The organism is Pseudomonas sp. NPDC086251 (genome assembly GCF_044746405.1).
Lineage (GTDB): Bacteria > Pseudomonadota > Gammaproteobacteria > Pseudomonadales > Pseudomonadaceae > Aquipseudomonas.
Map to the genome: position 1 here is coordinate 167,254 of NZ_JBIVBY010000004.1, position 88,671 is coordinate 255,924.

Genomic DNA, 88,671 nt, shown 5'->3' on the forward strand with positions numbered 1-88,671 from the left:
ATTACATTGTTCTTGCCGACTACTTTCCATTCCCTCGAGCCGATACCTCCCGCCTTTAGCCAAGAGGCGGAATAGTTGATAGTGCCTTCTAAGTTCTGGCGGGCTTGTTCTATAAGCAAGGATAACGTTGCTCTGGAACTCATTGGTTTAATATTTATTTTTGGCATGACTGTAGCTCATTTGTCAAGGCATCTACTTTAACGACTTTTTTGGCTAGCTCAGATTTTAAGTCTAAAGCTTCAATGTACACGGCCTGAAAATGTGGTATAGATAAACCCGCAATATTCCCAATAATGGTGCCTTTGGCGCTCGGGTCTTTGCTTATATCGTATGCGCAATGTAATAGGCGGGCTAATGTGGTGATCGATTCTTCGGTGATTCCCGAGGTGACATCTTCGTAATTTTTTATGCGTGGGTTTATACGAATTTCTGAAAATAAAAATATGGCAGCTAAAGAGGCAGCATCTAGTTTCAGAATTACTTTGTGATTCACTAGTCGTTCGATAAGGTGATGAACAGCATCCTCCGTAAGCTCAGCTGCATAGAGTTTAAGATCAATTGAGACGGGATCAGAAGCGACACTAACTGTCGCTTCTCTAATGATAAAGTTAAATAAGTCATTTTCTGTTAAAAAATCGCTCGCTGCCAGATGCCAAGGCTTGCCTTTAGTCGCCAAAATAATCAGTTTCGTCTGGAAGGTACGGAGGATGCGCACATTCCATCGCTGCTTCAACCACTTTGGAATGTACCTGACTATGATGACTGCAATAGAATTACCTAAAGTGTTTGCAGCCGCCTGATAGGTACCCTCTTTTAAAAAGCTAATCAGCGCCTGAGTTCCACGAATTCGCTTTAATGTAAATATTTGTCTTGATACGTCACCGGTAGTAAGCTCTTTTTCCAAAGCTTGATATAGACTAACGCCTAACTTAGTGGTGAGAATTTGATCAAGGCTGCTGCTTAAACCAACCCATTCATATGATGATGTTAAAAACATCTTTCTGTAATTGATATCGCCAGCCAGCATTAGTCGTATTCGAGCTTTCATTGTTGCTTTCACAAGCTCTACATAGATTTTATGGCTGCGGGGAGGTAACGCGGAGACTTTTCGAGATATCGCCCTAGGTTTACTAACACTCCACATGAGCCGATCCAGGTCACTATTGTAATAATGTATGGGTTTGTCGTCCGCTGATAAATAATCTGCAGTACGTAGTGAGTGGGGATTAAATTTTGGATTTTCAGCTGCTAAAATTGCGGCTGCTGCACCGCAGTCTCGCGCTGAAAGGTAGCCCAATAGTCGATTTAAGGTCTCATTGATGTTTCTAGTTGGAGCACCATAATCTCCAGCGACCTTTCTAAGCTCCTTATCCATTCTAGCTCGCATATAACTGTTTCTGCAGAACGGGCGAAAAAAGGGAATCTTTTGCATCGCCTTGTAGGAAATAGCATCTAACTCACCTGTCCGAAGAAAAAAATGCTCTATCATCGCCAAAAACCAAGCGGCGCCGTCTGGATTATAAGCGTCAGCTATATATCGGTGGTTAACGTAGAAATTTCCTGATGCTAAAACTGCTTCAATTTTTTCTACAGGTATAGATTTTATTAAGCTTTCGCCTATGCGTTGGCAGATTACGACGTTATCCCAATAACTCTCGCAAGCTAATACAATTGTTTGGGTGCGTGTCTCGAGATCGCTTTGAAGCTTATCAAGGAATTTGTCTGTACTGATATTGATGCTTTTGTCTACTAGGTATGTCTTAGGCCATAAATCATCAACATTCGTCAAAGACCATAGTGTCTCTTCAACCGAGTCCAGCACATCTGCGCTTGTTTCATCATCCGGGATTATGGGCTGCTTCATTGTTGGAATGACAATATCGAGGGGGATAATGTGCCTTTGCTTGAGGTTTTTATATAGATGGAGTACTTGTCGCCATTCCATACGCATGGTTTCGAGTTTTTTGTCGCCTTTATTGTCCAGCTTTTCAGGGTGTGAAAGATGATATATGTAGTGCTCGCTAACAAATGCTCTCCATTCTGAGCTGCCAAGTGCTGGCAAGCCCTTTCTTTCAGCAGTCGCGAAACCTAATATACTCTTGAGTGCATTTATACGATGTGTTTTTGTAATTCGAGCAAATCTCTGACAAATTAAAATTGTTTCATTGCATATAGACTTTAGACTACTTTCTGATGCTAGGGGCGGCCTTGGTAGCTCCATTTCTCTGCGGCGCTTCTTATTTGGCCACGGGAGCTGAAACAGAATTTCGTCAGCGGCTATTTCGAAAGAGATCATGGCTGAAGCCTCAGGATGCTCTGCCTGAATATAGGCGGGCTGAAGATGGTGTCAAACTTACGGTATCAAAAATTGGCCGTTCGATTGGTTAACCAATTGAAATCTATGAGGATAAATATTTTGACTTTATTACCATGTCCACAAAAATATTCGAGTTCATAATCAGATCCCATGCGAGCTCAAATAAAGCGCGCACCTTAGCTCAGATAGTTAAGGCGACGCATGAACTGAGAGACCTGTAGCAGCAATATAGGAATAATCCTACAAACTAAGAAGAATCGGACTACGCTTCAATTAGGTTTTCTATGTGGAAAGGTGAAAGTGTTGGGTGCTAAATGAGCGTATTTAAAGTGCTTTGATGTAAGTTTGAAGTGGTTTTTTGAAAGTTTTTTAGTGTGTTTTGGTGTTGTGGTTTTTATAGCGATGCCAAGGTCAATAAGTTTCTGAATTCCGATTGTTTCAGTGGTTTGATCAAGTAACCCAACAAGGGCAGTCCATGTTCATGGGCTGTTCTTTCAAGTCCGTCCAGTTCAATGGGTGTCAGGCTGCTCAGCAGTATGGCCTGTCTGATCATTCCGCGATGACTGGCAAATTTAACCAGTTCAATGCCGGGAAGGTCGGGAAGGCATTGGTCGCACAAAAGGATATCGAAGGGTTGCACAGCCCCGAGCATTTGACGCAAGGCGCCTTCGGCACTGTCCGTGGTGGTCAGTTGGGTGAAGCCGTAACTTTCAAGCAGGTATTGAGTCGCCCTGAGTTGAAAGGGATGATCTTCCACCAGCAGGATGCGTAGATCGTCGTTGAACATTGGATTATTCACGCTCATCTGTCGAACAGAGGGGAGCGGAATTATTTCGCGAGAATACCGGGCAATCGATCAGTTCGCTCGCCATGAGATGTAGGGCGATTCAGCGCGTGTTGAATGCAGTTGGGGTTTTAGTGACGGATCAGCCATTTCGCACGGCGTAATGGCTGAAGAGTCGGTTGTCATCAGCGGCTCGATCGCCCGGTCATCTCCAGCGCCATGTCGCTCGCATAGCTGTCGGTCATGCCTGCAATGAAGTCGATCATGCGCAGAAACGAGGTGTGCAATGGGCCGTTTGGATCGGGGGCATTGTTGCCTAGCAGGTCAAGGATACGGCGACTCTTGAAGGAGGGCGTTCGACCGTTATGTTGTTCCAGCGCCGCGCCGCAGAAGGCGTTGAGCAGGATTTCCAGCGTGGTGTAGGCACCGATTTCGTGCAGGGTCTTGCGCTTGTCCTGGAATATTTTCTTGCGCGCCATGTCCTTGGCATTCAGTACGCAACGCTTGGCCGGACCGTGCATGTGTTCCACCAGATCACCGGGCAGCGTACCGGCGAGTAACGCGTCCTGTTGTTCGACAAAGGCGCGGGCCGCAGCGTTGGTCAGGTGCTCGATGGCTTTGCCGCGCAGTATCGCGAGTTTGCGCCGCCGCGAATCGTTAGGCCCGAGCTGGCGATAGGTTTCCGGTAGGTCATCGCCCACCAGGTCCAGCAACAGGGACTCGACTTCGGCGTACTCCAGCAATTCCATCTCGAGACCGTCTTCCAGATCAATCAGCGCGTAGCAGATGTCATCGGCAGCCTCCATCAGGTACACCAGCGGATGGCGTGCCCAGCGTTGTTCCTCAAGTTGTGGCAGGCCGAGTTTATGGGCGATCTGCTCCAGCAACGGCAACTCACTCTGATAGCAGCCGAACTTGTGTTTCTTGTAGCCCAGGGAGTCGGCGTGTTTGGCCGTCCATGGGTACTTCAGATAGGTGCCCAGGGTGGCATAGGTCAGCCGGGTGCCGCCGTCGAACTGGTGATATTCCAGCTGGGTGAGTACCCGGAAGCCTTGTGCATTGCCTTCGAAATTGAGGAAGTCGTCGCGTTCGACTTCGCTCATTGCATCCAGCCAGCCTCGGCCGGCAGCTTGCTGGAACCAGTGGCGAATCGCGTCTTCGCCGGAGTGACCGAAGGGTGGATTGCCGATGTCATGGGCCAGGCAGGCCGATTGCACGACCATCCCCAGATCGCTCGGTTCGCACCAGTCGGGCAGGGCGCTGCGGATGGTTTCACCGACGCGCATGCCCAGTGAACGACCGACGCAACTGACTTCCAGGGAGTGGGTCAGGCGCGTGTGGATGTGGTCGTTGCTGGAGACCGGATGGACCTGCGTCTTGCGCCCGAGTCGGCGAAACGCGCCGGAGAAAATGATGCGGTCGTGGTCTTTATGGAAAGGACTGCGGCCGAGTTCTTGCGGGCTGTGCAGGGGCTTTCCGAGGCGTTCGCGGGTAAGCAGGGTGTGCCAATCCAAGGCTGGTTCTCTCCGTCTGGTGACTGAATCCCTAGCTTCCGGGTTCGCGTCTGGACCTGCAAGGGAAAAACGCGCATGCAGCTGTAGGTGTAGGGCTTGCCGGTGATGGCGTCCTCGCCGGTATGCACAGGCTAAATGTGGGAGCGGGCTTGCTCGCGAAGGCGGCCTGGTAGCCGACCATTTTCTTTCAGGTGTACATATCCATTTCTGCGGTAACGGCGGCTATGGGTTACGCCCTTACGGCGTGTTACTTGGAAAAGCCCCAAGTAACCAAGGGCTCTTGCCCCTTTCGTTCGGTGCCTCGCTGTGGCTCGGCATGCCCTCGCTCCGGTCCTGCTCCGTGGGCCCGCCGCCATCGGCCATCCCTGGCCGGGGGCGGCTAACCCGGCATCCATGCCGGGTTGCCCACTGCGCAGAACCTCCACTCGGCCTTACGAGGTGGCGGTGAGTCAAGATCAAAAGCGACAGGCGAGCTAACGCTCGGCCTTGAGTGGTGGGAATCAAAAGCGTACGGCGCTCTGCTTCTGATTTTGTAGGAGCGAGGCTTGCCCGCGAAGGCGGCCTTCGAGCCCACCAATCTCTCGAAATTGTACTCAGTTCAATTGTGGGAGCGAGCCTGCTCGCGATGGACGTTAACGATGACGCGTTTCAACAGGATAAACGCGGTGCCTGTGGGGTCATCGCGAGCAAGCTCGCTCCTACAGGCCGGCCGCGTCGATATCGATGAGCAGCAGTCGTTCGCCGTTGTCGAAAAATTGCCCGGCGGTGAGGCAATACTGGTTGCTGGTGGCGTCGCGGTAGGTGTTGGAAAGCGTCAGCCGGCGCTGCTCCCAGCCCTCGGCCAGCAGGTGGTAAAAGTACGGGCGCCAGGACCAGTTATGGCCCACGTAGCGGTGGTCGGACTCCCAGCGGTGATTACGCCATTCGAGGTTGGGCGTCAGTTGTGTGCCGTGGCGGTCGCATTGATAGAAGCGCAACAGCCAGGGAAACGCGTCCAGGTGCGGTAGGGCGCTGAGAGGGGCGCGGGCCTGTGCCCAGCCTTGCAGAATGGCCATCAGTTCGCTGAGTTGCTGGCGCATGATCATCAGGCGGCCGCGTTCTGCCAGTTTCTGTTGAACATAGCGCTGACGCAGTTGTGCGAAGCGCTCGACAAAAGCGTCGGTGGCAAAGAATTCTTGTTGCGCCCGGGCGAACAGAAAACCTTGTACGTAGCGCGAGCCACACTCCAGGGCAAAATTCAGTTGCGCGTCGGTTTCCACCCCTTCGGCAATGATCCAGCACCCGGTTTTCTCCGCCATTTGCGCCAGGGCCTTGACCACATCGCTGCTCGGTCCACCCAACGCAGCGGCCTGGAACAAGCGCATGTCGAGCTTGAGAATGTCCGGTTGCAACGCCAGCACGCGGTCGAGCTGAGAATAGCCGGCCCCGAAATCATCGATGGCAATCCGCGCGCCAGCGTGTCGGTAACGCGCCACCACGTCTGCCAGACGCTGGATGTCGCCCACTTGCTCGGTAATCTCGAAGACGATGCGCTGCGGGTCGACCCCGTGCCAGTTCAGTTGCTTGAGGCTCGGCAACGCCTGCTCCGGGCGCAGACGGCTGATCCAGCGCGGGGACATGTTCAAACTGAGAAACCAGTCCGTTGGCGCTTCATGCAAGCGGCTCAGGGCGTTATCGCGGATCTGCCGGTCCAGGCGCCGCAGGGCGATGGCGGGCGTGCGCGGGTCGGCGAACAGCGGTCCCACCGAGGTCAGTTGACCGTCGGCCTGGCGCAGTCGACCCAGTGCCTCGACGCCGGCGATACGGCCGGTGGCGGTATCGATGAACGGCTGAAAGCAGGCGAGCGGTTGCCCGTCGATCACGAGGCCTCCTTAGTAAGGTCTTGTTCTTGGATTGAACCTGGGGGCCGGATAGGCATGCAGGATTGAACCCCTCGATAAAGAGGTTCAATCCCGGTGGTGTTGCAAGAATGTAGCCAGAGGGTGGCTTAGTGATTGCGCGAAGAGCCTTGCATGACCAGCTTGATCAGCGGCCCCAGCGTGGTGCCCAGGCGAACCAGCCGAGTCAGGCTGCTGACGCCGCCGCTCTTGGCGCCCTTGCCGGTCAAAAAGCCCAGCAAGGTGACCGCCGCTACGCCCCACAGTGGAGCGTGCTTGATGCCGAACCCATCCTGCAGGTTTTGCGTCATCCCGCGCACGCGCTGCAAAGGCACCAGCAGTTGCGCGGATTCGTGGCGGATTTCTTGACGATGCATTTCCATGCGCAGGCGGATCAGCGCCTTGCGCATTTCCGTACGCGAGCTGTTGTGAGGCAGTTCTGGCAGGCTCATGGCAGCAGGCGCTCCCGATCGTTGGCCAATTCTTCCAACGTACCGTGGAAGGGTGAGGACTCATCGAAAATCGCCGCTCTCAAGCGCATCGCACAGAAAACGCAGGCCAGGGTGTAGAACACGCAAAGCGCGATGATGGCCGGCAAGCGATAGGTGTCCCAAAACAGGATCAACACCAGCGTCGACAGCCCCACCAGCAACAGCAAGGCAAACACCAGCGCCAGGCCTGCAAACAGCAACAGGCTGACGGTGCGGGCTTTTTGTTCCTGCAGTTCGATGCCGAACAGTTCGACATGGCTATGCAGCAGTCCGAGAAAAGCGGCACCCAGGCGCCGCGGTGAGGAGCTTGGGCCCGTCGCGGACGGTCCGGATTCACCGATCGCCATGATCAGCGCCGAGTGGCCAGCAGACCAATCAGGAAACCCACGCCGGCCGCGATACCGACCGATTGCCATGGGTTGGCCTGGACGTAGTCTTCGGTGGCGGTGACGGCTGCCTTGCCGCGCAAGCGCAGGGAGTCTTCGGTCAGTTTCAAGGTTTCCCGTGCACGCAGCAGACTGTCGTGGATCTGCTCGCGCAATTCGTCAGCCTGATCACCCGCCAATGTGGCGGTGTGTTCCAGCAACCGTTCGGTGTCGCTGACGAGTGTCTGAAAATCGTTCATCAGGATTTCTTGAGCAGTCTTTGCCTTGATGCTGGCCATTGGTGATCTCCGTAAGTGGCTTCTGTTGCGTTCGAGTATGAGCCTTGCGCGAAGGTTCAGTACAAATGACTGGTACAACTTTTGCTACGTCGTGGTGCGTCTGCCTGCGCCGTTGCGCTGTTGCTGGGCATGATTTCAGGAAAACCCTGATTCAAACAATCAAAACCCGCGCGAATGTCCCGGTCGTGATCGACCTCGACAACGTTTGTGCGCCAAAGCGGTTCATGGGAATCGGATCTGCGATCCCGAGAAGTTGCAACTTGGTGCATGAATGCTCTGCGCGAACTGCTTTGGTGCTTTTTTAGCCTTCAGGTCTGCCAACCCCATGGAAAATCTGCAAAGCGCTGTGGACAGTCTGGTCCATAGCTCCAATACGTTGTTCATTCTGATCGGCGCGGTCATGGTGCTGGCCATGCACGCCGGTTTCGCCTTTCTCGAAGTCGGCACGGTTCGCCAAAAAAACCAGGTCAACGCGCTGTCGAAGATCCTCAGCGACTTCGCCATTTCGACCCTGGCCTACTTCTTTATAGGCTATTGGATTTCCTACGGCGTCACCTTCATGCAACCGGCGGCAGTGATCAACGCCGATCATGGCTATGGGCTGGTGAAGTTTTTCTTTCTGCTGACCTTTGCTGCGGCGATCCCGGCGATCATTTCCGGAGGCATCGCCGAGCGTGCCCGATTCGTTCCGCAGTTGTGCGCGACCGCATTGATCGTGGCGTTCATCTATCCGTTCTTCGAGGGCATGATCTGGAACGGCAACTATGGCCTGCAAGCCTGGTTGCTGGAGCGCTTTGGCGCCAGCTTCCATGATTTTGCGGGCTCTGTCGTGGTCCATGCCATGGGCGGCTGGCTGGCGCTGGCGGCGGTGTTGCTGCTGGGCCCGCGCAATGGCCGTTACCGCGACGGGCGACTGGTGGCGTTTGCGCCCTCGAGCATTCCCTTCCTGGCGTTGGGCTCGTGGATTCTGATCGTGGGCTGGTTCGGGTTTAACGTCATGAGTGCGCAAACCCTGCAAGGCGTCAGTGGGCTGGTGGCGGTGAACTCGCTGATGGCCATGGTTGGCGGTACTGTGGCGGCGCTGATTGTCGGGCGCAATGACCCGGGCTTTCTGCATAACGGCCCGCTGGCCGGCCTGGTGGCGATCTGTGCCGGTTCCGATCTGATGCACCCTGTAGGCGCGTTGGTGACCGGCGCCCTCGCCGGAGCATTGTTCGTCTGGTGCTTTACCGCGGCCCAAGGCAAATGGCATATCGACGATGTGCTGGGTGTGTGGCCGTTGCATGGTTTGTGCGGCGTCTGGGGCGGGATCGCCTGCGGCATCTTCGGCCAGAGTGCATTGGGTGGTCTGGGTGGCGTGAGCCTGGTCAGCCAGTTGATCGGCACCGCGCTGGGGGTGACCGTGGCGCTGATCGGCGGTTTTGCGGTGTATGGCGTGATCAAGGCGTTCCATGGCCTGCGCCTGAGCCAGGAAGAAGAGTATTACGGCGCGGACCTGTCGGTGCACAAGATCGGCGCCGTCAGCCAGGACTGAGTCAGGTTTCTTCATCGTCAGCCCCGGGATAAAAACCGTGCAGCAGACGATAGCGGTCACGCCGTACCTGATCGACCCGGTCCTGCACCTGCTGACCGGGCAGGCCCAGCATGATCAGCGCATGGGAGGCGAGCATCAGGCTGGATTCCAGCAACTCGGGCACGACTTCGCTGGCTCCGGCCGCCTTCAACTCGGCGAGCTGACTGTCGTCCCGGGTGCGCACCAGGATCGGCACGCTCGGGTTAAAGCGTCGAGCTTCCTTGAGTATCAGCAGGGCGATGTCGGTTTGGTCCACGGCGATCACCAGCAGCCTGGCGCGCTCCAGCCCGACAGCGGCAAGCAGTTCGCCGCGGCGTGAGTCGCCGTAATGCACGCAGCTTTCACTGACGGCCGCTTCCTGAACCCGCACTGGATCGCTGTCCAGTGCGATGTAGGGTTGCTGCACATGACGCAGGAAGCGGCCGATGGACTGGCCGACGCGACCGTAACCACAAATCACCACATGGCTGTGCAACCCGGCATTGAGCGCGCTGATTTGATCGAGCTGTGCCTCTTCGTTAGGCTTGCGATGCAGGCGTGTCGCGATGTGGGGAGCCGCGCGTAGCAGCAGTGGCGTCACGAGCATCGAGCAGAATGTCGCGACCAGCAGCAGACCGCCGAAGTCGGCGGGCATCAGTTGGTTTTGCTGCATCTGTGCCATCAGGGCAAAACAGAACTCGCCGCCCTGGGCCAATGCCAGGCCGCTACGCCAGGCCGTTTCACTGTCGCTGCCGCGCCATTTGACCAGCAACGCAACCACGCTGCCCTTTAATAACAGCAGCCCCAGGGTCAGGCCGAGAATCAGCAGGCCGTGGCTGGCGAACAATTGCACGTCGATCAGCATGCCGATACTGACGAAGAACACCCCGAGCAGGATGTCGCGAAACGGACGGATGTCGGCTTCGATTTGATGCCGGTAGTGGCTTTCCCCCAACAACATCCCGGCGAGAAAGGCGCCCAGCGCCGGGGAGAGGCCGAGCAGGTGAGTCAGCCAGGCCGTCAGCAGCACGATGACCAGTGCCAGCAGCACGAACAGTTCGGCGGAACGGGCGGCTGCCACTTCATGAAACAGACGGGGCAACAACCAACGACTGGCCAGCAACAGACCGGCGAACAGCACCGCGGTCTTGCCCAGCGTCACTGGCAACGCCCAATACCAGGGCTGGTCGCTATTGCCGGCGAACACCGGCACCAGGGTCAGCAGCAACACCGCCACCACATCCTGGAACAACAGCACGGCGATGGCGTTCTGTCCGTGTGTGCTGAAAATCTCGCCGAGACTGCCCAGCTCCTTGCTGACGATGGCGGTGGACGACAGCGACAGGCCGGCACCGAGTAACAGCGCCGGCGTGGTCGCCATACCGAACAGCATCAAAAGAGCGCCCAGCAAAAGCCCTGTACTCAACACTTGCAGGCTGCCCAGTCCAAACACCACCCGACGCAGGGCGAGCATTTTCGACAGCGAAAACTCCAGCCCGAGGGAGAACAGTAAGAACACCACCCCCAGTTCGGCGAGGTACGGCAGCGCTTCGCTTTCATTTATCCAGTTGAACGCCGTCGGCCCTACCATCAGGCCCACGCACAGGTAGCCCAGCACGGGCGGCAAGCGCAGGCGCTGGAACAGGGCGATGACCACCAGGGAGGAGGTGAGGATGATCAGCAGATTGGCGAACACAAAAAACTCCGGTGATGAACGCTGGCTACTCAAGCGTAGAAGCAATCAAGCCGTGAGCATCGCGCAAAAGGCAGTTAAGGCGACTGATGTGCATCAGGGTGTGCCACGATCCATTGCCGTTCATGGGTCGCAGGGCATAGGATTCAATGGCTCGACGGCTTTTCGGGGTCGACCTAGAATAACCACTTAATTTATCGGTTGAGCGCTCATGCTTCCTGAATGTCAGCTGTTCGGCACCTTGGGGTGCCATCTCTGTGAAGTGGCCGAAGCCATGCTTCTGGAATTTGTCGAGCACGGTCTGCTGGTGGAACTGGTGGATATCGCGGACGACGAAACGTGGTTCGGGGCTTATAGCCTGCGTATTCCGGTGTTGCGACGGGTCGATACCGGCGCTGAGCTGGACTGGCCGTTCTCCGCCGACCAAGTGGTCGCCTTCCTGCGTTAAGTGATTTTGCGACTACATTGTTCCCGCCTGTCGAACTTTTGCGATTGATCCCTTGGCTTATCAGGCAGTGTTCGGATACTGTATGCGTATACAGTTATTCGCAATGTTTGCCTTGCTGCTCCTGGTTTTCGGATTCGGCAGGCAGTCCGGGCGTAAGAGGGATGAATCGTGGTCAATGTCGAACAATTGAAAAACAGCGTGAACCGGATGTCTGCGGACGTGGTGCGCGAGGCGGTCCATGAATTGCGTCTGGATGGCTTGGTGACAGAGGGAAAAACCCCGTTCAACAAGCTGCATTTCAATACCTGTTTCGCCGAAATCGAAGCCTTGTTCCAACGAGCGGGCTATCACCGTCAACTGGATGTCGTGGGTTATCAGGGCTTGTTGTATGCGCTTTATGACCCGAGTCGCTGGGAAGCGGTCGATGTGCTGCGCTGGCTCAAGGAGTTCACCGAAGCGGCCGCTCGCGCGCAGATACCGGCGTGAGGATTCTCTGCTAGGTTCATTCCGGCCACTGTTGGATAATGCCGCCCTGTATTGAGGGTTAGAGCTTTCGTATGTCCACTTCATCTTTTTCTGCCGCACACAACCAGGCCAGCACGCTGTATTTGCCGCCGGGTTCGTGGCAGACCGTGCTCGATTGCCTGTCTGAACACTTCAGCGCCATCGGTCGCGAACAATGGCTGGACAGGATTGCACGCGGTCGAGTTCTCGATGGTCACGGCCAGCCGATTGCCCTCGACCTGCCTTACAAGGAAGGCTTGCGGATTCACTATTTTCGCGAAGTGCCGGACGAAAAGCCGATCCCGGTGGTCGAGACGATTCTGTACGCGGACGAGCACCTGGTCGTGGCCGACAAGCCGCATTTTCTGCCCGTGACGCCGGCCGGCGAATACGTTGAGCAGACCCTGCTGAGGCGACTGATCCGTCGACTGGATAACCCGCATCTGGTGCCGTTGCACCGCATTGACCGGCATACGGCGGGGCTGGTGCTGTTTTCCGCCAACCCTCAGAGCCGCTCGGCGTATCAGTCGCTGTTTCCGACACGGCAGATCGAAAAACGCTACGAGGCGATTGCCCGGGCGTTGCCTCAACTGTCTTTTCCATTGGTCCACAAGAGCCGGCTAATCGATGGCGAGCCGTTCTTCCGCATGCAGGAAGGGCCGGGCGCCAGTAACACCGAGACGGCCGTCGAGGTCAAAGAGAAGAACGGTGATCTCTGGCGTTATGGGCTTTACCCGGTAACCGGCAAGAAACATCAGTTGCGGGTACACATGACCGCCTTGGGCGCGAGTATTTGCAACGACCCGTTTTACCCGCAGGTGCTCAAGGATGTTGAGGATGACTATGCCAATCCTTTGAAGCTGCTCGCTCAGGGGTTGCGCTTCGTGGATCCGGTCACCGGCGAGGAAAGAGCATTCGAAAGCACCATAACGCTTCAGTGGTAATCCGAAGGTTCAGCGAACCGGCTGTTCTTCAGCCACGAAAAAGCCCGCATAAAGCGGGCTTTTCTGTATCGGGTTGTCGCCGTAAAGATTACAACTCTTTGACGGTACGAACCTGATCCTTGTTGATGCGGGTTTGTTTGCCATCCAGCTGTTCGAACTCGTAGAAACCCGATTCGTCATCGTATTTTGGTGCGTCGACAGCCTGGATTTCTCGACCGTCATTCAAGGTGATCACTGTTGGCGATGCGCAACCGGCGAGGGTAGCAAGGCCCAGTGCGAGCATGAAAGTGGCGAGGGTCCGTTGAGTCATGAGTGTGTCTCCGAGTGAATTCTTTTGGTTACTGAGCTTGAGACGTGTACGACGCGCGCAAGTTCCTTCTCGTGTCAGTCTGACACAGTGTGGTGTGCACTTAACAGTTCCGGCGTATTGAGATTGGCCAGGCGAGGGTCGTTGTCAGGACAGTGTAGTGCGGTCGCGCCCAGTTTGCGCATGAGGCGCCCCGGGCTGCGTTCACCCTCATGCCAGGCGCTTTCAAAAGCTTCCGAGAGTGCTACGGGAATCACGCACAACAAGGGCTCCCAGTGTTCTCCATGGCGCAGCATCAACGGTTTGTCCGGGTGCTGGCTGGCGGTTTCGCGCATGCTTTGCAGCAACGTGGCATCGATACGCGGAACGTCACAGGGCAAGACCATCAGATGGGCATGGCGAGCCGCTTTCAGGCCGGCGCGAATACCGGCCAGAGGTCCTGGAAAGTCGCCTTCGTCGTCATGGACCAACTGATCGGCATAGGGCGCGTACTTTTCCGGATTCCTGTTGCAGGAGATGATCAGGTCATCGCTCAGCGCACGAGTCTTGCGGTGCAGGTGCGCAATCAATGGTTCGCCGTGCCATTCCAGCAGCCCTTTGTCCTGGCCACCCATGCGTTGGCCGCGACCACCTGCCAGGAGCAGAATGGAACAGGGCGACAACGGTGTAGTCGAGGTCATGGCAAGTCTCCATGGGGGCGGCGAAAAAAGGGGGCGCTGTGATATAACACCGGGCTGTTTCTCCTACAACTGGATGAGCCTATGAAAGCCAAGGCTGATGTACCTTTCGCACCGCTCAATATCGCGGTGCTGACGGTCAGCGACACCCGTACCCTGGAAACCGATACCTCGGGCCAGGTCTTCGTCGACCGCTTGAGCGCTGCCGGGCATAACCTGGCCGAACGAGTGTTGCTCAAAGATGACCTGTACAAAATTCGTGCGCAAGTCGCCAACTGGATCGCCGACGATGTGGTACAGGTCGTGCTGATCACTGGCGGTACCGGTTTCACGGGGCGTGACAGCACGCCTGAAGCGGTGAGCTGCCTGCTGGACAAGCAGGTTGATGGTTTTGGTGAATTGTTCCGGCAGATATCGGTAGCCGATATCGGCACCTCAACCGTTCAGTCCCGCGCCTTGGCCGGTCTGGCCAATGGCACGCTGGTGTGCTGCTTGCCGGGTTCGACCAATGCGGTGCGCACCGGGTGGGACGGCATTCTTGCTGAACAGCTGGACTCACGGCACCGCCCATGCAATTTCGTCGCTCATCTTAAACAGGCGGCTCCCTGTGAATCCCGCGGGTAAGCCAGGCAAGACCGGCAGCCTGATGGCTGTCGAGGTGGCACTGGCACGTTTGCTCGAAATGGCCGAAGCCTCGCCGATTCGTGAGCGTGAACGCTTGCCGCTGGCACAGGTTCAGGGCCGCGTGTTGGCCGACGACCTGATCTCGACACTTGATCTGCCGCCCTGGCCCAACAGTGCCATGGATGGTTATGCCCTGCGCATGGCCGACTGGACGGGAGAACCCATGGCTGTCAGCCAGAAGGTTTTCGCCGGTCAGGCTCCCGAACCCTTGAAGCCAGGCACCTGCGCACGAATCTTCACCGGTGCACCTGTTCCGCAAGGAGCAGATTGCGTCGAGATGCAGGAAAACGCCGAAATCCAACCGGACGAGCGAGTGCGTTTTACCGAGGCCATGATGCCGGGTCAAAACATCCGCCCCCAAGGCCAGGAAACCACTGTCGGTGAATTGATCCTGCCGGCAGGCACGCGACTGGGGTCGATCGAACAGGGGCTGGCGGCATCACTGGGATGCGTTGAGCTGGAGGTGATTCGCAAGGTTCGTGTTGCGGTTCTGTCGACCGGGGATGAGTTGATTGAACCGGGTCGGGCTCTCGGGCCGGGACAGATCTATAACAGTAATCGTGTATTGCTCTGCAGCTGGTTGCAGCGCATGGGGTGTGAGGTCATCGATGCCGGCATCCTTGCGGATAATCTGGCGACGACGCGTGCCCGCCTGGGTGAATTGAAGGATGTCGACCTGATCCTCTCGACCGGTGGCGTATCGGTGGGCGAGGCCGACTTCCTGGGCATTGCCCTGAGGGAAGAGGGTGAGTTGACGTTGTGGAAGCTCGCCATCAAACCAGGCAAGCCGCTGACCTTCGGGCATTTTCGCGGCGTGCCTGTCATTGGTTTGCCTGGCAACCCGGCATCGACCCTGGTGACCTTTGCCTTGTTGGCGAGGCCTTATCTATTGCGCCGTCAGGGCGTTAAAGAGGTTGAGCCGCTGAAGTTTCAGGTGCCAGCAGGGTTCGACTGGCCAAAGGCAGGCAATCGGCGTGAGTACCTGCGTGGACGCCTGGAGAACGGCCGCGCGATCATCTACAAAAACCAGAGTTCCGGTGTGCTGCGCAGCGCCGCCTGGGCCGATGGCCTGGTCGAAGTGCTGGAAGAGCGAACGCTGGTCGAAGGTGACAGCGTCAGCTTCATTCCGCTGAGCGAACTCCTGAACTGATCCGCGTCTCAGGCATGTCACGCACACCCGATTGATCGAACCGGATGTGCGTGCATGCCTGCCCCTTACTGAGCCAGGAGTGTCACGACCTGGTCGAAACGGCTGTTGGCAATCCAGGCCAGAAGCCCGAGGACGACGGCTGTTCCACCCGCAGAATAGGCCAGTCGGTGTTTGATGGATTTGACGTCACCACGGACTTCATCCATGTCTCGTCGGATATATTCGAGGTGTGTCTCCAACTCAACGACGCGAGGTTCCATATTCACTTCTCCAGTGGGTTTTGCGCTGTCTTTGAATGCCGTTTGATGGGTGCGTTTTGCTGCGAAGGGTGCGACCGGAATGATCGGCGACCTGATGTCATGGCTTTGCATGGCACGTCCTTGTGTATTTGCTGCTGATGACTGATAACCGTAGACACAAGGTGTACCAATCATACTTTTCGGTCAATTGAGCCGATTCCTCATGTTGTGTAGGAAAAATCCCAACTTCCTAGGACTCCCCACGGCTCGATTTCAAATAATTGAATTTCGTGCGACTTTTTTGCGGCGGATCGGGGTCAACATCTTCCATACGGAATTCAATCATGGGAGTAACCACAATGAGCGAACGCAAGGCGCTGTTGATTCTGCATGGCAAGCAGGCGCTCAACGAGGCGGTTCGTGCCGCCGTCGAGGGCAAGCGCGAACAGGGGTGGGAGCTGGCCGTGCGCCTGACCTGGGAGGCTGGCGACGCTCAGCGTCTGGTGGATGAAGCGCTGGCGGCGGGCTATCCGCACATCATCGCTGGCGGCGGTGATGGCACCTTGCGTGACATTGCCGAAGCCATGGCGGCGCATTCCAACCAGGCCAGCCTGGTGCTGATGCCGTTGGGGACCGCCAACGATTTTGCGCGCGCCGCCGGCGTACCTCTGGAACCCGACCAAGCGCTGGACCTGCTCGACATGGCGCCGAGCGCCATTGACTTGGGTGAGGTCGGCGGGCAGGTATTTTTGAACATGGCTACGGGCGGTTTTGGCAGCCAGGTCACGGCAAACACCTCGGAAGACTTGAAAAAAGTCCTCGGGGGCGCGGCTTACCTGTTCACCGGTTTAACACGCTTCAGCGAGTTGCATGCGGCCTATGGCGAGTTGCAGGGCCCGGATTTTCAGTGGAGCGGCGATCTGCTGGCGTTGGGCATCGGGAACGGGCGACAGGCGGGTGGTGGTCATGTGCTGTGCCCAGAGGCACTGGCAGATGATGGCCTGCTGGATATCAGCATTCTGCCGGCACCGCAGGAATTGGTCGGTACGCTGAAAACACTGCTGGCCGATGGTTTTGGTATCGACAACATGTTTGTGCGCGCACGCTTGCCATGGGTCGAGATCAAGGTCTCGGAAGGCCTTTACATCAACCTTGATGGCGAACCCCTGGAAGGCGACAGCTTGCGCTTTTCGGCGCGTCCGGCGGCACTGCGCGTGCATTTGCCCGAGAGCTCACCCCTGTTGAGCACGTCTGGAACGGTCAGTCGTCCAGGCTGATGATCTGCTCGCGCACGGCGAACAGCACCAGGCCTGCCACGTCGAAGATCTGCAAGCGCTTCATGATCTGCGAGCGATGGGTTTCAACCGTTTTGATGCTCAGGCCCAGGCCGTTGGCGATTTCCCGGGTGGATTTACCGCGAACAATCAGCCGCAGGATTTCCAGCTGACGTGCCGTCAGGTTATGCGAGAGGGCAGGTTCCGCCTGGTTTTTCTGGTTGCGAGTCAGTGCCTGGGTGATGACAGTGTGAGCAATGGCCGGGCTCAAGTAGCGTTCGTTGTTACGCAGGGCTTCCAGGGCGTGTTCGAGTTCGGTGGCCGTGGTGTCCTTGAGCAGGTAACCGTGGGCGCCGGACTCCAGCGCCTGCATGATGAGCGCCGGGTCGGTGTGCATCGACAGGATCAGCACCTTGCTCTGCGGGCGTACGCGCTTGAGCCGCTGCAATGCCTCAAGGCCGCCGGTTTCCTTCATGGAAATATCCAGCAGCACGATGTCCGGCGACAACTGTTCGACCATTTCGAGCAGCTGCGAGCCATCATTGGCCTCGCCGATTACCGCGTAGCCGGGAATATCCAGCACCAGAGCGCGCACGCCAGCCCTGATAAGCGAGTGGTCATCCACCAGAAGTAAGTTACAAGTCAATGCATAACCTTATTCGAACTGGCCCGTTCGAGCGCACGCGGCGCCCAGGGGAAGAGAGCTTCGATTTGAGTGCCTTTGCCCGGCTCGCTGGCCACTGTCAGTGTGCCGCCCAACTGATCGATCCGTTCTGACATCCCGGCCATTCCCCGTTGCCCCTCGCGACCCGGATCTGTGGCCGGGGCGAAACCCAGGCCATCGTCGCTGATCAACAAGGACAGGCCTTGTGGCAGTCGTTGCAGGCGAACCAACAGATTTTTCGCTTCGGCGTGGCGCAGGATATTGGTGACCGCTTCCTGGGTAATTCGAAAGGCGGCCACTGCCATTTCCTCGGATAGGCCGGTCAAGCGCTGATGGCATTCCAGGCTCCAGTGCACCGAGGTATTGGCCAGCGTCTTGAGCAGGTGCGCACGGAGGCTGGCTTCCAGTCCGAGACTGGCCAGTTGCCGGGGATTGAGAATGGCCGAGACGTCACGAACTTTGACCAGGGTTTCTTCCAGCGTGTCACAGAGCACCGAACACTGCGCCTGAAGTTCTTCGGGCATTCGGCGTTTAAGCCAGTCACTTTGAAGTTTGGCCGCGGTCAGCAACTGGCCTATGTCGTCATGCAATTCCCGACTGAGCCGGTGGCGTTCATTTTCCTGAACCTCCAACAGCCGGTCGGCCAGCTCTTGAGGTTGAAACTTGATCGATTTGCGCGAGAGCCGGTGCTGTACCCAGACACACGTCAGCGCTGCTATGTTGATGACCAGCAGACTCAGCGGCAGGCGCGCGGACAGGCTGTATACCAGAACGCTACCCAGTGCCGAGCAGACGCACAGCGACAGCGTGAACCGGCGCGCGTTGAGTCGCGAGGGTGGCCATTGAATGAGTGACTTGAGGCTGGCGTACATAGCGGATGGAGCCAATGGATGTTCGCTGCGGGAAAACCGGTCATCGTCGATGATGGGTTTCGGTCTGGAGTTACTCTGCCATTAATTGACGTCAACTAATGGGCGGCATAGTACCACTTAACATACCGTTGGTCGCGTTTGGGTTATATGTCTGCAGAGTCAGGAAACGAGTGTTTCTGGAAGGGGTTTCCACAATGGAAAAGTTTTGCGGCGCGATGGGTTTATTTATTTCGAGTTGTCGTAAACGGGTATGAGGATATTCAATTACGACATAACCGTGCACAAGTTTGTAGTGCCGGTTATGCCAGCAAATTCCAGACTTGCTAGCGTTGTAATGATTTACGCTTGATGCCCTGAATAGGAAACGAGCGTGAACGGCTTGGAATTAGCCGGTGGCTGATAGTGTCGTTGTCCGACCTGAAAGGCAAAGGCTTCGATAAGGGAGACCTGTTCGCTGTCGTCGAGACTGAGTTGGCCGGTGTTCTGGTCGATGAGTTCGAGTTGCCAGGCGATCAGTGTCAGGCAGTCTTTCAGTGCGCCGAGGGCCTGATCGTGCAGGTCCATGTGGTTCTGGGCATGGTTCAGCAAGCCATGAATGTGCAGCGAAAATTCCGAAACCGCCGCCAGTGCGAGGGCATCTGCCTTGCTGGCGAGTTTGAGGAGGGTGCTGAGCATGCAGTCGATGGCATCCTTGTCGTTGCTGATCAATTGCAAATGACTCAGGCATTCCTCGGTTTTGGCCAGGAGTGTTTCAGCCTCTGCGAGAAACTCCGGGAGCCGCTGGGCCCACTCTTTACGGTCGTTCGGCATGTTTATCTCCACAACGTCATGTCAAATGAGGGAATGCCGTGTGTGACGACGAGGACGAGGGAACTCGAGAGAGTGGATGGCCACTTACCTGCGATCGCACACAAAAGCCTGACTCCATTCATGCAATGAGAATGGCGTCACATTAATGGCTATTGGATATTGCGAATATCAGGTTGGGCCTGATTGTTACTAGGGGAATCCCTTACACAGGGGAACCAAACGAACGAACCATGGTCGCGTCGCCGGTAATGAAGCAGATGAAATCACAGGGTCAGTAAAGCATGATGTTAATGTGACATCAATGCCCGGGCATGGCATTTTGTTGGAGGGTCAAGGTCCGGCAATAACAGCCGATAACCCTCTTTAGTGAATTCATCAGAACAAGAGCAGGAGTCATAGATGGCCGGCATTCTCGACACGGTAGACCAACGCACGCAACTGGTGGGTGAGAATCGCCTGGAAATTCTCATGTTTCGACTGGCCGGGCGGCAATTGTTCGCGATCAACGTCTTCAAGGTGCAGGAAGTGCTGCAACTGCCGAAACTGACCCTGATGCCCCAGCGCCATCCTTTTGTCTGCGGTGTGGTCAACTTGCGTGGCCAGACCCTGCCGGTGATCGACCTGTCCCAGGCCATCGGTATGCGTCCGCTGGTGCCAAGCCCTACCAGCACGATCATCGTCACCGAGTACAACCGTTCGGTGCAGGCGTTCCTGGTCGGTGGCGTGGACCGTATCGTCAACATGAACTGGGAAGCCATCCTGCCGCCGCCGACCAGCGCCGGTCGCCAGCATTACCTGACCGCCATCAGCAAGGTCGACGATCAGTTGGTGGAAATCATCGACGTTGAAAAAGTCCTGGCCGAAATTGTCCCGTACAACGCCAAGGTCTCTCGCGAAAAACTTGACGATCCGGTGCTGGAACGTGCCCGCGGCCGTGAAGTGCTGTTGGTGGACGACTCGAACGTGGCCTTGTCGCAATTGCGCGACACCCTGGGGCAACTGGGCGTGAAGATGCACATTGCCAGCGATGGCTTGAAGGCGTTGAACATGCTCAAGGCCTGGGCCGATACCGGCGTTTCCATGACCGACAAATTGTTGATGGTCTTCACCGACGCGGAAATGCCGGAGATGGACGGCTACCGACTCACCACCGAAATCCGTAACGACCCACGCCTGCGGGGTCTTTATGTGGTGTTGCACACGTCGTTGTCCGGCAGCTTCAACGACTCGATGGTGAAAAAGGTCGGCTGCGACAATTTCCTCTCCAAGTTCCAGCCGGACAAACTGGTCGACGTGGTGCGTCAGCGTCTGATGCTCGACGCAGTGCCGGCCTGAGTCATCACGGCAACGTGTGGGAGCGGGCTTGCTCGCGAAAGCGCTGGGACAGTCGACTTAACTGTTGAATGTTGAACCGCTTTCGCGAGCAAGCCCGCTCCCACAAGGTACGTGGTGTCCTGTTCTCAGGCTTTGATTCGGCGATCAAGCTCGTATAGGGTGGCGTTTTGTCCACCAGGGAGCTGGCTATGTTGCGTCTGAGCGCGCTTTATCGTTATCCGTTGAAATCCGGCAAGGGCGAGAGCCTGCAACAGATCAGCCTCGATAAGCTCGGCCTGGACGGTGATCGACGCTGGATGCTGGTGGATGAGGCCAGCGGTCGCTTCATGACGCAGCGCACGGTAGGGCAAATGAGTCAGCTCTCCGCGCTGTGGAATGCCGATGGCGGCTTGACCCTCAGCGCCCCCGGCCACCCGGCGATCAATGTCGCCTTGCCCACCCGCGATGCCGAGTTGCGTGGCGTCACCATTTTCCGCGACTCCTTGCGCGTACCCGATGCCGGCGACGCAGCGGCAGCCTGGGTCAGTGCATTCATTGGCAAGCCGACACGGCTGGTGCAAGTGCCGCTGGATCGTGCGCGTACCACCGAGGCCGGTTACGGCAAGGATGACGATAAAGTGGCCTTTGCCGATGGCTTCCCGTTGTTGTTGATCGGCCAGGCGTCTCTGGAAGATCTTTCGCAGAAAGTGGGACGCCCGCTGGAAATGCTGCGCTTTCGCCCGAACCTGGTGATCGAGAGCAGTGAGGCCTATGCCGAAGATGGCTGGAAGCGCATCCGCATCGGCGATGTCGAGTTCCGCGTGGTCAAGTCGTGTTCACGCTGCATTCTGACCACGATCGACCCGCAAACCGGTGAACGCAGTCAGGATCGTGAACCGCTGGCGACCTTGCAGAAGTACCGTACCGAGGCCGATGGCGCCATGTTCGGCCAGAATCTGGTCAACGACAGCAATGGTCGACTTGAAGTCGGCATGCCGGTGACGATCCTCGAATAAAAGCCCTTCAATAAAAAATGCCCGTGTCCAACGACACGGGCATTTTTTTGTCGCTGTGAAAACCCAGGGTTTTAGCCGCGGTATTCGCACAGGTAAGCGGTGTCGACGGCCACTTTCAGCTGGAATTTGCTGTTGGCGGGCACGTTGAACTGGCTGCCGGCGGCGAAGGTTTCCCAGTCGGTGCTGTCCGGCAGTTTGACGGTCAGGGCACCGGTCACTACGTGCATGATTTCACGTTGGCTGGTACCGAATTCGTATTCGCCCGGTGCCATGACGCCGATGGTCGCCGGACCTTCAGCGGTGCCAAAGGCGATCGACTTGACGGTGCCGTCGAAGTACTCGTTGACTTTAAACATGGGCGATTCCTCGAAAAGGGCTTAAAAGGGCCGGCCAGTATGCACAAGGGGCCCCGCGTCGTCACCTCTCCAGAGGGGGGAAAATCTGCGGCAACAGTCGTGCCGTGTTACGTGCATCTTCCAGCGCCCGGTGTTGCTGCCCGGTGAATTGCAGGCCAGCCAGTTGCAGTGCGCCGTTGAGCCCCAATGGTCGCTCCAGCCGACGGGCCTTGGCAAAGCGCTGCTTGAGGTTAATGTGCGGCACCCGGACAAGGGCGCTGTCGATGTGCAGGTGCTGCCATTCCTGAAGCAGTTGCTTGCGATCGTAATCGCCCCAACTGACCCAACCTTCCATATGCGAAAGATGCGGCCCGAGCCAGAGCTCGAATGACGGCCAGACCTCGCTCAGCGTCTGGGCCGCATCGACGTCAGCCTGAGTGATGTGCGTCAATTGCCGACAAAACGGCGTCAGCAGCGGCCGCCGCAATGGCCGCACGAAGCACTTGAAGTGATCCACTTCACGCCCTTTGCGATCCACCAGGGAGGCGCCGATTTCGATGATTTCCATTTCCGTTACTGGCCAACCACCCTCATCGGTGGTGGCTTCCAGATCAATGACCAACCAGTGAGGCATCGCAGGGTTCCTGGTATCCGCGTCCTGATAGGGCTTGAGCGTAGCCAAACCCGGCGGATCCGCCTAGCGGCTTATTCGACCTCAAGCAAAATCTGCCGATTTTTCACCTGATCGCCGACCCTGACTTGCAGGCGTTTGAGCACGCCGTCGATGCCCGACTTCAGCGGATGCTCCATTTTCATGGCCTCCAGCACCACCAACAGCTGACCTTTGCTGACGCTGCTGCCCTCACTGACCAGTACGTCGACGATCGCGCCGTCCATCGGTGCCTTGAGGGTGCCTGAGCTGATGCTGGCCTGATTGCTGACCAAGGCCTGCGTCCGATCCACCAGCCGCAGGCTGCCGGGGCGGGTGAATAGCCAGAGTTGTCCGCCCTCAAGACGATAGGCATGGCGGTGACGCAGGCCGTCGATCTCCAACGTGGCCCAGCGTCCATCGCACTGGATGACCTTCAGTTCAACGCACCGGTCGGCGACTTGAATCCGATACGGTTCGCCGGGCACGGCGTTCAATGCCACCGGCCAATCCTGGTCCTCCAGACCGATGCGATAGTGCAGTGGCACGCTGGCGTTGTTGCGCCAACCGGCCAGGGGCGCGCGATGAACCTGCGCCGAGGCCTGATAGAACAGTGCTGTGGCGATGGCCAGCACTTCGGCGCTCGGGACCTGGGCATGCAGGCAAGGATGCTCGGCGAAAGAGGTCGGGATAAACCCGGTGCTGAACTCGCCATGGATGAACTGCGGGTGTTCAAGCAGGCTGGCGAGCAAGCGCTGATTGCTCTGTATGCCCAGCAGCACACTGTCTTGCACCGCCCGCAGCAATTTGCGCCGGGCCTCTTCGCGGGTGGCGCCGTGGGCGATGATCTTGCCCAGCAGCGGGTCATAGAACGGGCTGACGGTCTGGCCTTCGATCAGGCCATGGTCGATCCGTATGCCGCTCTGAAGCGTGGGTTCCCAGGCCGCGATGAGTCCGGTCTGCGGTAGAAAACCGTGTGCCGGGTCTTCGGCGTACAAGCGCACTTCCATGGCGTGGCCGTTGAGCTGCACTTGCTCCTGTCGCAGGGGTAGCGGCAGGCCTTCGGCGACGTGTAACTGCCAGGCCACGAGATCGAGGCCGGTGATCAGTTCGGTCACCGGGTGTTCCACTTGCAGTCGGGTGTTCATCTCCAGAAAGAAAAATTGCCCGTGCGCATCCAGCAGGAACTCCACGGTGCCCGCGCCGACGTAATTCACCGCGCGACCGGCCTTGAGCGCCGCTTCGCCCATGGCCTGGCGCAGTTCGGCGGTCATCACCGGGCAGGGCGCTTCTTCAATGACTTTCTGGTGGCGGCGCTGAATGGAGCAGTCGCGTTCGCCGAGGTAGATCAGGTTGCCTTGCTGGTCGCCGAACAGCTGGACTTCGACGTGTCGGGGATCGATCAGTGCCTGTTCGAGGATCAACTCGTCGCTGCCAAACCCGTGCAGCGCTTCGGAACGTGCGGTGCGAATCTGCGCCAGCAATTCACTGGCCTCCTGCACCAGACGCATGCCGCGCCCGCCACCGCCGGCGCTGGCCTTGATCATCAGCGGGTAGCCGATGCGCTCGGCCTCGCGGCTGAGGGTCGCGTCGTCCTGTTCGGCACCTTGATAGCCTTTGATGCACGGCACGCCAGCGGCGAGCATGGCCATTTTCGACAGGCGTTTGCTGCCCATCAGTTCGATGGCGTCGGGGCTGGGGCCGATGAAAGTGATGCCGGCGTGCTGGCAGGCGAGGGCGAAGCCGGCGTTTTCCGAGAGAAAGCCGTAGCCGGGGTGGATCGCGTCGGCACCGGTGCGGCGGGCCGCGTCGATGATGGCCGGGATGTTCAGGTAGGACTGCTGCACCGGGGCCGGGCCGATGTTCACGGCTTCGTCGGCCATGTGCACGTGCAACGCATCGGCGTCGGCATCGCTGAAGACTGCGACGGTGCGATAGCCCAGGGCCTGGGCGGTGCGCAGGATGCGGCAGGCGATTTCACCGCGGTTGGCGATGAGGATTTTGCTGAATCCGGGCATGGGGTGTTTCCTTGGTTATGCGGTGGATGTGATGGCCTCTTCGCGGGCAAGCCTTGCTCCTACAGGGCTTTGTGAAGCTGTAGGAGCGAGGCTTGCCCGCGAAGCTCTTAGGGCGCCCACCCCGGTTTACGCTTCTGCACAAACGCCATCGTGCCTTCGACACCCTCGGCTCCGGTCACCGCTTCGCTGAACCATTCAGCCGCTTGATCCAGCAGCTCATCCGACGGCTGCCCGGCACTCGCGAGCAAGAGTTTTTTGGTCGCCGCATTCGCCCCCGGCGCACAACACAACACATGGGCCAGCACCTCATCGAGGCGTTCGGCCAAGGCTTGCGCGTCATGTTCGACAAAATGCACCAGCCCCATCCGCCGCGCCTGCGTGCCATCGAAACGTGCGGCGGTCAGGGCCAGGCGGCGGGCCTGGGTCAAACCGATGCGCTGGACCACGAACGGCGCGATTTGCGCCGGCAGTAACCCAAGGCTGGTTTCCGGCAAACCGAATTGCGCCTGATGATCGGCCAGCGCAACGTCACTGACGCAGGCCAGGCCGAAACCACCGCCCAGCACCGCGCCTTGCAGCACCGTGATCACCACTTGTGGCGCGTGTTGCACCTCTTGCAGCAAGGCACCAAAAATTCGGTTCAAGTCACGGTAGGCCGACGCACCTTGAGCGCGAGCGTTGGCCATGTCCTTGATGTCGCCGCCAGCGCTGAAATGCCCGCCTGCGCCGCCGATCACCAACGCACGAATCCCTCGGTCATCGCGCACCGCCGCCAGCACTGCGCGCAGTTCGGTGACCATCTGCAAGCTCATGGCGTTGCGGCTTTCGGGGCGGTTAAGGGTGATGTGCAGGACGCCGTTATGCGGCTCCAGCAGTAAAGTCTGGCAAACCGGCAGGCTGCTCATTTGTGTTTCCCCGGCAGGATGCCCATGAGTTTGCAGATGATCCCCAGCATGATTTCGTCGGCACCACCGCCGATCGACACCAGCCGCACATCGCGATAAGCCCGGGCCACCGGGTTGTCCCACATGAAGCCCATGCCGCCCCAGTATTGCAGGCAACTGTCGCTGACTTCGCGGCCCAAACGCCCGGCCTTGAGTTTGGCCATGGAGGCCAGGCGCGTAACGTCCTGGCCTTTGATGTACTGTTCGGTGGCCTGATAGACCAGTGCCCGCAGGCATTCGATTTCGGTTTGCAGTTCGGCCAGGCGGAAGTGAATGACCTGATTGTCGATCAGCGCGTTGCCGAAGGTTTTGCGCTCCTTGCAATATTCGATGGTGCTGTCGACGCAGTACTCCAGCCCTTTGATCATGTTCGCCGCGCCGAACAGGCGTTCTTCCTGGAACTGCAGCATCTGCATCATGAACCCCGCGCCTTCATGGCCGATGCGGTTACGCTGTGGCACGCGCACGTTGTCGAAAAATACCTGGGCGGTTTCCGAACTGCGCATGCCGAGCTTGTCCAGGTGCGAACTGAGGCTGATGCCTGGCGTGTTCATCGGCACCATGATCAGCGACTTGTTGACGTGCGGTTTGTCGTCCGAGGTGTTGGCCAGCAGGCAGATGAAATCGGCGCTCGGCGAGTTGGTAATCCACATCTTGCTGCCGTTGATCACGTAGTCGTCGCCGTCCTTGCGCGCGGTGGTTTTCAACCCCGCCACGTCGGAGCCGGCCCCGACTTCAGACACCCCGATGCAGCCGACCTGCTCGCCAGTGATCGCCGGGCGCAGGAATTCTTCGCGCAATTCATCGGAGCCGAAGCGGGCGAGGGCCGGGGTGCACATGTCGGTCTGCACGCCGATGGACATCGGAATGCCGCCGCAATGAATGGTCCCGAACTCTTCGGCGGCGACGATCGAATAGCTGTAATCGAGCCCCATGCCACCGAATTTTTCCGGTTTGGAAATCCCTAGCAGGCCGAGGTCGCCGGCCTTGCGGAAAATCTCGTGGATCGGAAAGCGTCCGGCTTTTTCCCACTCCTCGACGTGCGGGTTGATCTCGTGCTCGACGAACTGGCGGACGGTGCGACGCAGTGCTTCGTGTTCCTGGGTGAAGATCATTTTTATTGTTCTCCTGAACGCCCTTAGAAGCGGGCTACACCAAAACTGTTGGCTTGCAACGGCCGCACCTCGGCCTCGTGACAAATATCCAGCAAGTAACCGAGCAGGGTTCGAGTATCGCGAGGATCGATCAGCCCGTCGTCCCATAGATTGGCGCTGCCATACAGCGCAGTGGACTGGCTGTCGAGTTTCTGCGCGGTGACCTGCTCCAGCATGTCGAGCATTTTCAGGTCAGGCACCAGGCCGTCCTTGGTTTGTTTGGCCTCGGTGACGATCCGCAGCACCTTGCCAGCTTGGGCGCCCCCCATCACCGCGGTGCGACTGTTCGGCCAGGCGAAAATGAAGCGCGGGTCGAGGCCGCGTCCGCACATGGCGTAGTTGCCCGCGCCGTAGGAACCGCCGACGACGAGGGTCAGTTTCGGCACCCGAGCATTGGCCACTGCCTGAATCATCTTCGCGCCGTGCTTGATCACGCCGTGCTGTTCCGACTCGGTGCCGACCATGAACCCGGTGGTGTTGTGGAAAAACAGCAGCGGCGTCTGGCTCTGGTCGCACAGTTGAATGAACTGCGCAGCCTTGCTCGCGCCCTTGGGTGTGATCGGACCGTTATTGCCGATGAACCCGCAGGCGCGGCCCTGTATCTGCAAATGGCCACAGACGGTCTGCTGATCGAACTCACTTTTGAATTCGAGGAAGTTCGACGCGTCGGCGATCCGGGCGATGATCTCGCGCACGTCGTAGGGCTTTTTCGGGTCATCCGGGATCAGGCCCAGCAGTTCGTCGATGGGGTAGAGCGGTTCTTCGAATGGGCGTTCGGGTAACCATTGCAGCTGATCGTTCCACCGCAGCAGGCTGACAATTTCGCGCACCAGGCGCACGCCGTCGGCATCGTTCTCGGCCAGGTATTCGGCGGTGCCGGCGGTTTGCGCGTGCATCTCGGCACCGCCCAGTTCTTCATCGGTGGCGACTTCTCCGGTCGCCGCCTTGAGCAGCGGCGGGCCGGCCAGAAACAGTTTGGCCTTGCCGCGCACCACCACCACGTAATCCGACAACCCCGGCTGATAAGCGCCGCCCGCCGTGGCCGAGCCGTGGACCACGGTGATTTGCGGCAACCCCATGGCCGACATCCGTGCCTGATTGGCAAAGCTGCGCGCGCCTTCGACGAAAATCTCCGCCGCGTAATTGAGGTTGGCGCCGCCGCTTTCGGCGAGGGTGATCACCGGCAGTTTGTTCTCCATGGCGATCTGTTGCAGGCGCAGGGATTTTTTCAGGCCGCTGGGGGAAATGGTTCCGCCCTTGATCGCGCTGTTGTTCGCTACCACCAGCACCCGAACGCCGGACACATAACCGATCCCGGCGATCAGTCCGCCACCGGCCGAGCTGCCATCCTTGTCGTCGTGCAGTTTGTAGCCAGCCAGGCTCGCCAGTTCGAGGAACGGCGCGCCGGGGTCCAGCAGCAAGTTGAGGCGTTCACGGGGCAGCAGTTGCCCGCGCTTGTCGAATTTTGGCTTGGCCTCGGCCGCTTTGTTCAGCAGGTTTTGCTCAAGCTGGCGGACCTGCTCGATGCCCACCAGCATCGTCGCGCGATTGCGGGCGAACTGTTCGCTGAACGGGTCCACTTGCGACTGGATCACCGGCATGGCTTATTCCTTGTCCTTGAGCACATCCGGAAGGTAGGCGCGGTGGAAGCCGTTGTATGACTCGCTGATCTGCGCCTTGTGGATCGGCCAGGCACGCCCACCGAGGCTGGCGGCCCCGTCGATGCGCAGGGTGCTGCCGCTGATAAAGGCCGCGGCCGGACTGAGCAGGAACACGATCGCCGCACTGACTTCCGATTCGGTGCCGATACGCTTGAGCGGGACGTGTTCGCGCAAGGTTGGGATCACCGCTTTAAACGCGCCTTCGTAAGTGTCCATGCCGCTCGACGCGATCCAGCCCGGCGCCACGGCATTGACCCGCACCCCGGCGTAACCCCATTCGAACGCGGCGGTCTTGGTCAAGTTGTCCATGCCTGAGCGCGCCGCGCCCGAGTGCCCCATGCCGGGCATGCCGCCCCACATGTCGGCGAGCATGTTGACGATGGCGCCGCCGTGCTTGCTCATGGACTGGTTGAACACCTCACGGGCCATCAGGAAGCCGCCCATCAGGTTGGTGCGCAATACCGTTTCGAAGCCTTTTTGATTGATCGACGCCAGCGGCGACGGGTACTGCCCGCCAGCGTTGTTGACCAAGCCGTGAATCGGGCCGTGCTTGCGAATCAACTCGCTGACCACATGCTTGACCGTTTCTTCCTCGCGAATATCGCACGCCATCCAGTCAGCCTTGCCGCCATCTTCGGCGATCTCGGCGGCAACGCCTTTGAGCTTGTCGACCTTGCGCCCGAGCAGCAGCACATGGGCGCCGAGGGCTGCGAGTTCGTGGGCGGTGCAACGACCGATGCCGCTGCCGCCACCGGTGACAACGATGGTTTGGCCTGCAAACAAATCGGCTTTGAAAATCGAATCGTAGGCCATGGCGACAGTCCTCTAGTTGACTTGGTCGGCGATGCTCTGGGGCACCGGAATCTGGATTTCCAGCAGTTGCTGGGCGAAGGCTTTCCCTTGCGGATCGATTCGCAGGCTGGCCACGCCACCGCCTCCGAGGGCGTTTTCCAGCAGAAAATTAAGGCTGTGGGTGCCCGGCAAAAACCAACGCTCGACACGTCCGTGGATCGGGTCGAGGACATGGCTCATCCAGTCGACGATCACCTCCGGGGTCAACGCCTCGGCGATCCATGGCAGGTATTCGGGCTCGCGGGCCATGACCCCGATATTGCTGTGGTTGCCCTTGTCGCCGGAGCGCGCCACCGCGAGTTTGACCAGGGCCACGCTGGCGTCGGCCGGGCCGCTGGGCTTGGGGGGCTCGAACGGTATGGGCAAGTCGGCGCTGTCGAGCACATCGACGGCGGGCAGGGCGCACGGGTGACGCTGGCCCTCGAGTTCAATGTCCAGCGTGCAGGCGCTTTTGTCGATGAGGAACGAGAACAGCCGGATCAGCGGATACACCGTCGGCCGTCCGCCGACAATCCCGGTCAGCCCCGGCGCCATGCCGGTGGCGGCCTGGGCGATTTCCCGGGAGAACACGATCAATGCCTGTTTGCTCGGATGGCGCACGGCGAGTTTTATCACCACTTCACGGCTGTCCCGGCGCTGGCCGTGGGGCCCGTAAGTGGCCTCGCTGCCCAGCAGTTCGACGTTCACTTCACTGTAGGGTGCCCAGCCGCGCTGGCTGAAAATCTCCGAAGTCTTGTTGATGATCGCTTCGCTGACGCGCCGGGCCTTGTCGACTGCATCGATGCCGGCGATCAGGCAACTGGCGGTGCAACGGAAACCGTCCGGGTAGGTCGCACTGACCTTGTAGTGATCGGTCGGCGGCAAGCCTTTGGCGCCATGCACCTGGACCGCCTGTTTGCCTTGTTGCACCAGTTTGACCTGACTGAAGTCGCAGACCACGTCGGGCAGCAGATAGGCCTGCGGGTTGCCGATTTCATAGAGCATCTGCTCGCCCACTGTCAGTGGCGTGACCAGCCCGCCCGAGCCGTCGGGTTTGCTGACGATGAACTGGCTGTCGGCGCTGACTTCAACGATCGGGAAGCCGATGTGTTCGTAATCGGGCACGTCACGCCAATCGGTGAAGTTGCCACCAGTGCACTGCGCGCCGCATTCGATGATGTGGCCGGCCAAAGCGGCTTGGGCGAGTTTGTCGTAGTCGTGCCACGACCAGCCGAATTCATGCACCAATGCGGCGCTGACCACCGCGCTGTCGACCACGCGCCCGGTGATGACAATGTCGGCGCCCAGGCGCAGCGCCTCGACGATGCCCGGTGCGCCGAGGTAGGCGTTGGTCGAGACGCACATCGGCGGCAGCGGTGCGCCACTGAACATCTCATGCAGGCCAAGGCGGCTCAGGTGTTTGAACTGCGGTTGCAGGTCATCACCCAGCAACACGGCGATCTTCAGTGCCACACCGGCCTTGTCGCAGGCCGCTTGCAGGGCGGCGGCGCAGGCCTGTGGATTGACCCCGCCGGCATTGCTGATGATGCGGATTTTTTGTTCGGCGATGTGAGCGAGAAGGGGGCTGAGGACTTCGATGAAGTCGCTGGCGTAGCCGGCCTGGGGATCTTTCATCCGCGCGCCGGCCATGATCGACATTGTGATTTCGGCCAGGTAATCGAACACCAGATAGTCCAGGCGACCGCCTTCCACCAGTTGCGCAGCGGCGGTCGAGGTGTCGCCCCAGAAGGCGCTGGCGCATCCGATGCGAATTGTTTCAGGCACAGCCCTTTCCATAGCCACCTCCAACAGAAGTGCATCGAGACTACCAAGCAAGCGCTTGGTTTGTAAACGCCTAAACTATCTTCTACCCGAGCGCTTGCTTGGTCGCTCCGCCCAGCTTAAATTGCCCGCGCTGCCCACGAAATTGTAGGAGCGAGCTTGCTCGCGAAAGGCGTGAGGACGCCGCGTTGATTCAGGTTGCACACGTTGTCGTTAACGTACATGAAATGGCGCATTTGATTGATCGACTGTAGGAGAGAACGGGTGGACGAGCAAAAAGCCCTGAGGGTCATGCGCGAATTGGTCGACAACGGCCAATTGACCGACCCGGACAGCGCCCGCGGCAAACTGCTGCAAGTGGCGGCTCACCTGTTCCGCAACAAAGGTTATGAACGCACCACCGTGCGCGACCTGGCGGGCGCCGTGGGCATTCAGTCGGGCAGCATTTTTCATCACTTCAAAAGCAAGGACGAGATCCTGCGCGCGGTGATGGAGGAAACCGTTCGCTACAACACCGCGCTGATGCGCGCGGCCCTGGCAGAGTCCAACAACGTGCGCGAGCGGGTGCTGGCGCTGATTCGCTGCGAATTGCAGTCGATCATGGGCGGCAGTGGCGAGGCCATGGCGGTGCTGGTGTATGAATGGCGGTCACTGTCCGAAGACGGGCAGGCGCAAGTGTTGGCGCTGCGTGACATTTATGAAGACCTCTGGCTGCAGGTACTGGGTGAGGCCAAGGACGCCGGATTTATCCGCGGGGACGTGTTCATCACCCGCCGTTTTCTGACCGGTGCACTGTCCTGGACCACCACCTGGTTTCGCGCCGGCGGCAGCATGAGCCTCGATCAATTGGCCGAGGAAGCCTTGATTTTGGTGTTGGAAGAGAAACAATAGTGTGTATTCGCCAGCAGGAAACTGGCTAAGTGGGTGAAACCGCCTAGCTTGAATGCATTGATGCGTATTTTCTTGGGGAGTAGGTTTTGAAGTCTTCGCCAATTCGGACGGCCTCGCGGCTTTTGCTGGTGTCGCTTGCAGCGTTATGCGCAGTGTCATCCCAGGCTGCACAACAAGTGCGGATCGGTGCCGCACATTTCCCGCCTTACACCGTGCGCCCGGAAACCGGTGCCGACACCGGTCTGTTGCCGCAGTTGGTCGAGGCGCTCAATGCTTTGCAAAAGGACTATCAGTTTGTGCTGGTACCGACGTCCATTCCCCGACGCTTCGGTGACTTCAAGCAGGCGCGGGTGGACATGGCGATTTTCGAGAACCCCGACTGGGGCTGGAAAGACATTCCCCACACCAGTGTCGACATGGGCCTGGAAGACGCCGAGATTTTCGTCGCGCAACGCCAGCCCGATGGCCAACCGGTCCGTCAACAAACGTATTTTGCCGACCTCGCCGGCAAGCGGCTGGCGCTGTTCAGCGGTTATCACTACGAATTCGCCAACTTCAACGCCGATCCGAAATTCCTCGCGCAGAACTACAACGCCACGCTGACCTATTCCCATGACAGCAACTTGCTGATGGTGCTGCGCGGGCGTGCCGACGTGGCGTTGGTGACGCGCTCCTACCTGAGCGATTACCTGCTGCGCAATGTGAAAGTCGCCGATCAGTTACTGGTGTCCCAGCGTATCGATCAGGTCTATCACCACTACGCCATTCTCCGGCCAGCCGCACCGATCAGTGGCGAGGCGCTCGGCAAGTTGCTGCAAGGGTTGCGTGACAATGGCCAGATGTTGAAGATTTTCGATCCCTACAAGATTGCCATCGTGCCCGTTCAGAACAACTGAAATCGCGCCACAGGTCGCGTATTGGCCGACTTCGCTTAAATTTCCCGCACCGGCTGACGTCACATCGTTGAACTGTCGACGATTACCGTGAGCCCGACCCATGCCCAATCTGAACGACCTGACTGCCCTGGCCTTGCCGACCGGGAACAGTCTTGTAGCTGATGAAACCGAAAACCGGCTGAGCCTGAGCCTGGATGGGCAGCCGCTGATCCAGTTGCGCCTGACGCGTGAGCCCGAGTTGCAGGTGCAAGTAGGAGAACGCGTTGACCGCCCTGACGGTCAGGCACTCTGGGCAGCGTGTTATTGGCTGTTTGCCCGAGACCCGGCCCGTCAGCACCTGACTTGGCACCTCGATGAAATCCCTGACGAAGCGTTGCTCAGCGGCTTGTTGGTCCGCACCGAAACCGTCGGCCAGTATCGCTGCGAGCGTACGTTGTTCTGGCAGTTGCCCCAGCCGTGGCTGGGCGCGTCATTGACCTCAAATTATCCGCAGCAAATGGTCATCAGTGGTGGCAAGCGTCATCCGTTGCGCCCGATGAAGCCGCGAGGTGAAGTGTATCGGCGTTTCGATGCGCGCCTCGGTGCGTGGATTTCCCTGCGCACGGTCGACATCGAGCATGACCTGGTGCGTTTCAATCGTTGGCAGAACAGCCCGCGGGTGGCGAGTTTCTGGCAGGAGGAGGGCACTCTTGAACAGCATCGCGAGTACCTGAGCACACTCGAAGCCGACCCGCACACGCTGACGCTGATCGGTTGTTTTGATGATCAACCCTTCGCCTACTTCGAAGCCTACTGGGCCAAGGAAGATCGCATCGCACCGTTCTACGCTGCCGGCGATTACGACCGTGGCATCCACATGCTGGTGGGCGAAGAACATCACCGTGGCCCGCACAAGGTAGCGAGCTGGTTATCGGCGCTGGTGCATTACCTGTTTCTCGACGATCCGCGCACCCAGCGAGTGGTCGCCGAGCCTCGCGCCGATAACGCGAAGGTGATCGGGCATATGCAGAACCAGCGTTTCCACTGCGAGAAAGAGTTCGACTTCCCGCACAAGCGCGCGGCGTTGATGGTGCTGGGGCGTGAGCGGTTTTTTGATCGGTGTGCGTTGGCGTGAGGCTTGTGGCTCAAGGTCCGTTGCGGTCTTGAGTCCGCCTTCGCGAGCAAGCCCGCTCCCACATTTGATCTCTGGTGTTCACACATTGTGAGTTCACAGGAGATCAAATGTGGGAGCGGGCTTGCTCGCGAACGGGGCGACGCAGATTTCAGAATTCAACGACGGGCAAACGTATCCACACGACTGCCCGACACCTTGCGGCAGTGCACCAGCGCATCGCGGATCATGAAGTTCACCAGGGTTGGCGAGACGCCGAGTTCCTTGGCGATGTCTTTCTGTGGCACGCCGTGCAGGCGGTACATCTCGAAGGCGTAGCGGGTGCGGCTGGGCAGCTCGGTCAGCGCGTCGGCGATGTGTTCCAGCGTCGAGAAGTTGATGTGCGAGGTTTCCGGCGAAGCCCCTTGAATGACGACGTTCAGGCCTTCCTCTTCAGGTCCCGAATACTTCTGTTCCAGTGCCTGTTTGCGGTAGTGATCGATCGCCAGGTTGCGCACGATCTGGAACAGGTAGCTGAGCTGAGCCTTGAACGAGGACGTGATCGCCGGCGCCGATTGCAACCGGAAGAATGCATCCTGCACCACGTCTTCGGCACGCGAGCGGCAGCCGGTGATGCGGGCTGCAATCTTGACCAGAATCAGTCGATTGTCGACGAAGGCCTGAAGTAGCGGTGAATCGCACCTGCTTGTGGACACTTGTTCCGTCATGGAAATCACCCTGCTGCCAATAGGTTAGTGGGACGCCCGGAAAGGCCGGTGCCGTCCTCCACTTCGAGCGACAAATTAGGTTGAATGATAATGATTGTCAATTGAGAAAGAGAATTAATGCGCCGTGACGGTGCAGCGTGAGCACTGCGACACGCTGCCGCACCCCAGCCCGGTGGGTGATCAAGCCCACCGACTAATTATTTAAAGATGTCATCCGTTCTCATTGGTGAATGGCACAGCACAACCCTCATCACCCGTAGGAGCGAGCTCGCTCGCGATAGTCGTCAACGATGACGATGGGCGCCTGACACCCGGCGGCGTTCTCCGGATTTTCGCGAGCAAGCTCGCTCCTACCAAGCCGAAATCAGGCAGGAAACCTCATGACCGACGCGTTCGAACTCCCCAGCAATCTGGTCCAAGCCCTCCAGCGCCGCGCGGCCCTGACGCCGGACCGGGTGGCCTTGCGTTTTCTCGCCGAAACCCAGGATCAGGCTGTGGTGCTCAGCTATCGCGAGCTCGATCAGCGGGCGCGAACCATTGCCGGCGCGTTGCAGGCCCAGGCTGCGTTGGGCGATCGCGCGGTGCTGCTGTTTCCCAGCGGCCCGGATTACGTCGCGGCGTTTTTTGGTTGCTTGTACGCCGGCGTGATCGCGGTGCCGGCCTATCCGCCCGAATCGGCCCGTCGTCATCATCAGGAGCGTTTGCTGTCGATCATCAGCGATGCCGAGCCGCGTCTGTTGCTGACCAGCGCCGACCTGCGCGATGCGTTGCTGCAAATCGAAGGCGCGCCGCCGTTGCTGTGTGTCGATACGCTCGACAGCGCGTTTGCCGAACATTGGATCGCGCCGGACCTGCACGACGATCACATCGCTTTCCTGCAATACACCTCAGGCTCGACCGCGTTGCCTAAAGGTGTGCAAGTCAGCCACGGCAACCTGGTGGCCAACGAACAGCTGATCCGCCACGGTTTCGGCATCGATTTGAACCCCGACGATGTGATCGTCAGCTGGCTGCCGCTGTACCACGACATGGGCCTGATTGGCGGTCTGTTGCAACCGGTCTTCAGTGGCGTGCCGTGCGTATTGATGTCGCCGGCCTACTTCCTTGGCCGCCCGTTGCGCTGGCTGGAAGCGATCAGCGAGTACGGCGGCACCATCAGCGGCGGGCCGGATTTTGCCTATCGATTGTGCAGCGAGCGCGTCAGCGAGTCGGCGCTGGAACGTCTCGACCTGAGCGGCTGGCGCGTGGCGTATTCCGGTTCCGAACCGATTCGCCTCGACACTCTGGAACGCTTCGCCGAGAAGTTTGCGAGTTGCGGCTTCACGTCGGACAGTTTCATGGCGTCCTACGGTCTGGCCGAAGCCACGCTGTTCGTCGCTGGCAGCCCGCGTGGCCAAGGGATTGGCAACCTGCGCGTGGATGATCAGGCGCTGGCACAAAACCGTGCCGAGCCGGGCGAGGGCGCGGAGATCATGAGCTGCGGCATCAGCCAGCCGGATCACGCGGTGCTGATTGTCGATCCGATGACGCTCGACGAGTTGGCCGACAATGCAGTCGGCGAAGTCTGGGCCGCCGGGCCGAGCATCGCCCATGGCTACTGGCGCAACCCCGAAGCCAGCGCCAAGACCTTCGTGCAACACAATGAAAAAACCTGGCTGCGCACCGGCGATCTGGGCTTTATGCGCGACGGCGAATTGTTCATCACCGGGCGCCTGAAAGACCTGCTGATCGTTCGCGGTCACAACCTCTATCCGCAAGACATCGAACAGACCATCGAACGCGAAGTGGAGGTCGTGCGCAAAGGTCGTGTCGCCGCGTTCGCCGTGAATATCGACGGCGAGGAAGGCATCGGCATCGCCGCGGAAATCAGCCGTAGTGTGCAAAAAATCCTCCCGCCCGACGCGTTGATCAAAGCCATTCGCCAAGCCGTGGCCGAGGCGTATCAGCAAGCGCCAAGCGTCGTGGCGCTGCTCAATCCGGGCGCATTGCCGAAAACCTCCAGCGGCAAACTGCAACGTTCGGCGTGCCGCAATCGTCTGGCGGACGGCAGCCTCGACAGCTACGCGCTGTTCCCGTCGGCAGCCAGCGAAAGCCAAGCAAACACAGAGTCAGGCTCTGAGCTGCAAACCTTGATCGGCCAGATCTGGTGCGAGCAACTGAACCTCGAACAGGTCAGCGCCGACGATCACTTCTTCCTGCTCGGCGGTAACTCCATCGCCGCCACTCAAGTGGTGGCGCGTCTGCGCGAAGCACTCGGCTTGGAGCTGAACCTGCGCCTGCTGTTTGAAGCGCCGACCCTCGGCGCGTTCGCCGCTGCCGTGGCCCAGCAACAACAGGATGGCGGCCTCGCCCAAGGCGCAATCACCGCGCTGTCGCGTACCGAAGCCATGCCGCAATCTCTGGCGCAAAACCGTCTGTGGATCACCTGGCAACTCGACCCGCACAGCAGCGCCTACAACATTCCTGGCGCCTTGCGCCTGCGCGGCGAACTGGATGAAGACGCCTTGCGCGCCAGTTTCCAGCAGTTGATCGAGCGGCACGAATCCTTGCGCACGCGCTTCTTCGAGCGTGACGGCGTGGCGCTGCAACAGGTCGATGCCGCCGCCGAATTCAATCTGCAATTGATCGACATCAGCGACCTGCCCGCCGCCGAGCGTGAAGCGCGCGCGCTGCAAATCCGTGAGGACGAAGCGCGTACCCAGTTCGATCTGGAGCAAGGCCCACTGCTGTGGGTGACCTTGGTGCGCCTCGATGACGAGGACCATCAACTGCTGGTGACCCTGCACCACATCATCGCTGACGGCTGGTCGCTGAACGTGTTGATCGACGAGTTCTCACGCCTGTACGCCGCCGCGTCCCAAGGGCAAACAGCGACGCTTGCGGCACTGCCCACGCAGTACGCCGACTACGGTAGCTGGCAGCGTCAATGGTTGGCGCAAGGGGAGGGCGAACGGCAACTGGCGTATTGGAAAGCGCAGTTGGGCGATGAACATCCGACCCTGAGTCTGGCGACGGATCACCCGCGCTCAGCGCAACACACTCACAGCGCTGCTCGCCACTTCATAAAGCTCGGCGCAACCTTGAGCGATGCCATTCGCCAGACCGCCCAGGCCCACGAATCGACGTCGTTCATGCTGCTGCTCGCCGCGTTCCAGAGCCTGCTGCACCGCTACAGCGGCCAGCGCGACATTCGCATCGGCGTGCCGAATGCCAACCGCCCGCGCCTGGAAACCCAAGGGTTGATCGGCTTCTTCATCAACACCCAGGTGCTGCGCGCCGAAGTCGATTCGCAGCGGCCATTCACGGAGCTGCTGGCGCAAACCCGCCAGGCGGCATTGGGCGCTCAAGCGCATCAGGATCTGCCGTTCGAGCAATTGCTTGAAGCCTTCCCTCAAGCTCGCGAGCAGGGCTTGTTCCAGGTCATGTTCAACCATCAGCAACGCGACCTCAGCGCCTTGCGGCGTTTACCGGGGCTGCTGGCCGAAGAGCTGCCGTGGCACAGTCGCGAAGCCAAGTTCGACTTGCAACTGCACAGTGAAGAAGACCGAAACGGTCGCTTGAGCCTGTCCTTCGACTACGCCAGCGAGTTGTTCGACGCCACGACCATCGAGCGTCTGGCCGAACATTTCAGCAACCTGCTGCGCGCCGTTTGCGAGCAACCGAACACCGTCATCGCCGACCTGCCACTGCTGACGCCGAGCGAACACGATCAGCAAAAAAACTGGAGCACCGCACCGTGCACGCCCGCCAGCCAATGGCTGCCGGAACGGCTCAACGAACAAGCGCGCCTCACCCCGGAACGCACCGCGCTGATGTGGGACGGCGGCCATCTGGACTTCGCCGAACTGCACACCCAGGCCAACCGCCTGGCCCATTATCTGCGCGACAAAGGTGTCGGTCCGGACGTTTGCGTGGCCATCGCCGCCGAGCGTTCGCCGCAATTGCTGATCGGCCTGCTGGCAATCATCAAGGCCGGTGGTGCCTATGTGCCGCTCGACCCGAATTACCCGGCCGAGCGCCTGGCCTACATGCTCAACGACAGCGGCGTCGAGTTGCTGCTGACCCAAACCCAATTGCTCGACCGCTTGCCGGCCACCGACGGCGTCAGTGTGATCGCCATGGACGCCCTGCATCTGGAGCGCTGGCCGAGCCACCCGCCGGGTCTGCACCTGCACGGCGATAACCTCGCGTACGTGATTTACACCTCCGGTTCCACCGGTCAGCCGAAGGGCGTCGGCAACACTCACGCCGCCCTCGCTGAACGCCTGCAATGGATGCAGGACACCTACCGGCTGAACGACACCGACGTGCTGATGCAAAAGGCGCCGATCAGCTTCGACGTGTCGGTGTGGGAGTGCTTCTGGCCGCTGATCACCGGTAGCCGTTTGCTGATCGCCGGCCACGGCGAACACCGCGATCCGCACCGCATCGCGCAGCTGGTTCAACAGTACGGCGTGACCACGCTGCACTTCGTGCCACCGCTGCTGGCATTGTTCATCGACGAACCGCTGAGCGCCGAATGCACCAGCCTGCGTCGTGTGTTCTCCGGTGGCGAAGCCTTGCCCGCCGAACTGCGCAACCGCGTGCTGGAGCAATTGCCGGCGGTGCAACTGCACAACCGCTACGGCCCGACCGAAACCGCGATCAACGTCACCCATTGGCATTGCACGACCGCCGATGGCGAGCGCTCGCCGATTGGTCGGCCATTGGGCAACGTCGTTTGCCGCGTGCTCGACAGTGACCTCAACCCAGTGCCGGCCGGCGTGCCGGGTGAACTGTGCATCAGTGGCATCGGTCTGGCGCGAGGGTATTTGCGCCGTCCGGGCCTGACCGCCGAACGGTTTGTCGTCGATCCGTTGGGCGAGCAGGGCGCGCGTCTGTACCGCACCGGCGACCGTGCGCGCTGGACCGCCGACGGCGTGATCGAATACCTGGGGCGTCTCGATCAGCAGGTCAAACTGCGCGGCTTCCGCGTCGAACCGGAGGAAATCGAGGCGCGTCTGCTGGCCCAGGACGGCGTCGCCCAAGCCGTGGTGCTGGTGCGCGAAACAGCGGCCGGTGGACAGTTGATCGGTTACTACACCACCATTGAAGGCAGTGAAACCGAGGACGTTCAAACCACCCGCCTGAAAACCGCATTGGCGGCCGAGCTGCCGGACTACATGGTCCCGGCGCAGCTGATGCGTATGGACCAAATGCCCTTGAGCCCAAGCGGCAAACTCGATCGGCGCGCCTTGCCGGAGCCGCAATGGCAGGTGCGCGAACACGTCGAACCGGTCACTCAATTGGAACAGCAAATCGCCGGCATCTGGTGCGAAGTGCTGGGTCTTGCGCAAGTCGGTCTACGCGACGATTTCTTCGCCCTCGGCGGTCACTCGCTGTTGGCCACCCAAATCATTTCCCGCACCCGCCAGGCTTGCGACGTCGAGTTGCCGCTGCGTGCGCTGTTCGAGAACAGTGAACTGGGCGCGTTCGCCGAACAGGTTCGGCTGATCCAGGTCAGCGGCAAGACCAATAAACAGCCGCCGATCAAGCAGGTCGATCGCAGCCAACCGGTGCCGTTGTCCTATTCGCAACAGCGCATGTGGTTCCTCTGGCAGATGGAACCGGACAGCCCGGCCTACAACGTCGGCGGCATGGCGCGGCTGCGCGGAGTGCTGGATGTCGGGCGTTTCGAGGCGGCGCTGCAAGCGCTGATCATGCGTCACGAAACCCTGCGCACCACCTTCCCGAGCATCGACGGCGTGGCCCGGCAACAGGTGCATCCAGACACCGGGATGCGCATGGACTGGAAGGATTTCTCGACACTGGACGCTGCCAGCCGCGAGTGGCAGGTGCAGCAACTGGCCGACGATGAAGCGCACACGCCTTTCGATCTGGAAACCGGACCGCTGTTGCGCGCCTGCATGGTCAAGACCGCCGAGCAGGAACACCACCTGGTGCTGACCCTGCACCACATCGTCACCGAAGGCTGGGCGATGGACATCTTCGCCCGTGAGCTGAGCGCGCTCTATGAAGCGTTCGTCGATGACCGCGAATCGCCGCTGGCGCCGCTGCCAGTGCAATACCTGGATTACAGCGTCTGGCAGCGCCAGTGGCTGGAATCCGGCGAGCGTCAACGTCAGCTCGACTACTGGACCACGCAACTGGGCCGTGAACATCCGCTGCTGGAATTGCCGGGCGATCGTCCGCGTCCGGCGGTACAAAGTCATCAGGGTGAACTGTTCCGTTTCGACCTCAGCGATGACCTCGCCGCACGGGTCCGCGCCTTCAACGCGCAACACGGACTGACCCTGTTCATGACCATGACCGCGGCCCTCGCTGTGCTGCTTTACCGCTACAGCGGCCAGACCGACTTGCGCATCGGCGCCCCCGTCGCCAACCGCATTCGTCCGGAAAGCGAAGGGCTGATCGGTGCGTTCCTCAACACCCAAGTGCTGCGTTGCCAGCTCGACGGGCAGATGTCCGTGGCTGAATTGTTCGAGCAGGTGCGCCACACGGTGATCGAAGGCCAGTCCCATCAGGACCTGCCGTTCGATCATCTGGTGGAAGCCTTGCAGCCACCGCGCAGCGCGGCGTACAACCCGCTGTTCCAGGTGATGTGCAACGTGCAGCGCTGGGAATTCCAGCAGAGCCGCACCCTGGCCGGCATGACCGTCGAGTATCTGGCCAACGATGCCCGGGCGACCAAGTTCGACCTCAACCTGGAAGTCACCGACCTCGACCATCGCCTGGGTTGCTGCCTGACGTACAGCACCGATCTGTTCGATGAACCGCGCATTGCGCGCATGGCCGGGCATTGGCGCAACCTGCTGGAAGCGCTGCTGGCCGACCCGCAACAGCGCCTCAGTGAACTGCCGTTGCTGCAAGCGAGCGAACAGCAAAACCTGCTCGACAGCCTTGGCATCGAACAGGGCGAGCATCGACTGGATCAGTGCATCCACCACCTGTTCAGCGAACAGGCGCTGGTGCGCAAGGACGCACCGGCATTGACCTTCGCCGGGCAGACCCTGAGCTACGCCGAACTCGACAGCCGCGCCAATCGTCTCGCGTGGATGCTCCGTGATCGAGGCGTTGGCCCGCAGGTGCGCGTCGGCCTGGCGTTGGAACGTTCGCTGGAGATGGTCGTCGGCCTGCTGGCGATCCTCAAGGCTGGCGGTGCCTACGTGCCGCTTGACCCGGAATACCCGCTGGATCGCCTGCATTACATGATCGAAGACAGCGGCATCGGTGTGCTGCTCAGCGATGCGGCGATGTTCAAGGCCCTCGGTGAATTGCCATCGACCGTGGCCCGCTGGTGCCTGGAAGAAGACGCCGCGGAACTGGCCAATTACCCGGCTACCGAGCTGCCGATTATCAGCCTGCCGCAACATCAGGCGTACCTGATTTACACCTCGGGCTCCACCGGCAAACCGAAAGGCGTGGTGGTCTCCCACGGTGAAATCGCCATGCATTGCCAGGCGGTCATCGAACGTTTTGGCATGCGTCCAGATGATTGCGAACTGCATTTCTATTCGATCAACTTCGACGCCGCCACCGAGCGTCTGCTGGTGCCATTGCTGAGCGGCGCGCAAGTGGTTCTGCGTGCGCAAGGCCAATGGGATGCGGAAGAAATCTGCGGCCTGATTCGCCGTCACAACATCAACATCCTCGGCTTCACCCCAAGCTATGGCAGCCAATTGGCGCAATGGCTGGCCACGCAAAACGAAACTCTGCCGGTGCGCATGATCATCACCGGCGGTGAAGCCCTGACGGGCGAACACCTGCAGCGGATTCGTGCGGCGTTCAAGCCGAGCCAGTTCTTCAACGCCTATGGGCCGACCGAAACCGTGGTCATGCCACTGGCCAGCCTGGCGCCTGAACAGTTGGAAGAAGGCCTGGGCAGTGTGCCGATCGGCAGCGTGATCGGCGCTCGAGTGGCGTACATCCTTGATGCCGATCTGGCGTTGGTGCCACAAGGCGCGACGGGCGAGTTGTACGTCGGTGGTGCCGGTCTGGCTCAGGGTTATCACCAGCGTCCGGGCATGACCGCCGAGCGTTTCGTGGCGGATCCGTTTGCTGTCGACGGCGGGCGTATTTACCGCACCGGCGACCTGGTGCGCCAGCGTGCCGACGGTCTGGTGGAGTACCTCGGCCGCATCGACCATCAAGTCAAGATTCGCGGTTTCCGCATTGAACTGGGCGAGATCGAAACCCGTCTGCTGGAACACTCATCGGTGCGAGAAGCCGTGGTGCTGGCGTTGGATGCCCCGAGCGGCAAACAATTGGTTGGCTATCTGGCCAGTGACGTCGCCGAACAGGACGACGCGCAACAAGCTGCGCTGCGCGAAGCGCTGAAAAATCACCTCAAATCGCAACTGCCGGATTACATGGTGCCGACGCACCTGATCCTGCTGGCCAGCATGCCACTGACTGCCAACGGCAAACTCGACCGCCGCGCGTTGCCAGCACCGGACCCGGAGCTGAATCGTCAGCACTACGTGGCGCCGAGCAATGAGCTGGAGCTGACCCTGGCCAGCATCTGGTGCGACGTGCTGAACGTCGGACAGGTCGGTCTCAACGACAATTTCTTCGAACTCGGTGGCGACTCGATCCTGTCGATCCAGGTGGTCAGCCGTGCGCGGCAGCAGGGCATTCACTTCAGCCCGCGGGATCTGTTCCAGCACCAGACCGTGCAAAGTCTCGCCGCCGTAGCGACCCGCACCGAACAGGTTACGGCCGAGCAAGGTTTGCTCACGGGCGAATCGCGCCTGACGCCGATCCAGCACTGGTTCTTCGACACCGATATCCCGCAGCGCCAACACTGGAACCAGGCCTTGCTGCTGGAACCGACCGTGACCCTGGAACCCCATCGTCTTGAGACGGCGTTGCTGGCCGTGATCCAGCAGCACGACGCCTTGCGCCTGCGTTTCATTGACGCCGCTGGCCAATGGCAGGCCGAACATCAGCCGGTGTCCGATGCCGCGGTGCTCTGGCAAGTGCGCGTTCCTTCCATCGATAAATGCGTGGCGCTGTTCGCCGATGCCCAGCGCAGCCTCGACCTCGAACAGGGCCCACTGATGCGCGCGCTGTTGGTCGATGCACCGAGGGACCAGCAGCGGCTGTTCATCGCGATTCACCACTTGGTGGTGGACGGGGTTTCGTGGCGCGTGCTGCTGGACGATCTGCAAACCGCCTATCGTCAATTGACCGCGCAACAGACGCTCAACCTGCCAGCCAAAACCAGCGCCTTCAAGGACTGGGCCGCCCGTTTGCAAGCGTACGCCGGCAGCGAATCCCTGCGCGAAGAACTGGGCTGGTGGCAGGCGCAACTGGCCGGTCCAGGCATTGAACTGCCGTGCGAACGCCCCGAGGGCGGTCGGCAGAATCGCCATGCCCAAACCGTCAGCGTGCGCCTCGACAGCGAGCGCACCCGGCAGTTGCTGCAACAGGCGCCGAGTGCGTATCGCACTCAGGTGAACGACCTGCTGCTGACCGCATTGGCCCGCGTGCTGTGCCGCTGGAGCGGTGACGAATCGGCGCTGATTCAACTGGAAGGTCACGGCCGCGAAACCCTGTTCGATGAGATCGACCTGACGCGTACGGTCGGCTGGTTCACCAGCGCTTATCCGCTGCGGCTGACACCAGCGGACGGGCAGGGCGTGTCGATCAAGGCGATCAAGGAACAACTGCGCGCCGTGCCGCACAAAGGCTTGGGTTATGGCGTGCTGCGTTACTTGGCTGATGAGGTGTGTCGAAAAACCATGGCGGCGCTGCCGGTGGCGCCGATCACCTTCAACTACCTCGGTCAGTTCGACCAGAGCTTCGGCAGTGACGCGTTGTTCCGTCCGTTGGATGAGCCGGTGGGAGCCGCACACGATCCGAAAGCGCCGCTGCCTAACGAGCTGAGCGTCGACAGTCAGGTCTACGGCGGTGAGCTGGTGCTGCGCTGGACTTTCAGTACCGAACGCCACGACCCGCAAACCATCAGCGAACTGGCGGACGCCTACCTTGGCGAATTGCAGGGCCTGATCGAGCATTGCCTGCAGAGTGATGTGGGCGGCCTGACGCCATCGGACTTCCCGCTGGCGAAACTCACGCAAGGGCAACTCGACGCGCTGCCGGTGCCGGCGGTGCTCATCGAAGACGTCTACCCGCTGACCCCGATGCAGGAAGGCATGCTGCTGCACACCTTGCTGGAACCGGGCACCGGCCTCTACTACATGCAGGATCGCTACCGCATCAACAGCGAACTCGATCCACAACGTTTCGCCCAGGCCTGGCAAGCGGTGATCGCTCGCCATGAAGCCTTGCGTGCGTCGTTTTGCTGGAACGTCGGCGAAGACATGCTGCAAGTGATTCACAAACCGGGCAGCACGCCGATCGAGTACCTCGACTGGACCGCCATCGCGGAGGTAGAGCTAGAGCCGAAGCTGCAGGTGTTGCTGAAAAACGAACGCGAGGCCGGTTTCGATCTGCTCAACCAGGCACCGTTTCATCTGCGTCTGATCAAGGTCGGCGAAGCGCGTTACTGGTTCATGATGAGCAACCACCACATCCTCATCGATGCCTGGTGCCGTTCGCTGCTGATGAACGATTTCTTTGAAATCTACACCGCGCTGGGCGAAGGCCGCGAAGCACAACTCGCCGTGCCGCCGCGCTATCGCGACTACATCGGCTGGCTGCAACGCCAGAGCCTGGCCGAGGCGCGGCAGTGGTGGAAAACCAACCTGCAAGGCTTCGAACGGACCACGCCGATTCCGAGCGACCGACCGTTCCTGCGTGAACACGCCGGTGACAGCGGCGGCATGATCGTCGGCGACCGCTACACCCGACTCGATGCCCGTGAGGGTGCACAACTGCGGGAGCTGGCGCAGGCCCATCAACTGACCGTCAACACCTTCGCCCAAGCGGCGTGGGCCTTGGTCTTGCGGCGCTTGAGCGGTGATCGCGACGTGCTGTTCGGCGTCACCGTGGCCGGGCGCCCGGTGCACATGCCGGAGATGCAACGCACGGTCGGCCTGTTCATCAACAGCATCGCGCTGCGGGTGAAAATGCCCGAAGACGATCAGCGTTGCAGCGTTCGTCAGTGGCTCAGTGGTTTGCTCGACAGCAACATGCAACTGCGCGAGTACGAATACCTGCCGCTGGTGAGCATTCAGGAACACAGCGAACTGCCCAAAGGCCAGCCGCTGTTCGACAGCCTGTTCGTGTTCGAAAACGCCCCGGTGGAAGTCTCGGTGCTGGACCGGGCGCAAAGCCTCAATGCCACTTCGGATTCGGGTCGCACCCACACCAACTTCCCGCTGACGGCGGTCTGCTATCCGGGCGATGACCTGGGCCTGCACCTGTCCTACGATCAGCGTTACTTCGACGAGTCCACGATCGAGCGCATGCTCGGCGAGTTCAAGCGTTTGCTCCTGGCGCTGGTGGAAGGCTTCCACGGCGACATGGCCGAGCTGCCGCTGCTGGGCGCCGAGGAGCAGGATTTCCTGATCCATGGCTGCAACCAGAGCGAACACGACTACCCATTGGAAAGAAGCTACGTCGAATTGTTCGAGGCGCAAGTCGCGCAGCATCCGCAGCGGATTGCCGCCAGTTGCCTCGATCGACTGCACAGCTACGTCGAGCTGAACCAGCGCAGCAACCGTCTCGGTCATGCGTTGATCGCAGCCGGTGTCGGGCTCGATCAACCGGTGGCGTTGCTCGCCGAACGTAACCTCGATTTGCTCGGCATGATTATCGGCAGCTTCAAGGCCGGTGCCGGTTACCTGCCGCTGGATTCGGGCCTGCCCAGTCAGCGCCTGAGCCGGATCATCGACCTCAGCCGTACGCCGTTGCTGGTTTGCACCGAAGCGTGCCGTGAGCAGGCCGTCGCGTTGCTGGACGAGTTTAGCGGTGCCAATCGACCCAAGTTGTTGGTCTGGGAAGACGTGCAAGCGAGCGATGTGTCGGTGCAAAACCCGGGGATCTACAGCGCCCCGGATAACCTGGCCTACGTGATCTACACCTCGGGCTCCACCGGGTTGCCGAAGGGCGTGATGGTCGAGCAACGCGGCATGCTCAATAACCAGTTGAGCAAGCTGCCGTACCTGAACCTGAGCGCCACGGATGTGATCGCCCAGACCGCCTCGCAAAGTTTCGACATTTCGGTCTGGCAGTTCCTCGCGGCACCGTTGTTTGGCGCTCGGGTGGATATCGTGCCGAACACCATTGCTCATGATCCACAGGGTTTGCTGAGTCATGTTTCGTCCCAAGGCATCACCGTGCTGGAAAGTGTGCCGTCGTTGATCCAGGGCATGCTCGCCCAGGAACGCATGAGCCTCGACGGCTTGCGCTGGATGCTGCCGACCGGTGAGGCGATGCCGCCGGAACTGGCGCACCAATGGCTGCTGCGCTACCCGGAGATTGGGCTGGTCAACGCTTATGGCCCGGCGGAATGTTCGGATGACGTGGCGTTCTTCCGCGTCGACATGGCCTCGACGCGTGGCAGTTACTTGCCGATCGGTACGCCGACCGACAACAACCGTTTGTACCTGCTCGATGGTGCGCTGGAACTGGTGCCGCTGGGCGCGGTAGGCGAGTTGTGCGTCGCCGGCACCGGGGTGGGGCGCGGGTATGTGAGCGATCCGTTGCGCACCGCTCAGGTGTTTGTGCCGAACCCGTTCGGCGCGCCGGGGGATCGGCTGTATCGCACCGGTGATCTGGCTCGGCGTCGCAGTGACGGCGTGCTTGAATACGTTGGGCGCATCGACCATCAAGTGAAAATTCGCGGTTACCGTATCGAGCTGGGGGAAATCGAAGCGCGTCTGCACGAACAACCGGAAGTCCGCGAAGCGGCGGTCAGCGTGCAGGACGGCGTGAACGGCAAACACCTCGTTGGCTATTTGGTGGCGGCTGATTCGGCGCTCAATCCGGGCGAACGACTGGAACGCATCAAGCAGCGCCTGCGCGCCGAATTGCCGGAATACATGGTGCCGCTGCACTGGCTGTGGCTGGACAAGATGCCGCTGAACGCCAACGGAAAACTCGATCGCAAGGCCTTGCCGGCGCTGGAGATCGGCCAGTTGCAGAGCCAGGATTACCAGGCGCCGCGCAATGAACTGGAGCAGACCTTGGCCGGTATCTGGGCTGAGGTGCTGAAGGTCGAGAAAGTTGGTGTTCGCGACAACTTCTTTGAACTGGGCGGGCATTCGTTGTTGGCCACGCAGATTGCCTCACGGGTGCAAAAATCCCTGCAACGCAATGTGCCGTTGCGGGCGATGTTTGAATGCAGCACGGTGGAGGAATTGGCCGAGTACATCGACGGGTTGGCGGCGAGCGACATCACCGAGGAGAAGGTGGATCGCCTCAATGATCTGATGGCGGAGTTGGAGGGCCTGTAATCCTCTGGCGTCTGTGAAGACCCCTTCGCGAGCAAGCCCGCTCCCACATTAGATCGCGGTCAAATGTGGGAGCGGGCTTGCTCGCGAAGGCGTCGGTACAAATTGCGCAGATTTGCGCGTTGACTGCTGCTTCCGCTCGGCTCAGGCTGCCTCTGCTTTTTTGATAAATCCCTTCACAAAGGAGACAGTCGATGCCCTTCGTAACCCTGGACGGACAAGCCCTTCACTACATTGATCAAGGCACTGGCCCGGCAGTCCTGCTGGCCGGCAGCTACCTGTGGGACCAAGCCATGTGGGCGCCGCAGATCGCCGCGTTATCGGAACACTATCGGGTGATCGCCCTGGACCTCTGGGGCCATGGCGAATCCGGGCCGCTGCCCGCCGGTACGACGTCGCTGGATGACATCGCGCGCCAGGCACTGGCGCTGCTCGATCACCTGGATATCGACCGGATCACGCTCGTTGGTCTGTCGGTCGGCGGCATGTGGGGCGTGAGACTGGCACTGTCGGCACCGCAGCGGCTCAACGGTCTGGTGCTGATGGACACGTACGTCGGTGTCGAGCCGGAACCGACTCGCCAATACTACTTCTCGTTGTTCAAACAGATCGAAGACACCGGCGTGATTTCACCGCAACTGCTGGATATCGTGGTGCCGATCTTCTTCCGTCCGGGCATCGATCCGCAGTCGGCGCTGTATCAGGATTTCCGCTCGAAACTGGCCGCACTGCCGCCGGAACGTCTGCGCGAAAGCATCGTGCCGATGGGGCGGATTACGTTTGGTCGGGATGATCTGTTGCCGCGTCTGGGCGAGTTGGATGCAGCGAACACACTGGTGATGTGCGGTGATCAGGACAAGCCACGGCCACCGAGTGAAGCCCGGGAGATGGCCGAGCTGATTGGTTGCCCGTCTGTGCTGGTGCCGGAAGCGGGGCATATTTCCAATCTGGAAAACCCGGGGTTTGTCACTGAGTCGCTGCTGAGGTTTTTGGCGAAGAGAAATTAGTCGATCTTGCTGACGTCTTCGCGGGCAAGCCTCGCTCCTACAGGTTTTGTGTGGTTTTGAATAGCACGCAGTCCTGTAGGAGCGAGGCTTGCCCGCGAAGAGGCCGATGGGGTTACTTCGGTCCGAGAATCTTCAGCAACTTGTCCGGCGAAGGCGCGCCTTGCTGTTGTTGCAACTCGCCCTTGTCATCCATGTAGAAAATCGCCGGGGTGGCCTGCAACTCCAGATCTTCCATCAACTGCATGTTGGCCGCGAGTTTCGCCTGGATCGCCGGTGGCACGTCTTTCAAGGCCTTGAGTTTACTGTCCTTGCCAGACTTCTCATGGTCTTCCAGCGCTTTTTGCGGGTCCTTCGCCGCCAGCAACGCGGCAGATTTGCCCGGGCTGTCTTCGCGGATAATGCCGACCATGATGTGCCGCAACTGCACCTTGCCGGCCTTCACCCACGGCCGCGCCTGTTCCCAGAACATGTTGCAGTAAGGGCAGTTGGGGTCGCTGAACAAGTAGACGACGCGCGGTGCGTCCTTGTTGCCGTCAGCGATCCAGTTGCTCGCTTCCATCTTGCCCCAGACTTCCTTGGCCATCGGTGCGTACACCAGCTTTTGCAATGGTGCGGCGCTCAGGTCATTGCCGTCCGCGTCGTACAAATTGCCCAGCAAGACATGCTTGCCATCGGGCGTCAGGTACAGCGCCATGCCACGGTTCTGGTATTGCGCGGCATACCCGCGCAAGCCATCGGGCGCGTCGAACTGACCGACGATTTTCGCACCCTTGGCTTCGATCTTCTTGATCGCCTCGGGCAGCTCTTCAGCCTGCACCGAGGGCAGGTGCAGCAGGGCGGCGCCCAGGGTCAACGTCAGCAGGTGGCGGAGGCGGGGCATGGCAATTTCCTTGAAGAGGTGGCCGGTACGGCAGGATTCGGGGTCTCGAAGTTTTCCAGGGCGCGGGCCAGGCTGGCTTCCGACAGTTCCCCCAGATGGCTGCCCAACAAGCGACCTTCGGGGCTGTAGAACAGCGTAGTCGGCAACGCCATGGAGCCCACGGCCTGGCCCAGTCGGCCGCCGCCGTCGAACAGCACGTTGGACAGGCTCAGGCCCTGGGTTTCCAGGAAGGTGCTGACGCTTTGCATGCTTTCGGCCTGGTTAACGAACAGGAAAGTCAGGTCCGGACGGTGTTGCTGGGCGTTTTCCAGCACCGGCATTTCCCGGCGGCACGGCGGGCACCAGGTCGCCCAAAGATTGATCACCAGCGGGCCGCCTTTGTAGTCGGCCAGTTGCACGGTTTCCCCGGCGGCATTGCGCAGGGCAATGTCCGGCAGGCGCGTGCCTTGTTCGTAAATTGTCAGGGAGAACGTCGCCAGCAACCAGAATGCCAGACCGCAGCCCACGCCAAAACCCAAGGGTCGGCGCAGGCCCGGGCGACGCCAGCCTCGATACACGGCGGCCAGCAACAACGCGATCACCCCCGGCCAGGCGAGGAAACCGCCGTCGCGCAGGTCGATAATCTGCCAGGCGTCGTTGCGATAGTGCGTCCAGTACACGGCAACAAAACCGATTCGCGCCGCGAGCATGCCGATCAGGAACAGGCTGAACAGCACCGACTCGGGGTTTTCCCCACCGCGCTTGGCCACCCGCCAGCCGACGAAGGTCGCCAGTGCCAATGCACTGATCAGCAGCAGGTGGTTAAGCGCGATGGCAAACGTGCCGAGGGTAAAGGTCAGCATTAACGGGCGTCTCGGGTGGTGGTCCAGCGTTGCAGGAAAGTGTCGGCATCGACCTCGCCGGTGATGCGCTGGCTGCGACGCTCTTCGCCGTCGGCACCGATCCACAGCAGGCTCGGTGGCCCCGGCACTTTGTAACGGCCGAGCAGTTCGCGGCTGGCGGCATTGTCGGCGGTGACGTCCAGCCGGAGCAAGCGCACGTCGCTCAGTGCTTCGAGTACCTTGGATTTGCCGAACACCTGTTTTTCCATGACCTTGCACGACACGCACCAGTCGGCGTAGTAATCCAGCAGCACCCACTGGCCTTGAGCCTGGGCCGCATCGAGTTCACGTTGCAGTGCGGCGCTGTCCTTGATCGTGGTGAAGGCGTCGTGGCCCGTTGGCACGGCGGCGAGGGCCGAGTTGGACGCGCGGAACACCTGCAACGGCTTGAACAGGTCATCACTGCCACCGGCCGCACCGATTAGCGCCAGGCTGCCCCACAGTCCAAGCAGCAACGAGCTGGCGCCGAACAGGTGGGCGATGCGACCGAAACCTTCCGACTGCTTCCAGGCGCTATACGCCGCGATCAACAGCAACGCACCACACAAACCGACCCACAGCGACTCATCCAGCACCGGACGCAACATCAGCAACGCGGTGGCGAGGAACAGGAAGCCGAAGATGCCCTTGAGCAGGTTCATCCAGGCGCCGGGTTTGGGCAGGAAGCGATTGCCGACGGTCACCAGCAACAGCAACGGCACACCGATGCCGATGCCCATGGCGAACAGAATCAGCCCGCCATGCAAGGCGTTACCGCTTTGCGCGATGTAGAGCAGGGCGCCCGCCAGCGGCGCGGTCATGCACGGGCCGACCAGCAGGCCGGACAAGGCCCCCAATGCGCCGGCGCCGATCAGGCTGCCGCCGCGCTGATTGCGCGAAACGTTTTCCAGTCGGTCTCGTACGGCCACCGGCAGTTGCAGCTCGAAGAAGCCGAACATCGGCAACGCCAGCAACACGAAAATCGCCGCGAAACTGCCGAGCAGCCAAGGGTTTTGCAACAGCGCCTGCAGGTTGGCACCGAGCAGCGCCGCCAGGACGCCCATCGCCGCATACACCAGCGCCATGCTCACCACATAACTGCTGGCCAGGGCGAAACCGCGCTTGGGCTTGGCGCCGCTGCCGACGATCAAGCCGGCCAGGATTGGCAGCATCGGCAATGAGCACGGCGTGAACGCCAGCAACAGGCCGAGGCCGAAGAACACCAGCAAGCTCCAACCCAACGCCCGTTGTTGCAGGCCACTGGCCAAGGCCTGGTCCGGCGCTTCGGTGGCCACGTTAACCGCTGCGCTGTCGCCCAGGTCCACGACCTGGGTTTGCGGCGGATAACACAAACCGGCATCGGCACAGCCCTGGAAACCCACCTTGATCTGGCCACTGGCACCGGCAGGAATCTTCAGCTCCAGGCCCTGGCGATAGACCTGCTGCTCACCGAAAAACTCGTCGCTGTGGGACTCGCCTTCCGGCAGCACCGGTTTGTGCTGCTCTGGCAAACCATCGAATTTCAGCCGTTTCTGGTACAGGTAATAGCCGTCGGCAATCTGCCAGAACAGCTGGGTTTCTCCAGACTCAAGGCGTTCGGAGGTAAAAATGAAGGCTTTGCCGACCGGAAGAAAGTCGGGCTTGGCCTCAAACGGATTGGTTCCCGCCTGGGCCAGACCCGAGATCAAGAGAACAAAAAGTACAAACAGTCGACGCATGGATAAGCCTTGGCTCTGTGCAAGTGAGCTGCACAATGAGCGGCGGCGATTAACCGATGATTAACCGCGCCCTACAGCGACTGCGAGCGGTAAAGGCAGACTGAAAGCCGGCCCTTGTAGACTATTCAGTCTCGTAACAGTCCAGGCCAGGATTCGTCATCGATTTGGGTGGGGCCAGCCACCACCCGATTGTTGGTGATGTCGTATTTCAGATATTCGTTATCGGTCAAGAAAATGTAGTAGTACTTGTCGAGCAGTGGGTGGTCGTTTTGTGCCGCGGTTATGATTCGGTGCTTATAGGCATCCAATCCACGCCAGTCCTGGGCTATCTGCCTGCGAATGACTTTCTGCTTTGCAATAAGGTCCACGACTAGGTAGTGCCCGTCATCCATGAGGAATTTGAATAACTTACCTCTACCAAACACTTGCCACCAGGTGCCGGCGACGATACGGTCAAAATAAGGAAGTAACATGTGCCATACCGAGTCGGCCAGGCGAAGGGTTCTGTTGACTTCATCGAGTTTCTGATCATATCGACAGACCATCGGTGTATCGCCTGCGTAATAAAACAGCCATAAAATGTCGTTGCCCGTCACAGGCCCGGTGCCGCCATAAGGATCAATGTCGGTGGTGGTGAATCCGAAGCGCAGATCTTTGACATGTTCGTCAAAGTTGCCCCATTTGCCATCGACAGCAGCGGGGTATCCCTCCGGCACTTCATTGTCGCCAATGTTAAAGCGAGAATAAGTATTGGTATCTTTGAAGAAGAAGTAAATACGGTCTGGTCCCGAGCGCCAATCGACAGCAACAAAGTTTTTAAATGTAGGCATGGTCTGAATCCTTTCAGTTAAGTAAGTCTTTTGAGTAATTGAAGGGTTGCATGTAAAAGTTAATGAGGGCAATAAAGCCGTATTTAGATTAACTCGCTGTTTTTTGCTTTTGTACGGTTTTATGGGGAGGGTTTGTTACGGTGTTAGTCAATCGAATACGTGAGGCTTAGTTAACTAATTATGCGATCATCCAACACCCTTTGACGGAGGTGGCGACGACTGAACGAAGGCCCTGCTTCTCGTCAGTCAATGCGCTTGCCATAATTGCCGCTTAATCCACACCTGTTTGACTCATGTTTTTGCTCACGGAGCTCCCATGCACGTACTGGTTTGCGAAGACGATGAGTTGATCGCCAGCGGCATCGTCGCCGGGCTCACCGCCCAAGGCCTGACCGTGGAGCATGTCGCTACCGCCTCGGCTGCCCGGGCGATGCTCAAGGTGGCCGAGTTCGACGTGATGGTGCTTGACCTCGGCCTGCCGGACGAAGACGGTCTCAAGCTGCTTCAGCAGTTGCGCCACAACGGCCTTGAGTTGCCGGTGCTGATTCTCACGGCCCGGGATTCCGTCACCGACCGCGTCGACGGTCTGCAAGCCGGTGCCGACGACTACCTGCTCAAGCCTTTCGACCTGCGTGAACTCGCCGCACGCCTGCACACGTTGCTGCGACGCGTGGCGGGACGCAGCGTCAACCTGATCGAGCACGGCGCCCTGACGTACGACCCGAGCAGTCGCGAAACCCTGCTCGCTGGCCAGCCGGTCGACCTGTCGCGCCGTGAACAGTCGCTGTTGCAAGCCTTGCTGCATAACCGTGGCCGAGTGCTGTCCACCGAGCAATTGAAAGACAGCGTCTACGGTTTCAACGACGAACTGGAAAGCAACGCCCTCAACGTTCATATCCATCACCTGCGGCGTAAACTGGGTAACGGCATTGTGGAGACCGTGCGCGGCCTGGGCTATCGCCTGGGGCCGGCGGATGGCGGAGATCAATCGAAGTGATGAGCCTGCGTTTGCGCCTGAGCCTGACACTCGGCGCCGCTTTTGCGCTGATCTGGGCCTTGGCGGCGGCCTGGATGCTCAGCGATTTGCGTAATCAAATGATGTTTTCCCTCGACCAGCGGCTGGTGGCGTCGGCGCGCATGGTCGCCGGGCTGATGGAACAATTGCCGGCCTTGCCAAGCAAAGGCGAGGGCACCCATTTCAGCGCTGAACAATTGAACATCCCGGGCGGCATGGCGTGTCAGGTCAGCTCGTTGCGCGGCGAAATCCTCGCCCGCAGTCACACCGACCCGCAACAAACCCTGGAAGCCGAGAAAATGGGCTTCCACGACCAGATGATCGACGGCGCACCGTGGCGCAGTTTCACCCTGGCCCGTGGCGATTTGCGGATCACCACGGCTGATCGGCAGATCGAACGTGAAGCCCTGAACATGTCGATCCTGCTGGCGGCTTCGGTGCCGGTGGGGGTGGCGTTGCTTGGTTGCCTGTGCCTGCTGTGGCTGGGGATCGGCCAGGGGCTCGCGCCGCTCAACCGCATGCGCGACGCCTTGATGCGGCGCAGCGCCGACTCCCTCGAACCGTTGCAGATCCAGCCGCTACCCAGTGAGCTGCAACCTTTGCTCGACACGCAGAATCAGTTGTTCCAGCGGATCGGCAAGACCATCGAGCGCGAGCGCCGCCTGACCGGTGACGCGGCGCATGAACTGCGCAGCCCGCTGACGGCGATCAAGACGCACCTGCAAGTGGCGCGCATGACCGACGGCGCGGCGCGGGATCAATCCCTGGCCCGGGCCGAAGAGGGCGCCGACCGTTTGCATCGCACGCTGGAACAATTGCTGCTGCTGGCGCGGGTCGAAGGCAGTCTGTCGTTTGATGACGGCGTGCAATGCAGCGCCGAGCAAGTGGCCAAACTGGCGATCCAGGACGCCGCCAGCGGTGATCGCCAGCGGATCAAGTTCAAGGTGCCGCCAAAGTTCTCTCACGCGCCGGTGCAAATGCCCGCCGTGCTCTCGATTGCCGCGCTGCGCAACTTGCTCGACAACGCGCTACGGCATACGCCGGGCGATGGCGCCGTGGAACTGAGCCTGGAAACCACCGGCAATCGCGTGCAGTTTGTGGTTCGCGACCATGGGCCGGGCATTGCCGAAGAGGACATGCAACACCTGACCCAACGCTTCTGGCGCAATGGCCAGAGCACCGGCTGCGGCCTCGGCCTGGCGATTGTCCAGGCCATCGTCCAGCGCTGCGGCTGCACCCTGCGTTTCGACAGCCGGCCGGACGGGTTGCGGGTTGAATTGAGCATGCCGTTGCAACCCCTCTGAAAACACCACGCCCCCCCTGTAGGAGCTGTCGAGTAAAACGAGGCTGCGATCTTTTGATTTTGCTTTTGATCTCGAGTGAGTCCGGATAAAAAATCAAAAGATCGCAGCCTCGTTTTACTCGACAGCTCCTACAGGGGATCTGGGTTGCACATCAAATGTAACCTCTCTCCATTGGTCACCGTCTCGCCTTAGCGCTATCGTCCCTCGCAGCTTTGACTCAATGGATTGAGGTGACAGCGCCATGGATGCATCGATTCACATCACCCCCGCAGCCCCTGCCGACGCCGGCATTATCAGCCGGATTGTCGAGCGTTCCATCCGGGTCGGTTGCGCGCTCGACCACCGCAACGATGCGAAAATCGTCGCGGCCTGGACCCACAACAAAACCGCCGAACACATCAGCGCCTGGCTGACCGACCAACGGTTGTACCTGAACATCGCCCTGTTGCAGGACAAACCGGTCGGGGTCGCCATGGCCGCGATCAGCGGCAAAGTGGCGTTCTGTTACGTGCAGCCGGAATGGTTTCGCCGGGGCGCCGGGCAAGCGCTGGTGCGCGACCTCGAGGGCTGGCTGCTCAAGCAGGGTTTGCACCACGCACGCCTCAACAGCACCCGCACCAGCGAGGCGTTTTACCACCATCTGGGATACCAGCCCTGCGCCCAAACCTTCATGGTCGCGGGGCTTCACGCGATTCCCATGCACAAAGGGCTGGCGCCACCTTCATAGAAAGCCGATCGCAGGTCTAAATCCGTAAGGCCCTGATGCGTTTCCAGAACAGGAAAACCTTATTGAGGGGTCGAGAGATGTCAGTCGCTACCAGCCTTATGGAAGATCAGTCGGCCCGGGTTGCCCCGACGCCGGCCGAGACGCTTTACCAGTTCAACGAATCGCCGTTGCTGGCCCGTCAAAACCGGCAGGAATCGAATGCCCGCAGCTACCCGCGACGCATTCCCCTGGCACTCAAACGTGCCAAGGGTATTTATGTCGAAGACGTCGAAGGCCGAAGTTTCATCGATTGCCTCGCCGGCGCCGGGACCCTGGCCCTGGGGCACAATCACCCGGTGGTGATCGAAGCGATCCAGCAAGTGCTGACCGATGAACTGCCACTGCATACGCTCGACCTGACCACGCCAGTGAAGGATCAATTCGTTCAGGACCTGTTCGGTCTGCTACCGCCGGCGCTGGCGGCTGAAGCGAAAATCCAGTTCTGCGGCCCCACCGGCACCGACGCCGTGGAAGCTGCGTTGAAACTGGTGCGCACCGCCACCGGGCGCAGCACCGTGTTGTCGTTCCAGGGTGGTTATCACGGCATGAGCCAGGGCGCGTTGAGCCTGATGGGCAGCCTGGGGCCGAAAAAGCCGCTGGGCGCCTTGCTCAGCAACGGCGTGCAGTTCATGCCGTATCCCTACGATTACCGCTGCCCGTTTGGCCTCGGTGGTGCGCAGGGCGTGCAGGTCAATCTGAATTACCTGGAAAACCTGCTCAATGACCCCGAGGCGGGTGTGCAACTGCCAGCGGCGGTGATCGTCGAAGTGGTGCAGGGCGAGGGCGGGGTCATCCCGGCCGATCTCGACTGGCTGCGCGGCTTGCGACGCATCACCGAGAAGGCTGGGGTGGCGTTGATCGTCGATGAAATCCAGAGTGGTTTTGCCCGCACCGGCAAGATGTTTGCCTTCGAACACGCCGGGATCATTCCGGATGTGGTGGTGATGTCCAAAGCCATCGGCGGCAGCCTGCCGCTGGCGGTGGTGGTGTATCGCGACTGGCTCGACACCTGGTTGCCGGGCGCGCATGCCGGGACCTTCCGTGGCAATCAGATGGCGATGGCGGCGGGCTCCGCGGTGATGCGCTACCTGATCGAGCACAAGGTCTGCGAACACGCCGCCGCGATGGGCGAACGCTTGAGCGAGCACTTGCACATCCTGCAGCGGGACTTTCCACAGCTGGGTGATATTCGAGGGCGTGGCTTGATGCTTGGCGTTGAGTTGGTCGATCCGGCGGGGCCGCGGGATGCACAGGGTCATCCACCGATTTTCGGACGGCTGGCGCCACTGGTGCAGCGCGAGTGCCTCAAGCGTGGGTTGATCCTCGAACTCGGCGGTCGTCACGGTGGCGTGGTGCGTTTCTTGCCGCCGCTGGTGATTACCGCTGCTGAAATCGATCGGGTGGCGGAGATTTTCGGCAGGGCCATGGCTGCTGCCACCGCCAGCCTCTAAATTTTTCGGCACCCGCAACGTTCCTTCTACATACCGGCTGCGCACACAGTGCAGCCCACCCTACAGCGATGGAGACATACCATGACGTCAGTATTCGACCGCGAGGACATCCTCTTTCAGGTCGTGGTCAACCACGAAGAGCAATACTCGATCTGGCCCGACTACAAAGCCGTGCCGGCAGGCTGGCGCACCGTGGGCAAGAGCGGGCTGAAAAAGGAATGCCTGGCTTACATTGAGGAAACCTGGACGGATATGCGTCCGCTGAGTTTGCGCCAGAAGATGGAAGAGCAGGCGGCTGTGACGCACTGATCGACTGCGCATTAAAAAGCCCGCTGAACCGGTGATGGTCAGCGGGCTTTTTCAGGTCTGGAATTTGTGTTGCCAGGCCGCCGGCGGTTTCGCTTTTACGCCTGCGACGCTCCTACAGGGATCTTCAGCCGGGATTGTTTGTATTAGACACCGCTCAACCCCTTGATCACCAAATCCACATTCCCTTCCAGCTCAGCCACCGGATCTTCGGCATCGATACTCAACACCACCAACCGACTCCCGGCCTCGGCAATCGCAGCTTTCACCGCGTCCGACGGCTGCCGATGATGCAACACCACCGCCACGTCATTGTCTCTGAGCGTCGCACTCAACGCTTTCAATGCCTCTGGCGTCCACTCGGCATCCGGCCGCGCATCCAGCCCAACCAGCTCCAGATTCAGCCCGCCAATCAGATAACCCAAGTGATCACTCAAACTCATCACACTGAGATTATCGATACTGCTTAACCGAGCCTCGCTGTCCGCGCTGAGCTTGAGCAACCGCTGCTTGAGCGCCGCCAGGTTGGCCTCGATCACAGGCTTGGCCGCTGGTGCCAGGCGCACCAGGTCCGCCGCCATCACATCCGCCATCCGCCCCATGTTATTACTGGAAAACCACGGCTGACTGCTCAACCCGTCGACCTTGTTACCCGGCTGCACCGCGATGCCGGGCAGGGCGCCGTCCACCGGGCGGGCGGCGTCGACTTCAACGATACGGATATTGCTGCGCCGTGAAATCGGGTACAGCGGGTCATCCGCCCACAGCGACCGCAGACCAATCACCGCATCGGCGTCAGTCGCCAGTTTGGCCAGCACCGGCGCGCCACGCCCGGTGAAGAACGCCGTCTGCCGACTACCCGGCAGATTGGCCGGCGCAGCACGTTCAAGGCTGACATCAGTGCCCTTGAGCAGAACTTGACCCAGCCCGTAGGTGATCGGCAAGGACGCCAGCACCCGCAGTGGCCTGGCACCGTCGACCGCAAACGATGTATTGACCAGCCCACACAGGGCAACAGCCAGAGTCAGTTGACGCAGAGAAAAAGACATTTATCCAAGGTTCCCTTTCAGGCTGGGGACAACGCCGCGAGCAATAGCAGCGAGGGCAAAGGCGATACCGGCCACCAGAATGATCGCGGCGCCGGACGGGATGGGCAGGTCGAAGACAATCGGCGCGAGAATCCCGCACAGCGTGCTGACCGTGGCGATCAACACCGAACACCAGAAGAAGCCCTTCAGCGATTGGCTCAACAAACGCGCTGCCGCCGCCGGAATCACCAACAGCGCGCCGACCAGAATCGCGCCGATGACTTTCACCGCCGCCACGGTGATCAGCGTCACCAGAATCACAAACAGGTAATCCAGGGTCTTTACCGCCACGCCGCGTACCGCCGCCAGTTGCGGGTTGAAACTGGCGAGCATGATGCGGTTGTACAGCGGCAAGGACAGCGCCATGACCAGCGAGCCAACGATGGCCAACACCAACAGGTCATTGCCATTGACGGTGAGCACCGAACCGAACAGCACGTTCTCCAGAATGTGCACGTTGATCTTGCCCGCCAGAATCAGTAATAGACTCGCGCCGAGAGCCAACGACACCGAGAGAAACACCCCGATCAAGGTGTCCGGCGCCAGACCGGTGCGGTTGCGCAGGTAATTGAGCAGGATGCCAAACAGCAGGCAGTAACCGAACAGGCTGCCGTAAGGTCCGGTGTACGGTTCGCCCAGCAGAATGCCGATGGCCACGCCCGTCAGCGCTGCGTGACCCACCGCTTCGGAGAAAAACGCAAAGCGCTTGACCACCACCAGCGTGCCCAAACCGCCCAGCACCGGGCCAATCAGCAAACCGGCGAGCAGCGCGTTGACCACGAATCCATAGGCCAGCGCCTCAGGCAGATAACCCGAAGACGCCCAGCCCTGAACCATCAGACGAAAGGCTTCGTAACTCATCAGGCAACACTCCGTGGATGAGTGGAAAACAGCGTGAGCAATCGCTCCGGCGTCAGGGCCTGTTTTGGCGTGGCATCGAACAGCACCCGGCGATTGAGCCCGGTGACACGATCCGCCAGCCGCCCGACCGCTTCCAGATCGTGCTCGATCCACAGCACGGTGATACCGCTCTGGCGCCAGTCGCCGAGCAGCCGTTCGAACACTTGAATACCGGCCTCATCGAGGGCCGACATCGGTTCGTCGAGCACCAGCAATTGTGGTGCCGGAATCAGCCCTTGAGCCAGCAACACCCGCTGACGCTCACCGCCCGACAACGCGCCCATGCGCCGTTTGCGTTTGTCCTGCAGGCCGACCCGTTCCAGCGCTTCACCGATGGCCGCCGCGTAATGCTTGCTCAGCCCGAGGAAAGCCGGACGCCGCTGACACATGGCGGCCATGAAGTCATCGACGGTCATCGGCAAACCACGGTCGAACTCCAGCGCTTGCGGCACGTAGCCGATGGTCCCGGGCGTGCCCGGCCATTGCAGGCTCAAGCGGCCCTGATGCGGCATCTGCCCGAGCAGGGTCTTGATCAATGAACTCTTGCCGCCACCATTGGGGCCGACCAGCGCATGCACGCTGCCGGGCTGGACCTGGAAGGTCACCTGGTCGAGGATCGTCGTGCGCCCGAGGGTCAGGCAGACATCGGCAAAATCCAGAGTCGGCCCCGACACCTGTGGGAGCGAGCCTGCTCGCGAATGCGCTGTGTCATTCAGCGATAAGGGTGACTGACCGGACGCCTTCGCGAGCAGGCTCGCTCCCACAGGAGATTCGCTGATTGTTTCTTTGGCTGTCATGCGCCGGACTCCTGAATCGCCCGGACCACGGTGTTGAGGTTGCCGGTCATTTCTTTTTCGTACTTGTCTGCGGTGTATTCGCCATAGGAAATATGTGACAGCGGATACAGCTTCACCCCGGATTCACGCTGGATGGTGTCGACGTAGGTGGACGGGAAATCCATCTCCGAGAAGATCACTTTCACGTCCAGTTCACGCAGTTGGTCGATGGTCTTTTTCAGCTGGCTCGGGCTCGGTTCGATCCCGTGGGCCGGCTCGACCACGGCGGTCACTTCGAGGCCGAATTCACGCAGCAGATAGTCGTAAGCCGCGTGTACCGTGGCCACTCGCAGCTCGGCATTCGGTGCCTGGGTCAGTTTCGCCAGGGCATCGGCGCGCATCTGTCGCAGGCGTTTGCCGTAGGCGCGGGCGTTCTGGGTGTAGGTCTTGGCGTTGTCCGGGTCGAGCTTGCCCAGTTCCCGGGCGATGTTGTTGACCTGGGCGATCGAGGCGCTGATCGACAGGAAGGTGTGCGGATTCACCACCTTGCCGGCACCGCGAGCGGCCGTACCGGTGGCAGCCAGCAACGGCACGTTTTCGTTGGCTTCGATCACCGCGACGTTCGGCGTTTCGCTGGCGGCGATCATGCGGTCGGCGAAGTCGTCATGACCGACGCCGTTGAGCACGATCACATCGAGCCCGCTGATGCGCTTGATGTCTTCGGCGCGGGGCTCGTAGGCGTGCGGGTTGAAACCGGCCGGAATCAACGGCACCACTTCGGCCTTGTCGCCGACGATGTTCGCCACGTAGCTGTAATAAGGGTGCAGGGTGATACCGATGCGCAGGCGCTTGGCTTCGTCGGCACTGGCCAGCGGAGTCAGCACGCAGGCCAGCAGGCCGATCAGCAGCAGGCGCAAGAATGAGCGTTGAGATGAAATAGGCATGGGCAAGCGGTCTTCTCTCGGGTGAAGGCGAGGGTTCAGTGCCGGTGCTGGCGGGTCACGCCGGCATCGAATTGCGCGACGATCTGCTGCCATCCGGCGCTTTCGAGCGCCGCGTCAGTGAGGTCGCTCGGGGCAATCAAGGATTTACCGCGATTGAGCCAGACGTCCGGTGCATCGTCGTCAGCGGTCAGGCGCATCAGAAACGAACCGGCCACGCTCGGCGTCTGGCTCTGACCGAAGTAAGCCTTGGCGTCGAGCAACTGCCAGGCATGGCCGCCACGGCTGACGGAACTGGCGTCCTGGGCAAACGGCGCAAAGCCTTCATCGGCAAGCACTTGCGGCGTCGGCAGCGATTGTTGTTCCTGACGCAGCAAGTGAATCTCGTCCAGCGTCACCCGCAGGTCGGCGTAGATCCCTTGCTCGGAGGCGCTCAGGTCGCGGCGGGCATCCAGTTGATGACTGCCAATGTTATTCACTTCCTGGGACTCGTGGCGCCAGGCGACCACCGAGCCGGCCACCGCCAAAATCATCAGGCACAACAGCAGCACATACAGGGTTTCATGGCCGGCACCGGCCGGGCGGACGACGTGCGTGGTGGGTGTGGTCATGGGGCTTCGATGTCCGCTTGGTCGATCTCGACGACGTGGCCGGGGCCGGCGTCGAACAGCACGTAGAACTCGGCGCCGGGTTTCTTGAAGGTCAGGGTCGAATCGGCACCGAGCTTGCCTGGCACGAGGATGGTTTCGTCGTAGCCGATCACGTCCAGCGTCACGCCCGGCGCGCCGCTGCCGTCGGAGAAACCGCCGGTGCACTTGATCTGTTCGGCATCGACGGCCTTGCACTCGCACATCGGGTTGTGGGCCAGGGCGCTGGCGCCGAAACCGGCGCAGAGCACCAGCAGCGCGGCGCTCAGAGGGCGAAAAGTCATGGTTTGCCTCCTTGTTGTTTCAGCCATTCGACGGTGGCGGGGGATGCCTGGCTCAGCGGGATGGACGCTTGATGCATGGCGCCGTCCCAACCTTCCATGGTGATCCACAGCTCGGCGTCGGCCTTGGTCTTTTCCGGAACCGGCAGCATCGCGCCCATGCGGTACGGCGTGCCGAAGAAAATCACCCCGGCGGCGCGCAGGCTGCGTGGTTTGCCGATGCGCAGGTAAGTCGCCTTGACCTGCTCGCGGCAGCTGTCGCACAGCGCCGCGTTGATGTTCTTCATGTAGCCGGCCGGGCCGTCGAGCCTCGGTGCTTCATTGCGCAGCTCGGCCAGGCGCAGGCTCCAGGGGCCGACCTGGACCTCGCCGATTTCCCGCTCGCCCAAACCGGTATCACCGCGAAACAGCGCCGCGTCGGCGAAATACTTGGGCATGAAACCCAGCGGGACCAGCAACAGCAAAACGTTGAGGTGGAAGCGCCATTTGTGCCAGAGCCGGCTCAGTGTTGATGCCGGTTTTTGTGCCGCGAACAGGCTCATGGGCTGACCTCCGTGGTTTCACCGCGAGCGGCCGCAGCCGTCTCGTTGCGTGGGCGTTTAGTGCTGCGCTTGAGGGCGTTGGCCGTGGCCAGGGCGGTGCGCTTGGTCCAGATCAGCAAGCCACTGAGGACCATCATGCTCAGGATCAGGCCGAAGAAGAACCAGATCAGCTTGATCCAGAGGCCACCGAAATCGCCGGTGTGCAGCGGACGCATGGATTCGGTGACCAGCTCCAGGCCGGAACGGTCCGACAACAGGCGTGTGGCGGCGACATCACCGTTATAGGGATTGATGTCGGCGGTCTGGAACATCAGCGGATACCAGCTGCGGCCGCCGACCGTGAGGTAGCTGTAGGCGTTGGCGGGCAGGCTGACAAAGCTGTCGTCCAGGCCGGGAATGCGTTCCTTGGCTTGTTGAATCGCGGTTTCCAGGCTGATCATTGGTGCCGGCGAACCCTCAGCGCTCAACGGTACGCTTTCGCGCGGAACCACCAGTGCCACGGGCGCGGTGGAAATCGAGATCTGGTTATCGAACATGAACGCTTCGATCAGGAACCAGGTGCTGGTGACGGAAATCACCGCGATGAACCAGATCGACCAGATGCCGCTGAGGCGGTGAAAATCACCCCAGAAAATCCGCGCGCCGTGACGAATGCGCAAGGTCGGGCGAAAGAAGCCCTTCCAGAATTTCTTGTAGACCACCAGCCCGGTAACCAGCGACGCCAGCAACGGCAGGCTGAGGAACGACACCAGGTACCAGCCCCAGCTGTAGCCATTGGTGAACGGCACCAGCCACCAGCCATGCAGTGCGCGGGTGAATGCCTGGAAATTGAATTGTGGGGCAGTGCCCTGAATCACGCCGCTGTACGGGTTGACGTATACCGTCACCGAACGGCCATCCGGGTAGCTGACGCTCACGTCGAGGGCGAAGTGCGATTCATCGGGCCGGCTGATACTTTCGACCAGGGTATCGGGTTCGGCTTTTTTGATCGCTGCGATGATCTGGTCATAGCTGAGCAGCGGGGCATCGTCAGAGGGTTGGCTGGCGCGCATTTGCGGGTTGGCCAGCCAGACGATTTCCTGGCTGACCACCGCGAGGGTGCCGGTCACGCAGACGATCAGCACGAAAAACCAGATCGGCAACGCCAGCCAGCTATGGACCAGAAACCAGAGTTTTGAACGGGATTTCTTCGACATGATTAAAAGTCTTGTTTCGATGAGAGGGCCAGGGCTTGGCCGTGGCTTTTGCCTACGCGGCCTGACTGCATCTCTATAAGACGAATGAGCATCCGAAATCCCGAAGGGCGATATGAAAGAAAATGTTTCGTATTCCTGAGTGGTTTTCCTCTGTAGGAGAAAAGCTTGCTCGCGAAGGCGTCGTTTCAGCCGCGATCAACGCTGTCTGACCCACCGCCTTCGCGAGCAAGCCCGCTCCCACAGTTGAACTGCAGTGTTCAGCATTTTTGTGTTCACCACAGATCCAGTGTGGGAGCGGGCTTGCTCGCGAAGGCGACGGCACCTTCAGCATTGATGTATCGGGCGGACCGCTTTCGCGAGCAAGCTCGCTCCTACAAGGGCCGATCCAACACGAAACATGGTTCACGGGATCACTCTCAGGCCATTGATGGGTCCGGTCGACTGCCTAAGATGGAGCGCAGACGCCTGTCACCCGCGAGCCTGAGCGAGTACTTCCATGACTTCAGCAAGAACCCTCTACGACAAACACATCGATTCCCACACGGTGTGTCGCCTCGATGACCAGGGCCATGTCCTGTTGTACATCGATCGCCAGGTCATCAACGAATACACCAGCCCCCAGGCCTTCAGCGGTTTGCGTGAGGCAAAACGCGGTGTGTGGCGGCCGGAAACCGCGCTCGCGGTGGTCGATCACGTCAACCCCACCGCTCCCGTGCGCATCGCCGCCATGCCTGACCCCGGTGGCGCGCGGCAAGTGTCGTACCTGGCGGAAAACTGCCGGGATTTCGGCATCGAACTGCTCGACATCCTCGACAAGCGCCAAGGCATCGAACACGTCATCGCTCCGGAGCAGGGCTTCATCCTGCCGGGCATGGTGATTGCCGCCGGCGACAGCCACACCACCACCTACGGTGCCCTCGGCGCCTTCGGTTTCGGCATCGGCACCTCGGAGATCGAGCACCTGCTGGCGTCCCAGACGCTGGTCTACAAACGCCTGAAAAGCATGCGCGTGACCGTGGACGGAGCGTTGGCGCCGGGGCTGACCTCCAAGGACGTGATCATGGCGTTGATCGGCCAGATCGGCGCGTCGGGGGCCACCGGCTATGCCATAGAGTTTTGCGGTTCGACCATCGACGCCCTCAGCGTCGAAGCGCGCATGACCATTTGCAACATGGCGGTGGAGGCGGGTGCACGCGGTGCGTTCATGGCGCCGGACGAAAAAGTATTCACTTACCTCAAGGGCAAACCCCGCGCGCCGAAAGGTCAATTGTGGGACCAAGCGATTGAACAATGGCGGGCCTTGCACAGCGATGCAGACGCGCACTTCGACCGTGAAGTCCAGTTGGACGCCCGCGCGCTGGAACCGATGGTCACCTGGGGCACCAGCCCGGATCAGGCCTCTCCGATCGGCGCTTGCGTGCCGGATCCGCAAGATGTCAGCGACCTGATCCTGCGCCAGGACATGCGCCGCGCCCTGAACTACATGGGCCTTGAGGCCGGCATGCCGCTGAGCGATATCGTCATCAGCCATGCCTTTATCGGTTCCTGCACCAACGCGCGCATCGAAGACTTGCGCGACGCCGCCAGCGTAGTGCGCGGCAAACACGTGGCCGGGCATGTACGAGCGATGATCGTGCCCGGTTCCACCGAAGTGCGTAACCAGGCCGAAGCCGAGGGGCTGGCGGCGATCTTTATCGACGCCGGGTTCGAATGGCGGCAGTCCGGCTGCTCGATGTGCCTGGCGATGAACGACGACGTGCTGGCGCCGGGCGACCGTTGCGCGTCCAGCACCAACCGCAATTTCGAAGGCCGCCAGGGCGCCGGCGCCCGTACACACTTGATGAGCCCGGCCATGGTCGCTGCCGCGGCGATCACCGGCCACTTGATCGACATCCGCCATTTTGGAGACCGCGCATGAGCCTGCAACCCTTCACCCAGGTCAGCGGCAAAGCCGCCCCGATGCTCGCGGCCAACATCGATACCGACGTGATCATGCCCAAGCAGTTTCTCAAGGGCATCGACCGCGCAGGGCTGGACCGTGGCTTGTTTTTCGATCTGCGCTTTTTGCCTGATGGGTCACTCAACCCCGAGTTCGTCCTGAATCAACCGGCGTGGCAAGGGGCGAGCTTCATGGTGGTCGGGCCGAATTTCGGCTGCGGATCGAGCCGCGAACATGCGGTGTGGGGCTTGAAGCAGATGGGCATCCGGGCGCTGATCGGCAGCAGTTTTGCCGGGATTTTTTATGACAATTGCCAGCGTAATGGTGTGCTGCTGATTACCCTCGATGAGGCGGTGTTGCAACGGCTCGGGCGAGTGGTCAGCCAGCCGCATGGCGCGCAAATCAGCGTTGATCTGGAGGCGCAAGAGATTCGCCTGCACGATGCTGAAGTGATCCCGTTCAAGATCGACACCCTGCGCAAGACTTCGCTGTTACTGGGCCTCGATGCAATCGGCAGCACACTGCAGCGCAGCGATCAAATCAAAACCTTCGAACGCGAGCACCTGACAGCCAACCCCTGGCTAGCCTGAACACAAATCAAAAATGTGGGAGCGGGCTTGCTCGCGAAGGCGGTGTGTCAGTCGACATAATATGTGACTGATACACCGCCTTCGCGAGCAAGCCCGCTCCCACAGTTGATCTTTGTCAGGCACAGAATTCGGTGTGGGCGCGGGCTACACCGACAACCCCTTGAAATGCTCCTGCAAAAACTCCACACACGCGCGCAGCTTCCCCGAATACGCCAGCCGCGTCGGGTACACCGCCCAGACGTTGGCACTCTGGGTGTACTCCGGCAGCAACTGCACCAACCGTCCCTGTTCCAGCAACGGTTTCACATCCCACAATGACCGCAACACCACGCCGCGCCCATCCAGGGCCCACTGCAAGACAATTTCCCCGCTGTTGGATGACAACGGCCCGCTGACCCGCACGCTGTCCTGAACCCCGTCGCGCTGCAGGTTCCATACGCCGAACGCGTTGTCGCGCTCCTTGAGCACCAGGCAATCGTGTTGCTCCAGATCGCTCAGCACCTGCGGCGTACCCCGACGTTGCAGATACGCCGGCGCCGCGCAGAGCACTCTGCGGTTGCTCACCAACTGTCGGCCGATGTGCTGGCCGGGAATGTCATCACCGACACGGATCTCCAGGTCAAAGCCTTCGCTGACAATGTCGACCACGCGGTCGAACAGGTCCAGGCGAATCTCCAGGTCGGGATAACGCTCGGCCAGCAACGACAGGGCCGGGGCTACATGGTTACGGCCAAAACCGAAACTGGTGCACAAATGCAGGCGCCCGCGAGGGCTGTCGTGGGCGTCGGAAAGCTCGTCGTGCAATTGCTGGAAATCATCGAGAATCCGCAAGGCCCAGCGCTGGACCCGCTCGCCGTCCTCGGTCAGGGCAATGCGGCGGCTGGTGCGGTGCAGCAGGCGCGTGCCGAGGGTGGTTTCGAGAATCTGGATGCGCTTGCTGACATAGGCGGGCGACAGGCCCAGCTCATCCGCGGCGGCGGCGAAACCGCTCTTGCGAATCACGGTCAGCAGTACGCGCAAGTCTTCGGGTAGGGGCACGGTGTCTTTCTTGGTGGTCATGGCAGAACGAACACTGGCGGCATGAGCCGCCAGCATAGCAGTGCGACGCGGGTGTCAGCGCAGGAAAGCCAGCGCTTCGGCGAGCAGCAGTTCGGGGGTTTCTTCGGCGATGTAATGGCCGGCGGGCAGTGCTTTGCCGCTGACGTTGGTGGCAACGAGTTGCCATTCCTTGAGCGGCTCGAAGCAGCGCCCGACCGTGCCGTCGGCGCCCCACAGCACCAGCAAGGGCAGGTTCAGCTGATGACCGGCCTCGATGTCGGCGCGGTCATGTTCCAGGTCGATGCTGGCGCTGGCGCGGTAATCCTCGCAGATACCGCGCGCGGTGCCCGGCAATTTCAGGCAGCGCAAGTATTCGTCGAAGGCTTCAGCGGTGAACGGTTTGAGCCCGGCGCTGCGACTGCCCATCACGCTGCGCAGGTAGGCATCGGGATCGGCTTCGATCAGGGTTTCCGGCAGCGGCGCCGGGCGGATCAGGAAGAACCAGTGCCAATAGGCGCGGGCAAAGGCTTCGTTGGTTTGTGCGTACATCGACAGCGTCGGGGCGATGTCGAGCAGCACCATGCGCTGCACGCAGTCCGGATGATCCAGCGCGAGACGATGGGCGACGCGGGCGCCACGGTCGTGGGCCAGCACCGAGAATTGTTCGAAGCCCAGGGACTGCATCAGCGCCACAGCGTCCTTGGCCATTTCACGTTTGCAATAGTGGGTGTGATGTTCGTTGGCCGGTGGTTTGCCGCTGTCGCCATAACCGCGCAGGTCGGCAGCGATCACGGTGAAATGCTCGGCCAGTTGTTCGGCGATTTTGTGCCAGATGACATGGGTCTGCGGGTGACCGTGCAACAGCAGCAGGCCCGGCCCGCTGCCGCCGATGCGGTAGGCAATGTCCACGCCATTGACGTGGCGCTGGTCTTTGATAAATCCGGCGAACATGGATGAGTCCTTGTTGGAGTTGGCTGCATCCTGAAATTGATGAGTTCTCAGGGCAAGGCGTAAAGCGTGGAGTGCGTGTTCATGAAGTGTGTTCAAGGCAGAGAGGTGGTGCCTGCGAGGGCCTCTTCGCGAGCAAGCCCGCTCCCACATTTGATCGCGATCGTCCAGACAACGCGGTCAAATGTGGGAGCGGGCTTGCTCGCGAAGAGGCCGGATCAACCACCAAAGATCTCAACCCTGGCTAAACATCTCCTTCGCCCGCTGCTCAATCTGCTCCTGCGTCAGATCCTCCTTGCGCGTGGCCAGGAACCACAGGTGCCCATAGGGATCTTTCAGCGTCCCCGAACGGTCGCCATAAAACTGATCCTTGACCTCGGACACCACCGTGCCGCCGGCGGCAATCGCCTGTTTATACGACTTGTCGACATCAGTCACATACAGATGCAGGCCCACCGAAGGCGACTTGTCCGGATTGCTCAAGGGGCCCTGATCGCACGGTGTACCCAGCATGATCGGACAATCGCCGATGCGCAGTTCGGCGTGGCCGATGCCGCCGTCGGGCATGGCCAGGCGCATGACTTCGATGGCGCCAAAGGCTTTCTTGTAGAAATCGATGGCTTCCGCCGCTTTTTGAATGCCCAGGTACGGGGTGATGCTGTGATAACCCTCTGGAATGGGTTTGACACTCATGATTACTCTCCCTTTTGTTGTTGTGAATTGAAGATGGTCCTTCGCCGTTTTCCGGTCGGATAACTATAGGTCAGCCCCTTTGCTGCATCCGAGTGCCCGACGAGCAGCAGCACTGTTCAGCCATCAACAGCGATGCAACAGATTGCCCGGCTTTCTTGCTGAAAAACCCTCGAAACAACCCTGATCTGCCCGAAAACACGGGCTGTGGCGGTCAGGCACAGAAGCTGCAATGACTCGTGTAAACATTGGTACCGAGAGTCTTGTATGCCTGAATCTGCCGCCTATCCAATCAACCCGCCGGCCGCCCATCGGATCACCGACGAAGCCGAAGCCCTGCGTGTGGCCGAACGGGTCGCCGCAATCCTGCTGGAGCAAGACGCCGAGCGCGACCGCCGTCGCCAGGTGCCCGCCGAGATCGTCGACCTGTATTCCAACAGTGGCCTGTGGGGCATCAGCGTGCCGAAGGCATTCGGCGGTGCGCAGGTGTCGTACGCGGTGCTGGCGCAGGTCATCGCCATCGTCTCGGCGGCCGATCCATCCCTTGGGCAAATTCCGCAAAACCACTATTGCCTGCTGGAAGACATCCGCCTGCAAGGCACTCCGGAGCAGCAAGCGCATTTCTTCGGCCTGGCGCTGCAAGGCCATCGCTTCGCCAACGCGCTGTCGGAAACCGGTGGCAAGAACGTGCAGGATATTCAGGCGGCGATTCGCCGCTATGGCGACGGCCATGTGATCAACGGGCGCAAGGGCTACTGCACCGGCTCGCTCTACGCCCACTACCTGGCGGTACTGGCGCTGGACGAGGATCAAAAGGGTCAGTTGGCTTTTGTCGAGCGCGGGACCAAGGGGTTAGTGATCGTCGACGACTGGGACAGCATCGGCCAGCGCACCACGTCGAGCGGCACGGTGTTGGCCGAGGACCTGCACGTCTCGGCGTTCAACCTGTTCCCGACCTATCGCTCCTATGAAAGCCCGACCCTGGCCGGCCCCTTCGCGCAATTGACCACGGCGGCCATCGACGCCGGCATTGCCCGCGCGGCCCTGCGTGACACCATTGCGTTCGTTCAGCAATTCGCCCGGCCGTGGATCGACGCGGGTGTGGAAAAAGCCAGTGAAGACCCGCTGACCATCATTCAGGTCGGCGGCCTGGAAATTCGCCTGGAAGCCGCCGAAGCCTTGCTCGAGCGCGCCGGCCGAGCGCTGGATGCGGCACGTCCGGCACCCGATGAAGACAACGTCGCCCGAGCGTCCTTGGCCGTGGCCAAGGCCAAGGTGCTGACCACCGAAATCGCCATCGAAGCGAGCAACAAACTCTTCGAACTCGGCGGCACCCGCTCGACCCTGAAGAAGCACAACTTCGACCGTCACTGGCGCAACGCCCGGGTGCATACGCTGCATGACCCGGTGCGCTGGAAGTACCACGTGGTCGGCAACTGGCTGCTCAACGGCGTCAAGCCACCACGCCACGACTGGTCCTGACCATGGCGGAGTGGTTCAAGAATATCTATTGGGCCGACATCGCCCAGGCCTGCCTCGATACGTTGAGCATGCTCGGCGCCGCGCTCGGTTTTACCGTGCTGCTGGGGCTGCCGTTGGGGGTGGTGCTGTTCCTTACCGGCAAGCGCCAGTTGCATGAAGCGATCGGCGTTTACCGGGTGTTGTCGGTGATCGTCAACATGCTGCGTTCGCTGCCGTTCATCATTTTGCTGATCGTGCTGATTCCCCTGACCACGCTGCTGGTGGGCACCTCACTGGGCGTGCCGGGCACCATTCCACCGTTGGTGGTGGGCTGCACGCCGTTCTTCGCCCGGCTGGTCGAAACCGCGTTGCGCGAAGTCGATCGCGGGGTGGTGGAAGCGACTCAGGCCATGGGTGGCACCACGTGGCAGATCATCCGCCACACCTTATTGCCGGAGGCACGGGGAGGGTTGTTGGCAGCCGTCACGGTGACCGCGATTGTGCTGGTGGATTACACGGCCATGGCCGGTGTGATTGGCGGCGGTGGTCTTGGCGACCTGGCGATCCGTTACGGCTACCAGCGTTTTCAGACGGACGTGATGGTGGTCACCGTGGTGCTTTTACTGATCCTGGTCCAGGCCCTGCAAATGACCGGCGACCGACTCGTGGCGCGCTACAGCCGACGTTGAACTGTTCAATCAAAACCAAAAAACGGCCCCACGTCCGCCCCACGACGGCCACTCAATCTGCCTTGGAGCACACCATGAAAAAGACCCTGGCCATACTGGCTGCCTTGGTTTCGTTGAGCGTTCACGCCAACGAAAAACTCGTCGTCGGCGCCACGCCGGTGCCGCACGCGGAAATCCTCGAATTCGTCAAACCGACCCTGGCCAAGGAAGGCGTGGACCTGGATATCAAGGTGTTCACCGACTTCATCCAGCCCAACCAGCAACTGGCGTTGAAAAACCTCGACGCCAACTATTACCAGTACCGGCCGTTTCTCGATGACTACAACAAGACCCGCCACACCGATCTGGTGCCGGTGGTCGGTGTGCACATCGAACCGTTCGGGGCCTATTCGACCAAGATCAAAAACATCTCGGAACTGAAGGACGGCGCCACCGTGTCGATTCCCAACGACCCGGTGAATACCGGCCGCGCATTGGTGCTGTTGCACGAAGCCGGGCTGATCAAACTCAAGGACCCGAGCAACACCCTGGCGACGCAGCGCGACATCGTCGAAAACCCAAAGCATTTGAAAATTCGTGAACTGGAAGGCGCACTGCTGGCGCGTTCGGTGAGCCAGGTCGACCTGGCGTTTGTCTTCGCCAACTACGCCCTGGAAGCGGGGATCGACACCAACAGCGCGCTGATCGTCGAGAAGGGCAAGAGCCTGTACATCGAATTCCTCGTGGCCCGCCCGGACAATATCAACGACCCGGGCTTGCAGAAACTGGCCAAGGCATTGAATTCCGATGAGGTCCGGCAGTTCATTTTGACCCGCTACAAAGGGCAGATTGCGCCGGGGTTCTGATCTTCGCTGGCCTTGAGGACGCCTTCGCGGGCAAGCCTCGCTCCTACAGGGTTGTGTCGTTCACAGCAATCACAAACGACTCGAAACCTGTAGGAGCGAGGCTTGCCCGCGAAGGCCGCACCACTATTTCGGATCAACTCCCGATTCCAACAGCTGCGCCCCCGGCCCACGCTCCCCCAGCACATCGCCAAAGTTGCGCAACGGGCACGCCTCCATCGACAAACACCCACAACCAATGCAGCCATTCAACCGGTCCCGCAGTAACGTCAGCTGATTGATCCGCTCATCCAGATCCCGGCTCCACTGCGCCGACAACACCTGCCAGTCCGCCGCCGTCGGCGCGCGGTTGTCCGGCAACGATTTCAACGCCTCACCGATCTCCGCCAATGGAATCCCCAGCCGCTGGGCGACCTTGATCAACGCCACCCGCCGCAACACTTCCCGGGGGTAGCGCCGCTGATTGCCCTGATTGCGATGACTTTTGATTAAACCCTTGGCTTCATAAAAGTGCAGGGCGGTGACCGCCACGCCGCTGCGCGCCGCCACTTGGCCGACGGTGAGTTCCTTGTGCAGATTGTCCGAGGTGATCATTTGAAAAATGCCTCTTGACCTCTAGTTAACTTGAGGTTTTACCCTGCAGGCCTTCGGATCGCAAGGTCCGGCTTACACGCGAGTGGGGACTATTCATGCACGTTCTAGAGAAAAATCGCAGCTTCACCCAGTTGATCGAATTCGAGATCGAACCCCATCAACAGCCGGCGCTGGTGTCGGCGCTGTCGAAACAGACCGAGCGCCTGGCCCAGGGCTACAGTGGTTTTCTGAGTGCGAGCATCCAGGCCAGCGACGATGGCCGGCGGGTGCTCAATTACTTGCAATGGCAGTCCCGTGAGGCGGGGGAAGCCGCGTTTCGGAGTTTTGAAAGCGGCGAACAGGATTTTTGGCAACTGATCCGCGCGCATCAGGCGAAAACCGTGACCTTCGGCTCGTTCCAGGTGCTGCACAGTCTGGAACGCAGCCACGACAACGCGCTGCACTGCAACCTGGTGCATGCAGGGTAAACATCTAGATCGACAACTGCATCAAGCGCTCGCCCTGCACATTTTCCGTGGGCCGGCGCTTGTTCACCGCCAGTTCGCCGATCTTGATCAGGCGCGTGCGGGTCACGTTGCGGCTCAACCCGAGCAGGGCGGCGGTGTGCACCTGGTTGTAATGGCAGAAGCGATAAGCCGCCCGCAGCAAGGCGTCTTCGACTTTCTCATGCAGCGCGCCGGCCTGCTCTTCGAAGAGCTTCTGAAAGGCGCGGTCGAGCAAGGCCTGCGCTGAATCGTCGACGCTGCTGTGGTGATCGTCCTGACGCTCGATGCGCATGTTCGACAAGCGCAGATCATCGCGTTCGATCACGCCGTTGCGGCAGATCAGCAGGGTGTGGTGAATGACGTTTTCCAGCTCGCGGATATTGCCCGGCCAACTGTAGCCGCGCAGTTTCAGTTCGGCCTCTTTGCTGATGGTGACGGTGCCGTAGCCGAGGCGCTGGCTGTAGGCTTCGACGAAATGCCGGGTCAGCGGCAGGATGTCGCCGGGGCGATCACGCAACGGGCTCAGTTCCAGGCTGACCACGTCGAGGCGGTAGTACAAGTCTTCGCGGAAGTGCCCGGCGTTGATGGCTTTCTCCAGTTGCACGTTGGTCGCCGCGAGCACTCGCACGTCGATGGGAATGCTCTTGCGCGAACCGAGTCGCACCACCTCGCGCTCCTGCAACACCCGCAGCAACTTGACCTGAATCGCCATCGGCAAGTCACCGATTTCATCGAGGAACAACGTGCCGCCGTCGGCCTCTTCGAACCAACCCGCCTTGGCGCTCAGGGCGCCGGTGAACGCACCTTTTTCATGGCCGAACAACTCGGCTTCCACCAGCGATTCGGAGAACGCACCGCAGTTCACCGCCACGAAGGGCCGGTTACGCCGGGCGCTGAGGTTGTGGATGTGCCGCGCCACCAGCTCCTTGCCGGTGCCGGTTTCGCCGATGATCAGCACGCTGGCTTCACTCGGCGCGACCTGTTGAATGTGCGCGAGCAAGGCTTGGGACTTCGGGTCTTCGAAGACTTGCGCGGTGGCGCGGATCGAAGTGGCCAGGGCGGGCGAGGGCGGTAGGGTCAGAAGTTGCATGGGGCAGGCTCCATGAATGGAAGGCTATGAATAGAAAGTCGGGATCGGCAGGGACTGGTTCAGCGCCCAGTCACCCAGTTCATGGAGTTTGTAATCCACCGGGTCGTGCAGGGTTTGCGTGCGCAGGTTGCGCCAGTGGCGGTCCAGTCGCAGGGAGGCGTGAGTCGAACGCGCACCGGTCACTTCGAACAACCGGCTACACAGATCCAGGCCATTGCGGGTGGCGGCGACCTTGGCCGTGGCGATGGCTGTTGCCAGGTGTCCACGTTCCTCGGCGCTGAGACTCGGGCCTTTGGCCCAGGCCTTGTCGAGTAAATCGGCGGCACGCTCCACCAGCAATCGGACACTTTCCAGGGCGACCCAGAATTCGCCGTAGTGGCCGAGCACATAAGGGTCCTGGCTCACCTCCTGGACAGTGGATTTGTGCCACGGCCGTGTCTCGGTGAGGGTGTATTGGCGCGCCTCTTCAAAAGCGCCTTCGGCAATCCCGAGGAACATGTGCGTAAAGGTCAGCTGGGCAATCAACGGCCGCAGGCAAGCGAACGGTGTGCTGAGCGGACCCGGGTCCAGCAGCAATTCCGACTCTTCGACCCGCACCCGCTCGAACGTGGCGCTGCCGCTGTCGGTCTGGCGCTGGCCCATGTTGTTCCAGTCGCCATGCAAGGTAATGCCGCTGCGACCGCTGGGAATCGCCGCGATCAACAACTTGCCGCCAGCGCTTTCGTCCACCGCCGAGGCGATCAGCATTTGCGAATCGCTGGCACCGGAGCAGAAGCTTTTCTTGCCGGAAAACTCACGCCAGCCACCGAGGTCCTTGACCACGGTGCGGGTGTCCAGAGGATTGAGGGCGTTGCCCCAGAACCAGTTCTTGCGGGCCGTCTGTTCGAACCACGGCTGCCACTGTTCGGGGCGGGAGAACAGGCGCACGGTGGCGAGCATCAGGTGATGAAAACCGAACACATGCGCAATCGAACTGTCGACCTTGGCGAACTCGCGCACGATGTTGAGGGTGTCACTCCAACTGGCACCGAGGCCGCCGAACTGGGTGGGAATGCTCAAGGCGAGCAGGCCGCTGTGACGCAAGGCGTCACGTTCAGCCTTGGGCGTGCCGCCTCTCTCGTCGCGCTCGACAGCGGTCAGGGCAAACTCGGCGGCCAACTGGCGAGCGGTTTGCAGCGGGGATATCAGGGCGCTTTGCGGTTTGGCCGTCACACGAATTTCCTTTTATGTACGACGCCCCTCGTAGGAGCGAGGCTTGCCCGCGAAGAACGATAACGCGGTCCATCAGATACACCGCGGTGCCTTCTTCGCGGGCAAGCCTCGCTCCTACAAGAGCTGCGTGGGTCAGGCCGTGGCTTTGGCGGGCAGCACATCATTGGCGATCATTTCGCCAAACGGTCCGGTGAGGTTGGTGACGCCGCGCCCGGCAAGGCTGGCGTACGGCTCGGGCAACAGCGGGAACACCAGCTCGGCAAAGCGATACGCCTCTTCAAGGTGCGGATAGCCGGAGAAGATGAAACTCTCGATCCCCAGGTCGGCGTATTCCTTGATTCGCGCCGCCACTTGCTGCGGATCGCCGACCAACGCCGTTCCGGCACCGCCGCGTACCAGGCCGACACCGGCCCACAGGTTGGGCGCGATTTCCAGGTTGTCGCGACGCCCGTCATGCAAGGCAGCCATGCGTCGCTGACCTTCGGAATCGAAGCGCGAGAACGATTTCTGCGCGGCGGCGATGGTCTCGTCGCTGATGTGTTCGATCAGTTTGTCGGCGGCTTTCCACGCCTCTTCGGCGGTCTCGCGCACGATCACGTGCAAGCGAATCCCGAACTTCACCGTGCGCCCGTTGCGCGCGGCACGTTCACGCACATCGGCAAGTTTTTCCGCCACGGCGGCCGGTGGCTCGCCCCAGGTCAGGTAGACGTCGACCTGCTCGGCGGCGAGGTCATGGGCCGCTTCCGAGGATCCACCGAAGTACAACGGCGGATAGGGTTTTTGCACCGGCGGATACAGCGCTTTGGCGTTCTGCACTTGCAGGTGTTTGCCTTCGAAATCCACTGATTCACCTTGCAACACCCGACGCCAGATTTGCAGGAACTCGTCGGTGACTTCGTAGCGCTCACTGTGATCGAGGAAGATCCCGTCGCCACGGTTTTCATCCGGGTCACCGCCCGTCACGACGTTGATCAGCAATCGACCGTTGGACAGCCGATCCAGCGTGGCGGCCATGCGTGCCGAAACCGTCGGCGAGATAATCCCCGGGCGGATCGCCACCAGATACCGCAGGCGTTCGGTCAACGGCACCAGCGCCGAAGCGATCACCCACGAGTCTTCGCAGGAACGCCCGGTGGGAATCAGTACGCCGTGGTAGCCAAGGCTGTCGGCAGCCTGTGCGACTTGTTTCAGATAGTTGAGCGTCACCGGGCGAGCGCCCTGGGTGGTGCCCAGGTAATGGCCGTCGCCGTGGGTGGGCAGAAACCAGAAAACATCCATGAAGAAATCCTTAAGCGATTTTCAGCAGATTTTTTGGGTGCACGCCGAACAACGGCGCCGCGCGTTCTGCAGCCAGTTGAATGCGGGCCTTTAGCAGTTCACTGGTTATTTGGTAATTGGAGAAATCGGCTTCGGTGGCATAGACACCAATCGGCAAGGTCAGGGCCTGGAAGAAACTGAACAGCGGCCGCAACTGATGATCGAGCATCAGCGCATGACGCTCGCTGCCACCGGTGGCGGCCAGCAGCACCGGGGTGTCGATCAGCGCATTGAGGTCGATCAGGTCGAACAGGTGCTTGAGCAGGCCCGGGTAGGAGCCGCGATAAACCGGCGCGGCGACAATCAGCAGGTCGGCGTTTTCGATGGCTTGCAACTCGGCCTCGATCTCGGCGCTCAATTCCTGACGGGACAGGGCCGCGCCCAGTGGGCGGGCGATGTCACCCAGTTCAATCAGCTTGCTCTCGATCGGCAGTTGCTCGGCCAACTGCGCCAACAGCGCCTGGGTCAGCACCAACGTGCGAGACGGACGCCAGGTACCGCCGGAGAGGGCAACGACTTTCAATGGACGCGACATGATCAGTTCCTTTTTAAACAGTTGCTCAGCGAGCAGTGAGTAGTCACAGGGCTTGAGCAAAAGCTGTACCAATCCGTCGGAGCCCCGATTGGCGGGGCTTTCAGCGCGTTGACCGGTTAATGCTGTTTGATTCGCAGGGCTGTTTGTTGAATGGCTGTTGCCTGGCAAACAGTTGCCTGGGCAACAGTGCGTGAAGCGATGGAGTTGTTATAAAGGCTCGTTGTTATTCCGTAAAGGATCTTAAATTACTATTTATAGATCGTTTGGAGATATGAGGCACGCTGCCGGCGCAGCATTAGGCAAAGTTGATAGCCACTATCGAGAGCGTTGATTTCTGCTCATCGGATGCCCGGCGTAGCCTGTGTTCATTGCCTCGAACCCAGATGCCAGGACGCCCACAATGAAACCTCTAATCGCCACTTTCCTGCTGCTCGCCGTCTCTGTTCTCGCCGGATGTGCCAGCCACGTGTCCCCCGAACTGCGGCCTTACACCGCTGAAGAAACCAAGGAATTGGCACTGGAAGCGCTGAATCGCCGCGGCTTGTCCTTTGACGAGTACCACGCGAAAAAAGCCGAATTGCTCGGCCAGCCGCAAAAGTCTTTCAGCTTCGACAATCAAGGCGAAATGAATGCCGAGCGTGCTGTACAGCTGCACGGTCGCCCAAGCTGAACCAAAACTGTACCGCTGCAACTTTCGCCCAACTGTCCATGGGTTTCCGGCAAGGGGTGCGATAGGGTCAATACCTGACTGACCCTGATGGACTGCCCCTCATGACACTCTCCCTCGACCTGCTACTTGGCTCGCCCTGTTTGCCCTCGTCACCTCGATCACGCCGGGCCCGAACAACACCATGTTGCTGGCATCGGGCGTGAACTTCGGCTTTAACCGTACCATCCCCCATATGCTCGGCATCACCTGCGGCTTCTTCGTGCTGGTCGTGGCCGTGGGTTTCGGTCTGGGCGCTGTGTTTCAAACTTATCCGTTGCTTTACACCGTCCTGCGTTATGTGGGCGCGGCGTACTTGCTGTACCTGGCGTGGAAAATTGCTCATTCGGGGCCGGTCTCGGACAGTGAGCAGAGCGAAGGCAAACCGATCAGTTACCTGGGCGCGGCAGCCTTCCAGTGGGTCAATCCCAAGGCCTGGATCATGGCCATCGGTGCTATCAGCACCTACACGCCCATGCAGGGTTACTTCACCAATGTGATCGTGATTGCCGCAGTCTTCGCCCTGATCAACCTGCCGAGTGTCAGCGTCTGGGCCGCCTGCGGCACGCTGTTGCGCAACGTCTTGAAAGATCGCCGCTGGCTGCGCCTGTTCAACTGGGGCATGGCCACGCTGCTGGTGGTTTCGCTGTATCCGTTGTTGCTTGAAAGCTTTAGCTGACGCATTGCTTCAACCGGTTGCCCGATGCCTGTTAAGCTCGACTTCAGGAGCGTTCCTACGCACTTTTAAATGAAGTTGTACTTCTTTAACGGCCTCCGATCAGGTATTGCTGACGTGCTGATGATTCAGCGTCGCTCACGAGGCGGCGCTTTGACGTTTCCAGCAACGAGCTTCCTGATCCCGGAACACGCTCTGCGAGTCTTTTATGAATAAACGTCCGTTGTATTTCGACTACGCCGCCACCACGCCGGTGGATGAGCGAGTCATCAAGGTCATGGTCGAGTGCCTGGGTTTTTCCGGCAACTTCGGCAACCCGGCGTCCAGCTCCCACGCGTTCGGCCAACAGGCCCGACGTTCGGTCGAGCAGGCGCGGCAGCAAGTGGCCGAACTGGTCGGTGCCCAGGCTGAGCAGATCGTCTGGACCTCCGGCGCCACCGAATCCAACAACCTTGCGCTCAAGGGGGTTGCCCAGGCGCGTGGCGTTGCGGGTGGCCACATCATCACCAGCCAGATCGAACACAAAGCCATTCTCGACACCGCTAGACAATTGCAGGACGCCGGCGTTGCCGTGACCTATCTGGTGCCAGACAGCGAAGGTCTGATCACCGCGCGAGCCGTCAGCGAAGCGATGCGCGAGGACACCTTTCTGGTGTCGCTGATGCTGGTCAATAACGAGCTGGGCACCGTCAACGACATCCGGGCCATCGGCCAGGTGGTGCGTGATCGTGACGCGTTGTTCCATGTCGACGCCGCCCAAGGTGCGGGCAAAGTGACGATCGACCTGGCCGAGTGGCCAGTGGACTTGATGTCATTTTCGGCGCACAAAATCTACGGCCCCAAGGGCATCGGCGCGTTGTATGTCGGCCCTCGCGCGCAGCAGCGCTTGCAGGCGCAGATACATGGTGGCGGTCACGAAGGTGGTTTGCGTTCCGGCACACTGGCGACTCACCAGATCGCGGCCATGGGCATTGCCTTCGCATTGGCGGCGTCGGTGTTCGATGAAGAAAAAGCCACGATCGTGCGTCTGCGTGAACGCTTGCTCGAGCAGTTGCTGAGCATTCCCGGCGTGCGCCTCAATGGCAGCGCGACCCAGCGTATTCCCCATACCCTGAGCCTGACCTTCAATGAAGGCGAGTTCAATTCCGCGGCGTTGAGCGCCTCGATCGCGTTTTCCGCGACCTCGGCCTGCAACTCCGCCAGCAATGCTCCGTCCCACGTGCTGCTGGCCCTGGGGCATGACGCCCGCTCGGCGAGCCGCACCATTCGCTTGAGCCTGGGACGTTTCACCACCGAGCAGGATATCGATCAAGCCGCACACCTGATTAAAACAGCCTGCGCCAGTGCCCCGGCATTCTGGCAGTAGCGCCTTGAAGCGCCGACCTGGATCGGCACTTAACAATAATGATTAAGTGATTAGCAGGAGACATGATGAGTACGCAGCCTTCGATCAATGGATCGGTGCCCCAGCGCCTGGCGCAAACCCGCGAGCTGATGAGCCGGGAGGGCATTCACGCCCTGCTGGTGCCGTCGGCCGACCCGCACCTGTCGGAATACCTGCCGGGCTATTGGCAAGGACGGCAATGGTTGTCGGGCTTCCATGGCTCGGTCGGCACGCTGATCGTGACGCCGGACTTTGCCGGCGTCTGGGCCGACAGCCGTTATTGGGAACAAGCGACCAAGGAACTCAAGGGCAGCGGCATCGAACTGGTCAAGCTGCAACCGGGTCAACCGAGCCCGCTGGACTGGCTGGCCGAGCAAACGCCTGAAGGTGGCGTGGTCGCGGTGGATGGGGCGGTTATGGCGGTTGCCTCGGCACGTACGCTGGGTAGCAAACTCGAAGAGCGCGGCGCCCGACTTCGCACTGACATCGACCTGTTGAACGAAGTCTGGAGCGACCGCCCGACGCTGCCGAACGAACCGATCTATCAGCACTTGCCGCCACAGGCGACAGTGAGCCGCGGCGAGAAACTCGCCAAGCTGCGTGAGGTGTTGAAAGATCGCGGTGCCGACTGGCATTTCATCGCCACCCTCGACGACATCGCCTGGCTGTTCAACCTGCGCGGCGGCGATGTGTCGTTCAACCCGGTGTTTGTTTCTTTCGCGTTGATCAGCCAACAACAGGCGACCCTGTTCGTCGCCCTGAGCAAGGTCGATGCCGAGCTGCGTGCCCTCCTCGAACAGGACGGCGTGACCCTGCGCGATTACAGCGAAGTGGCCGATGCCCTGCGCGCAGTGCCGAGCGGTGCGAGCCTGCAAGTCGATCCGGGGCGCGTCACCGCCGGTTTGCTGGATAACCTCAACAGCGGTGTGAAACTGATCGAAGGCCTGAACCCGACGACATTGGCCAAGTCGCAGAAAAGCCTGGCCGATGCCGAGCACATTCGTCAGGCCATGGAGCAGGACGGCGCGGCGCTGTGCGAATTCTTCACCTGGCTGGACTCGGCGCTGGGGCGAGAGCGCATCACCGAACTGACCATCGACGAACACCTCACGGCTGCGCGTACCCGACGTCCGGGTTATGTGTCGCTGAGTTTCAACACCATCGCCGCGTTCAACGCCAATGGCGCGATGCCGCACTACCACGCCACCGAAGAAGAACACGCGGTGATCGAGGGTGACGGTCTGTTGCTGATCGACTCCGGCGGCCAGTACCTGGGCGGCACGACCGACATCACGCGGATGGTGCCCGTCGGTACGCCGACGGATGAGCAGAAGCGCGATTGCACGCGAGTGCTCAAAGGCGTGATTGCCTTGTCCCGCGCGCAATTCCCGAAAGGCATTCTGTCGCCGTTGCTGGATTCGATTGCCCGCGCGCCGATCTGGGCCGAAAGCGTCGACTACGGTCACGGCACCGGGCATGGCGTCGGCTACTTCCTGAACGTTCACGAAGGTCCGCAGGTCATCGCCTATCAGGCCGCCGCCGCACCGCAAACCGCGATGCAGCCGGGCATGATCACGTCCATCGAGCCGGGTACTTATCGTCCAGGCCGCTGGGGTGTGCGGATCGAGAACCTGGTGTTGAACCGCGAGGCCGGCAAAAGCGAATTCGGTGAGTTCCTGAAGTTCGAAACCCTGACCCTGTGCCCGATCGACACCCGTTGCCTGGAGCCGTCGCTGCTGACGCTGGAAGAGAAGCAGTGGTTTAACGCCTACCACGCCGAGGTGCGCGAGCGCTTGAGTCCGTTGCTGGACGGCGCAGCGCTCGACTGGTTGAACACCCGCACGGCGGCTATCTGATCGGTTGAAGTTCAGGCGCTGTTTCCAGCGCCTGACTCATGTAGTCGACAAAGGCTTTGACCCTGGCGGATTGGCGACGATTCGCCGGGGACACCGCATGAATTGGCAGTGACTGCGCGGTGTAGTCCTGCAAAATCGCCTGCACTCGCCCGGCATTCAGGTCCTCACTGAACAACCATACCGGCGACAGCGAAATCCCCAATCCCCCCAGCACCATCTCGCGGATCGCCTCGGAGTTGTTGCTTTGCGCGTTGCCCGTTATCCGCACTTCGTGGCGACGGGCGTCTCTTTCGTAAACCCACAGGTTTTGACTGTTCAGCAGGTTGAACCGCAGGCAGTTGTGCTTACGCAGTTCATCCGGCGTTTGTGGCTGGCCGTGTAGCGCCAGGTAGTCGGGGGCGGCGACGGTCACTCGGTGGGTCGTGCCGATGTGGCGGGCGATCAAGCCGCTGTCGTTCAACTCGCCAATTCGAAATGTGACATCCAGCCCTTCACTGACCAGGTCCTGATTTTGATCGCTCAGTTGCAGGTCGATTTGAACCTGTGGATAGCGTTTGAGGAACTCCGGTAGTCGCGGGGCAATCTGCAAGCGCCCGAAGCTGACCGAGGAACCGATTCTCAGGTGGCCGGCGATGCTTTCCCGGCCGGATTGGAAGCTGTGCTCCGCGGCATCGACTGCCGCCAGGATTTGTCGACATTCGTTGTAGTAGCGCTGACCTTCGTCAGTCAGCGACAGCTTTCGGGTGCTGCGGGAAATCAGCTTTCCACCCAATTCGCTTTCCAGCGCTTGCAGGACCTTGCTGATGGTTGGCTGGCTGGTCTGCAACTCCCGGGCGACGGCAGAAAAGCTACCGCATTCGACCACGCGGACGAAAATCGCCATTGCATTGAGTTTATCCACGGGGTTTCTCATTGATGCCAAATGGGCATGGTCACTATAGCTATATGGCGTCTTATCGGCATGAGTGGCAGGGAGGAAGATTAATCCCACAGCCACCTCTGACGGGAATTTGCGAAATGACTGACTCACTTGAAATGCGCGCTCTGATTGTTGATTCGGCCAATGGGCCGTTACGCTTGGCTTCCATTCAACGGCCCGTACCGGGTGTGGGTGAAGTGCTGGTCCGGATCAAAGCCAGTGGGGTAAATCCACTGGATGGAAAAATTCGTGCGGGTCAGGCCGCCCATGCCCGTCAGCCGTTGCCGACGGTATTGGGGATGGACCTGGCGGGCATAGTTGAGGCCTTGGGGGAGGGCGTCAGTGGATGGTTGCCCGGCGATGAGGTCTACGCGATGGCGACCGGCATCGGCGGGGCCCAGGGTTCGCTTGCGGAGTTTGCGGTGGTCGATGCGCGGCTGCTGGCACGTAAACCGGTCAATCTGAGCATGCGTGAGGCGGCCGGGTTGCCGTTGGTTCTGATCACGGCGTGGGAAGGCTTGGTGGACCGGGCTCATGTGCGGGCTGGGCAGAAGGTGCTGATTCACGGTGGCGCGGGCGGTGTCGGACACGTTGCGGTGCAAATAGCCCGCGCTTTCGGTGCCGAGGTGTTTGCCACAGGGTCAGCCCGGCATCAGGCGATCATCGAAGGCTTCGGTGCAACCTTCATTGATTACCGGTCGTCTTCGGTTGAAGACTACGTGGCTGAGCATACGGCTGGGGAGGGCTTTGATATTGTCTATGACACAGTGGGCGGCGAAACCCTGGATGCGTCATTCAAGGCCGCACGGGTTTACCACGGCCATGTGCTGAGTTGCCTCGGTTGGGGCCAACACAGTTTGGCGCCGCTGTCGTTTCGGGCCGCGACCTACTCCGGGGTGTTCACCTTGTTGCCTCTGTTGACTGGCAATGGGCGTGAACAGCATGGGGAGATTCTTCGGGAAGCCGCGCAGTTGATCGAGGCGGGCCAGTTGAAACCGTTGCTCGACCCGCGGCATTTCACACTGCACAGCGCCGAAGCCGCCCATGAACTGCTGGTTTCGGGCGCTGCGCAGGGACGGTTGGTCGTCGAGATTTAACTCAAGGCTTCAAGGACGAAGTCCAGTCGGTCCTGGCCGAAGAACAGTTGATTATCGACAAACATGCTGGGGGCGCCGAATACGCCTCGTTGTACGGCTTTCTCGGTGTTGTCCTTGAGCGTGGCTTTGACGTCCTCATCGGCGGTCAGCGCCATGACAGCGTTCGGATCGAAACCGTTCTGGGTCAGCACTGCCGCCACGGTCGCCGGGTCATCCAGGCTGAGGCCTTCAACCCAAAGGGCATGAAACAGGCAATCGATGAACGCCTGGAAACGCTCGGGATGGCGCAACTGCATGCCCGTCACGGCGCGCATGAGCATCAGGGTGTTGATCGGAAAGTGCGGGTTGAACTTCAACGGCACGCCGTAACGCTCGGCGTAGCGGTCCAGGTCCTGGAACATGTAGCGGCCCTTGGCCGGGATCATCGCCGGGGAGGCGTTGCCGGTTGCCTTGAAGACGCCACCCAGCAGCATGGGAATGTAGATCAGCTGGCTGTCGGTCTGCGCGCAGATCTTCGGCAGTTGGGTATACGCCAGGTAGGTGGCCGGGCTGCCAAGGTCAAAATAGAACTCAACGGTTTTGCTCATGAACGATGCACTCTGCTTATTGTTATTGGGGGGTGGGCTTACCAGCGTTCGCTCCAGGGCCGCAGATCCAGCTCGAATGTCCACGCATCGCGCGGTTGGCTGTGCAAGTACCAATAGTTCTCGGCGATGTGCTCGGGATTGAGGATGCCGTCCTCATCCTTGGTCGCGTACTTCTCTGGAAAGCTTTCGCGGATAAAATCGGTATCGATGGCACCGTCGACAACCACGTGGGCAACGTGAATATTCATCGGCCCCAACTCACGGGCCATGCTTTGTGCCAGGGCCCGAATCCCGTGCTTGGCGCCGGCGAACGCCGCAAACCCTGCTGCGCCACGCATACCGGCAGTGGCACCGGTGAACAGAATGGTGCCGCGTTGACGCTTGGCCATGCGCTTGGCCACTTCACGCGCGTTGAGAAACCCCGAGAAGCAGGCCATCTCCCAGATCTTGAAATATTTGCGCGCGGTTTCTTCGAGAATGCTGCACGGCACATTGGCGCCGATGTTGAAGACGAACGCTTCGATAGGGCCTATCTGACTTTCAATCTGCTCGACCAGCGCAATCACGTCCTCCTCCTTGCGCGCATCGCAGGCAAAACCGTGTGCTTCACCGCCATTGGCCTTGATGGCATCCACCAATGGCTGGAGTTTGTCTGCACTGCGGCGAGTAACGCAGGCGACAAAACCTTCCTCGGCAAAACGCTTGGCAATAGCGCCGCCCGTGGCATCACCTGCGCCGACAACCAGTACGACCTTCTTATTATTCATGGGTAGTTCCCTTTGCTAAACGATCGTTAACTGAACGAACGTTATGCTACGATTCGACAGGCGTCAAGGCGATCAATCCTGAGGGCAAGGCAATGCGTTACTCGGCCAATCACAAGCTGGAAACCAAAGAGAAACTGTTGCAAAGCAGTGCGCTGTCGGCGAAGAAGTCTGGTTTTTCAACGGTGGGTGTCGACGGCTTGATGAAGGCTATCGGCTTGAGTGGCGGGGCTTTTTACAGTCACTTTTCGTCGAAGGACGAATTGTTCGCTTCAATTGTCGAGCGAGAGTTGGGGCAAAGCCTGGCGCGACTGGGAGGCGAGCAAGACCGTGAGCGGCTCGAACGCTGCCTGAAACATTACCTGACCATGGCCCATGTCGAGCACCCGGAATCCGGCTGTGCGTTGCCGACACTGGGCGCTGAAATCGCCCGCTCAGACGTTATAATTCGTCAGCAGGCGGAGGCCTGGATTTGCAGGCTTCAGGAGAGTTGGGCGCGCGTTCTGGAAAGCGACAGCCTGGCCTGGGCAATTCTGTCGCAGTGCATCGGTGCGTTGGTGGTGGCGCGTATGCTGGCTACGCCAGACATCCAGCGCGCCGTTTTGAAGTCCAGCTATGATGAAATTGGCCGCCAGATCGCAAGTCCAAGAACCTGACAAGACGGCATCAATCTACTTGCAGATGACGATCATGCTGCGGCTGGTATAGCCGGCAGGGTTGAGCCCAAACGGATAATCGCCTGGTTCTTCCACCGAGTCCCCCGACTTGGCGATCACCTTGTAGCCCTTGGGGGCACAGGAGTTGGCGGCGCTGGTGTAGCACTTGTCCCAGGTGGACGATAGCCCGGAACAGTTGATATGAAGCCCCTTCTTGCCCCGTTTGACATGCGTTTCCGAGGTCGCCGCGCAGCCCGCAACTGCAAGTACGGCGATCAGTAGCAAAATTCGTTTCATTGCTGTCCTTATAGCATTCCCGGATCTGGCGCCCGGGTCTGGCTGTATTCGCTTTCGTTCGAAGCGCTCTGATATCCCTGTCGTGAAAAGTCCATGTCTGACACTGGGTTACGGCCTAAACATGGCCTAATTGAGCGGTAAATACCAGACCCGCGTCAAATCCTGTTTCAATCTGCCGCGACCGCGGGCTTCGCGGTGCTCCCCATGGTCATGGTCGCGCCGACGGACGCCAAAATAATGCACATGATGGCCATCCACTGTGACAGTGAGAGGTATTCCTGGAGGAACAGCAGGCCGGACAGCGCGCCAATCGCCGGTTCAATGCTCATCAGCGTGCCAAAGGTGCGGGTTGGCATTCGCGTGAGAGCGACCATCTCCAAGGTGTAGGGGAGCGCTGTGGAGAGAAGGGCGACACCGATGGCTACGGGGATCAGCGAAGGGTTCAGAAGCGCGGCACCCGCATGGGCAATCCCGAAAGGTGCTACGAACAGGGCGGCAATCATGACCCCCAGCGCCGCCGTCTGCACGCCGTTGTCTGCGCCGGCCTTTTGACCGAACAGAATGTACAGCGCCCAGCAGACCCCCGCGCCCAGGGCATAACCGGCACCGACCAGATCGATGCCTGCGCTCGCTTCTCCTGTCGGTATTAACAGCAGCAAGCCGACGCTAGCCAGGGCGATCCATAAAAAGTCGATCGCACGCCGCGAGGCATAGATCGCAACCGCCAGTGGACCGGTGAACTCCAGCGCTACTGCGATCCCCAAGGGGACCGTGCGCAAGGACATATAGAAGAGCAAGTTCATGCCGCCCAGGGCCATCCCGTAGACGATGACAGTGCGCAGGGACTTTGCGGTGAGCTTCGCCCGCCATGGGCGCAGTAGCAGCACCATGATAATGCTGGCGAAGATCAGTCGCAGCGTGGTCGTCCCTTGGGCGCCGATAAGAGGGAACATGCTTTTGGCCAGGGAAGCTCCGGACTGGATCGACGCCATGGCTACTATAAGCAGGCCAACCGAGAACAGGGTTGAGGCAAGGCTGCGGGGTTGGTCATTCATTACGTGGCATCGTCCGAAGTAGGAAGCTCGAGTGTTGCTCTAGGTGTTGGGCAATATACTGCGCAATCGGTGCCGGCGCGTCTATATATAAGCAGTGATTTTGGCCTTCTGATAGAAAAGAGTAATTAACGGTTGACGGCAAATCCTGAGTGTCTATAATTCGCCCCACTTCCGGCGCAGTCGAAACGGGAAACTCCTTGGTAAACAAAGAGTTACGCAGTTTTCGGCAGCAGGTGGCTTCAGGTCATCGAAGCCAGGAAGGAGTTGTTTAAGGCAGTGTGTTGTCGCCTTATCAACGATTCGATCTTCTCGGTCGAAAGCGGCGGAAAAGAGGTGTTGACAGCAGCGAGTAACGCTGTAGAATTCGCCTCCCGCTAACGAGAGATCGGAAGCGCAAGTGGTTGAAGTTGCAAAGGAAACTTTGAAAACTTCGAAAAATAACCGCTTGACAGCAATTGGCGCTGCTGTAGAATGCGCGCCTCGGTTGAGACGAAAGACTCAGCCCACCGCTCTTTAACAACTGAATCAAGCAATTCGTGTGGGTGCTTGTGGAGTCAGACTGATAGTCAACAAGATTATCAGCATCACAAGTTACTCCGCG

Annotated in this window: 79 protein-coding genes and 1 pseudogene (1 of these 80 only partly in view); 31 read left to right on the plus strand and 49 right to left on the minus strand. The window is 60.1% G+C overall.

The window, feature by feature from the left end; genetic code table 11:
• The 8 genes from ACIPL2_RS07860 to ACIPL2_RS07895 all read right to left on the minus strand — a co-directional run.
• Positions 1-167 carry the 5' portion of a hypothetical protein gene (locus tag ACIPL2_RS07860; RefSeq protein ID WP_401354617.1) on the minus strand. The gene continues 1,984 nt to the left of window position 1, outside the view, so the window shows 167 of its 2,151 coding nt (coding positions 1-167); it begins with the start codon at positions 165-167; its stop codon lies beyond the left edge, outside the window.
• Positions 155-2,296 (minus strand): hypothetical protein, encoded by a 2,142-nt coding sequence (locus ACIPL2_RS07865; RefSeq protein ID WP_401354619.1) that lies wholly within the window; start codon positions 2,294-2,296, stop codon positions 155-157. The genes ACIPL2_RS07860 and ACIPL2_RS07865 overlap by 13 nt, the downstream gene beginning before the upstream one ends.
• Positions 2,297-2,711: 415 nt before the next feature.
• Positions 2,712-3,104, minus strand: a complete 393-nt coding sequence (locus ACIPL2_RS07870) for a response regulator (RefSeq protein ID WP_401354621.1) — start codon at positions 3,102-3,104, stop codon at positions 2,712-2,714.
• A gap of 182 nt (positions 3,105-3,286) precedes the next feature.
• Positions 3,287-4,615: a deoxyguanosinetriphosphate triphosphohydrolase gene (locus ACIPL2_RS07875; protein WP_401354622.1), complete on the minus strand. Its 1,329-nt coding sequence runs from the start codon at positions 4,613-4,615 to the stop codon at positions 3,287-3,289.
• A 698-nt stretch (positions 4,616-5,313) separates the two neighbouring features.
• Positions 5,314-6,477 carry an EAL domain-containing protein gene (locus tag ACIPL2_RS07880; protein WP_401354624.1) on the minus strand — a complete coding sequence of 388 codons (1,164 nt, stop codon included), beginning with the start codon at positions 6,475-6,477 and terminating at the stop codon, positions 5,314-5,316.
• Between the two features lie 125 nt (positions 6,478-6,602).
• The gene (locus ACIPL2_RS07885) at positions 6,603-6,944 is read right to left on the minus strand and encodes a hypothetical protein (RefSeq protein ID WP_059402374.1); all 342 of its coding nucleotides are present in this window, start codon (positions 6,942-6,944) and stop codon (positions 6,603-6,605) included.
• Complete coding sequence (locus ACIPL2_RS07890) at positions 6,941-7,330, minus strand: phage holin family protein (protein ID WP_401354627.1); 390 nt, start codon at positions 7,328-7,330, stop codon at positions 6,941-6,943. Before ACIPL2_RS07890 ends, ACIPL2_RS07885 begins: the two co-directional genes overlap by 4 nt.
• Positions 7,331-7,332: 2 nt before the next feature.
• The gene (locus ACIPL2_RS07895; protein ID WP_401354629.1) at positions 7,333-7,647 is read right to left on the minus strand and encodes a YqjD family protein; all 315 of its coding nucleotides are present in this window, start codon (positions 7,645-7,647) and stop codon (positions 7,333-7,335) included.
• Positions 7,648-7,972: 325 nt separating this feature from the next.
• Here ACIPL2_RS07895 and ACIPL2_RS07900 point away from each other — a divergent pair, with 325 nt between their 5' ends.
• Entirely contained in the window at positions 7,973-9,181 is a 1,209-nt protein-coding gene (locus ACIPL2_RS07900; RefSeq protein ID WP_401354631.1) for an ammonium transporter, read from the plus strand.
• A gap of 1 nt (position 9,182) precedes the next feature.
• Here the strand turns inward: ACIPL2_RS07900 and ACIPL2_RS07905 are convergent, their stop codons facing one another.
• Positions 9,183-10,895 (minus strand): cation:proton antiporter, encoded by a 1,713-nt coding sequence (locus ACIPL2_RS07905; protein ID WP_401354633.1) that lies wholly within the window; start codon positions 10,893-10,895, stop codon positions 9,183-9,185.
• Between the two features lie 208 nt (positions 10,896-11,103).
• Here ACIPL2_RS07905 and ACIPL2_RS07910 point away from each other — a divergent pair, with 208 nt between their 5' ends.
• The 3 genes from ACIPL2_RS07910 (at position 11,104) to ACIPL2_RS07920 (ending at position 12,788) form a co-directional block, all read left to right on the plus strand.
• Complete coding sequence (locus ACIPL2_RS07910; RefSeq protein ID WP_401354636.1) at positions 11,104-11,340, plus strand: glutaredoxin family protein; 237 nt, start codon at positions 11,104-11,106, stop codon at positions 11,338-11,340.
• A 168-nt stretch (positions 11,341-11,508) separates the two neighbouring features.
• Entirely contained in the window at positions 11,509-11,826 is a 318-nt protein-coding gene (locus tag ACIPL2_RS07915; protein ID WP_401354638.1) for a transcriptional regulator, read from the plus strand.
• Positions 11,827-11,897: 71 nt separating this feature from the next.
• Positions 11,898-12,788, plus strand: a complete 891-nt coding sequence (locus ACIPL2_RS07920; RefSeq protein ID WP_401354641.1) for a pseudouridine synthase — start codon at positions 11,898-11,900, stop codon at positions 12,786-12,788.
• Positions 12,789-12,876: 88 nt separating this feature from the next.
• On the opposite strand, the gene ACIPL2_RS07925 is transcribed toward ACIPL2_RS07920, so the two are convergent.
• Complete coding sequence (locus tag ACIPL2_RS07925) at positions 12,877-13,098, minus strand: YgdI/YgdR family lipoprotein (RefSeq protein WP_109633577.1); 222 nt, start codon at positions 13,096-13,098, stop codon at positions 12,877-12,879.
• A gap of 74 nt (positions 13,099-13,172) precedes the next feature.
• Positions 13,173-13,775 carry a molybdenum cofactor guanylyltransferase MobA gene (gene mobA, locus ACIPL2_RS07930; protein ID WP_401354643.1) on the minus strand — a complete coding sequence of 201 codons (603 nt, stop codon included), beginning with the start codon at positions 13,773-13,775 and terminating at the stop codon, positions 13,173-13,175.
• 81 nt (positions 13,776-13,856) lie between these two features.
• Here mobA and moaB point away from each other — a divergent pair, with 81 nt between their 5' ends.
• Together moaB and glp are read left to right on the plus strand one after the other, a co-directional pair.
• Positions 13,857-14,396 carry a molybdenum cofactor biosynthesis protein B gene (gene moaB, locus ACIPL2_RS07935; protein WP_059402366.1) on the plus strand — a complete coding sequence of 180 codons (540 nt, stop codon included), beginning with the start codon at positions 13,857-13,859 and terminating at the stop codon, positions 14,394-14,396.
• Complete coding sequence (glp, locus tag ACIPL2_RS07940) at positions 14,380-15,606, plus strand: gephyrin-like molybdotransferase Glp (protein ID WP_401354646.1); 1,227 nt, start codon at positions 14,380-14,382, stop codon at positions 15,604-15,606. The genes moaB and glp overlap by 17 nt, the downstream gene beginning before the upstream one ends.
• Before the next feature lie 65 nt (positions 15,607-15,671).
• Here glp and ACIPL2_RS07945 read toward each other — a convergent pair whose 3' ends face one another.
• Positions 15,672-15,977, minus strand: coding sequence for a hypothetical protein (locus ACIPL2_RS07945; protein ID WP_401354648.1), 306 nt, complete (start codon positions 15,975-15,977; stop codon positions 15,672-15,674).
• Positions 15,978-16,204: 227 nt separating this feature from the next.
• Between ACIPL2_RS07945 and yegS the strand changes: the two genes are divergently transcribed.
• Complete coding sequence (gene yegS / locus ACIPL2_RS07950) at positions 16,205-17,122, plus strand: lipid kinase YegS (RefSeq protein WP_401354814.1); 918 nt, start codon at positions 16,205-16,207, stop codon at positions 17,120-17,122.
• Here yegS and ACIPL2_RS07955 read toward each other — a convergent pair.
• The 3 genes from ACIPL2_RS07955 to ACIPL2_RS07965 all read right to left on the minus strand — a co-directional run bounded on the left by ACIPL2_RS07955 (position 17,106) and on the right by ACIPL2_RS07965 (position 19,465).
• On the minus strand, positions 17,106-17,765 hold the full coding sequence (locus ACIPL2_RS07955) for a response regulator (RefSeq protein ID WP_401354651.1): 660 nt from the start codon (positions 17,763-17,765) through the stop codon (positions 17,106-17,108). The two genes, yegS and ACIPL2_RS07955, sit on opposite strands and share 17 nt — an antisense overlap.
• The gene (locus ACIPL2_RS07960) at positions 17,762-18,655 is read right to left on the minus strand and encodes a sensor histidine kinase (protein WP_401354816.1); all 894 of its coding nucleotides are present in this window, start codon (positions 18,653-18,655) and stop codon (positions 17,762-17,764) included. The genes ACIPL2_RS07955 and ACIPL2_RS07960 overlap by 4 nt, the downstream gene beginning before the upstream one ends.
• Positions 18,656-18,994: 339 nt before the next feature.
• The gene (locus ACIPL2_RS07965; protein WP_401354654.1) at positions 18,995-19,465 is read right to left on the minus strand and encodes a hypothetical protein; all 471 of its coding nucleotides are present in this window, start codon (positions 19,463-19,465) and stop codon (positions 18,995-18,997) included.
• A 399-nt stretch (positions 19,466-19,864) separates the two neighbouring features.
• On the opposite strand from ACIPL2_RS07965, the gene ACIPL2_RS07970 reads away from it, so the two are divergent.
• Positions 19,865-20,800, plus strand: coding sequence for a chemotaxis protein CheV (locus ACIPL2_RS07970; protein ID WP_401354656.1), 936 nt, complete (start codon positions 19,865-19,867; stop codon positions 20,798-20,800).
• Between the two features lie 188 nt (positions 20,801-20,988).
• A complete protein-coding gene (locus ACIPL2_RS07975) occupies positions 20,989-21,795 on the plus strand; it encodes an MOSC domain-containing protein (RefSeq protein ID WP_401354658.1) in 807 nt (268 codons plus the stop codon).
• A gap of 71 nt (positions 21,796-21,866) precedes the next feature.
• Here the strand turns inward: ACIPL2_RS07975 and ACIPL2_RS07980 are convergent, their stop codons facing one another.
• The 8 genes from ACIPL2_RS07980 to ACIPL2_RS08015 form a co-directional block, all read right to left on the minus strand.
• On the minus strand, positions 21,867-22,151 hold the full coding sequence (locus tag ACIPL2_RS07980) for a pyrimidine/purine nucleoside phosphorylase (RefSeq protein WP_010461229.1): 285 nt from the start codon (positions 22,149-22,151) through the stop codon (positions 21,867-21,869).
• Positions 22,152-22,212: 61 nt separating this feature from the next.
• Positions 22,213-22,764, minus strand: coding sequence for an exonuclease domain-containing protein (locus ACIPL2_RS07985; RefSeq protein WP_401354661.1), 552 nt, complete (start codon positions 22,762-22,764; stop codon positions 22,213-22,215).
• A 71-nt stretch (positions 22,765-22,835) separates the two neighbouring features.
• Complete coding sequence (locus ACIPL2_RS07990) at positions 22,836-24,797, minus strand: acetyl/propionyl/methylcrotonyl-CoA carboxylase subunit alpha (RefSeq protein ID WP_401354663.1); 1,962 nt, start codon at positions 24,795-24,797, stop codon at positions 22,836-22,838.
• A 107-nt stretch (positions 24,798-24,904) separates the two neighbouring features.
• Positions 24,905-25,702, minus strand: a complete 798-nt coding sequence (locus ACIPL2_RS07995) for an enoyl-CoA hydratase/isomerase family protein (RefSeq protein WP_401354665.1) — start codon at positions 25,700-25,702, stop codon at positions 24,905-24,907.
• On the minus strand, positions 25,699-26,856 hold the full coding sequence (gene atuD, locus ACIPL2_RS08000; protein WP_401354668.1) for a citronellyl-CoA dehydrogenase: 1,158 nt from the start codon (positions 26,854-26,856) through the stop codon (positions 25,699-25,701). Before atuD ends, ACIPL2_RS07995 begins: the two co-directional genes overlap by 4 nt.
• A gap of 23 nt (positions 26,857-26,879) precedes the next feature.
• Positions 26,880-28,496 carry a geranyl-CoA carboxylase subunit beta gene (gene atuC / locus ACIPL2_RS08005; RefSeq protein ID WP_401354671.1) on the minus strand — a complete coding sequence of 539 codons (1,617 nt, stop codon included), beginning with the start codon at positions 28,494-28,496 and terminating at the stop codon, positions 26,880-26,882.
• Between the two features lie 3 nt (positions 28,497-28,499).
• On the minus strand, positions 28,500-29,369 hold the full coding sequence (locus ACIPL2_RS08010; protein ID WP_401354673.1) for an SDR family oxidoreductase: 870 nt from the start codon (positions 29,367-29,369) through the stop codon (positions 28,500-28,502).
• Positions 29,370-29,381: 12 nt separating this feature from the next.
• On the minus strand, positions 29,382-31,172 hold the full coding sequence (locus ACIPL2_RS08015; protein WP_401354675.1) for an acyclic terpene utilization AtuA family protein: 1,791 nt from the start codon (positions 31,170-31,172) through the stop codon (positions 29,382-29,384).
• Positions 31,173-31,433: 261 nt separating this feature from the next.
• On the opposite strand from ACIPL2_RS08015, the gene ACIPL2_RS08020 reads away from it, so the two are divergent.
• The 3 genes from ACIPL2_RS08020 (at position 31,434) to ACIPL2_RS08030 (ending at position 34,070) form a co-directional block, all read left to right on the plus strand.
• Positions 31,434-32,060: a TetR/AcrR family transcriptional regulator gene (locus ACIPL2_RS08020; RefSeq protein ID WP_401354677.1), complete on the plus strand. Its 627-nt coding sequence runs from the start codon at positions 31,434-31,436 to the stop codon at positions 32,058-32,060.
• Between the two features lie 86 nt (positions 32,061-32,146).
• Complete coding sequence (locus tag ACIPL2_RS08025; RefSeq protein ID WP_401354679.1) at positions 32,147-32,956, plus strand: substrate-binding periplasmic protein; 810 nt, start codon at positions 32,147-32,149, stop codon at positions 32,954-32,956.
• 100 nt (positions 32,957-33,056) lie between these two features.
• The gene (locus ACIPL2_RS08030) at positions 33,057-34,070 is read left to right on the plus strand and encodes a GNAT family N-acetyltransferase (RefSeq protein WP_401354681.1); all 1,014 of its coding nucleotides are present in this window, start codon (positions 33,057-33,059) and stop codon (positions 34,068-34,070) included.
• Positions 34,071-34,225: 155 nt separating this feature from the next.
• Here ACIPL2_RS08030 and ACIPL2_RS08035 read toward each other — a convergent pair whose 3' ends face one another.
• On the minus strand, positions 34,226-34,774 hold the full coding sequence (locus tag ACIPL2_RS08035) for an RNA polymerase factor sigma-70 (RefSeq protein ID WP_401354684.1): 549 nt from the start codon (positions 34,772-34,774) through the stop codon (positions 34,226-34,228).
• Between the two features lie 380 nt (positions 34,775-35,154).
• Here ACIPL2_RS08035 and ACIPL2_RS08040 point away from each other — a divergent pair, with 380 nt between their 5' ends.
• Positions 35,155-48,138, plus strand: coding sequence for a non-ribosomal peptide synthetase (locus tag ACIPL2_RS08040; protein WP_401354687.1), 12,984 nt, complete (start codon positions 35,155-35,157; stop codon positions 48,136-48,138).
• A gap of 191 nt (positions 48,139-48,329) precedes the next feature.
• Positions 48,330-49,142, plus strand: coding sequence for an alpha/beta fold hydrolase (locus ACIPL2_RS08045; protein WP_401354689.1), 813 nt, complete (start codon positions 48,330-48,332; stop codon positions 49,140-49,142).
• A 112-nt stretch (positions 49,143-49,254) separates the two neighbouring features.
• On the opposite strand, the gene dsbG is transcribed toward ACIPL2_RS08045, so the two are convergent.
• The 4 genes from dsbG to ACIPL2_RS08065 form a co-directional block, all read right to left on the minus strand.
• A complete protein-coding gene (gene dsbG, locus ACIPL2_RS08050; RefSeq protein WP_401354691.1) occupies positions 49,255-50,022 on the minus strand; it encodes a thiol:disulfide interchange protein DsbG in 768 nt (255 codons plus the stop codon).
• Positions 49,998-50,864: a prolipoprotein diacylglyceryl transferase family protein gene (locus tag ACIPL2_RS08055; protein ID WP_401354693.1), complete on the minus strand. Its 867-nt coding sequence runs from the start codon at positions 50,862-50,864 to the stop codon at positions 49,998-50,000. The genes dsbG and ACIPL2_RS08055 overlap by 25 nt, the downstream gene beginning before the upstream one ends.
• Positions 50,864-52,600: a protein-disulfide reductase DsbD gene (dsbD, locus tag ACIPL2_RS08060; protein ID WP_401354696.1), complete on the minus strand. Its 1,737-nt coding sequence runs from the start codon at positions 52,598-52,600 to the stop codon at positions 50,864-50,866. The genes ACIPL2_RS08055 and dsbD overlap by 1 nt, the downstream gene beginning before the upstream one ends.
• Positions 52,601-52,725: 125 nt before the next feature.
• Entirely contained in the window at positions 52,726-53,430 is a 705-nt protein-coding gene (locus ACIPL2_RS08065) for a hypothetical protein (protein WP_401354698.1), read from the minus strand.
• A 316-nt stretch (positions 53,431-53,746) separates the two neighbouring features.
• Here ACIPL2_RS08065 and ACIPL2_RS08070 point away from each other — a divergent pair, with 316 nt between their 5' ends.
• From ACIPL2_RS08070 to ACIPL2_RS08090, 5 genes are all read left to right on the plus strand, one after another.
• The gene (locus tag ACIPL2_RS08070) at positions 53,747-54,427 is read left to right on the plus strand and encodes a response regulator (protein WP_059402342.1); all 681 of its coding nucleotides are present in this window, start codon (positions 53,747-53,749) and stop codon (positions 54,425-54,427) included.
• Complete coding sequence (locus tag ACIPL2_RS08075; RefSeq protein WP_401354701.1) at positions 54,424-55,749, plus strand: ATP-binding protein; 1,326 nt, start codon at positions 54,424-54,426, stop codon at positions 55,747-55,749. The genes ACIPL2_RS08070 and ACIPL2_RS08075 overlap by 4 nt, the downstream gene beginning before the upstream one ends.
• Positions 55,750-55,990: 241 nt before the next feature.
• Positions 55,991-56,476, plus strand: a complete 486-nt coding sequence (locus tag ACIPL2_RS08080) for a GNAT family N-acetyltransferase (RefSeq protein ID WP_401354703.1) — start codon at positions 55,991-55,993, stop codon at positions 56,474-56,476.
• Positions 56,477-56,553: 77 nt separating this feature from the next.
• Positions 56,554-57,966 (plus strand): aspartate aminotransferase family protein, encoded by a 1,413-nt coding sequence (locus tag ACIPL2_RS08085; RefSeq protein ID WP_401354705.1) that lies wholly within the window; start codon positions 56,554-56,556, stop codon positions 57,964-57,966.
• Between the two features lie 81 nt (positions 57,967-58,047).
• A complete protein-coding gene (locus ACIPL2_RS08090) occupies positions 58,048-58,275 on the plus strand; it encodes an MbtH family protein (protein WP_128870981.1) in 228 nt (75 codons plus the stop codon).
• Between the two features lie 143 nt (positions 58,276-58,418).
• Here ACIPL2_RS08090 and ACIPL2_RS08095 read toward each other — a convergent pair whose 3' ends face one another.
• The 8 genes from ACIPL2_RS08095 to ACIPL2_RS08130 are packed head-to-tail and all read right to left on the minus strand — an operon-like array spanning position 58,419 to position 64,643.
• Positions 58,419-59,321 (minus strand): metal ABC transporter substrate-binding protein, encoded by a 903-nt coding sequence (locus ACIPL2_RS08095; RefSeq protein WP_401354709.1) that lies wholly within the window; start codon positions 59,319-59,321, stop codon positions 58,419-58,421.
• Positions 59,322-60,221, minus strand: coding sequence for a metal ABC transporter permease (locus tag ACIPL2_RS08100; protein ID WP_401354711.1), 900 nt, complete (start codon positions 60,219-60,221; stop codon positions 59,322-59,324).
• On the minus strand, positions 60,221-61,057 hold the full coding sequence (locus ACIPL2_RS08105) for a metal ABC transporter ATP-binding protein (RefSeq protein ID WP_401354713.1): 837 nt from the start codon (positions 61,055-61,057) through the stop codon (positions 60,221-60,223). The genes ACIPL2_RS08100 and ACIPL2_RS08105 overlap by 1 nt, the downstream gene beginning before the upstream one ends.
• Entirely contained in the window at positions 61,054-61,980 is a 927-nt protein-coding gene (locus ACIPL2_RS08110; protein WP_401354716.1) for a metal ABC transporter substrate-binding protein, read from the minus strand. The genes ACIPL2_RS08105 and ACIPL2_RS08110 overlap by 4 nt, the downstream gene beginning before the upstream one ends.
• Before the next feature lie 35 nt (positions 61,981-62,015).
• Complete coding sequence (locus ACIPL2_RS08115; protein ID WP_401354719.1) at positions 62,016-62,588, minus strand: DUF6162 family protein; 573 nt, start codon at positions 62,586-62,588, stop codon at positions 62,016-62,018.
• Positions 62,585-62,908 carry a hypothetical protein gene (locus ACIPL2_RS08120; RefSeq protein WP_401354721.1) on the minus strand — a complete coding sequence of 108 codons (324 nt, stop codon included), beginning with the start codon at positions 62,906-62,908 and terminating at the stop codon, positions 62,585-62,587. The genes ACIPL2_RS08115 and ACIPL2_RS08120 overlap by 4 nt, the downstream gene beginning before the upstream one ends.
• Entirely contained in the window at positions 62,905-63,447 is a 543-nt protein-coding gene (locus ACIPL2_RS08125; protein ID WP_401354723.1) for a thiamine pyrophosphate-binding protein, read from the minus strand. Before ACIPL2_RS08125 ends, ACIPL2_RS08120 begins: the two co-directional genes overlap by 4 nt.
• On the minus strand, positions 63,444-64,643 hold the full coding sequence (locus ACIPL2_RS08130) for a PepSY-associated TM helix domain-containing protein (protein ID WP_401354726.1): 1,200 nt from the start codon (positions 64,641-64,643) through the stop codon (positions 63,444-63,446). The genes ACIPL2_RS08125 and ACIPL2_RS08130 overlap by 4 nt, the downstream gene beginning before the upstream one ends.
• A 496-nt stretch (positions 64,644-65,139) precedes the next feature.
• On the opposite strand from ACIPL2_RS08130, the gene leuC reads away from it, so the two are divergent.
• Both leuC and leuD read left to right on the plus strand, forming a co-directional pair.
• Positions 65,140-66,561: a 3-isopropylmalate dehydratase large subunit gene (gene leuC, locus ACIPL2_RS08135; protein ID WP_401354728.1), complete on the plus strand. Its 1,422-nt coding sequence runs from the start codon at positions 65,140-65,142 to the stop codon at positions 66,559-66,561.
• Complete coding sequence (leuD, locus tag ACIPL2_RS08140) at positions 66,558-67,172, plus strand: 3-isopropylmalate dehydratase small subunit (RefSeq protein ID WP_401354730.1); 615 nt, start codon at positions 66,558-66,560, stop codon at positions 67,170-67,172. Before leuC ends, leuD begins: the two co-directional genes overlap by 4 nt.
• Positions 67,173-67,316: 144 nt before the next feature.
• On the opposite strand, the gene ACIPL2_RS08145 is transcribed toward leuD, so the two are convergent.
• The 3 genes from ACIPL2_RS08145 to ACIPL2_RS08155 all read right to left on the minus strand — a co-directional run bounded on the left by ACIPL2_RS08145 (position 67,317) and on the right by ACIPL2_RS08155 (position 69,851).
• Complete coding sequence (locus ACIPL2_RS08145) at positions 67,317-68,267, minus strand: LysR substrate-binding domain-containing protein (RefSeq protein WP_401354732.1); 951 nt, start codon at positions 68,265-68,267, stop codon at positions 67,317-67,319.
• A gap of 18 nt (positions 68,268-68,285) precedes the next feature.
• Positions 68,286-69,161: an alpha/beta fold hydrolase gene (locus ACIPL2_RS08150; protein ID WP_401354735.1), complete on the minus strand. Its 876-nt coding sequence runs from the start codon at positions 69,159-69,161 to the stop codon at positions 68,286-68,288.
• Positions 69,162-69,392: 231 nt separating this feature from the next.
• Positions 69,393-69,851 carry a VOC family protein gene (locus ACIPL2_RS08155; RefSeq protein WP_401354737.1) on the minus strand — a complete coding sequence of 153 codons (459 nt, stop codon included), beginning with the start codon at positions 69,849-69,851 and terminating at the stop codon, positions 69,393-69,395.
• A 264-nt stretch (positions 69,852-70,115) separates the two neighbouring features.
• Here ACIPL2_RS08155 and ACIPL2_RS08160 point away from each other — a divergent pair, with 264 nt between their 5' ends.
• The 3 genes from ACIPL2_RS08160 to ACIPL2_RS08170 all read left to right on the plus strand — a co-directional run bounded on the left by ACIPL2_RS08160 (position 70,116) and on the right by ACIPL2_RS08170 (position 72,843).
• Positions 70,116-71,330 carry an SfnB family sulfur acquisition oxidoreductase gene (locus ACIPL2_RS08160; protein WP_401354740.1) on the plus strand — a complete coding sequence of 405 codons (1,215 nt, stop codon included), beginning with the start codon at positions 70,116-70,118 and terminating at the stop codon, positions 71,328-71,330.
• A 2-nt stretch (positions 71,331-71,332) separates the two neighbouring features.
• The gene (locus ACIPL2_RS08165) at positions 71,333-71,998 is read left to right on the plus strand and encodes a methionine ABC transporter permease (RefSeq protein ID WP_401354742.1); all 666 of its coding nucleotides are present in this window, start codon (positions 71,333-71,335) and stop codon (positions 71,996-71,998) included.
• A gap of 74 nt (positions 71,999-72,072) precedes the next feature.
• On the plus strand, positions 72,073-72,843 hold the full coding sequence (locus ACIPL2_RS08170) for a MetQ/NlpA family ABC transporter substrate-binding protein (RefSeq protein WP_401354745.1): 771 nt from the start codon (positions 72,073-72,075) through the stop codon (positions 72,841-72,843).
• Positions 72,844-72,966: 123 nt separating this feature from the next.
• On the opposite strand, the gene soxR is transcribed toward ACIPL2_RS08170, so the two are convergent.
• Positions 72,967-73,434 carry a redox-sensitive transcriptional activator SoxR gene (gene soxR, locus ACIPL2_RS08175; protein WP_401354748.1) on the minus strand — a complete coding sequence of 156 codons (468 nt, stop codon included), beginning with the start codon at positions 73,432-73,434 and terminating at the stop codon, positions 72,967-72,969.
• A 95-nt stretch (positions 73,435-73,529) separates the two neighbouring features.
• On the opposite strand from soxR, the gene ACIPL2_RS08180 reads away from it, so the two are divergent.
• On the plus strand, positions 73,530-73,901 hold the full coding sequence (locus tag ACIPL2_RS08180; protein WP_401354749.1) for an antibiotic biosynthesis monooxygenase: 372 nt from the start codon (positions 73,530-73,532) through the stop codon (positions 73,899-73,901).
• 4 nt (positions 73,902-73,905) lie between these two features.
• On the opposite strand, the gene ACIPL2_RS08185 is transcribed toward ACIPL2_RS08180, so the two are convergent.
• From ACIPL2_RS08185 to msuE, 4 genes are all read right to left on the minus strand, one after another.
• A complete protein-coding gene (locus tag ACIPL2_RS08185; protein WP_401354751.1) occupies positions 73,906-75,009 on the minus strand; it encodes a sigma-54 interaction domain-containing protein in 1,104 nt (367 codons plus the stop codon).
• Positions 75,010-75,033: 24 nt separating this feature from the next.
• A complete protein-coding gene (locus ACIPL2_RS08190; RefSeq protein WP_401354752.1) occupies positions 75,034-76,221 on the minus strand; it encodes an acyl-CoA dehydrogenase family protein in 1,188 nt (395 codons plus the stop codon).
• Positions 76,222-76,353: 132 nt separating this feature from the next.
• Complete coding sequence (gene ssuD, locus ACIPL2_RS08195; protein ID WP_401354755.1) at positions 76,354-77,499, minus strand: FMNH2-dependent alkanesulfonate monooxygenase; 1,146 nt, start codon at positions 77,497-77,499, stop codon at positions 76,354-76,356.
• 10 nt (positions 77,500-77,509) lie between these two features.
• Complete coding sequence (gene msuE / locus ACIPL2_RS08200) at positions 77,510-78,073, minus strand: FMN reductase (protein ID WP_401354758.1); 564 nt, start codon at positions 78,071-78,073, stop codon at positions 77,510-77,512.
• Between the two features lie 400 nt (positions 78,074-78,473).
• Here msuE and ACIPL2_RS08205 point away from each other — a divergent pair, with 400 nt between their 5' ends.
• From ACIPL2_RS08205 to ACIPL2_RS08220, 4 genes and pseudogenes are all read left to right on the plus strand, one after another.
• Positions 78,474-78,743, plus strand: coding sequence for a hypothetical protein (locus ACIPL2_RS08205; protein WP_401354760.1), 270 nt, complete (start codon positions 78,474-78,476; stop codon positions 78,741-78,743).
• 101 nt (positions 78,744-78,844) lie between these two features.
• Positions 78,845-79,458, plus strand: a pseudogene (locus ACIPL2_RS08210) (LysE family translocator).
• A 205-nt stretch (positions 79,459-79,663) separates the two neighbouring features.
• Positions 79,664-80,821, plus strand: a complete 1,158-nt coding sequence (locus ACIPL2_RS08215; protein WP_401354763.1) for a cysteine desulfurase family protein — start codon at positions 79,664-79,666, stop codon at positions 80,819-80,821.
• Positions 80,822-80,886: 65 nt separating this feature from the next.
• Entirely contained in the window at positions 80,887-82,695 is a 1,809-nt protein-coding gene (locus ACIPL2_RS08220; RefSeq protein ID WP_401354766.1) for an aminopeptidase P family protein, read from the plus strand.
• On the opposite strand, the gene ACIPL2_RS08225 is transcribed toward ACIPL2_RS08220, so the two are convergent.
• On the minus strand, positions 82,688-83,608 hold the full coding sequence (locus tag ACIPL2_RS08225; protein ID WP_401354769.1) for a LysR family transcriptional regulator: 921 nt from the start codon (positions 83,606-83,608) through the stop codon (positions 82,688-82,690). The genes ACIPL2_RS08220 and ACIPL2_RS08225 overlap by 8 nt on opposite strands.
• Positions 83,609-83,712: 104 nt before the next feature.
• Here ACIPL2_RS08225 and ACIPL2_RS08230 point away from each other — a divergent pair, with 104 nt between their 5' ends.
• Positions 83,713-84,711, plus strand: a complete 999-nt coding sequence (locus tag ACIPL2_RS08230; RefSeq protein ID WP_401354771.1) for a zinc-dependent alcohol dehydrogenase family protein — start codon at positions 83,713-83,715, stop codon at positions 84,709-84,711.
• On the opposite strand, the gene ACIPL2_RS08235 is transcribed toward ACIPL2_RS08230, so the two are convergent.
• A complete protein-coding gene (locus ACIPL2_RS08235) occupies positions 84,708-85,298 on the minus strand; it encodes a 2-hydroxychromene-2-carboxylate isomerase (protein WP_401354774.1) in 591 nt (196 codons plus the stop codon). The genes ACIPL2_RS08230 and ACIPL2_RS08235 overlap by 4 nt on opposite strands.
• 38 nt (positions 85,299-85,336) lie before the next feature.
• A complete protein-coding gene (locus tag ACIPL2_RS08240) occupies positions 85,337-86,065 on the minus strand; it encodes an SDR family oxidoreductase (RefSeq protein WP_401354777.1) in 729 nt (242 codons plus the stop codon).
• Positions 86,066-86,157: 92 nt separating this feature from the next.
• Between ACIPL2_RS08240 and ACIPL2_RS08245 the strand changes: the two genes are divergently transcribed.
• Positions 86,158-86,718 (plus strand): TetR/AcrR family transcriptional regulator, encoded by a 561-nt coding sequence (locus ACIPL2_RS08245; protein ID WP_401354780.1) that lies wholly within the window; start codon positions 86,158-86,160, stop codon positions 86,716-86,718.
• Between the two features lie 15 nt (positions 86,719-86,733).
• On the opposite strand, the gene ACIPL2_RS08250 is transcribed toward ACIPL2_RS08245, so the two are convergent.
• Positions 86,734-87,015 (minus strand): hypothetical protein, encoded by a 282-nt coding sequence (locus ACIPL2_RS08250; protein WP_401354782.1) that lies wholly within the window; start codon positions 87,013-87,015, stop codon positions 86,734-86,736.
• Positions 87,016-87,182: 167 nt separating this feature from the next.
• Complete coding sequence (rhtA, locus tag ACIPL2_RS08255) at positions 87,183-88,070, minus strand: threonine/homoserine exporter RhtA (protein WP_401354784.1); 888 nt, start codon at positions 88,068-88,070, stop codon at positions 87,183-87,185.
• Positions 88,071-88,671: the final 601 nt, after the last annotated feature.

Excerpts from the sequence above, each read along its gene's own strand:
- ACIPL2_RS07995 (WP_401354665.1), bottom strand. The coding sequence starts at position 25,702 with ATGAGCAGCCTGCCGGTTTGCCAGACTTTACTGCTGGAGCCGCATAAC.
- ACIPL2_RS07960 (WP_401354816.1), bottom strand. The coding sequence starts at position 18,655 with ATGTACGCCAGCCTCAAGTCACTCATTCAATGGCCACCCTCGCGACTC.
- ACIPL2_RS08250 (WP_401354782.1), bottom strand. The coding sequence starts at position 87,015 with ATGAAACGAATTTTGCTACTGATCGCCGTACTTGCAGTTGCGGGCTGC.
- ACIPL2_RS08105 (WP_401354713.1), bottom strand. The coding sequence starts at position 61,057 with ATGACAGCCAAAGAAACAATCAGCGAATCTCCTGTGGGAGCGAGCCTG.
- ACIPL2_RS08085 (WP_401354705.1), top strand. The coding sequence starts at position 56,554 with ATGTCAGTCGCTACCAGCCTTATGGAAGATCAGTCGGCCCGGGTTGCC.
- ACIPL2_RS08100 (WP_401354711.1), bottom strand. The coding sequence starts at position 60,221 with ATGAGTTACGAAGCCTTTCGTCTGATGGTTCAGGGCTGGGCGTCTTCG.
- ACIPL2_RS07925 (WP_109633577.1), bottom strand. The coding sequence starts at position 13,098 with ATGACTCAACGGACCCTCGCCACTTTCATGCTCGCACTGGGCCTTGCT.
- ssuD (WP_401354755.1), bottom strand. The coding sequence starts at position 77,499 with ATGGATGTTTTCTGGTTTCTGCCCACCCACGGCGACGGCCATTACCTG.
- atuC (WP_401354671.1), bottom strand. The coding sequence starts at position 28,496 with ATGCCGGTGATCCAGTCGCAAGTGGACCCGTTCAGCGAACAGTTCGCC.
- mobA (WP_401354643.1), bottom strand. The coding sequence starts at position 13,775 with ATGACCTCGACTACACCGTTGTCGCCCTGTTCCATTCTGCTCCTGGCA.
- ACIPL2_RS07870 (WP_401354621.1), bottom strand. The coding sequence starts at position 3,104 with ATGTTCAACGACGATCTACGCATCCTGCTGGTGGAAGATCATCCCTTT.
- ACIPL2_RS07970 (WP_401354656.1), top strand. The coding sequence starts at position 19,865 with ATGGCCGGCATTCTCGACACGGTAGACCAACGCACGCAACTGGTGGGT.
- ACIPL2_RS08155 (WP_401354737.1), bottom strand. The coding sequence starts at position 69,851 with ATGAGTGTCAAACCCATTCCAGAGGGTTATCACAGCATCACCCCGTAC.
- ACIPL2_RS08080 (WP_401354703.1), top strand. The coding sequence starts at position 55,991 with ATGGATGCATCGATTCACATCACCCCCGCAGCCCCTGCCGACGCCGGC.
- ACIPL2_RS08065 (WP_401354698.1), bottom strand. The coding sequence starts at position 53,430 with ATGCCTACATTTAAAAACTTTGTTGCTGTCGATTGGCGCTCGGGACCA.
- moaB (WP_059402366.1), top strand. The coding sequence starts at position 13,857 with ATGAAAGCCAAGGCTGATGTACCTTTCGCACCGCTCAATATCGCGGTG.
- ACIPL2_RS08180 (WP_401354749.1), top strand. The coding sequence starts at position 73,530 with ATGCACGTTCTAGAGAAAAATCGCAGCTTCACCCAGTTGATCGAATTC.
- ACIPL2_RS07890 (WP_401354627.1), bottom strand. The coding sequence starts at position 7,330 with ATGGCGATCGGTGAATCCGGACCGTCCGCGACGGGCCCAAGCTCCTCA.
- ACIPL2_RS08235 (WP_401354774.1), bottom strand. The coding sequence starts at position 85,298 with ATGAGCAAAACCGTTGAGTTCTATTTTGACCTTGGCAGCCCGGCCACC.
- rhtA (WP_401354784.1), bottom strand. The coding sequence starts at position 88,070 with ATGAATGACCAACCCCGCAGCCTTGCCTCAACCCTGTTCTCGGTTGGC.
- ACIPL2_RS08010 (WP_401354673.1), bottom strand. The coding sequence starts at position 29,369 with ATGGCCTACGATTCGATTTTCAAAGCCGATTTGTTTGCAGGCCAAACC.
- ACIPL2_RS08045 (WP_401354689.1), top strand. The coding sequence starts at position 48,330 with ATGCCCTTCGTAACCCTGGACGGACAAGCCCTTCACTACATTGATCAA.
- ACIPL2_RS08040 (WP_401354687.1), top strand. The coding sequence starts at position 35,155 with ATGACCGACGCGTTCGAACTCCCCAGCAATCTGGTCCAAGCCCTCCAG.
- ACIPL2_RS07965 (WP_401354654.1), bottom strand. The coding sequence starts at position 19,465 with ATGCCGAACGACCGTAAAGAGTGGGCCCAGCGGCTCCCGGAGTTTCTC.
- ACIPL2_RS08120 (WP_401354721.1), bottom strand. The coding sequence starts at position 62,908 with ATGACTTTTCGCCCTCTGAGCGCCGCGCTGCTGGTGCTCTGCGCCGGT.
- ACIPL2_RS08070 (WP_059402342.1), top strand. The coding sequence starts at position 53,747 with ATGCACGTACTGGTTTGCGAAGACGATGAGTTGATCGCCAGCGGCATC.
- ACIPL2_RS07885 (WP_059402374.1), bottom strand. The coding sequence starts at position 6,944 with ATGAGCCTGCCAGAACTGCCTCACAACAGCTCGCGTACGGAAATGCGC.
- msuE (WP_401354758.1), bottom strand. The coding sequence starts at position 78,073 with ATGTCGCGTCCATTGAAAGTCGTTGCCCTCTCCGGCGGTACCTGGCGT.
- ACIPL2_RS08215 (WP_401354763.1), top strand. The coding sequence starts at position 79,664 with ATGAATAAACGTCCGTTGTATTTCGACTACGCCGCCACCACGCCGGTG.
- ACIPL2_RS08165 (WP_401354742.1), top strand. The coding sequence starts at position 71,333 with ATGGCGGAGTGGTTCAAGAATATCTATTGGGCCGACATCGCCCAGGCC.
- ACIPL2_RS08220 (WP_401354766.1), top strand. The coding sequence starts at position 80,887 with ATGAGTACGCAGCCTTCGATCAATGGATCGGTGCCCCAGCGCCTGGCG.
- dsbG (WP_401354691.1), bottom strand. The coding sequence starts at position 50,022 with ATGCCCCGCCTCCGCCACCTGCTGACGTTGACCCTGGGCGCCGCCCTG.
- ACIPL2_RS08055 (WP_401354693.1), bottom strand. The coding sequence starts at position 50,864 with ATGCTGACCTTTACCCTCGGCACGTTTGCCATCGCGCTTAACCACCTG.
- dsbD (WP_401354696.1), bottom strand. The coding sequence starts at position 52,600 with ATGCGTCGACTGTTTGTACTTTTTGTTCTCTTGATCTCGGGTCTGGCC.
- ACIPL2_RS08035 (WP_401354684.1), bottom strand. The coding sequence starts at position 34,774 with ATGACGGAACAAGTGTCCACAAGCAGGTGCGATTCACCGCTACTTCAG.
- ACIPL2_RS07980 (WP_010461229.1), bottom strand. The coding sequence starts at position 22,151 with ATGTTTAAAGTCAACGAGTACTTCGACGGCACCGTCAAGTCGATCGCC.
- yegS (WP_401354814.1), top strand. The coding sequence starts at position 16,205 with ATGAGCGAACGCAAGGCGCTGTTGATTCTGCATGGCAAGCAGGCGCTC.
- ACIPL2_RS08125 (WP_401354723.1), bottom strand. The coding sequence starts at position 63,447 with ATGAGCCTGTTCGCGGCACAAAAACCGGCATCAACACTGAGCCGGCTC.
- ACIPL2_RS08150 (WP_401354735.1), bottom strand. The coding sequence starts at position 69,161 with ATGTTCGCCGGATTTATCAAAGACCAGCGCCACGTCAATGGCGTGGAC.
- ACIPL2_RS08130 (WP_401354726.1), bottom strand. The coding sequence starts at position 64,643 with ATGTCGAAGAAATCCCGTTCAAAACTCTGGTTTCTGGTCCATAGCTGG.
- ACIPL2_RS07920 (WP_401354641.1), top strand. The coding sequence starts at position 11,898 with ATGTCCACTTCATCTTTTTCTGCCGCACACAACCAGGCCAGCACGCTG.
- ACIPL2_RS08115 (WP_401354719.1), bottom strand. The coding sequence starts at position 62,588 with ATGACCACACCCACCACGCACGTCGTCCGCCCGGCCGGTGCCGGCCAT.
- ACIPL2_RS07985 (WP_401354661.1), bottom strand. The coding sequence starts at position 22,764 with ATGCCTCACTGGTTGGTCATTGATCTGGAAGCCACCACCGATGAGGGT.
- ACIPL2_RS07900 (WP_401354631.1), top strand. The coding sequence starts at position 7,973 with ATGGAAAATCTGCAAAGCGCTGTGGACAGTCTGGTCCATAGCTCCAAT.
- ACIPL2_RS07865 (WP_401354619.1), bottom strand. The coding sequence starts at position 2,296 with ATGATCTCTTTCGAAATAGCCGCTGACGAAATTCTGTTTCAGCTCCCG.
- ACIPL2_RS07910 (WP_401354636.1), top strand. The coding sequence starts at position 11,104 with ATGCTTCCTGAATGTCAGCTGTTCGGCACCTTGGGGTGCCATCTCTGT.
- ACIPL2_RS08245 (WP_401354780.1), top strand. The coding sequence starts at position 86,158 with ATGCGTTACTCGGCCAATCACAAGCTGGAAACCAAAGAGAAACTGTTG.
- soxR (WP_401354748.1), bottom strand. The coding sequence starts at position 73,434 with ATGATCACCTCGGACAATCTGCACAAGGAACTCACCGTCGGCCAAGTG.
- ACIPL2_RS08095 (WP_401354709.1), bottom strand. The coding sequence starts at position 59,321 with ATGTCTTTTTCTCTGCGTCAACTGACTCTGGCTGTTGCCCTGTGTGGG.
- ACIPL2_RS08230 (WP_401354771.1), top strand. The coding sequence starts at position 83,713 with ATGACTGACTCACTTGAAATGCGCGCTCTGATTGTTGATTCGGCCAAT.
- ACIPL2_RS08090 (WP_128870981.1), top strand. The coding sequence starts at position 58,048 with ATGACGTCAGTATTCGACCGCGAGGACATCCTCTTTCAGGTCGTGGTC.
- ACIPL2_RS08160 (WP_401354740.1), top strand. The coding sequence starts at position 70,116 with ATGCCTGAATCTGCCGCCTATCCAATCAACCCGCCGGCCGCCCATCGG.
- ACIPL2_RS08240 (WP_401354777.1), bottom strand. The coding sequence starts at position 86,065 with ATGAATAATAAGAAGGTCGTACTGGTTGTCGGCGCAGGTGATGCCACG.
- ACIPL2_RS08170 (WP_401354745.1), top strand. The coding sequence starts at position 72,073 with ATGAAAAAGACCCTGGCCATACTGGCTGCCTTGGTTTCGTTGAGCGTT.
- ACIPL2_RS07895 (WP_401354629.1), bottom strand. The coding sequence starts at position 7,647 with ATGGCCAGCATCAAGGCAAAGACTGCTCAAGAAATCCTGATGAACGAT.
- ACIPL2_RS07990 (WP_401354663.1), bottom strand. The coding sequence starts at position 24,797 with ATGCCCGGATTCAGCAAAATCCTCATCGCCAACCGCGGTGAAATCGCC.
- ACIPL2_RS08110 (WP_401354716.1), bottom strand. The coding sequence starts at position 61,980 with ATGCCTATTTCATCTCAACGCTCATTCTTGCGCCTGCTGCTGATCGGC.
- ACIPL2_RS07945 (WP_401354648.1), bottom strand. The coding sequence starts at position 15,977 with ATGCAAAGCCATGACATCAGGTCGCCGATCATTCCGGTCGCACCCTTC.
- ACIPL2_RS08030 (WP_401354681.1), top strand. The coding sequence starts at position 33,057 with ATGCCCAATCTGAACGACCTGACTGCCCTGGCCTTGCCGACCGGGAAC.
- leuC (WP_401354728.1), top strand. The coding sequence starts at position 65,140 with ATGACTTCAGCAAGAACCCTCTACGACAAACACATCGATTCCCACACG.
- ACIPL2_RS08225 (WP_401354769.1), bottom strand. The coding sequence starts at position 83,608 with ATGAGAAACCCCGTGGATAAACTCAATGCAATGGCGATTTTCGTCCGC.
- leuD (WP_401354730.1), top strand. The coding sequence starts at position 66,558 with ATGAGCCTGCAACCCTTCACCCAGGTCAGCGGCAAAGCCGCCCCGATG.
- ACIPL2_RS08205 (WP_401354760.1), top strand. The coding sequence starts at position 78,474 with ATGAAACCTCTAATCGCCACTTTCCTGCTGCTCGCCGTCTCTGTTCTC.
- atuD (WP_401354668.1), bottom strand. The coding sequence starts at position 26,856 with ATGATCTTCACCCAGGAACACGAAGCACTGCGTCGCACCGTCCGCCAG.
- ACIPL2_RS08145 (WP_401354732.1), bottom strand. The coding sequence starts at position 68,267 with ATGCTGGCGGCTCATGCCGCCAGTGTTCGTTCTGCCATGACCACCAAG.
- ACIPL2_RS08185 (WP_401354751.1), bottom strand. The coding sequence starts at position 75,009 with ATGCAACTTCTGACCCTACCGCCCTCGCCCGCCCTGGCCACTTCGATC.
- ACIPL2_RS07975 (WP_401354658.1), top strand. The coding sequence starts at position 20,989 with ATGTTGCGTCTGAGCGCGCTTTATCGTTATCCGTTGAAATCCGGCAAG.